The sequence below is a fragment of the Massilibacteroides vaginae genome, assembly GCF_900178525.1.
GTDB classification, from domain to species: domain Bacteria; phylum Bacteroidota; class Bacteroidia; order Bacteroidales; family Tannerellaceae; genus Massilibacteroides; species Massilibacteroides vaginae.
In genome coordinates, this window is the sequence record NZ_FXDJ01000007.1 from 1 (window position 1) to 115343 (window position 115343).

At 38.9% G+C, this 115343-nt stretch carries 100 protein-coding genes, 2 tRNA genes and 2 pseudogenes (1 of these 104 running past the window's edge); 73 read left to right on the forward strand and 31 right to left on the reverse strand.

Annotated features, from left to right (window positions below; all coding sequences use genetic code 11):
- The first annotated feature begins 507 nt into the window (after positions 1–507).
- Positions 508–1776, forward strand: a complete 1269-nt coding sequence (locus tag B9Y81_RS02910) for a competence/damage-inducible protein A (RefSeq protein ID WP_085535518.1) — start codon at positions 508–510, stop codon at positions 1774–1776.
- Here B9Y81_RS02910 and def read toward each other — a convergent pair.
- Positions 1730–2287: a peptide deformylase gene (def, locus tag B9Y81_RS02915; RefSeq protein WP_245832388.1), complete on the reverse strand. Its 558-nt coding sequence runs from the start codon at positions 2285–2287 to the stop codon at positions 1730–1732. The two genes, B9Y81_RS02910 and def, sit on opposite strands and share 47 nt — an antisense overlap.
- A 156-nt stretch (positions 2288–2443) precedes the next feature.
- Between def and B9Y81_RS02920 the strand changes: the two genes are divergently transcribed.
- A complete protein-coding gene (locus tag B9Y81_RS02920; protein ID WP_085535520.1) occupies positions 2444–2971 on the forward strand; it encodes a GNAT family N-acetyltransferase in 528 nt (175 codons plus the stop codon).
- Between the two features lie 4 nt (positions 2972–2975).
- Here the strand turns inward: B9Y81_RS02920 and B9Y81_RS02925 are convergent, their stop codons facing one another.
- Entirely contained in the window at positions 2976–3305 is a 330-nt protein-coding gene (locus B9Y81_RS02925) for a zinc ribbon domain-containing protein YjdM (protein ID WP_085535521.1), read from the reverse strand.
- A gap of 389 nt (positions 3306–3694) precedes the next feature.
- On the opposite strand from B9Y81_RS02925, the gene B9Y81_RS02935 reads away from it, so the two are divergent.
- The 9 genes from B9Y81_RS02935 to B9Y81_RS02980 all read left to right on the forward strand — a co-directional run bounded on the left by B9Y81_RS02935 (position 3695) and on the right by B9Y81_RS02980 (position 17096).
- Positions 3695–4018, forward strand: coding sequence for a hypothetical protein (locus B9Y81_RS02935; RefSeq protein ID WP_085535523.1), 324 nt, complete (start codon positions 3695–3697; stop codon positions 4016–4018).
- 366 nt (positions 4019–4384) lie between these two features.
- Positions 4385–6754: a TonB-dependent receptor gene (locus tag B9Y81_RS02940; RefSeq protein WP_085535524.1), complete on the forward strand. Its 2370-nt coding sequence runs from the start codon at positions 4385–4387 to the stop codon at positions 6752–6754.
- Between the two features lie 86 nt (positions 6755–6840).
- On the forward strand, positions 6841–7305 hold the full coding sequence (ndk, locus tag B9Y81_RS02945; RefSeq protein ID WP_085535980.1) for a nucleoside-diphosphate kinase: 465 nt from the start codon (positions 6841–6843) through the stop codon (positions 7303–7305).
- Between the two features lie 32 nt (positions 7306–7337).
- Complete coding sequence (locus B9Y81_RS02950; RefSeq protein WP_085535525.1) at positions 7338–7817, forward strand: DUF4494 domain-containing protein; 480 nt, start codon at positions 7338–7340, stop codon at positions 7815–7817.
- The gene (locus B9Y81_RS02955) at positions 7814–8476 is read left to right on the forward strand and encodes a YggS family pyridoxal phosphate-dependent enzyme (RefSeq protein WP_085535526.1); all 663 of its coding nucleotides are present in this window, start codon (positions 7814–7816) and stop codon (positions 8474–8476) included. The genes B9Y81_RS02950 and B9Y81_RS02955 overlap by 4 nt, the downstream gene beginning before the upstream one ends.
- A 91-nt stretch (positions 8477–8567) precedes the next feature.
- Entirely contained in the window at positions 8568–9545 is a 978-nt protein-coding gene (locus B9Y81_RS02960) for a dihydroorotate dehydrogenase-like protein (protein ID WP_085535527.1), read from the forward strand.
- A 189-nt stretch (positions 9546–9734) separates the two neighbouring features.
- The gene (locus B9Y81_RS02965; RefSeq protein WP_085535528.1) at positions 9735–12167 is read left to right on the forward strand and encodes an FAD-dependent oxidoreductase; all 2433 of its coding nucleotides are present in this window, start codon (positions 9735–9737) and stop codon (positions 12165–12167) included.
- 150 nt (positions 12168–12317) lie between these two features.
- Entirely contained in the window at positions 12318–14927 is a 2610-nt protein-coding gene (gene xyl3A / locus B9Y81_RS02970; protein WP_085535529.1) for a xylan 1,4-beta-xylosidase, read from the forward strand.
- A 321-nt stretch (positions 14928–15248) separates the two neighbouring features.
- On the forward strand, positions 15249–17096 hold the full coding sequence (locus B9Y81_RS02980; protein WP_085535531.1) for a chloride channel protein: 1848 nt from the start codon (positions 15249–15251) through the stop codon (positions 17094–17096).
- A gap of 24 nt (positions 17097–17120) precedes the next feature.
- Here the strand turns inward: B9Y81_RS02980 and B9Y81_RS02985 are convergent, their stop codons facing one another.
- Complete coding sequence (locus B9Y81_RS02985) at positions 17121–17966, reverse strand: histidinol-phosphatase (RefSeq protein WP_085535532.1); 846 nt, start codon at positions 17964–17966, stop codon at positions 17121–17123.
- A gap of 86 nt (positions 17967–18052) precedes the next feature.
- Positions 18053–19243: a glycine C-acetyltransferase gene (gene kbl, locus B9Y81_RS02990; protein ID WP_085535533.1), complete on the reverse strand. Its 1191-nt coding sequence runs from the start codon at positions 19241–19243 to the stop codon at positions 18053–18055.
- 141 nt (positions 19244–19384) lie between these two features.
- Between kbl and B9Y81_RS02995 the strand changes: the two genes are divergently transcribed.
- Positions 19385–20338 carry an NAD-dependent epimerase/dehydratase family protein gene (locus tag B9Y81_RS02995; RefSeq protein WP_085535534.1) on the forward strand — a complete coding sequence of 318 codons (954 nt, stop codon included), beginning with the start codon at positions 19385–19387 and terminating at the stop codon, positions 20336–20338.
- A gap of 42 nt (positions 20339–20380) precedes the next feature.
- Here the strand turns inward: B9Y81_RS02995 and B9Y81_RS03000 are convergent, their stop codons facing one another.
- Positions 20381–21136 (reverse strand): LytR/AlgR family response regulator transcription factor, encoded by a 756-nt coding sequence (locus B9Y81_RS03000; RefSeq protein WP_085535981.1) that lies wholly within the window; start codon positions 21134–21136, stop codon positions 20381–20383.
- A complete protein-coding gene (locus B9Y81_RS03005; protein WP_085535535.1) occupies positions 21133–22827 on the reverse strand; it encodes a tetratricopeptide repeat-containing sensor histidine kinase in 1695 nt (564 codons plus the stop codon). The genes B9Y81_RS03000 and B9Y81_RS03005 overlap by 4 nt, the downstream gene beginning before the upstream one ends.
- Positions 22828–22981: 154 nt before the next feature.
- Here B9Y81_RS03005 and B9Y81_RS03010 point away from each other — a divergent pair, with 154 nt between their 5' ends.
- Together B9Y81_RS03010 and B9Y81_RS03015 are read left to right on the forward strand one after the other, a co-directional pair.
- Positions 22982–24151: a vWA domain-containing protein gene (locus B9Y81_RS03010; RefSeq protein ID WP_085535536.1), complete on the forward strand. Its 1170-nt coding sequence runs from the start codon at positions 22982–22984 to the stop codon at positions 24149–24151.
- Between the two features lie 114 nt (positions 24152–24265).
- A complete protein-coding gene (locus tag B9Y81_RS03015; protein ID WP_085535537.1) occupies positions 24266–25120 on the forward strand; it encodes a hypothetical protein in 855 nt (284 codons plus the stop codon).
- Between the two features lie 4 nt (positions 25121–25124).
- Here B9Y81_RS03015 and B9Y81_RS03020 read toward each other — a convergent pair whose 3' ends face one another.
- Positions 25125–26798 carry a putative transporter gene (locus tag B9Y81_RS03020; RefSeq protein ID WP_085535538.1) on the reverse strand — a complete coding sequence of 558 codons (1674 nt, stop codon included), beginning with the start codon at positions 26796–26798 and terminating at the stop codon, positions 25125–25127.
- Between the two features lie 118 nt (positions 26799–26916).
- On the opposite strand from B9Y81_RS03020, the gene B9Y81_RS03025 reads away from it, so the two are divergent.
- From B9Y81_RS03025 to hemH, 3 genes are read left to right on the forward strand one after another with little or no spacing between them, the layout of a single operon-like run.
- Positions 26917–27717 carry a peptidylprolyl isomerase gene (locus B9Y81_RS03025; RefSeq protein WP_085535539.1) on the forward strand — a complete coding sequence of 267 codons (801 nt, stop codon included), beginning with the start codon at positions 26917–26919 and terminating at the stop codon, positions 27715–27717.
- A gap of 12 nt (positions 27718–27729) precedes the next feature.
- Entirely contained in the window at positions 27730–28119 is a 390-nt protein-coding gene (locus B9Y81_RS03030; RefSeq protein WP_085535540.1) for a hypothetical protein, read from the forward strand.
- 6 nt (positions 28120–28125) lie between these two features.
- On the forward strand, positions 28126–29163 hold the full coding sequence (gene hemH / locus B9Y81_RS03035; RefSeq protein ID WP_085535541.1) for a ferrochelatase: 1038 nt from the start codon (positions 28126–28128) through the stop codon (positions 29161–29163).
- On the opposite strand, the gene B9Y81_RS03040 is transcribed toward hemH, so the two are convergent.
- The 3 genes from B9Y81_RS03040 to B9Y81_RS03050 all read right to left on the reverse strand — a co-directional run bounded on the left by B9Y81_RS03040 (position 29153) and on the right by B9Y81_RS03050 (position 33002).
- Positions 29153–30712, reverse strand: a complete 1560-nt coding sequence (locus tag B9Y81_RS03040; protein ID WP_085535542.1) for an NAD(P)/FAD-dependent oxidoreductase — start codon at positions 30710–30712, stop codon at positions 29153–29155. The genes hemH and B9Y81_RS03040 overlap by 11 nt on opposite strands.
- 34 nt (positions 30713–30746) lie before the next feature.
- Positions 30747–32120, reverse strand: a complete 1374-nt coding sequence (gene radA / locus B9Y81_RS03045) for a DNA repair protein RadA (protein WP_085535543.1) — start codon at positions 32118–32120, stop codon at positions 30747–30749.
- A gap of 369 nt (positions 32121–32489) precedes the next feature.
- Positions 32490–33002, reverse strand: coding sequence for a thioredoxin domain-containing protein (locus B9Y81_RS03050; protein WP_085535544.1), 513 nt, complete (start codon positions 33000–33002; stop codon positions 32490–32492).
- Between the two features lie 288 nt (positions 33003–33290).
- On the opposite strand from B9Y81_RS03050, the gene serB reads away from it, so the two are divergent.
- Both serB and B9Y81_RS03060 read left to right on the forward strand, forming a co-directional pair.
- Complete coding sequence (gene serB, locus B9Y81_RS03055; protein ID WP_085535545.1) at positions 33291–34517, forward strand: phosphoserine phosphatase SerB; 1227 nt, start codon at positions 33291–33293, stop codon at positions 34515–34517.
- A gap of 11 nt (positions 34518–34528) precedes the next feature.
- The gene (locus B9Y81_RS03060; RefSeq protein WP_085535546.1) at positions 34529–34831 is read left to right on the forward strand and encodes a Dabb family protein; all 303 of its coding nucleotides are present in this window, start codon (positions 34529–34531) and stop codon (positions 34829–34831) included.
- Positions 34832–34833: 2 nt separating this feature from the next.
- Here B9Y81_RS03060 and B9Y81_RS03065 read toward each other — a convergent pair whose 3' ends face one another.
- Entirely contained in the window at positions 34834–35550 is a 717-nt protein-coding gene (locus B9Y81_RS03065) for an MgtC/SapB family protein (RefSeq protein ID WP_085535547.1), read from the reverse strand.
- Positions 35551–35662: 112 nt separating this feature from the next.
- On the opposite strand from B9Y81_RS03065, the gene B9Y81_RS03070 reads away from it, so the two are divergent.
- Positions 35663–36427, forward strand: a complete 765-nt coding sequence (locus B9Y81_RS03070; RefSeq protein WP_085535548.1) for an exodeoxyribonuclease III — start codon at positions 35663–35665, stop codon at positions 36425–36427.
- A 157-nt stretch (positions 36428–36584) separates the two neighbouring features.
- Positions 36585–38042: an IS1182 family transposase gene (locus B9Y81_RS03075; protein WP_085535549.1), complete on the forward strand. Its 1458-nt coding sequence runs from the start codon at positions 36585–36587 to the stop codon at positions 38040–38042.
- Positions 38043–38262: 220 nt separating this feature from the next.
- On the opposite strand, the gene B9Y81_RS03080 is transcribed toward B9Y81_RS03075, so the two are convergent.
- The 3 genes from B9Y81_RS03080 to dnaB all read right to left on the reverse strand — a co-directional run bounded on the left by B9Y81_RS03080 (position 38263) and on the right by dnaB (position 42245).
- Positions 38263–38880 (reverse strand): 3-keto-disaccharide hydrolase, encoded by a 618-nt coding sequence (locus tag B9Y81_RS03080; protein WP_394335428.1) that lies wholly within the window; start codon positions 38878–38880, stop codon positions 38263–38265.
- A 50-nt stretch (positions 38881–38930) separates the two neighbouring features.
- A complete protein-coding gene (gene ettA, locus B9Y81_RS03085; protein ID WP_085535551.1) occupies positions 38931–40619 on the reverse strand; it encodes an energy-dependent translational throttle protein EttA in 1689 nt (562 codons plus the stop codon).
- Between the two features lie 111 nt (positions 40620–40730).
- A complete protein-coding gene (gene dnaB, locus B9Y81_RS03090) occupies positions 40731–42245 on the reverse strand; it encodes a replicative DNA helicase (protein ID WP_085535552.1) in 1515 nt (504 codons plus the stop codon).
- A 78-nt stretch (positions 42246–42323) separates the two neighbouring features.
- On the opposite strand from dnaB, the gene mnmE reads away from it, so the two are divergent.
- From mnmE to B9Y81_RS03165, 15 genes are all read left to right on the forward strand, one after another.
- On the forward strand, positions 42324–43715 hold the full coding sequence (gene mnmE, locus B9Y81_RS03095) for a tRNA uridine-5-carboxymethylaminomethyl(34) synthesis GTPase MnmE (protein ID WP_176221455.1): 1392 nt from the start codon (positions 42324–42326) through the stop codon (positions 43713–43715).
- Between the two features lie 449 nt (positions 43716–44164).
- Positions 44165–44932 (forward strand): helix-turn-helix domain-containing protein, encoded by a 768-nt coding sequence (locus B9Y81_RS03100; RefSeq protein ID WP_176221441.1) that lies wholly within the window; start codon positions 44165–44167, stop codon positions 44930–44932.
- 1 nt (position 44933) lies between these two features.
- A complete protein-coding gene (locus B9Y81_RS03105; protein ID WP_085535555.1) occupies positions 44934–46037 on the forward strand; it encodes a site-specific integrase in 1104 nt (367 codons plus the stop codon).
- 98 nt (positions 46038–46135) lie between these two features.
- Complete coding sequence (locus tag B9Y81_RS03110; protein WP_085535556.1) at positions 46136–46732, forward strand: hypothetical protein; 597 nt, start codon at positions 46136–46138, stop codon at positions 46730–46732.
- The gene (locus B9Y81_RS03115; RefSeq protein ID WP_085535557.1) at positions 46733–47266 is read left to right on the forward strand and encodes a hypothetical protein; all 534 of its coding nucleotides are present in this window, start codon (positions 46733–46735) and stop codon (positions 47264–47266) included.
- Between the two features lie 54 nt (positions 47267–47320).
- Entirely contained in the window at positions 47321–47950 is a 630-nt protein-coding gene (locus B9Y81_RS03120) for a hypothetical protein (protein WP_139822881.1), read from the forward strand.
- Between the two features lie 195 nt (positions 47951–48145).
- Positions 48146–48490: a helix-turn-helix domain-containing protein gene (locus tag B9Y81_RS03125; RefSeq protein WP_085535559.1), complete on the forward strand. Its 345-nt coding sequence runs from the start codon at positions 48146–48148 to the stop codon at positions 48488–48490.
- Positions 48487–48876, forward strand: a complete 390-nt coding sequence (locus B9Y81_RS03130; RefSeq protein WP_085535560.1) for a hypothetical protein — start codon at positions 48487–48489, stop codon at positions 48874–48876. The genes B9Y81_RS03125 and B9Y81_RS03130 overlap by 4 nt, the downstream gene beginning before the upstream one ends.
- Complete coding sequence (locus B9Y81_RS03135; protein WP_139822882.1) at positions 48830–49555, forward strand: P-loop NTPase family protein; 726 nt, start codon at positions 48830–48832, stop codon at positions 49553–49555. The genes B9Y81_RS03130 and B9Y81_RS03135 overlap by 47 nt, the downstream gene beginning before the upstream one ends.
- A 159-nt stretch (positions 49556–49714) precedes the next feature.
- Positions 49715–50065, forward strand: coding sequence for a MobC family plasmid mobilization relaxosome protein (locus B9Y81_RS03140; protein WP_085535562.1), 351 nt, complete (start codon positions 49715–49717; stop codon positions 50063–50065).
- Positions 50062–50970: a relaxase/mobilization nuclease domain-containing protein gene (locus tag B9Y81_RS03145; protein WP_085535563.1), complete on the forward strand. Its 909-nt coding sequence runs from the start codon at positions 50062–50064 to the stop codon at positions 50968–50970. The genes B9Y81_RS03140 and B9Y81_RS03145 overlap by 4 nt, the downstream gene beginning before the upstream one ends.
- Before the next feature lie 21 nt (positions 50971–50991).
- Positions 50992–51570: a hypothetical protein gene (locus B9Y81_RS03150; RefSeq protein ID WP_085535564.1), complete on the forward strand. Its 579-nt coding sequence runs from the start codon at positions 50992–50994 to the stop codon at positions 51568–51570.
- 356 nt (positions 51571–51926) lie between these two features.
- The gene (locus B9Y81_RS03155; RefSeq protein ID WP_085535565.1) at positions 51927–55010 is read left to right on the forward strand and encodes a type I restriction endonuclease subunit R; all 3084 of its coding nucleotides are present in this window, start codon (positions 51927–51929) and stop codon (positions 55008–55010) included.
- A complete protein-coding gene (locus B9Y81_RS03160) occupies positions 55007–56629 on the forward strand; it encodes an HsdM family class I SAM-dependent methyltransferase (protein ID WP_085535566.1) in 1623 nt (540 codons plus the stop codon). The genes B9Y81_RS03155 and B9Y81_RS03160 overlap by 4 nt, the downstream gene beginning before the upstream one ends.
- Positions 56622–57866, forward strand: a complete 1245-nt coding sequence (locus B9Y81_RS03165; protein WP_085535567.1) for a restriction endonuclease subunit S — start codon at positions 56622–56624, stop codon at positions 57864–57866. The genes B9Y81_RS03160 and B9Y81_RS03165 overlap by 8 nt, the downstream gene beginning before the upstream one ends.
- 40 nt (positions 57867–57906) lie before the next feature.
- On the opposite strand, the gene B9Y81_RS03170 is transcribed toward B9Y81_RS03165, so the two are convergent.
- Positions 57907–58677, reverse strand: coding sequence for a metallophosphoesterase (locus B9Y81_RS03170; RefSeq protein WP_085535568.1), 771 nt, complete (start codon positions 58675–58677; stop codon positions 57907–57909).
- A 140-nt stretch (positions 58678–58817) separates the two neighbouring features.
- On the opposite strand from B9Y81_RS03170, the gene B9Y81_RS03175 reads away from it, so the two are divergent.
- The 11 genes and pseudogenes from B9Y81_RS03175 to B9Y81_RS15460 all read left to right on the forward strand — a co-directional run bounded on the left by B9Y81_RS03175 (position 58818) and on the right by B9Y81_RS15460 (position 71805).
- Positions 58818–59987 (forward strand): ATP-binding protein, encoded by a 1170-nt coding sequence (locus B9Y81_RS03175; protein ID WP_085535569.1) that lies wholly within the window; start codon positions 58818–58820, stop codon positions 59985–59987.
- Positions 59988–60015: 28 nt separating this feature from the next.
- A complete protein-coding gene (locus B9Y81_RS03180) occupies positions 60016–60846 on the forward strand; it encodes a GIY-YIG nuclease family protein (RefSeq protein WP_085535570.1) in 831 nt (276 codons plus the stop codon).
- A 638-nt stretch (positions 60847–61484) separates the two neighbouring features.
- A complete protein-coding gene (locus tag B9Y81_RS03185) occupies positions 61485–62429 on the forward strand; it encodes a hypothetical protein (protein WP_085535571.1) in 945 nt (314 codons plus the stop codon).
- 469 nt (positions 62430–62898) lie between these two features.
- Complete coding sequence (locus tag B9Y81_RS03190) at positions 62899–64089, forward strand: MFS transporter (protein ID WP_085535572.1); 1191 nt, start codon at positions 62899–62901, stop codon at positions 64087–64089.
- 35 nt (positions 64090–64124) lie between these two features.
- Positions 64125–65414 (forward strand): kynureninase, encoded by a 1290-nt coding sequence (kynU, locus tag B9Y81_RS03195; protein ID WP_085535573.1) that lies wholly within the window; start codon positions 64125–64127, stop codon positions 65412–65414.
- Between the two features lie 155 nt (positions 65415–65569).
- A complete protein-coding gene (locus B9Y81_RS03200; protein WP_139822884.1) occupies positions 65570–66871 on the forward strand; it encodes a prefoldin domain-containing protein in 1302 nt (433 codons plus the stop codon).
- Between the two features lie 25 nt (positions 66872–66896).
- Complete coding sequence (locus tag B9Y81_RS03205; protein WP_085535575.1) at positions 66897–68054, forward strand: NAD(P) transhydrogenase subunit alpha; 1158 nt, start codon at positions 66897–66899, stop codon at positions 68052–68054.
- Between the two features lie 64 nt (positions 68055–68118).
- On the forward strand, positions 68119–68427 hold the full coding sequence (locus B9Y81_RS03210; RefSeq protein WP_085535576.1) for an NAD(P) transhydrogenase subunit alpha part 2: 309 nt from the start codon (positions 68119–68121) through the stop codon (positions 68425–68427).
- Positions 68427–70403 (forward strand): NAD(P)(+) transhydrogenase (Re/Si-specific) subunit beta, encoded by a 1977-nt coding sequence (locus B9Y81_RS03215; protein WP_085535577.1) that lies wholly within the window; start codon positions 68427–68429, stop codon positions 70401–70403. The genes B9Y81_RS03210 and B9Y81_RS03215 overlap by 1 nt, the downstream gene beginning before the upstream one ends.
- Positions 70404–70830: 427 nt before the next feature.
- A pseudogene (locus tag B9Y81_RS15455) lies at positions 70831–71292 on the forward strand (DUF2867 domain-containing protein); the annotation flags it as partial.
- Between the two features lie 33 nt (positions 71293–71325).
- Positions 71326–71805 (forward strand): GNAT family N-acetyltransferase, encoded by a 480-nt coding sequence (locus B9Y81_RS15460; RefSeq protein ID WP_317043267.1) that lies wholly within the window; start codon positions 71326–71328, stop codon positions 71803–71805.
- A gap of 137 nt (positions 71806–71942) precedes the next feature.
- Here the strand turns inward: B9Y81_RS15460 and B9Y81_RS03225 are convergent.
- Positions 71943–72015: transfer RNA gene (locus B9Y81_RS03225), tRNA-Gly, on the reverse strand.
- A gap of 71 nt (positions 72016–72086) precedes the next feature.
- Here B9Y81_RS03225 and argB point away from each other — a divergent pair.
- Complete coding sequence (gene argB / locus B9Y81_RS03230) at positions 72087–72860, forward strand: acetylglutamate kinase (protein WP_085535579.1); 774 nt, start codon at positions 72087–72089, stop codon at positions 72858–72860.
- 23 nt (positions 72861–72883) lie between these two features.
- Here the strand turns inward: argB and trhO are convergent, their stop codons facing one another.
- The 3 genes from trhO to B9Y81_RS03245 all read right to left on the reverse strand — a co-directional run bounded on the left by trhO (position 72884) and on the right by B9Y81_RS03245 (position 75797).
- The gene (gene trhO / locus B9Y81_RS03235) at positions 72884–73840 is read right to left on the reverse strand and encodes an oxygen-dependent tRNA uridine(34) hydroxylase TrhO (protein ID WP_085535580.1); all 957 of its coding nucleotides are present in this window, start codon (positions 73838–73840) and stop codon (positions 72884–72886) included.
- A 138-nt stretch (positions 73841–73978) separates the two neighbouring features.
- The gene (locus B9Y81_RS03240) at positions 73979–75277 is read right to left on the reverse strand and encodes a mechanosensitive ion channel family protein (RefSeq protein ID WP_085535581.1); all 1299 of its coding nucleotides are present in this window, start codon (positions 75275–75277) and stop codon (positions 73979–73981) included.
- A gap of 19 nt (positions 75278–75296) precedes the next feature.
- Positions 75297–75797, reverse strand: a complete 501-nt coding sequence (locus B9Y81_RS03245; RefSeq protein ID WP_085535582.1) for a GNAT family N-acetyltransferase — start codon at positions 75795–75797, stop codon at positions 75297–75299.
- Between the two features lie 151 nt (positions 75798–75948).
- On the opposite strand from B9Y81_RS03245, the gene B9Y81_RS03250 reads away from it, so the two are divergent.
- The 18 genes from B9Y81_RS03250 to B9Y81_RS03335 all read left to right on the forward strand — a co-directional run bounded on the left by B9Y81_RS03250 (position 75949) and on the right by B9Y81_RS03335 (position 95122).
- A complete protein-coding gene (locus B9Y81_RS03250; RefSeq protein WP_085535583.1) occupies positions 75949–76545 on the forward strand; it encodes a hypothetical protein in 597 nt (198 codons plus the stop codon).
- Positions 76542–77456: a DUF2764 family protein gene (locus B9Y81_RS03255; RefSeq protein WP_085535584.1), complete on the forward strand. Its 915-nt coding sequence runs from the start codon at positions 76542–76544 to the stop codon at positions 77454–77456. Before B9Y81_RS03250 ends, B9Y81_RS03255 begins: the two co-directional genes overlap by 4 nt.
- Before the next feature lie 2 nt (positions 77457–77458).
- Positions 77459–79216 (forward strand): V-type ATP synthase subunit A, encoded by a 1758-nt coding sequence (locus tag B9Y81_RS03260; RefSeq protein WP_085535585.1) that lies wholly within the window; start codon positions 77459–77461, stop codon positions 79214–79216.
- Positions 79217–79223: 7 nt separating this feature from the next.
- Positions 79224–80543: a V-type ATP synthase subunit B gene (locus tag B9Y81_RS03265; RefSeq protein WP_085535586.1), complete on the forward strand. Its 1320-nt coding sequence runs from the start codon at positions 79224–79226 to the stop codon at positions 80541–80543.
- Between the two features lie 3 nt (positions 80544–80546).
- A complete protein-coding gene (locus B9Y81_RS03270) occupies positions 80547–81164 on the forward strand; it encodes a V-type ATP synthase subunit D (RefSeq protein ID WP_085535587.1) in 618 nt (205 codons plus the stop codon).
- The gene (locus B9Y81_RS03275; RefSeq protein WP_085535588.1) at positions 81161–82984 is read left to right on the forward strand and encodes a V-type ATP synthase subunit I; all 1824 of its coding nucleotides are present in this window, start codon (positions 81161–81163) and stop codon (positions 82982–82984) included. Before B9Y81_RS03270 ends, B9Y81_RS03275 begins: the two co-directional genes overlap by 4 nt.
- A gap of 46 nt (positions 82985–83030) precedes the next feature.
- On the forward strand, positions 83031–83495 hold the full coding sequence (locus B9Y81_RS03280) for an ATPase (protein ID WP_085535589.1): 465 nt from the start codon (positions 83031–83033) through the stop codon (positions 83493–83495).
- A gap of 85 nt (positions 83496–83580) precedes the next feature.
- A complete protein-coding gene (locus B9Y81_RS03285; RefSeq protein ID WP_085535590.1) occupies positions 83581–85920 on the forward strand; it encodes a cation:proton antiporter in 2340 nt (779 codons plus the stop codon).
- Positions 85921–86048: 128 nt separating this feature from the next.
- The gene (locus tag B9Y81_RS03290) at positions 86049–86894 is read left to right on the forward strand and encodes a hypothetical protein (protein ID WP_085535591.1); all 846 of its coding nucleotides are present in this window, start codon (positions 86049–86051) and stop codon (positions 86892–86894) included.
- A 63-nt stretch (positions 86895–86957) separates the two neighbouring features.
- On the forward strand, positions 86958–87551 hold the full coding sequence (locus tag B9Y81_RS03295; RefSeq protein ID WP_176221443.1) for a preprotein translocase subunit SecD family protein: 594 nt from the start codon (positions 86958–86960) through the stop codon (positions 87549–87551).
- A gap of 716 nt (positions 87552–88267) precedes the next feature.
- Positions 88268–89557: an AAA family ATPase gene (locus B9Y81_RS03300; protein ID WP_085535592.1), complete on the forward strand. Its 1290-nt coding sequence runs from the start codon at positions 88268–88270 to the stop codon at positions 89555–89557.
- A 5-nt stretch (positions 89558–89562) separates the two neighbouring features.
- Positions 89563–90153, forward strand: coding sequence for an RloB family protein (locus B9Y81_RS03305; RefSeq protein ID WP_085535593.1), 591 nt, complete (start codon positions 89563–89565; stop codon positions 90151–90153).
- A gap of 373 nt (positions 90154–90526) precedes the next feature.
- Positions 90527–90721: a WG repeat-containing protein gene (locus B9Y81_RS03310; protein ID WP_085535594.1), complete on the forward strand. Its 195-nt coding sequence runs from the start codon at positions 90527–90529 to the stop codon at positions 90719–90721.
- Positions 90722–90728: 7 nt separating this feature from the next.
- A complete protein-coding gene (locus B9Y81_RS03315) occupies positions 90729–91211 on the forward strand; it encodes a GNAT family N-acetyltransferase (protein ID WP_085535595.1) in 483 nt (160 codons plus the stop codon).
- Between the two features lie 91 nt (positions 91212–91302).
- Positions 91303–92538 (forward strand): PQQ-dependent sugar dehydrogenase, encoded by a 1236-nt coding sequence (locus tag B9Y81_RS03320; RefSeq protein ID WP_085535596.1) that lies wholly within the window; start codon positions 91303–91305, stop codon positions 92536–92538.
- Positions 92539–92692: 154 nt separating this feature from the next.
- The gene (gene recR / locus B9Y81_RS03325) at positions 92693–93316 is read left to right on the forward strand and encodes a recombination mediator RecR (protein ID WP_085535597.1); all 624 of its coding nucleotides are present in this window, start codon (positions 92693–92695) and stop codon (positions 93314–93316) included.
- Positions 93317–93324: 8 nt separating this feature from the next.
- Positions 93325–94503: a glycosyltransferase family 2 protein gene (locus B9Y81_RS03330; protein ID WP_085535598.1), complete on the forward strand. Its 1179-nt coding sequence runs from the start codon at positions 93325–93327 to the stop codon at positions 94501–94503.
- 94 nt (positions 94504–94597) lie between these two features.
- The gene (locus B9Y81_RS03335; RefSeq protein WP_085535599.1) at positions 94598–95122 is read left to right on the forward strand and encodes a GNAT family N-acetyltransferase; all 525 of its coding nucleotides are present in this window, start codon (positions 94598–94600) and stop codon (positions 95120–95122) included.
- Here the strand turns inward: B9Y81_RS03335 and B9Y81_RS03340 are convergent.
- Together B9Y81_RS03340 and B9Y81_RS03345 are read right to left on the reverse strand one after the other, a co-directional pair.
- Positions 95119–95718 carry a YqgE/AlgH family protein gene (locus B9Y81_RS03340; RefSeq protein ID WP_085535600.1) on the reverse strand — a complete coding sequence of 200 codons (600 nt, stop codon included), beginning with the start codon at positions 95716–95718 and terminating at the stop codon, positions 95119–95121. The two genes, B9Y81_RS03335 and B9Y81_RS03340, sit on opposite strands and share 4 nt — an antisense overlap.
- A 112-nt stretch (positions 95719–95830) precedes the next feature.
- The gene (locus B9Y81_RS03345; protein WP_085535601.1) at positions 95831–97144 is read right to left on the reverse strand and encodes an aminotransferase class I/II-fold pyridoxal phosphate-dependent enzyme; all 1314 of its coding nucleotides are present in this window, start codon (positions 97142–97144) and stop codon (positions 95831–95833) included.
- Between the two features lie 137 nt (positions 97145–97281).
- Between B9Y81_RS03345 and B9Y81_RS03350 the strand changes: the two genes are divergently transcribed.
- The 4 genes and pseudogenes from B9Y81_RS03350 to B9Y81_RS03365 all read left to right on the forward strand — a co-directional run bounded on the left by B9Y81_RS03350 (position 97282) and on the right by B9Y81_RS03365 (position 100476).
- Positions 97282–97355, forward strand: a tRNA-Asp gene (locus B9Y81_RS03350).
- Positions 97356–97652: 297 nt separating this feature from the next.
- A pseudogene (locus B9Y81_RS03355) lies at positions 97653–98843 on the forward strand (site-specific integrase); the annotation flags it as partial.
- Between the two features lie 270 nt (positions 98844–99113).
- Positions 99114–99662 carry an ORF6N domain-containing protein gene (locus tag B9Y81_RS03360; protein WP_085535602.1) on the forward strand — a complete coding sequence of 183 codons (549 nt, stop codon included), beginning with the start codon at positions 99114–99116 and terminating at the stop codon, positions 99660–99662.
- 292 nt (positions 99663–99954) lie between these two features.
- The gene (locus tag B9Y81_RS03365) at positions 99955–100476 is read left to right on the forward strand and encodes a dihydrofolate reductase family protein (RefSeq protein WP_085535603.1); all 522 of its coding nucleotides are present in this window, start codon (positions 99955–99957) and stop codon (positions 100474–100476) included.
- Between the two features lie 53 nt (positions 100477–100529).
- Here B9Y81_RS03365 and B9Y81_RS03370 read toward each other — a convergent pair whose 3' ends face one another.
- Complete coding sequence (locus B9Y81_RS03370; RefSeq protein WP_085535982.1) at positions 100530–101057, reverse strand: antirestriction protein ArdA; 528 nt, start codon at positions 101055–101057, stop codon at positions 100530–100532.
- A 461-nt stretch (positions 101058–101518) separates the two neighbouring features.
- Here B9Y81_RS03370 and B9Y81_RS03375 point away from each other — a divergent pair, with 461 nt between their 5' ends.
- Entirely contained in the window at positions 101519–102916 is a 1398-nt protein-coding gene (locus tag B9Y81_RS03375; RefSeq protein WP_085535604.1) for a DUF3945 domain-containing protein, read from the forward strand.
- A 26-nt stretch (positions 102917–102942) separates the two neighbouring features.
- Positions 102943–105024, forward strand: coding sequence for a type IA DNA topoisomerase (locus tag B9Y81_RS03380; protein WP_085535605.1), 2082 nt, complete (start codon positions 102943–102945; stop codon positions 105022–105024).
- A gap of 123 nt (positions 105025–105147) precedes the next feature.
- Here the strand turns inward: B9Y81_RS03380 and B9Y81_RS03385 are convergent, their stop codons facing one another.
- From B9Y81_RS03385 to mobC, 8 genes are all read right to left on the reverse strand, one after another.
- Positions 105148–105516 carry a ubiquitination-like system serine protease family protein gene (locus B9Y81_RS03385; protein ID WP_139822886.1) on the reverse strand — a complete coding sequence of 123 codons (369 nt, stop codon included), beginning with the start codon at positions 105514–105516 and terminating at the stop codon, positions 105148–105150.
- Complete coding sequence (locus B9Y81_RS03390; RefSeq protein ID WP_085535607.1) at positions 105516–106913, reverse strand: ThiF family adenylyltransferase; 1398 nt, start codon at positions 106911–106913, stop codon at positions 105516–105518. The genes B9Y81_RS03385 and B9Y81_RS03390 overlap by 1 nt, the downstream gene beginning before the upstream one ends.
- Positions 106910–107293, reverse strand: a complete 384-nt coding sequence (locus B9Y81_RS03395) for an E2/UBC family protein (protein ID WP_085535608.1) — start codon at positions 107291–107293, stop codon at positions 106910–106912. The genes B9Y81_RS03390 and B9Y81_RS03395 overlap by 4 nt, the downstream gene beginning before the upstream one ends.
- Before the next feature lies 1 nt (position 107294).
- Entirely contained in the window at positions 107295–107534 is a 240-nt protein-coding gene (locus B9Y81_RS03400) for a multiubiquitin domain-containing protein (RefSeq protein WP_085535609.1), read from the reverse strand.
- Positions 107535–107733: 199 nt separating this feature from the next.
- Positions 107734–107904 (reverse strand): hypothetical protein, encoded by a 171-nt coding sequence (locus tag B9Y81_RS15260; protein ID WP_095996241.1) that lies wholly within the window; start codon positions 107902–107904, stop codon positions 107734–107736.
- A gap of 563 nt (positions 107905–108467) precedes the next feature.
- Positions 108468–110828, reverse strand: a complete 2361-nt coding sequence (locus tag B9Y81_RS03410) for a S8 family peptidase (RefSeq protein ID WP_085535611.1) — start codon at positions 110826–110828, stop codon at positions 108468–108470.
- A gap of 2 nt (positions 110829–110830) precedes the next feature.
- Positions 110831–111934: an AAA family ATPase gene (locus B9Y81_RS03415; protein ID WP_245832389.1), complete on the reverse strand. Its 1104-nt coding sequence runs from the start codon at positions 111932–111934 to the stop codon at positions 110831–110833.
- A gap of 200 nt (positions 111935–112134) precedes the next feature.
- Entirely contained in the window at positions 112135–114144 is a 2010-nt protein-coding gene (gene mobC, locus B9Y81_RS03420) for a conjugal transfer protein MobC (RefSeq protein WP_085535612.1), read from the reverse strand.
- Between the two features lie 63 nt (positions 114145–114207).
- Between mobC and B9Y81_RS03425 the strand changes: the two genes are divergently transcribed.
- Entirely contained in the window at positions 114208–114684 is a 477-nt protein-coding gene (locus tag B9Y81_RS03425) for a GNAT family N-acetyltransferase (RefSeq protein WP_217809490.1), read from the forward strand.
- Here the strand turns inward: B9Y81_RS03425 and mobB are convergent.
- Positions 114679–115343: the 3' portion of a conjugal transfer protein MobB gene (mobB, locus tag B9Y81_RS03430; protein ID WP_085535613.1), read on the reverse strand. It continues 562 nt past the right edge of the window; only the last 665 of its 1227 coding nucleotides appear in the window; the start codon falls outside the window, past its right edge; it ends in the stop codon at positions 114679–114681. The two genes, B9Y81_RS03425 and mobB, sit on opposite strands and share 6 nt — an antisense overlap.

The window sequence follows — 115343 nt, forward strand, 5'->3', positions numbered from 1 at the left end:
ATCTTTGCTCTAGGATATCTTCCTTTTAAATAATGATTTATTGAATAGTACCTGTATTTAAGTCTTTGAACGGAAGTCAATTTTTTATTATCAAATTCCCTTTTCCTTTTTTAATCTTGAACCATCTGATCTATACAATATATATACATAACATATATACAACACTATAAACAGACAGACAAAACTGTACTACTTTTTAGTTGATATGTAATTCTTTCAAAGATCGTTTTGCAACCCAACCTTCGTCCTGATTGCGGGTGCAAAAGTAGTGCTCTAAAACATAGAATCCAAATATTATGGAGACTATTTTTAAGAAAAAAACAAACTATTTTAAATCAATGCTGAATATCTGATAGTTACAGAATGAAAAAAAACTACTTTAAAAAAACGACCTGATACCTTGAAAATTCTCCTGTACCATATATATAACGATAAATTAATGAAAAAAACCGAGCGGTTGATATTTGATGTAACTTTGCTGTAAATAGATGAACGTTAAATAGAATTATGAATGTAGAGATTATTACGATCGGTGACGAGTTACTGATTGGTCAGGTAGTGGATACAAACTCTGCCTGGATGGGACAGCAATTGGAAAGCGAAGGCTTCCGGGTAATTTGGAAAACAGCTGTTGGTGATGTTGAAGAGGATATGGTAACAGCGATAGATGACGCTATGAGCCGGGCGCAAATAGTATTAATAACCGGTGGCATCGGTCCTACTAAAGACGATATAACCCGCAAGACGCTTTGCAAGTATTTCGACAGCGGATTACATTTTTCTGATGAAGTATACCAAAACATTGAAGAGATATTCAACCGAAACGGACGAGTTATGAATGAGCTCACCCGCAATCAGGCAATGGTGCCCGATAAGGCAATAGTCATACAAAATCGCGCCGGTACGGCTCCTTCTACCTGGTTTGAGAGAAACGGGAAAATACTTGTTTCTATGCCCGGAGTGCCTTACGAAATGAAATGGTTGATTTCAAATGAAGTTCTCCCCCGCTTAAAAAAGCAGTTCAAGCAAGATATACATATACTACACCACACTATATGGGTGAATGGGTTCACAGAATCGATGCTGGCCATTCATCTTGAAGAATTCGAAAATGCGCTGCCTGCGAATGTAAAACTGGCTTATTTGCCGCAACCGGGATTAATCCGCCTTCGTTTAACGATCCATGCAAATTCGGAAATCGAAGCAAAAAACATGCTGAACAACCAGCAACGAAAGATGCGCGAATTATTGCAGGGACACATATTAACAGAAGAAGACAAGGCACCGGACGAATTGATCGGTGCGATTCTGAAAGAAAAACAGTTAACTGTGGGGACAGCAGAAAGTTGCACCGGAGGGCGTATCGCAAGTATCATAACCTCCACACCCGGTTGTTCCACCTATTTTTCAGGAAGCATTGTCTCATATAGTAATACGGTGAAGGAAAATCTATTGGGTGTACACCCTGAGGATATAAAAAAACACGGTGCGGTTAGTCGCGAAGTAGTAGAACAAATGGCGTTGGGTGCTATAAAACAACTTGGGTGCGACTGCTCTGTGGCAACTTCAGGCATTGCAGGACCCGATGGTGGAACACCGGATAAGCCCGTAGGAACAGTCTGGATTGCTGCGGCCATCGGCTCCGAAGTAGTATCCGAGTGTTATCGATTCAGTTCTATCCGCGAACAGAATATACTGCGCTCTTCAAACATGGCGCTGCTCATGCTGCTTAATCTGCTAAAGAAACAGGATCCTCAGGACAAAGTTTGTCGGTAAACAAAACACCTTGCAAATGATCAAATTCATGCTGGAAGATTACACCTACAAAATTATCCTGTCGGCTGTATCCTTCCAGCCTTTCTTTTATTCGAACACCTTGTTCATTTGTATATTCTACATCAATCCAAGGGTAACGGATTGAATTTCCCGACACGCCGGGTATAGATAAACACCCGTCGCCTTCAAAACAGATTGTTTCCTTCGGATGATTAACGATCCGAGGATTAATGGCTACCTCTACCGGTTCTCCCTCTTTATCGATGCGAACAAATAAAAACAAGTTGCGGTTAATCCCTACCTGAGGAGCAGCGATTCCTACGCCTTGTTCTTCTATTAAAGTAACCTTAAGGCGATTGATAAAATGCTTTAAAACCAACTCATCACTCAGGTTTAAGTCTTCACTCTTTGTTCTGAGTATTTTCAATTCTTCAGGGACGGACACTTTCAACACCTGAAATGGCGTGTGTTCATCAAATTTCCCTATAAATTCTAACTCTTTCTTTTCCATAATACGTTTTGTTCCACAAGATGCTAAAAAGCTCCCTATACATAAAAGTATCAAAATTCTTATGATTGCATTCATTAATCATCTATTTAATAGACGAAGATACAATAAAATCCCTATTTTTGTTTTTCTCATTATCACTTTAATACTTAAAAGGCTATGATTAGATTCAGAACAAATTTCCTTATTGTAAGAGATATTGAAGCTCACGATCTTGATATATTACTGGGATTTTACACACAGAAAGCCAATATGCGATTTATTTCAGATGGCAAATACGACTGGACGCGCCCTGAACTGGAAGCAAAATATCAAAAAATAAACAAGGATTATGCATTGGGGTTTGGTGCTTTTGTCGTTGAATTGGCAAGTACCGGAGAAGTAATTGGCGAAGCCGCTTTGTTTAATTCATTTAATGAACCGCAGATATTAGAGATCGGATATATAATCGATTCTCCTTTCTGGCGTAAGGGTTATGGCAGGGAAGTATGTCAGGGGTTGATTGACTATGGATTTAAGGAACTCGGAGTGAAACGCCTGGTAGCCCGGATGTATGCCGATAATACTGCATCTGTGATGTTAAGCGAAATCTGTGATATGACGCACACCAACACGGGCAGAGCGGAAAATGGCAAGGTAGTGTTCAGATATGAAATAAACAACCCGAACTACCAATCGCGTATCTGATCAATTATTTTTTAAGGAAGCAGGTTTTAAGCACAATACTGCTTCCGTCAATTTTACAATCCACTTCTTCGGGGTTCTCGGTAAGACGAATACTCCTTACTTTTGTTCCTCTTTTAATAACCATTGAGGAGCCTTTTACTTTCAGGTCTTTAATTACCGTAACAGCGTCACCGTCTGCCAGTTCAGCACCATTACTGTCACGAGCCACATCATTTGCCCCGGTTTGTTCTTCACCCTCTGCCCATTCATGATTACAGTCCGGACAAACATTAATTACTCCATCAAAATACGTATTGTCCATCTCGCATTTCGGACAATTTGCAACTTCACTCATTTCGTTTAATTATATAAATAATTGCGCAAAGGTAATACATAAAAAAACAATTCCCAGTGAAACGAGAAAAGATGGCTGATTAACAGGGCAGTGTGGGGGATTTTACAAACAGGCAAATCCCCAACGCAAGTGTCACACAGGAAGAGCCATACACCTACATATCTTCTTCTTTATTATCGTAACCACAGTTACCGTAACCGTCATTACGATAAAGCAAATCTAAGTTTTCAACGCATACCCGCTTTCTTAAATACAGAAAAAAGCAAAAACGGGGTGTTATTTTGGGGAAGAACGGGTAGCGTTTTTCATTTTTTCGGGTCATCATTGCGACAGATTCAGGAATCATCCGTAACTTGCATCCCGTTATGAAGGAGAAGTGCGTAAGGTTTATGAGATTTACGTTACCCGTATTATTTATTTTATATACGGGAATGATCGTTTCGTTTACGCACGTACATATTATTAATGGCGTAACCATCGTACACTCCCACCCGTACGATAAAAAACCTGCCGATCATGAACATACCGGCACGGAACTACAGTTACTCCATCAACTTTCCACCATACAACAAGCGGGTTCCTGTTCTTTTGATTATGTTGTTAACTCGTTCTACACTTACGAAACAACACTGAACGCGAAACCTGCGCTTCATACCCCTATTTCTTCACTAAGTAAAGCAACCCGGCTGCGGGCCCCTCCTGCTTTAGGTTGACATAACACGGACTAAGAAGAATCTTTGGCTCGAAGCCAACCATCGACGGCAGTTTTTTAACATTTCGGTTTTAGGACTAAACAAGGGTGCGATTGTGATCGCATACTTTATCTTTTAAAAAATATCCTTTATTTTTCGAAAGATATCCTTTATTTTTCCAAAAATAACCTTTATGTTTTCTGCTTGATTTAACGATTGATTTTCAACGACTTATATCAGTGCTGCATGGAGGGTTGTTTTAACTCTTTTTTAACACAAATAGTCAAAAAAAGCACCGTTATTCTTCTTGCTCCTTACGTTATTTTAGCACTTTTTTCGTGTGATTATATCAAAAAAAACAGCTTAATAATTAATTGTAAACTCAATATGAACAAGTATATTTTCATGTTTATCGGCTTGTGTCTGATGCTGACACAGGCAAATGCCGTAGAACCTCAAAAGAGAGGTACAGACGCCAGTATTATCGGTCATATCTTAGATAAAAAAACGAAAGAACATATCCCTTATATTAATGTATATCTGAAGGGAACCACCATAGGTACAACAACCGATGCTTCGGGGCATTATTTTCTGAAGGATCTTCCGGAGGGTAAATTCACTGTAGAGGCCAAGTTTATCGGTTACAAGCCCGAGCAGCAGGAGGTGGTTATTGAGAAAGGTAAAACGCTTGAAATAAATTTCGAGCTGGAAGAGGATAATATATCGCTGAACGAGGTGGTTGTTTCGGCAAACCGTAATGAAACGGAAAGACGAATGGCGCCAACTTTGGTTAGTATACTCGACACAAAGACTTTTGCCCGTACAAACGCAACTACACTTTCGCAAGGACTGAATTTTCAACCTGGACTTCGTGTTGAGAATAACTGTCAGAACTGTGGCTTCACACAGGTGAGAATGAATGGATTGGATGGACCGTATTCGCAGATATTGATTGACTCCCGCCCTATTTTCAGCGCGCTGACTGGCGTTTACGGACTGGATCAGATCCCGGCGAATATGATCGAGCGTATAGAAATCATACGGGGAGGCGGGTCTGCTTTATTCGGCTCTTCGGCTATTGCCGGAACAATTAATGTAATCACGAAGGAGCCTTTAAGGAATTCGGCCGAATTGGCGCATACGATCACCGCGATAAACGGAACAAATGATTTCGAGAATAACACGAGCTTTAACGCGTCGTTGGTTTCCGACAACCAGAAGATGGGTATCATGGCTTTCGGACAGAAAAGGGAAAGAAGTGATTATGATCATGATGGCGATGGTTTTTCCGAATTACCTAAATTACAGAACCGAACGCTTGGTTTCCGGTCTTATTATAAAACCGGTACTTATTCAAAGATAAACTTAGAGTATCATAACATGCATGAGTTTCGCCGTGGCGGAGATCGGATGAAAAACGAACCTCACGATGCTTATATTACAGAACAAGTGGAGTCGAATATCGACGGAGGGGGTATTAGTTACAACATGACTTCGCCCGATCTGAAACATCGCGTCAATCTATATACTTCAGCACAATTAACCAATCGCAAAAGTTATTATGGCGGCGGACAGCCTGTTTCCGTAATTCTGGCAAGCGGCATGACGGAAGAAGAAAAACTCGCGGCAATAGACGGACGTTTAAATTCATACGGAACAACTAAGGGAGTTACTTATATTGTAGGAGGACAGTATGCTTATGAGTTCGACGAACTGTTATTCATGCCTGCCACGTTAACTTCCGGACTGGAGTATAATAACGACAGATTGGAAGATCGTAGCGGATATCGCGCGGAGGCCATTGATCAGAAAATAAATATCAAAAGCGCCTTCCTGCAAAATGAGTGGAAAAACGCGCGTTGGAGTTTCCTTGTCGGAGCTCGTTTGGATAAACACAGCCTGATGAAAAATGCGATTGTAAGTCCGCGGGGGAATGTTCGCTTTAACCCCACTAAAGATATCAATATACGTGTAAGCTACGGACAAGGTTTCCGCGCTCCGCAGCTTTTTGACGAAGATCTGCATGTTGATCTGGCCGGTGGTGGTCATATTATCTCTGTAAGGGATCCTAACCTGAAGGAAGAAAGATCACACAGCATCAGCACATCGGTAGACTGGTACCATCAGTTCGGTGCTACCGAGGTTAATTTCCTTGTTGAAGGATTTCATACAACACTAAAGAACCCGTTTACACCTGTTTCTGAAGAGCAGCCCGACGGAACAACAATCAAGCATATCGTTAATGCTTCCGGTGCTAAGGTTTACGGCGTGAACATGGAAGGGCGCGCGGCTTACAACACACTCGTAGAGCTACAAATAGGGGCAACTATTCAAAAAAGCCGTTACGACCAAGCCCGTAAATGGTCTGACGATGACACCGATGAGGTTGCTGCCGAAAGAAGAATGATGCGCACGCCGGATGTATATGGCTACTTTGTGGCAACGTTAACTCCGCTCAAGGCTTTCAGCACCTCATTATCCGGAAACTATACCGGTTCAATGCGTGTGCCTCACGAAGCCGGCGTAATTGAGAAAAACCGCACGGAAAATTCTCCTTCATTTTTTGAATTCGGTTTGAAAGTGGCTTATGAAATTCCGCTTTACCGGGGTTCAATACTTGAAATAAACGGAGGTGTACGTAACCTGTTCAATGAATTCCAAAAGGATTTCGACAAAGGTCCTAACAGGGCATCCAGTTATATATACGGCCCTTCTATGCCAAGAAATTTCTATGCCGGAGTAAAAATGAGCTTTTAAGAGGGAAGCCTAAATACAAAAAAACAATTACCTTTGAACCAATGCTCGCAATAGTGCGACATTGGTTCTTTTTAATTTACCGGCTTATGGAAAAAACACTCGTTATCTTAAAACCCGGATGTATTTCCCGGGGATTAATTGGGGAAATTGTTTCCCGCTTTGAGAAAAAAGGGCTACGCCTGGCAGGTATGAAAATGATTCAGCTAAATGATGCTGTTCTAAATGAACATTACGCTCATTTGAAGGACAAATCTTTTTTTACACGAATTAAAAACGGCATGATGGTTACTCCCGTCGTTGTTTGTTGCTGGGAAGGGATTGACGTAATACGCGTGGTACACGACATGGCCGGAAAAACCAATGGACGGGATGCTATACCCGGAACTATACGAGGAGATTATAGCGTGAGTGTTCAGGAGAACATCGTACATACTTCAGATTCGCCCGAAGCCGCCGAAAAAGAGATCAAGCGCTTCTTTCTTGAATCCGAATTGTATGCTTACCAACTCCCCTACCTCCACAGTCTATATTGTAGCGACGAATTGGAATAGAAACATAAAATTTACAATTAATTTTAAAGAATATGCATAATTGGTTTGAATGTAAGGTTACTTATGAGAAAGTGCTTGAGAATGGAATGCAAAAGAAAGTAACCGAACCCTATTTGGTGGATGCCTTATCGTTTACAGAAGCGGAAGCGCGGATTATTGAAGAAATTCGTCCTTTTATCTCAGGTGAGTTTACCGTTACCGGAATTAAAAGAGCGCGTCTTTCGGAATTATTTTTTAATGAAAACGGAGATCGTTTTTACCGTATCAAAGTATATTTCGTTACATTAGACGAAAAGAGCGGTGCCGAAAAGAAAACGGCTGCTCAGATGTTGGCACAGGCTTCTACCTTGAAAGAGGCAATAGCCGTGTTGGAAGACGGAATGAAAGGAACAATGGCCGATTATATAATCGCATCGGTGGCAGAAACCATGTTGATTGATGTTTATCCTTATTCCGCGGAAACAAAAGCACCTAAATCTCCCGAAGAGTTAATTGCCGAACAAAGACAATGAGCATCAGCGAAAACATAAACTTCTTTAAGCAAACGCTACCCGCGAATGTATCGCTTGTTGCCGTATCAAAATTCCATCCGGTTAATGACCTGATGGAAGCGTACAAGGCAGGACAGCGTATATTCGGGGAAAGCAGGGCACAGGAACTCGTACAAAAAAAACAGGCCTTGCCAAATGATATCGAATGGCATTTTATCGGACAGTTACAGAGTAATAAAGTAAAAGATATTGCGCCGTTTATCCATACAATACACAGTATCGATTCGTTGAAGCTTATTGAAGAGGTAGAAAAACAGGCGGCCAAACACGATCGTACGATCCGGATCCTGCTGGAGATCCATATTGCTCAGGAAGAAACAAAGGCAGGATTCTCCCCCGGCGAATGCAGGGATTTACTATCCTCCTTATCACCGGAAAATTATCCGCACGTGCAATTCGGTGGATTAATGACTATGGCTACCAACACGGATGACACGGAGCAAATACGAAAAGAATTTCGTATGCTAAAATCCTTATACGACGACTTAAAAAGAACTTATCTCACTGATCCACACTTCAATGTGTTATCCATGGGCATGAGTTCGGATTACGAAATAGCGATAAGCGAAGGAAGTAATATGATAAGGGTAGGCAGCACTATATTCGGAATAAGAGAGTAAAGAACGGTTTTTATCTTAGTTTATGAATGAACATAGACATAGGATGGAATATTTATCTATTTTTGTGTAGTTAAACCAAATTAAATCGGACATGATTGATATATCTACGGAATACGCAGGACTTAAACTTCGAAATCCTATTGTTGTAAGTAGTTCAGGTCTTACGAACAATGCTGTTAGAAATAAAGAATTAGAAAAAGCTGGTGCGGGAGCCATTGTTTTAAAATCTCTTTTCGAAGAACAGATTGAAATGCAGAGTGCTTCTCTCATGCAGGAATCAGACTTTCCGGAAGCTTCCGACTATATTCGCGGATACATTAAAGCGAATCAGCTTAACACCTACATCGAGCTCGTTAAAAAAAGCAAGGAGCTTTGCACTGTTCCAATTATTGCAAGTATCAATTGTTATAAGGCAGATATCTGGACTGAATTCGCACATCAAATACAAGAAGCAGGAGCTGATGCGATTGAGCTCAATGTTTTTTCTTTAGAAACAGACCTTGTTTATCAAAACGACAAACTTCGGAATAATTATGTTTCTATCCTCAGAAAAGTAAAAGATGCCGTTTCGATTCCGGTAATTGTTAAGCTGGGAAAGTATGTAGACAATCTTCCGGCTCTTGTGCATGCTTTGAAGCACAATGGTGCAGATGGTGTGACTCTTTTTAATCGTTTCTATCAACCGGACATTGACATTAACTCGATGCAAATTGTTTCAGGCAATGTGTTCAGTAGTCACGCCGATTTAAGCGACACGCTACGATGGACAGCTATTATTTCCGGTAAAATTCCGGGTATTGACATCGCTTCTTCTACAGGAATACACGATTGGGAAGACGTGGTTAAATGCCTTTTATCGGGAGCTACAACCGTGCAATTGTGCAGTTCAATCTATAATCAGGGAAGTGAGGTTATATCACAAGTTATTACCTGCCTGGAAGAATGGATGCAACAGACTCAATACAAAAACCTCGAAGAATTCAGAGGTAAATTAAGTTATGCTAATATTGCTGATCCGGGTATGTATGAACGTGCTCAATTTATGAAATACTTTTCAAACCGAGATTAAACAGTCCAAAAGGATATAAAAATCATAATCAAACCGGATAAGCGCAAGTTATTCTTGAACGCTTATTCGGTTTTTTTTCCGAATAAAACAATATTCCTGAAATTATATTTTCCAAAAGATATAATATATACAAGAAACTTTATATCTTTGTCTGATAATAGTAAATTAACTACATAAAAATAATTGATAATGAAATATTTAATAGTAGGAGGAGTTGCAGGTGGAGCAACTGTTGCAGCGAGATTAAGACGATTAAACGAAAACGCCAACATCATTTTATTCGAACGTGGCCAATACGTGTCCTATGCTAATTGTGGATTACCTTATTATATAGGAGGTACAATTACGGAACGGGATAAACTATTTGTACAAACAGCAGAAGGCTTTACCGAACGTTTTAATATTGATATTCGCACGGAGCAAGAAGTTCTATCGGTTAACCCTGAGCTTAAGGAAGTTCTTGTACGGGAACTGACTACAGGCAAAGAATACGTAGAGAGTTACGACAAACTAATCCTGTCGCCCGGAGCTGCTCCTATAAAACCTCCTATCGAAGGTATTAATAGCGACAAAATATTTACACTTCGCACCGTACCGGATACTGATCGTATTAAAAATTACACCAATAAAGCAAAACCCCGTAAAGCATTGGTTGTAGGAGCCGGCTTTATCGGTCTTGAAATGGTTGAAAACTTACACGCGCTTAATATAGAAGTAACTGTAGTTGAAAAAGCGAATCAGGTAATGGCTCCGCTCGATTATTCCATGGCTGCGATCGTACATCAGCACTTGAGAGAAAAGGGCGTAAATCTTTTATTGGAAGATGGGGTTTCTAAGTTTGAAGAAACTGAGAAAGGTATAACAACTTCTCTGGAAAGCGGTAAACGTATCGAGGCTGATATGGTTATCCTTAGCATTGGCGTTAGGCCGGAAATCAAATTGGCTAAGGAAGCGGGCTTAACTATCGGTTCATTAGGTGGTATTGCTGTTGATGAATACATGCAGACTTCCAATCCTGATATTTACGCGTTGGGAGATGCTGTTGAAGTAAAACATTTAGTCACAGGAAAGCCGGCATTGATTCCGCTTGCAGGCCCTGCGAACAAGCAAGGTCGTATTGTTGCCGACAATATTGTATATGGCAATAAACAGATATACGCAGGAAGTATCGGTACATCTATAGCCAAAGTATTTGATCTGACAGTTACCGCTGCCGGAGCAAATGCCAAGCTGCTGAAAAGAGAATCGATTGCTTACATCTCTTCATACACACACTCGGCTTCGCATGCCGGATATTATCCCGGTTCTATCCCGCTCAGTATAAAGATAATATTCAGTCCGAACGACGGGCGTTTACTTGGTGCCCAGGCTGTGGGTGTAGACGGTGTAGACAAGCGTATGGAAATGCTGGCTCAGGTTATCCGAAACGGAGGAAATATAAGCGATCTGATTTCTATAGAGCAAGCGTATGCCCCGCCCTACTCTTCTGCAAAAGATCCGGTTAATATGGCGGGATTTGTTGCGGATAATATCTTAACACAAAAAGTAAGAACTATTCACTGGAGAGAAACGTTAGCGGTGCCGTCATCTACCTTGTTTGTCGATGTCAGAACTCAGATGGAATACAGTTTAGGCACTATTCCCGGAGCTGTAAATATTCCTGTTGATGAATTACGCGGAAGATTGAACGAACTGCCCAAAGACAAAGACATTGTTTTATTCTGTGCCGTAGGTTTGAGAGGATATCTCGCCTGGAGGATATTAGCGCAAAACGGTTATTCAAAGATCAGCAATCTGTCCGGAGGGTATAAAACATGGAGCATAGCAACTGCCAAAGGAGAAGAACAGAATCTTCCGCCGGTAAGCACACCGACTTCCGAGGATGGACAAGTAGAGAAACTCCCGACAATCAATATTGATGCCTGCGGAATGCAATGCCCCGGTCCGGTTATGCAACTGAAGAAGCACTACGCCAATCTGAAATCAGGCGAACAACTTAGCATTTCAGCAAGTGATCCGGGCTTTGGCAAAGACGTTGCCTCCTGGTGCAATATGGTAGGTGCTCATTTAGCGTCTTTGGATAATAAAAACGGAATAATACGTGCGGTTATCGAACATCGCGATGTTTGTCCTGTTACAAAGCAAACCGGCGGAGAGAACAAAACATTTATTGTTTTCAGTGATGATTTAGATAAGGCTTTAGCCTCTTTTGTGCTGGCAAACGGTGCTGCTTCAACCGGAAAGAAAGTAACCATGTTCTTTACCTTCTGGGGACTGAATGTAATTAAGAAGAGACAAAAACCGGCTGTACAAAAAGACTTGTTCGGCAAAATGTTTAGCTGGATGCTCCCGGCTCATAGCGGCAAACTCTCGCTTTCTAAAATGAACATGGCAGGAGCAGGAAGCAAAATGATGCGACTGATTATGAAGCGTAAGAATATCGAAAGTCTGGAATCGCTTATGGCAATGGCCATTGAAAACGGTGTGGAAATGATTGCCTGCACCATGAGTATGGATGTAATGGGTGTTAACAGAGAAGAGTTGATTGATCATGCTACACTTGGCGGCGTTGCCAGTTATATGGAAAGAGCGGAAGAGTCAAATGTAAATCTGTTTATATAACTATATTATAACGAAAATATATTAGTATATGCTTGAATAAATGCACTCAAAAGATTAGTTTTGTCTCAAAAATCACACGTTAAACGATTATCAACAAACATATTACAGAAATCGTTATCGTATAATGAACAATATCAAATCATTAATAACATGAGAATGAGACATCTTACCATGAGTGCATTTATTGTATTGCTTTCTTTTGCATCATGCAACAAGAAACAATACGACTATCCTTTCCGCAATCCGGATCTTCCTATTGAAGAACGAGTAGACAACCTTTTAAGCCTGCTTACTACCGAAGAGAAGATAGCCCAGATGATGAATACAACACCGGCTATCGAGCGATTAGGCATTCCTGAATACGATTGGTGGAACGAAGCGCTGCACGGAGTGGCACGTGCCGGAAAAGCAACCGTTTTCCCACAAGCTATCGGTATGGCGGCTACCTTTGACGATGAGGCATTGCTGCAAACGTTTACCATGGTAAGCGATGAGGCACGCGCTAAATATCATCAATATCAGAAAGACGAAGAATACGATCGCTATAAAGGATTAACGTTCTGGACTCCAAACATCAACATTTTCCGTGATCCCAGATGGGGACGAGGTATGGAAACGTACGGGGAAGATCCTTATCTGACCGAACGAATGGGAATTGCCGTGGTAAAAGGTTTACAGGGCGACGATCCCAATTACTTTAAAACGCACGCCTGTGCCAAACACTACGCTATTCATAGCGGTCCGGAGTGGAACAGACATGAATACAACGCGGTAAGCACACCGCGCGATCTTTGGGAAACCTATCTGCCTGCATTCGAGGCATTAGTAAAGAAAGCAAATGTACAGGAAGTAATGTGTGCCTACAATCGTTTCGAGGGAACGCCTTGTTGCTCGAGCGATAAGTTGTTAGTTCAAATTCTACGTAATGATTGGGGGTTTGAGGATATTATTTTATCAGACTGTGGCGCGATTGATGACTTTTGGCGTAAAGATAAGAATACACCTCGCCACGAAACTCATGCCGATGCGGCAAGTGCCTCGGCCGACGCTGTTCGCAATGGTACGGATCTGGAATGCGGAGGTAGCTACCGTGCTTTGAAGGAAGCGATCGACAGTGGTATTATTACTGAAGCCGAACTGGACGTTTCCCTTCGTCGCCTATTTCGTGCCCGTATTGAATTGGGAATGTTCGACCCCGATGAGCGCGTTCCTTTTTCCAAAATTCCTTACAGTGTAGTTGAAAGTCCGAAACACGTGAATCAGGCATTGGAAATGGCTCGTAAAAGTATCGTTCTGCTAAAGAACCAGAACAATACACTTCCGCTAAACAAGGAAATTAAAAAAATAGCGGTTGTAGGACCTAATGCGGCAGATTCTACCATGTTGTGGGCAAACTACAATGGATTTCCGTCTCATACGGTAACGGTTCTTGACGGTATCCGCAAGAAAGCACCTAATGCTGAAGTGATCTACGAATTAGGTTGCGATCACACAAACAGCACCATCTTAACAGATTACAGCTCGTTTGTTACATCAAGTGCCGGAGCCGGTTTCTCGGCGCAATTTTTTAACAACCCGGACTTCGAAGGTACGCCTGCTTATGAAGGTTTGGTTAAGAATCTGCATTACACCACAGGAGGAAACACACAGTTTGCGCCTAACGTAGACCTGATTAACTTCTCCGCTCGCTTTACCGGCGAATTTATTTCACCGGTTTCGGGCGAAGTAGAATTTCACCTGTCCGGAAATGACGCTTATCGTCTGCTTATCAACGGAGAAAAAGTGGCGGAAATGTGGGAAAGCGAATACACCAACGGACGAAAATATGTACTGAAAGCGGAACAAGGCAAGCCCTATTCTCTCGTAATTGAATATATGCAACGCCTCGGTAGCGCAGACCTGAATTTCGATTTCGGAATAAGGGAAGCTGTCAACTTCAAGCAAACGGCAGACCGTGTGAAAGATGCCGACGTGATTCTGTTCGTTGGAGGTATCTCTCCCCGTCTTGAAGGCGAAGAAATGCCTGTAGACGCCGAAGGGTTCAGAAAAGGCGACCGCACAAACATCGAGATACCTAAAGTACAACGTGAAATGGTACAGGCTTTGAAAGCAACAGGCAAGCCGGTTGTTTACATTGTATGTACAGGAAGTGCGTTAGCACTGAATTGGGAGGATCAAAATCTGGATGCTATCCTCAACGCATGGTATGGCGGACAGGAAGGTGGAACAGCTGTAGCTGATGTATTATTTGGCGACTACAATCCGGCCGGACGCCTGCCGGTTACGTTCTACAAATCGGCAGATCAGTTGCCCGACTTTGAAGATTACAGCATGAAGGGGCGCACCTATCGTTACATGACGCAAACACCTCTTTATCCATTTGGATACGGATTAAGCTATACCACCTTCAGCTATTCAGACGCTCAACTATCCAAAAGTACGATTGGAAAAGAAGAAGGAGTTACCATTTCTTTTGACATAACCAATACCGGAAAAGCAGATGGCGACGAAGTTGCACAGGTTTATATCAAAAACCCGAACGATCCGCAGTCTCCATTAAAAACGCTACGCGCATTCAAACGCGTAAACATAAAGACCGGAGCAGCGCAAAAGGTTACCTTGGAACTTGATAAAAAAGCGTTCCACTCATTCAATGACGCTACACAAGCTTTCGAAACCCGTCCGGGTAAATATCAGGTTCTTTACGGCAGCTCATCGCTGGATAAAGATTTGAAGACGGTTGAAGTTACCATCCAGTAAACCTACTAAACCAATATATATCAGAAGAGGCGATTCCAACCAGAAATCGCCTCTTTTTTTATGCTATACTTCCCCCCCTTCAGAAGCCTTAAAACATGCATCCTTTATTTTTCAAAAAATATCCTTTATTTTTTCAAAAATAACCTTTATGTAAAAAAATATAACCTTTATGTTTTTTGGGGGATATTTTATCTAAGAATTAACACCTATAAATATACAATATTTTTGCTATTAGTTCCTTATTATTCAGATTATTCGGATTCTTTGAATATATTTACCGGATGAACTATTAATAAAAACCGTATAGACAAGCAGACTTTGATGATAAAACGTCAGTTAACACATTATTTAGAATCAATTAAAGTTATGGCATCCGGCATGCCCTTACAACGTTTAATTATTATATTAAGTCTGGTTATCGGTACACTTTCCGGACTATCTGCCGTTTTATTGAAAAACATGGTTTTTAGTTTTAGTGAGTTTCTGAAAAACAGCCTGGATATTCACTCCGTCAATCTTATTTATTTTGCTTTTCCACTGCTTGGACTTTCACTCACTTACGTTTTTGTGCGCTATATCCTAAAAGAAAAGAAACTACAGGGGATCACCCGTATTCTACATGCTATCTCGACCAAGAAAAGCAAATTAAAGAAAGCCGACACGCTCTCTCCGGTTTTAGGCGCGACACTAACCGTTGGAGCTGGTGGATCGGTGGGGTTAGAGTCTCCTATTGTATTGAGTGGATCGGCTATCGGATCTAATCTGGGACAATTTTTCAACCTGAACTATAAAACGACCACCCTTCTGGTTGGTTGTGGGGCAGCCGGAGCAACCGCAGGTATATTCTCTGCACCTGTTACCGCAGTACTGTTCGCGCTGGAAATACTGATGATCGATCTCACCACATGGTCAATCATACCGCTACTGATCTCGGCCGTTGCCGGAACAGCTATATCCTGGTTGCTGCTAAGAAGCGGTGCCGCTTTCGATTTTACGATTATGGATCCCTTGGTTATCTCCGATTTACCCTACTTTGTTCTTTTGGGGATTTTTGCCGGTTTTATCTCTGTCTATTTCGCACGCGGAACGAAGAAGATTGAATACTGGATGGAACTTTCCAGTCTGATCGATTGGTATTACGACAGCAAGAAAAAGAAATTTACCGTGAGGAGGACAAGAAACAAAAAATGGGCTTCCGTTCGGAGGTTATTGATTGGCGGCGTTATACTCGGAACCTTGATTTTCATTTTCCCACCGCTTTACGGAGAAGGCTACGACGCACTGAATATGATACTGACCGACCGGTCTCATGAACTGGCAAACAGTAGTTTATTTTACAACAGTTCGCACGACAATATCGCTTATCTTATTCTATTTCTTTCGTTGGTAATGATAGTAAAGGTTATTGCCATGGCAGTAACCACAGGAAGTGGTGGTGTAGGTGGTATTTTTGCCCCTTCTTTGTTCATGGGTGGGCTTAGCGGCTATATACTGGCATTCTTATTCAACCTATTCCCCTTTTGCAATGTAAGCAGCAAAAATTTTGTGATGGCAGGAATGGCAGGCGTTCTTTCGGGCGTTCTGCACGCCCCGTTAACGGCTGTTTTCCTCATTATTGAAACAACTGGAGGGCATGGATTATTCCTTCCCATCAGTCTTTCGTCTGCTTTTGGTTTCGTTATTTCCAAATACCTTGAGCCGCATACGATTTACACCGACCGTTTGGCAAAACGTGGGGAGCTGATTACGCACAACAAAGATCAGGCGGTACTGGTGCTGCTACAAACAAACGATCTGATTGAAAAAGATTTCACCGTGCTTCGCATAGATCAAACTTTGGGAGATCTCGTTTCCCGTTTTCCGGATTCAAAGCGTAATATATATCCGATAGTTGACGAAAACGAAATTTTTAAAGGAATCATTCAGCTGGACGATATCAGACATCTTGTTTTCCGATCCGAATTCTATGATACAATTAAAATTAAAGACCTGGTTCAGCCCTGCGAAAGCATACCAACCTACTCACGTATGGAGCAGGTAATGGATATGTTTGAGACTTCCGGCAAATGGAATCTGCCAATCACCAACAACGACAAGTATATAGGTTTCTTTTCCCGTTCCCGTGTTTTTTCTGCTTATCGTAACAAGTTAAAAGGCTTCTATGAATAGTCCTTTTTCTACTGTTGCCTTATATCAGAAAGGAACATCCCTCCATTTTCCGCCTATCAATTCTCTGGTAGAACGAATTCCGTATTCCTTTAGCAGGTCATAGCCGGTCTCTCTCCCATCATTTACAAGATTAGGAAAATGACAATCGGAATTCACCATTACGGGGATTTTCAATTCCTTTATTAACGGGAAAAACATAGCATGAGGGTAAGTGTGTTGTTTACGCGATACGTTTTTCGTATTAATCTCTATCATCAGACCTTTTTCTGAAATCAGATGCAAGTAGTCATTAACCAACTTAGTGTACCACTTCTCTTCCATCGAAAAGCCGGAACATCTATGTCCGTTCATATACACTTTGTCCATGTGCCCTACAATATCAATTCCTCCGGCTTCAACCATCGACATAGACGATTGGTAGTAGCTTTTCACAAGCTGCTTCACATCCCCTCCAAAATGTATCTTTACCGCCTTTTCGAATTCATCAAACGAGCCATCTATAGTTGCCATATTTTCCTCGGCCATACCGGGCAAAACGGGTATATAGTGAACAGATCCTATTCGGTAATCGAGCTGTAAATCACGGAAGTAAGGGATTGACGGATTATAGGTCTCGTCTAAATAATCGATCTCCAAGGCGAGATATAATTCGATTCTGCCTTTATATTTTTCTTTCAGATAAGTAATGTGATCTAAGTAGATAGGCAAATCAGCGGCAGTCATGTTCCAGTTTGTTTCAAAAGGTAAGGGGGCATGAGATGAAAAACCGTAAGCCTTAAAACCGGCAGAAAGGGCAAACTTCACAAAGTCTTCGGGTGTGCCGCGTCCGTCACAAAACAGACTATGGCTATGATAATTGCTTAAATACATAATTCATTTTAGTTGTTACATCAAATAAAAAGGGTAACCGGCAGAAATGTTCTGTCAATTACCCTTTTTTATGAGTATTCCGGTACTTATTTTATAACATTAAGTTCTTTACCCACCTTGATAAACGCGGCGATCGCTTTATCCAGATGTTCGCGCTCATGTCCGGCAGAAAGCTGCACACGGATTCGCGCCTGATCTTTCGGTACTACCGGATAGTAGAAGCCGGTTACATAGATACCTTCTTGCTGCATCCGGGCGGCGAAATCCTGCGATAATTTAGCATCATAAAGCATCACGGCACAGATAGCCGATTGAGTGGGTTTAATGTCAAAACCCGCTGCCAACATTTTATCACGAAAATAGCTTACGTTATCCACTAATTTCGTATGCAGTCCGTCCGACTCATTGAGTATCTTAAACATCTCCAGACTTGCTCCGACAATAGCAGGAGCCAAAGAGTTAGAGAACAGATAAGGACGAGAGCGTTGACGCAACATAGAGATGATTTCTTTCTTTCCGGTTGTAAATCCACCCATAGCTCCACCAAAAGCCTTTCCGAGTGTACCGGTATAAATATCGATCTTATCGTGACAATTAAATTGTTCGGCAACTCCGCGTCCGGTTTTACCAACTACGCCTGCCGAGTGAGATTCGTCTACCATTACCAACGCGTCATATTTTTCGGCTAAAGCGCATATCTTATCCATAGGAGCCACATTCCCATCCATAGAGAACACACCGTCGGTGGCAATTATACGGAAACGTTGTGCTTGTGCTTCTTTCAGGCAGCGTTCAAGATCATCCATATCGGCATTAGCATACCGATAGCGTTTTGCCTTACATAGTCTTACTCCATCAATAATGGAAGCGTGGTTCAGCGCATCGGAAATAATAGCATCATCCGCACCCAGCAAAGGTTCGAATAATCCGCCGTTCGCATCAAAACAAGCAGCATAGAGGATCGTATCTTCAGTCTTGAAATAAGCAGACACAGCCGCTTCCAGTTGTTTGTGTAAATCTTGTGTTCCACAGATAAACCGCACAGAAGACATCCCGTATCCGTGTGAATCCATAGCATCTTTAGCTGCCTGAATAAGGCGTTTATTGTCTGACAAACCCAAATAGTTGTTAGCACAAAAGTTCAGTACTTCATTGGTGTGGTTCACCTGAATAGCAGCTCTTTGCGGCGTTGTAATAATACGCTCTTCCTTGAATAATCCGGCCTCTCTGATACCATTCAGTTCGGTCTGAAGGAAGTCTTTAAATTTTCCGTACATAAGTGATTGTCTTTTTTTGGTTTAGTATAATAATTTCGCGTCACTAAAATCTATTTATTTTCACATACAAAGGTGACATTTTTTATTTATTCTCCATACCTTTGTTCCGAAAAAACTAAAAACACAAAAACAAAAAGCTTAATGAAGAATGTATTAGTGATCGGTGCAACCGGCCAGATTGGTTCAGAATTGACTTTGGAATTACGCAAGCGTTATAGCGGCAATATCGTTGCAGGCTATATTCCCGGTGCGGAACCTCAAGGTGAGTTATTAGAATCAGGACCATCTGCTTTGGTTGACATAACCAATGATCAACAAATCGCCGAAACTGTGTCGAAATATAATATCGACACTATTTACAATCTTGCAGCCTTGTTATCAGCAGTAGCCGAATCCAAGCCTCAGTTAGCCTGGAAGATCGGTATGGGTGGTCTGTTCAATGTATTGGAAGTTGCCCGTGAGAAAAACTGTGCGGTTTTTACACCCAGTTCTATCGGTGTATTCGGGAATAATACGCCTAAAGACAAAACGCCTCAAGACACGATCCGCAATCCACGTACCATGTACGGTGTAACGAAAGTGTCCGGCGAATTACTCAGCGACTACTACTTTATCCGTTTTGGTGTAGACACTCGTTCGGTTCGTTTTCCTGGATTGATTTCTTACGTTACCCCTCCGGGTGGCGGAACAACTGATTATGCCGTGGATATTTATTACGAAGCGGTAAAAGGTAACAAGTTTGTTTGCCCGATCGCGGCAGGTACATTTATGGATATGATGTATATGCCTGACGCGCTCCATGCTGCAATTCAGATCATGGAAGCCGACCCTACACGCCTGAAACACCGCAACTCGTTCAATATCGCTGCTATGAGCTTCGATCCTGAAATCATTGCCGGCAATATCCGTAAATACATCCCTGACTTTAAAATGGAATATGATGTAGATCCATTACGCCAGGCGATCGCGGAATCATGGCCAAACTCACTCGACGACACATGTGCACGTGAAGAATGGGATTGGGAACCGCATTACACACTGGATATGATGACGCAAGACATGCTTGCCAAATTGAAAGCCAGATTGAATAAATAAGATAAAGAAGAATGCCCAACTCAACCGGAGGGCATTTTTCTTTTATTTACATAGTCTTAAAAACTCATCTTTATAACTCGGCGATATTTCTATTTCCGTATTGTCTTCGAGTACTACATAACCGCCCGAACTTTTATGATAGGATTTCACTTTATAGAAATTAATGATATGTGATTTATGCACCCGCACAAACGGAAAGGGTAATATTTCATTAAAGTATTTCAGGAAGCGGCAAACCATCTTCTTTTGTTTATCCACAAGATAAATATCCGTAAAATTTCCGTTTCCCTGTAAGCGGATAATGTCTTCCATCCGGATCACTTCAAATCCTTCCAACGTAGGCAATATAACCTGGCGCCGCTCCGGATGTTCTTCTTTCAGATTTTCAACCAATATACGGTTCCTGTTAAACAATTCTTTGTTATATATATGCTGTTGCACTTTATTTACGGCAAGAATAAGTTCTTCTATACTAACAGGCTTCAGCAGGTAATACGCCGCGCTCTGATTTAACGCTCGAAGCGAATATTCCGAGAAAGCGGTAACAAAAATCGTTTCGAAGTACATATCACGACAACCTTCCAACACATCAAAGGCATTACCGAAAGGCATCTCTACATCCAAAAACACCAGTTGCGGTTCCAACTGGTGCAACAATGGAATGGCCGTTTTACAATCTCCGGCCTCTCCTATCACTTCTACCTGCGGACAGTATTTCGACAGATAACCTTTTAGGGCTTCGCGGGCCGCTTGTTCATCTTCGACAATTACACTTGTAATTTTTTGTATCGTATTCATCGCATAACCGGTCTTATGGGAAAACATAATGTAACGACTACACCCGTATCAGGTGCTTTCTTCTCTTCGATATTCAATTCGATATGAGCTTTATACAGGCTATTCAGTAAGCATACGCGTTCGTGTGTATTTGTCATTCCCCGTGACGAATGTGTTTTTTGATGCTTGGTTTTTAACAAAGCACTTTGAGTAAGTCCTATACCATCGTCATCAACGCGTATGCAAAGCTTTCCTTCCTTTTGCTGAACCGACAGCAGCAGAGTGCCTTTCGATTCCCGATAACGCAATCCATGCCAGATCGCGTTTTCCAGATAAGGCTGTACAAGCATGTTTGGCACAGCAACAGATTCCGCGTCAATCGAGTCATCCAGTTCGATACGGTAGACAAATTTATCCTGAAAACGCATCTGTTCCAGATCAAGGTATTCTTTCAATTGCTCTAATTCGGTAGATAGCGGCGTAAAATCTTTATTCGAATTTTGCATCATATTACGCATCAGTCGTGAATAAGAAGAAAGGTATTTATTCGCCTCTAATTCATTATTCTGAGCAATATATTGATTCACACTGTTCAGGCTATTGAATATAAAATGGGGATTCATCTCACGGCGAAGTGACTGAAGCGCAATACGCTTGTTCTTTTTCTTAATAGAAAAAAGAGAACGTATGATCAGAAAGAGAGAGATCAGAATAAAAACCACAAATACAGTCAATACATTATTAAATAAACTTTGCTTACTGATCAGTTCATCCTTCAACAGCCGCTCTTTTTCCAACTGCTCGATACGCTGTTCGTGTTCTTCAAAGAAGCGACTATCGATCAACGTCGAATCCTGCCTTACCAATGTATCGAGTTTTACCAAAAAGTCAGTATAAACAGCTAATGCTTTACGAGGATTGTTCTCTTTTGTGTAAAGATCGGCCAATAGTTCCGCGTTTTTCTTTGCCTCCATTGTGTTGCCTTCCTGAATTGCCAATTCGTAAGCCTTTTCTAAAGGAACGATGCCCTTTTCATATTGTTGATCCGCGGTATAAACATTCGCTATTTCGCGTTGAATTTTCATTGCTTGCATCGGTTTGTCTTTCACCTCATCCAGTACAACTTCCAGATTTTCCACTGCTTCTTCTTTTTTATTCATCGCTACATTGGCTGCGGCCATTTGCCGCATAGCGTTAATCTTGTCGGATTGTAACTCCTGTCCTCTCGACAAATCAATATTTTGTTGAATATATGAAGCCTGGGCAACCGGGTTTTCTCTATTTATCAACCGGTTGGCATCATTTGTATTCAACAATCTCACTTCAGGAGATTCGGCTAATTCTCCTGCTTTATTGTAACTGAATATAGCCTCATTGATCTTATTTTGTGCTTCCTGCGCGCGCGCTATCTGACGTTCTATCTCTACTAATTTTTCTTTATTTTTGGTTCGTTCATAGATTTGTTTGGCGCTTTTTAAATAAGCTTCCGCTTTATCGTATTCTTCTTTGTCGTACAACTCCAAAGCCAGTTTAATATAATTGCCGGCTACTAACGTATCGATCACTACTTCCTGATCCAAAGATTCGGACAAGTCTTTTGCCGCCTTCTGCAAGCTGCTCTTTGACTTGGACTGCCGTTTCTCCAAAACAGAATTCTGTCCGTAAATAAGAACGGAGCAAAAGACCATGAATAATATATAAATGTATCTCATCGTGTATTCTTTTATTCTGAGTGTAAAGTAAATACTTTTTAAACACTTAACCCCGGTATTACACCAAGTGATACTACCGGTTCACCCATTCTTAACGAAATGTTAATTTCCAAGACCCTACATTTGAAACATAAACCTATTAAAAAATTCGCATATGAAAAAGATTATTTTATCCGCAGTTCTTTTGCTTGCTATTTCAATTGTATATGCAGCTTGCCGAAATAGTCAAGCAACAAATGAAAAAACAGCCAATACAACAGCTCAAGTAGCCGAAGTAAGCAACAACAAAGAAACACGTATACAGGTAGCTATTCTTTTAGACACATCTGGTAGTATGCACGGACTCATTGATCAGGCTAAGTCGCGCCTATGGAACATTGTAAATACATTAACTACATTAAAATACAATGGCAAGGAACCTGTAATCGAAATAGCGCTTTATGAATATGGAAGCTACAACCGATACAAAGGTGATTATATTCGTCAAATTACGCCATTAACAACGGATCTTGATCTTATCTCTCAAGAACTGTTCAGACTTGAAACCGGAGGAAGCGAAGAATATTGCGGAACAGTAATTCATAGAGCTGTTCGGGAGTTGGAATGGGGAAACCTGAAATCAGATATGAAACTGATTTATATCGCCGGAAACGAAGTTTTTGAACAAGGCAAAATTTCTTACAGAACAGCTATACCTCAAGCTTTAGAAAGAGATATCTATGTAAACACAATTCACTGTGGCAATAGCCAGACAGGCATAAGGGATCTCTGGAAAGATGCCGCGAACTTAGGCAAAGGTAAATTCTTTAACATTGACCACAACGCGAAGGTTCGCTATATCGAAACACCTTTCGACGACGAGATATCAGCATGCAACACAAAACTGAACAACACTTATATCGGCTATGGAGAAGTAGGCAATGAAATGAAGATACGACAAGTACAACAAGACGCAAACGCTCAATCGATCTCCGCATCCAATCAAGCCGAAAGAGCTGTCAGCAAGTCTAAAGCCGCTTACAAAAATTCTTCATGGGATTTGGTGGATATGGTCAAAAAAGACAAATCAAAAATTGCTGAGTTAAAAGAGGAAGCTCTACCGGCAGAACTTAAAAACAAATCCAAAGAAGAAATCAAAGCATTTATTACCGCAAAAGACAAAGAGCGTGAATCTATAAAAACAGAAATCAACGAATTAGCGGCTAAGCGCCAGGCTTATATCGACAAAGCAATGGCTGAAGAAGAGAATGAAGACGACCTCGGAAATGCCATCAGCCAATCGGTTATCTCCCTTGCCCAAACAAAAGGATACAGTGTAGAATAAGAACTATAGTCATCTTCGGATAATTAGCAGTATAGCTATTGAAAAAGTTAGGATTGAAAGGATACTTATATCCATTAAATAATTTATGTACTTTTGCTGAAAAAAAAATAAATTATGAAATTTCGCTTTCAATCCTTACTTTTTCTTTTTTCTGTGTTATCGTTAACCGTACAAAGCCAAGACTGGCGAGACGGAATGGAAAATATCATTTACGCTCCGCGCTATTTCGGACCAAGTGGATTCCCTATTCCTGAACTAAGAAAAAGTACTGTAACCAATCGTTTTGAAATGGAAGTTCGCGGTGAATACCACAGCTACAGTGGAGACAAGACAAAAGATCTGTTCGCCCGCATCATGATTCCGATTGTTAAGGAGAAAGCTGCCATTGAAATAAGTGCTGTAGTATTCGAAGATTATAAACTGACTCCGGAGACAAAAGAAGAACGGTTTGCCGCCGATACCGAAAGCCCCATCAGTTATAATGGCGATGTTATTGTCAGCACGTTCTTTCAGCTACTGAAAAAGCCGGAGTTAATGGATATCATGGTCAGTATGAATCTGAAAACAGCCAGCGGAGGTCGCCTTGTGGATGCGCGGTTTACAGATGCAGCCAGCTATTGGTTTGATCTTACAGTAGGCCGGAAATTATATAACAACGAAGAAGAGAATGCGTATATCTCTATGCAGGGAATGGCCGGGTTCTATTGCTGGATGACTAACGATCGGGTTCATCGCCAAAACGATGCTTTTCATTATGGAATCGGATTTACCGCCAACTATAAAAACCTCTCATTACAATCTGACTTTTCAGGCTTTCATGGTTATAAAGATAACGGAGACCGCCCCATGATCCTCAGAAACAACCTCACATACGAATACAAGAAAAACGGCCTTTCGTTCCGTTATTATCATGGAATGAAAGACCGTCTATATGAAACGTATACACTTGGGTATATACGTTATCTCTAAATCATCAAACAAATAAGAGAATAAGCAACTGGGCCGTCAACACACGCATGAACATCGTCAGCGGATAAACAGTTGCGTAAGATACAGAAGGAGCGTCGTTTCCGGCTGTTGCATTTGAGTAAGCTAACGCAGGAGGATCGGTTGTACTTCCTGCTATCAGTCCCATCAAAGTAAGGTAGTTTAATTTACAGAAGTAACGACCTATAAAACCGATTATTAATAACGGAATTACTGTGATAAGGAAACCATATCCAATCCAGGCATAACCACCGTTCACCACTGTCTCTACAAATTTCTCTCCGGCTCCAAGACCTACACAAGCAAGAAAAAGCGTAATACCTACTTCGCGAAGCATCAGGTTCGCGCTTTGCGTGGTGTAAGTTATCAATTTCAGTTTATAACCAAAACGACTAAGGAGAATTGCGACAATCAGCGGACCACCGGCCAACCCCAACTTAACGGGCTGAGGTATTCCGGGGAATACAAAAGGAATACTTCCTAAAAGCATACCAAGCGCAATACCGATAAAGATCGACATCAAATTAGGTTCGTTCAATCGTTTCATGGAGTTACCCAGCACCTTTTCAACCCCGGCAATTGTTGAATCCGTACCTACTACAGATACCGTATCACCCACTTGTAAAGCAAGAGAAGGAGTAGCCAACAATTCTACGCCGGCACGTTGAATACGGGTAATATTAATACCATATAATTTACGCAACTGAAGTTCGCCTAATTTCTTTCCATTCAGTTTCGGGTTTGTAATAAGAATCCGACGATTAATTAACTGACTTTCCAAACGCACCCACTGTTTACGTTCCATATTTACTTCCTCACCAAGTAAAGTAACAATAAAGTCAATCTCATGCTCGGTCGTGATTACAAATATTTTATCGTTTTCGTGTAAAACAGTATTCGCGTCAACTACTTCAATACGCTTGTCCGAATGCCTCCACACACGTGAAATAACAAAAGAGCCACGCTCTGTTGCCGCGGATATTTCATTAACCGATTTATTAAAGATCGCAGGGTTTTTAACAACCAGTGAAATGGCTTTCGCACCGCTGTATGACTCTTCGTCCGCTTTTTTCAATTGCTCATGTTCTTTGTCCATTGAGATACGGAAAATGCCTTTCACAGCCAGGATAGAAAGGATAATACCAACTACCCCTAATGGGTAAGCAACGGCATATCCAAGAGCTATTGTGTCGTCTACCGCACCATGCACATCAGAATAAGCCTGCTGAGCCGCACCAAGTCCCGGAGTGTTTGTTACTGCCCCGGAAAGAATACCAACCATTGTAGACATAGGTATTCCCGTTGAGTAGTGAATAATAAGCGTCACGGTAACGCCAAGCAATACAATACCCATTGCCAGCATATTCAACGTTATCCCTCCTTTTTTAAAGGAAGAGAAAAAACCCGGACCTACCTGAAGGCCTACCGAATAAACGAACAAAATCAACCCGAATTCTTTAAAGAAATGGTTGATCTCATGGTCAATCGTAAAGCCAAAATGTGAAAGAATTATACCAACAAACAACACCATGGTGATCCCCAACGATACACCCAAAATTTTAATTCTACCAAGCAGTATACCACTCGCGATAACTACCGACAAGAGGAGGATAGAATGTGCAATTCCATGTCCCCACAATAACTCATTAATCCAATCCATTTTATAAATACTTTTTAACCTTAAGAATAACCTATACCTCGTCTTCGGGCGGCAAATATAGATATTAACTTTGTGCTTTACAACATATTTTATACCTTTACAAGAAAATAAAAAGAGCATGAAATTTATACTCTGCACATTTCTTGTGCTAATATGCAGTTATCCGTTGACTGCACAAAAAAGAACCGCTGAAATAAGAACAAGCGAAGGCACCATAAGGATTTCACTTTACGACGATGTACCGGGCCACGTTAAGGCTTTTACCGAACGTGCCAACGCAGGTACGTTCAATGGCACACTCTTTACACGCGTAATAAAAGAATTCATGATTCAAGGAGGTTCTCCCGATTCTAAAAACGCTCCCGCCGGTGCTCGTGTAGGTTTTGGCGACAGGTTCGCCGAAATAGCACCGGAGTTCAAATCTCATTATTTTCATAAGAAAGGTACTTTGGCAGCTCCACGCCAGCCCGACGACGTTAATCCCGGTAAAAAATCGGATATATCTCAGTTCTTCATTGTTCAGGGAAAGGTGTATCGTGGCGGTGAATTAGACACGTTGGAGAAAGCGACTAATCTACCGATGCGCAGAAAAGCAATGGCCGAATTTTACACGCCGGTTAAAGAAGAAATGGAACGACTTAAAACCGAAGATCCGAAAGAATACAACAAACATGTGATCGATATAAACAATAAAGTTGATTCCGTGATCCGATCAACACCGGGTCATTTGTTTTTCACGCAAGAACAGCGTGAGGCATATACAACAATAGGCGGAGTGCATCATTTAGACGGACATTATACTATCTTTGGTGAAGTAATAGAAGGATTGGAGATAGTAGACAAGATCGCGTCGCAGCCGAAAGACAGCTACGACCGTCCGAAGAAAGATATCAAAATCATTTCTGTTACTGTCAATTAACACAGACACGCAATGCTAAGAAAAGATTTTATATTAGTGCAAATCGAAGCTTTAGGAAAAGCTATCGCCCAACTAATCAACAACAGGAAAGAAGGAGATCCAGATAAGGCGGAAATATTATTGGAAGATATTTATTCATCCCTTCATATTAACAAAGACTATCTTCTTTCGCATGCTCCGGGCGATATTCGTATTGCTTTAGACGGGGAAGACAATGCCGGTATTCAACGTATGGAGATAGCGGCTAAAACACTGATTGAAGACAGTTATATTTACAAAGACAAAAACGCGCTTTACAAAGCACAGGAAATACTTCTTTATATACAAAAGCATGATCTGACTTTTTCTATTGAAAGAATGAACTTATTGGATGAAATACAGGATGCACTTTTGAAACAGTAACCGGATATGAATAAAAACCAGAAACGTTCCGCTCTGCTATTAATAAACCTTGGCACACCTGATGCGCCAACAATTACCTCTGTCGGACGTTATCTGGCCGAATTCTTAAACGACAAATACGTTATTAATATCCCCTGGTTATTCCGGAAATTATTAGTCAATCTGATAATCATTCCTTTCAGAGTAAAAAACTCAACCAGATTATATCGGCAGTTATGGACACCGGAAGGCTCTCCGTTGTCTGTCTATATGGAACGTTTAAAGCAAAAGTTACAAGCAAAATTAGAACCGAAGGTAACCGTATTTTCCGCTATGCGATACCGCAATCCTTCCATTGGGTCTGTTCTTGCCCAAATTAAAGCACAAGGATTTGAACAAGTAATAATACTCCCCCTCTACCCCCAGTTTGCTGATTCGACCAGCACCTCCACCTTAGAAGAAGTAAAACGAATTGTAAAGCGATGGAATAACGCTCCCGATATACAATACATAGCGCAATTCCATGATCACCGGGGGTATATCGACACGTATGCAGAAAAGATTCAATCTTATAATCCGGATCGCTATGATTTTATTTTGTTCTCCTATCACGGTCTACCGAACAATCATATTGATAAAGGACATGCCAAGGCAAACATTGAAACCTGCGATTGTAAAAACGGAACACCGGAGCATTGCCAAAAATGCTATCTGGCAGCTTGCTATAACACAACAAACTTATTAGCCGACCGATTAAACTTATCGACCGATCGCTATACAATATCCTTTCAATCCCGTTTATCCAAAGATTGGCTCGAACCTTTCTCGGACAAGACATTGATTGATCTCGCCAAGAAAGGACATAAACGTGTGCTGGTTGTAGCACCGGCATTTGTTGCCGACTGCTTAGAAACGATTATTGAGATAGGTATTGAATACAAAAAATTATTCATCGCTAACGGCGGACAAGAATTAACCTTAGTAGAAAGCCTGAATGCCGACGACAACTGGGTTAGCGGCATACAAGAAATCATTGCCCCCCAACTCCTAACTTCTAACTTCTAAGAAATTCCGCTGCCCCTTCCGCACAACGTTCGCCATCGATCGCTGCCGAAACAATGCCCCCGGCATAGCCCGCGCCTTCACCACATGGGAATAAACCTTTCACCGTAAGGTGCTCATACGTTTCCCTATCACGTACAATACGGACAGGAGAAGAGGTACGCGTTTCCACCCCGATCATCACAGCTTCGTTAGTGAGAAAACCGGAAGATGTTTTACCGAAAGCCCGAAAACCATCCTTCAGTCGTGAGGTAATAAACTTCGGCATCCAGCGGTTTAAATCTGAACTTAACAATCCCGGACTGTAAGAGGTTGACGGCAGATCCTGTGACAAACGACCGGACACAAAATCCGTCATACGTTGAGCCGGAGCCGTTTGCAGCTGATTAGCTTCCAGCCAGCATTGTTTTTCCAAACCTTCCTGAAGCTTCATCAAGGCCAACTCTTTATATTGAGCATATTCGGGAAAATCTTCGGGATGAATTTCAACAACCATGCCCGAATTTGCCCAACGGGAACCCCGGTTTGAAGGAGACATACCATTTACAACAAGCTGTTCCGGACCACTACCTGCAGGCACAACAAATCCGCCGGGGCACATGCAAAACGAATATACACCTCTATCCTTCACCTGAGTTACCTGAGCATATTCCGCTGCCGGCAGGTATTCACCCCTTCCGGCTTTGTCATGATACTGTATCTGGTCTATCAACAACTGCGGATGTTCTAAGCGAACACCCATAGCCAAGCCTTTCGCTTCGACGGTGATTTGGTTATTATACAGATAATAATAGACGTCTCGGGCAGAATGTCCGGTGGCAAGTATAACCGGCCCCATAAATTCTTTTCCGGTATTGGTCTCTACCCCGATCACACAATTCTCTTTACGGATCAGCTTTTCCATCCGGGTTTGAAAGTGTACCTCTCCCCCACAATCCAAAATACGGTTTCGCAGCTTTTCAATCACTCCGGGAAGTTTGTCTGTTCCTATATGCGGATGCGCGTCTGCCAAAATAGACGGATTAGCACCATGCTGACAAAACACATGGAGTATTTTATCAACCGAACCGCGTTTTTTACTTCGCGTATACAGTTTTCCGTCTGAGTACGCCCCTGCCCCTCCTTCGCCGAAGCAGTAATTTGATTCCGGATCGATACGATGTTCTTTCGTGATCAATGACACATCCTTGCGTCGTTCACGTACATTTTTCCCTCTTTCCAGTACGATGGGTCGAAAACCAAGTTCTATTAATCGCAAAGCGGCAAACAAGCCTCCCGGACCTGCACCAACTACGACCACAGCCTTAGCGGCTGACACATCTTTATACTCGATTGAAATAAATTCGGCTTCCGTAGGTTGCTCATCAATAAAAACCCGAAGTTTCAGATTCACAAAAATCGTACGCTGACGGGCGTCTATTGATCTTTTTAGTACCCTTACGGCTTGTATGGATTGAAGTGATGCGCCTGTTTCACGAGCAGCAACAGCTTTTATCGCCTCTTCATTGGCTGCCTCACGAGGCAATACGCGGAGTTGTAATTCTTTTATCATATTTATTTATACACATCATGTAGTATATAACAATTCAACCGAACAATTGTCTGAAGGCTTCTTCAACTTTTTTTACCTGAACAATCTGTATTTTGCATTTAGAAGTGTCAAAACCTTTCAGATTATTATAAGGAATCAGTATGCGGGAGAAACCTAATTTTTCGGCTTCCAGTATGCGTTGTTCAATACGATTGACCGGACGAATTTCGCCGGACAAGCCTACCTCGCCCGCCATACACACCCCCGCCTCAATGCTTATGTCTAAACTAGACGATAGCACGGCACTGATCACCGCCAGGTCAATCGCCGGATCGTTCACCTTCAACCCTCCAGCGATATTCAGGAAAACATCTTTTTGCGCTAATTTAAAACCTGCCCTTTTTTCGAGTACGGCCAACAGCATATTCATACGCCGTAAATCAAAGCCGGTAGCGCTTCGTTGCGGATTTCCGTACACAGCCGAACTAACCAACGCCTGGGTTTCAATCAAAAAGGGACGAACGCCCTCTATAGCTGCCGAGATAGCCACTCCGCTAAGTCCTTCGTGGTTTTGCGTAAGCAATAGTTCCGAGGGATTACTCACCTCACGCAAGCCGTTTTGGCGCATCTCATAAATCCCTAACTCAGCCGTGCTGCCAAAACGATTTTTGATGCTTCGCAATATACGATACATATAATGCTGATCACCTTCGAATTGAAGAACCGTATCTACGATATGCTCCAATACCTTGGGACCGGCAATGCTGCCTTCCTTATTTATATGTCCGATCAGTAAAACCGGAACACCACTTTCTTTTGCATACTTCAATATCGCCGCACTGCATTCCCGTACCTGCGAAACACTTCCGGGAGATGATTCCACCAACTCCGTAAACATCGTCTGAATAGAATCGATTACAAGCAGATCCGGTTGTATATTTTGCGCCTGCACAAAAATCTGTTCCAGATTCGTTTCGCAGAGAATAAAGCAATCCGGCGTATCATGCTCCACACGATCAGCACGAAGTTTAAGTTGGCGACTGCTTTCTTCGCCGGATACATACAATGTTTTTACCCCTTTCAAGCGCAGTATGGTTTGCAAAACAAGCGTAGACTTTCCGATGCCCGGTTCGCCGCCTATCAGCACAAGCGAACCTTTAACCAGTCCACCTCCCAACACGCGATTCAGCTCTTCGTCATGCAAATCCAATCGAACCTCTTCCTGAGAAGTAATGTCTCGAAGAAGCAAAGGCCGAACCTTTTCCTTGTCTGCCAATCCGGGAATAATTCGTTTCTGAGCCACAGATTCTTTAACAGAAATTTCTTCGACATACGAATTCCATTCCCCGCATGACGGACATTTCCCGACCCATTTAGGAGAATCGGCTCCGCAATTCGAACAAACATATATTGTTTTAGCTTTTGCCATCGCTTATTATTTTGATGTAAAGGTAGGAAAAAGAAGAGTAAGTAGAATAGTGATGATTTATATCAAGCCACAAGATAGGTTCATTATTATATATAAAAGGATATTATTTAAGCTACAAAGGATATATTTCTTTTTCTACAGATGTAGTAAAGTTTTTCTATAACTGTAGTAAAGTTTTTCTACAACTGTCAAACTGTTTTTCTATATATATAGAAAAAGAAAAAGATAGTATATAAATACAATATTGTAGTAATAAGAATGAAAATATAGCCTATACGTTTTTATTCTCATACTTTTTAAAGCAGAAGAAACATAAAGGCACAAAAAAACCCTACCATAAGCATGATAGGGTTTAAAATTTAAGCTGTTTTAATCGTTTTTTAAAAGTTCGGCCAACTGCTTTGGGTGCACATTTACTGCGATAATTTTTCCGGCATCATCTATCAGAAATGTTTTCAAACCCTTGTCAAGCTTATACGCTTTGTGTAGCGCTGACTTTGAATCAGATCCTTCCCAAAATTGTCTGGTTTCGTTCAACTTGTCAATTTTAAGGGTTTCTTCGAAGATTGACCGGCTCTTGTCTAACGACACAGAATACATGGCTATCTTCTCCGGATCCAATTTATTCACTTCATTCGATAACGAAACATTACGCGCACGGGATTCCGCGTCATAAGCGGCCCAAAAACTAAGTAATGTGTAACGTCCTGAATGGTTTGGGAAACTAAGATCACTCTTATTTTCCAAAGACTCTATTCCCGGTGCAAGATCTCCCGGATTAATTCCGGTTGTTAATCTTGTTTCTTTTGTACTTGCCGATACGGTTAATAAGGCTATTAATAATACCGTAAATACAACAGGAACATAAGTTCTTACTCTCATAATTTTGTTATTTCGTTTAACCTAATCGGGCTGTTTTCCGGTAAAGAAAACGTTCCGACTCCTGATTTTCAGGAAAATAAGCACCCCCTTCTCTAAGGCGTAGTAGCTTATTCGAACGTGCAAATATAAAATTAATCAAGAAACCGACCTAATTAAATAACATAATAATGACATCAAGCAACTTTTTTTATATGTTATATTGCACTTTTGAAATAAAATTAAAGCCTATTGACTTTATTAACAGAACTTACGTACATTTGCATAGTAAACGCATTACAATGCTTCATAATGGGACAAACAAACGAAATTATTCTTATTACAATAAGCGGTACTGATAAACCGGGAGTTACCGCTGCCCTTACAGAGATTTTAGCGAAAAACGATGCCGTTATTTTAGATATCGGACAAGCGGATATACACAACAACCTTTCACTCGGGATATTATTCCAATCTCCCTGCGTTGACTCCGGACTTATCATGAAAGATGTTCTTTTTAAAGGATATGAGTTAGGCGTAAACATTCGCTTCAACCCGATTACGGAAGACGAGTACAGCCAATGGGTTGGCATGCAGGGAAAGAACCGCTATATCGTAACGATTTTAGGTCGTAAAATGACGGCTAAACAAATAGCGGGTGTTTCCCGGATTGTCGCAAATCAAGGAATGAACATCGATGACATCAAACGACTTACCGGGCGTGTTCCGCTGGACGAAAACGAACGTACTCCGAAAGCCAGTGTCGAGTTTTCTATTCGCGGCACACCAAAGGATAAGGAAGAAATGAAATCAGACTTCATGAAACTGTCTTATGAATTGGAAATGGACATTTCGTTTCAGGAAGAAAGTATGTATCGCAGGATGCGTCGTTTGATTTGTTTCGATATGGACTCTACATTGATACAAACAGAAGTTATCGACGAATTGGCCGAACGCGCGGGTGTTGGTGAGCAAGTAAAGAAAATTACGGAAGCTGCCATGCGGGGCGAAATCGATTTTAACGAAAGCTTCAAACAACGTTGTTCATTGCTAAAAGGACTGGATGCGTCGGTTATGCAGGAGATAGCAGAAAACCTTCCCATTACCGAAGGGGCTGATCGCTTGATGCGTATTCTTAAAAAAATCGGTTTCAAGATCGCTATTCTTTCCGGAGGATTTACTTATTTCGGCAATCACCTGAAGCAGAAATACAATATAGACTATGTGTATGCCAACGAGTTGGAGATTGTTGATGGCAAATTAACAGGAAACCATATTGGAGATATTGTAGATGGTAAACGAAAATCGGAATTACTGCGACTTATCGCTCAGGTTGAAAATGTAGATATCCGACAAACTGTTGCCGTTGGTGATGGCGCAAACGACCTGCCCATGATCAGTATCGCGGGGTTAGGCATAGCGTTTCATGCAAAGCCTAAAGTAAAGGCAACCGCAAAACAATCTATCTCAACAATCGGATTAGATGGTGTTCTCTACTTTTTAGGATACAAAGACTCTTATTTGGACGAAGAAATTTAAACTATAAAACAATGATCAGACATATTGTGCTATTCAAATTAAAAGAATTTGAATCGGAAGCTGCTAAAAAGAAAAGCATGCTGGATATTAAAACAGGGCTTGAAGGCTTATTAGGTAAAATTGAAGTGTTAAAATCTATTCGGGTAGACTTTAATTGCAACCCGGAAGAAAGTTGGGATATCATTCTGACAACAGAGTTCGACTCGCTTCAGGATCTGAACACGTATGCCATTCATCCGGAGCACGTGGCTGTAGGCAAAGAATTTATCGGCCCGGTAAAAGCAAACAGAGCCTGCGTAGATTACGAATTCTAAAATCAGGCAAGCAGCTTTATTTGAGAGATATATCCGAATTTGCGTATTTCCTCAAATAAAGCTGAATAAGATGAATTCATATCCACATTTACTTTATAGGTAACTATAGACGTGTTGGTTTCATAATCCTGCTCATAGGAAACACTTACGATATACACATTATTTGATTCGAGCGTTTTACGAATCAGCTTTAAATTCGGGGTAGACACCGAACAATGAATAGATAATATTTTATTTACCCCGTCTAAATACATCCGCTTCTCCAACCTTTCCAACGACACAAGCACGAACAAAGAAAACAGGGTAGTCATAAAGGCTGCCAGATACATGCCTGCTCCTACGGCCAATCCTACTACAGCCATCACCCAAATACAAGCTGCCGTAGTTAGTCCCTGAACGCTACCGTGACTCTGAATAATAGCTCCGGCTCCCAGAAAACCGATACCAGTCAACACTTGTGCCGCAATTCGCCCCGGGTCGCCATTCAGAAAATCAGGGTAACACTGCGGAATCCATATTGAAATCAACATGGCCGTTGTTGAGCCCATACAGATCAAAGTAAATGTACGCATCCCGGCATCCCGGCGTCGCATTTGTCTTTCTATACCAATAACAGCTCCCAACAGAAAGCTGATAAATAATTTGATCGCGGCCGTATAAGGCGTGATTTGAGTGTCGTTCAACAACTCAGTTATATAATCGATAGAATACGCTAGCATAGTTTTCTTATTTTTAGACAAAAATAGCTAATTATTTGTAGATTAACCAACATAGCAAACTATCTAAAAGATATTGTATATTTGACTCCTTTATAAACTAAACAGCATCAAATTGAAAGTAATTACGTATAACGTTAACGGACTACGGGCTGCGGTAACTAAAGGCCTGCCCGATTGGATTAAGGCGGTACAGCCTGATGTGCTTTGCATACAAGAAACGAAACTACAACCGGAGCAATTTCCTGCGGAAGCTTTCGAAGGCTTAGGTTATAAAGCCTACCTCTACAGTGCGCAAAAGAAAGGATACAGCGGTGTAGCCATCCTGACCAAAAAGGAACCGGACCATGTTGAATATGGCATGGGTATGGATAGATACGATAATGAAGGTCGTTTTATCCGTGTAGATTTCGGAGATTTATCGGTTGTAAGTGTTTATCACCCTTCGGGTACAAGCGGTGAGGAACGTCAAGGTTTCAAAATGGAATGGCTGGAAGATTTCCAAGGCTATGTAGAAAACCTGAAACAATCTCGCCGGAAATTAATTCTATGTGGCGATTACAACATTTGTCATGAGGCTATAGACATTCACGATCCAAAAGGAAATGCCAAAAACAGTGGATTTTTGCCGGAAGAACGGGAATGGATGAGTCGTTTTCTGAATGCGGGATATATCGACACGTTTCGTTATCTGTATCCGGAAAAACAACAATACACCTGGTGGAGCTACCGTTTTAATTCGCGCTCAAAAAACAAAGGCTGGAGAATTGATTATTGCATGGTGACCGAACTAATGAAGCCAATGATCAAGGATGCGTATATTCTGAATGACGCGATTCATTCAGATCATTGTCCGGCCGTTTTGGAAATCGAGGAGTAAAATTGAAGGATAGGCAAAAAAAGAGACGCAAAATTTTGAGGGCACTGAAAAAGTCCTGTCCCTAGGATTCGTATTTTGATTTATCAGCACATATCCAAAAATCGCTTTGGATATGTGCTGATTTTTTTGCATCTTTATAGGTAGAAATCAATTCGATATGCTACCCATTCAACAGACCATACAGTTTAGCAATTACTCAAGTTTATATGATCTGATAGTTCCTGTCGACAATCTATTACGCCGTATTAACGATCTGATCGACTTTTCTTTCATCCACAAGGAACTTTTGGACAAGTACTGTCTTGACAATGGACGAAGGGCTGAGAGCCCTGTACGTATGTTCAAATACCTTCTGCTCAAAACCATCTTTGATATTTCAGATGTAGACGTAGTGGAGCGTTCGCGCTATGATATGTCCTTTAAGTATTTTCTTGGTTTGGCACCAGAAGAGACCGAACTGATTAATCCCAGTTCCTTGTGTAAATTCCGCAAACTCCGGCTCAAGGACAAAGATCTGTTGAGCCTTCTTATCGGAAAGACCGTTTCCATAGCAATTGAAAAAGGCATTATTAAATCAAAAAGCCTTATAGTTGATGCCACCCACACGGGTTCTCGCAGTAATCCTTACTCTCCCGTTGAGGTTTTAAGACTCCGTTCAAAGCAACTTCGAAAGAGCCTTTATGATACTGATGAGTCCATAAAAGACAATCTACCTGATAAAAATGAGGATGACAATTTGGAACATGAGCTTGATTACACCAAGGCTTTGCTTGACGCCGTATCGGCAGATATAACATTGATTAATGTTCCCAAAATCAAGGAGCGCCTTAATATGCTCAAAGAAACTCTTTCGGATATAGAAGATCACTACGTTACCTCCAAGGACGAAGACGCACGGGTGGGACACAAAAGCGAAGACAGTTCGTTTTTCGGCTACAAGACTCACATAGGCATGAGCGATGAGCGCATAATTACAGCTGCCATAGTTACTTCAGGAGAAAAGGGCGATGGCCCTCAATTGCCTGAACTCATTGAGCAAAGCCGCAATAATGGTATGGAAGTGGAAACCGTCATTGGTGATGCAGCCTATTCGGGAAAGGACAATATTAAACTCTCTGATGATGACGAAAATGGATTTGAACTAGTGGCCCGGCTTAATCCAGCTATAAGTCAGGGATTTCGTAAAGAAGAAGATAAGTTTGAGTATAATAAGGATGCGAGAATGTTCATCTGTCCAGCAGGTCATATGGCAGTGCGTCGTGCTCGACAAGGAAAGAAGAATCAGTCAACAAATCAGGTTATGACATACTATTTCGATGTTAATAAATGTCGAACATGTTCACGCAGAGAGGGATGTTGCAAAGAAGGAGCAAAAACAAAATCCTATTCAGTAACCATAAAATCCGACGAGCATCGGCGACAGTTAGCCTTTCAAGGTACAGAAGAGTTCAAGACAAAATCCCGTACAAGATACAAGATTGAAGCGAAAAATGCGGAGCTAAAGAATGTCTTCGGATATGATAGGGCTTTGTCATACGGAATCTCTTGTATGCAATTGCAAGGGGCCATGGTTATCTTTGCCGCAAATATCAAGAGAATCCTAAAATTAATCTAAGTGAGGGGCTATTTTGCTGCAATTGATCAAAAAAAGAGCTCGGCTAAAACAGATGAGCGGTTCTAACGACCGTTTCAATAGGATTCTTCACTAAAAATAGAAAAGTCGCTAAATCCGAAATCCGGATTTAGCGACTTTGATTTTTTGCTCACTCAAGGGGGAATGCTGAAAATATAGATGGTTTTTCAGCGCCCTCAAAATTTTGCGTCTCTTTTTTTTATTACAGCTGCGTCAGCACTACATTTCTGAACAGAATGTCTTTGCCTTCACTTTGCAGACCGATATGTCCAGTCTTGATTTTGTTTGTACCTGTGTTCTGATATACACCATTGACGAAGACTGTTATTACTCCGTCTTTGACATAAATCGTTGCTTTATTCCACTCCCCTGCAGGCTTTTCGCTTGAAGGATTTGTTCTTTCCACAACAGGGAAAGCAGGACGTTCTGTTCCCGGACGTTGATGAAACTCTACCAGATCAGACCCGCCGAGCAAAACAAAGTCGCCGGCTTTTCCTGCGGCCAACTGACATTCAATGCCATTCGGGAAAGGGTTCTTTGTTTCTTCAATCAGCAGAAAGATGCCACTATTCGTTGCTTCTCCTTCCCAACGCCATTCTACATTCAACTTATAGTTGCCGTATTTTTCCTTCGTATACATATAGCCGAAAGGTTGCCCCTTAATGTGGATCATTCCATCACGCACGGAATAAACCTGATCAGCAGGAACTGAATTTTTATCTACAATAAAATCCCAGTTAGAAAGATCTTTGCCATTGAATAGTTTCACTGTTTTTTGAGCTTGTGCAGATGTTGCCCCTACAAAAATGGAGGCAGCCATCAGTAAAGCGGAAAAAAGTTTTCTTCTCATGATAGTTTAATTTTATGTTATTAGTCAACAATTAATTTGCGGTAACGAACACGTTTAGGCTCTTCATAGCCCGACTGTTTTCTCTTATACTCTTCGTAGTCGGAATAGCTTCCTTCGTAGTAAACAACTTCCGAGTTTCCTTCAAACGAAAGAATATGCGTACAAATACGGTCAAGGAACCAACGGTCGTGCGAAATAACAACAGCGCAACCGGCAAAGTTTTCCAAACCTTCTTCCAAAGCACGAAGTGTATTTACGTCGATGTCATTCGTAGGCTCATCGAGCAACAATACGTTGGCTTCCGCTTTTAGTGTAATCGCTAAATGCAAACGATTTCTCTCTCCTCCGGACAAGATGCCGCAAAGTTTTTCCTGATCAGCACCGGCGAAGTTAAATTTGGAAAGATAAGCTCTTGCATTAATTTCCTTTCCTCCTACACGGATAAACTCATTACCGCCCGACACTACCTGGTAAACAGTCTTTTTCGGATCAATATCTTTATGTGTTTGATCAGCATAACCCAAAGCAACAGTTTCTCCTACTTCGAAAGTTCCTTTATCAACACTCTCCATTCCCATGATCATTTTGAACAGGGTAGTCTTACCCGCACCGTTCGGCCCTATTACACCCACGATCCCGTTTGGAGGAAGCATGAAGTTGAGGTTGTCAAATAACAGTTTTTCGCCAAAAGCCTTTGCTACACTTTGAGCTTCGATTACTTTATTACCCAGACGAGGACCGTTAGGTATAAATATCTCCAGTTTTGATTCACGCTCTGTTGCGTCTTCATTCAATAGCTTTTCATACGAATTCAATCGGGCCTTACCCTTGGCTTGTCTGGCTTTAGGAGCCATATTAATCCATTCCAACTCCCGTTCCAACGTTTTACGACGCTTACTGGCTTGTTTCTCTTCCTGAGCCATACGCTTTGTCTTCTGATCCAGCCAGGAGGAATAATTTCCTTTCCAGGGAATACCTTCACCACGATCCAGTTCAAGAATCCAACCGGCTACATGATCAAGGAAATAACGGTCGTGCGTAATACAGATCACCGTACCTTCGTATTGTTGTAAATGCTGTTCGAGCCAATCAATTGATTCCGCATCTAAGTGGTTGGTCGGCTCATCGAGAAGCAACACATCCGGTTGTTGAAGCAAAAGGCGGCATAAAGCCACACGACGGCGTTCGCCACCAGATAACGTATCAACTGTCTGATCTTCGGGAGGACAACGAAGGGCATCCATCGCTCTTTCTAAACGACTATCCAGATTCCATGCATCTGTCGCGTCGATCTTATCTTGCAATTCTGCCTGACGGGCAATCAGCGCATCCATTTTATCCGGATCATCAAGCACTTCCGGATCGCCGAACTTCTCGTTCACTTCTTCATATTCCCGAAGTACATCAACTGTTTCCTGCACACCTTCCTGTACGATTTCTTTTACAGTTTTGCCTGACTGTAACTGAGGATCCTGCTCCAGATAACCTACCGAATAACCGGGTGAAAAGACCACATCCCCCTGATATTCTTTCTCGATACCAGCGATAATTTTAAGCAAGGTAGATTTACCCGAGCCGTTCAAACCGATAATCCCGATTTTAGCTCCATAAAAGAAAGACAGGTAGATGTTCTTTAAAACTTGTTTTTGAGGAGGAAATGTTTTTGACACCCCCACCATTGAAAAGATAACTTTCTTATCGTCCGACATAAATAATTAGAAGTATAAATTGTAAATTACGTTTGCGAACAAAGATAGTAAAGATAAGTAATCAGTAAAAGCTTTAAAGAGTGAGTAATATACTTTTTAAATACATCGAACTTAAAATGGAACTTCGTTACTGCTACCTTGATTCAGGAAGTCCTCTCCAACAGGAGGTATCGGTTGCATAGCTCCACCGTTATTGATTGAGGAAGAGAACTCTCGTATTTGCACATCTTCTTCCACATTCATAAACTTAGCGAACTCACCTTTAAATCGAAGTCTTACATCACCTGTCGCACCATTACGGTGCTTGGATATAATAATTTCAGCAAGACCGATAAGCGAGTTTCCTCGTTCATCTTCTGTAATTTTATAATACTCCGGACGGTGGATAAAGCAAACCATATCGGCATCCTGCTCGATAGCTCCGGACTCACGTAAGTCGGCCAATTGCGGACGCTTTCCTTCTACTCCCTGGCGACTTTCCACTCCACGATTCAACTGGGAAAGCGCGATGATCGGAATATTCAGTTCTTTCGCAAGCCCTTTTAATGAACGGGAAATAGTACTCACCTCCTGCTCACGACTACCAAAGCTCATACCGCTTGCATTCATCAGCTGAAGGTAGTCAATAATAAGGCATTTAACATGATGCTCACGCACCAGACGACGAGCTTTAGTTCTCAGTTCAAACACCGAAAGACTTGGCGTATCGTCTACAAAGATAGGCGCGTCATAAAGTTCTTTGATCTTAAAGTCGAGCTGCTCCCACTCATAGCTTTCTAAGCGTCCGCTTTTAATCTTCTCACCCGGAATCTCGCAAACGTTTACAATCAGACGATTCACCAACTGAACGTTACTCATTTCAAGCGAGAACAATGCAACAGGAATATTATGATTTACCGCCATGTTTTTCGCCATAGATAATACAAACGCCGTTTTACCCATTGCCGGACGAGCAGCGATAATCACAAGATCAGAATTCTGCCAACCGGAAGTTATTTTATCCAGCGCCTCGAATCCGGTACGTAAACCGCTCAGCCCCTCTTTCTGATTAGCTGCCTTCTGGAGTAACTCCATCGCATCCTTAATTACAGGATTGATTTGGGTCACATCTTTCTTTACGTTCCGTTGAGAAATTTCAAACAGTTTTCCTTCCGCCTCCTGCATCAGGTCTTCCACGTCAATTGTTTCGTCGAAAGCTTTACCCTGTACATTGGCTGTAAAAGTAATCAGTTCGCGTGCTAAATACTTCTGCGCTATAATACGGGCGTGATATTCAATATGCGCACTACTGGCTACCTTTCCGGTTAGCTGTGATATATAAAAAGGCCCGCCGATTAAATCAAGTTCGCCTCGTTTTCTTAATTGCTCGATAACGGTAAGCATATCTACCGGACGTTGACTGATCGCCAAATCAACAATCGCACCATAAATCATTTCGTGCGATTTTTCATAAAAACATTCCGGTTTCAGGATTTCACTGACAATAGAATAAGCGTCTTTTTCAAGCATCAGTGCACCCAACACAGCTTCTTCCAATTCCGGCGCCTGAGGCTGCAATCGCCCCATTTCAGGTACAACCACAGGTGTTTGTCTCGATTTTCCAGTATTTTTTCTTGCTTCTGCCATCTGTTCGTAATCATTTTAGGACTTCAAATGTAGTACTTTTATTCGTACCTTTGCATATAAAAACTGCTTAGCAATATGATTAGTCAGGATACCATTTGTGCTATTTCAACTGCTCCGGGTACCGGCGGAGTAGCCGTGATCCGTGTGTCAGGGTATGATGCCCTTTCTATCTGCAACCACATTTTCCGTCCGAAGAAAGCGGGTAATGATCTCCTTTCGCAAAAGGCGTATACATTAAAATATGGAAGTATTTTAAACGGAGAAGAGGTAGTAGACGAGGTTTTAATCGCCGTTTACCTTGGTCCAAATTCCTTCACCGGAGAAAACACCGTAGAAATAAACTGTCATGGTTCTATTTATATCCAGCAAAAGATTCTTCAATTACTAATAGAAAACGGTTGTAGAACGGCCCTACCCGGAGAATTTACACAACGCGCCTTCCTCAATGGAAAAATGGACCTGAGCCAAGCCGAAGCAGTAGCCGATCTGATTGCCTCCACATCTGCGGGAATGCACAAACTGGCTTTAAATCAAATGCGGGGAGATTTCAGCAATCAATTAATGAAACTACGCGAACAGCTACTAAACTTTACTTCATTAATCGAACTTGAATTAGATTTCAGCGAAGAAGATGTGGAGTTTGCCGACCGTTCGCATTTAAAAACGTTAGCTACCGAAATAGAATCACTAATCAGTAAATTAGCAGACTCTTTCAGTGTTGGAAACGCAATCAAAAATGGCATTCCTGTGGCCATTATCGGTGAAACAAACGCCGGAAAATCCACGATACTGAACCAACTGGTGGGAGAAGAAAAAGCCATTGTTTCCGATATCCACGGCACAACACGCGATGTTATTGAAGATACAATAACTATAAACGGTATTCTTTTCCGCTTCATCGATACCGCCGGAATTCGGGAAACAAACGACACAATCGAAAGCTTAGGCATTGAGCGTTCATTCCGGAAAATGGAAAAAGCGACAATAATCCTTTGGGTAATCGACTCAACCTCACCAACTACACATACTGAAGATTTATCCAAAACAATCTTACCAAAGACAGAAGGCAAAAAACTGATTATCCTTTTCAATAAAACAGATAAACTAACACCCGAAGAATTAAAAAACAAAGAAGAGTTATTTAAAGAACAAACCTCTCCCCGACTCTATATATCCGCTAAATCCGAAAAAGACATCGAGGCTCTAAGACAAGAACTGATTCAAACAGCCAACTTGCCCGACCAATCAAAAAACGACATTATAGTAACAAACATTCGTCACTACGAAGCCCTATCCCATGCCCGTACCGCCATCCATCGTGTCCGCGAAGACCTGGAAGCCAATATTTCCGGCGATTTCCTCAGCCAAGACATTAGAGAATGCATGCACTATTTAGGCGAAATAACCGGACAAATAAGCAACGACGAAGTACTCGCCAATATATTTTCAAAGTTTTGTATCGGGAAGTAATAACTAATCGTTATTAATCGAAAATAATTATCAAACATCACAAAGTCACTATTTTATAGTGGCTTTTCTTTTGCCATGTTCTATCTTTGCTTATCAATAATGATGGTTGTTTTGATAAATTTTGACGCATTCTTGTACCGAATAGTTAAAATCCAGAATCAACGCATTGTTTTAACACCAAGATTATATACATTTGCAATACTATGCAACATCGTGATACATGAAGCAACAAAAAATAGGCGAAATAAGAAAATAAAATGTCTGTAAAAAGAGAAATAATTAAGTTGTGTGAGCATTGTGGTAATACTTTTACTGCACAAAGAACAACGACTCGATTTTGCTCGCACCTGTGTAATTCTAGATCTTACAAACAACGTAAGAAAGAAGAGTTGAACACTCCTACAACTTCGAATAGAAGTTTTAAAATGGTAGGTATTAATTATTCTGCCATGCAAGAGATGGAACGCTTGAGTGCAGAGTATAAAAAAATAGAACATAAGGAATTTCTATCAGTTATAGAAACAGCTTTTCTACTTAGTGTGGAACGCACTACTATTTATAGGTATTTGAAAAGAGGAAGATTGAAAGCTGTACAGATGGATGGTAAAACTTTTATTCGCCGTTCCGATATTGATGCCATGTTTGATAATGCTCAAGAGTATCAATCAAAAGCTAAACCAAGTGTGGAGCAGAAACCTTTGACAGAGTTCTACACAATAGAAGAAATAAAAGAGAAGTATAATGTCAAAGAATCTTGGCTGTACAAAATTATTCGAGAGAATGAAATTCCTAAAACATTGATAAGAGGCAAGTCTTATATCAGCAAATCACACATTGACAAATATTTTGAGAAAACTGGTTATAATGAACATCAAGATATTGAGGAATGGTATTCGGTAGAAGATATTATGCAAAAATATGGATTGACGACAAACGCAATTTACAGTTTTGTTTCCGAAAATCAGATTCCCAAGAAACGAGATGGACGCAAAACTTTCTACGCTAAGCATGACTTTGAGGTTGCTAAAGGTTACGCTAAACCAGTGCAAGAGGAATATTATTCAGTGCAAGAAGCGATGCAAAAGTTCGACATTACTCGTGATGCTCTCTATCATTATATCAAATATCACAACATAACCAAAATGAAAGAAGGTCGATATATAAAGATATCAAAAACAGAATTAGACAATTTGTTCAACCCTCAAATAACACAATAATATGGCTACAATTACGAAAGTTCATCTCAGACAGAGGGATATGACCAAAGGTCGGATTAGTTTATACCTCGATTTCTATCCTGCAATTCGTGACCCTCATTCGATGAAAATGACACGCAGGGAATATTTGGGGATTTACATTTATGCTAAGCCAGCCAATGAGATTCAGAAAGAATACAACAACGAAATGTTAATGAAGGCAGAGGCTATCAGAAGTATTCGAGTTCAATCCATTATCAACGAGGAGTTTGGTTTCTTAGATAAGAATAAAGCGAAATCTGATTTTCTGCTCTATTTTAAAGATAAGGCAGAAAAGAAAGACCAAAAATGGATGAAAGTATATATGCATTTTTCGAATTTTGTGAAAGGAAAATGCACTTTTGGTGATGTAACTGTTGATCTGTGCAATCACTTTAGAGATTTCCTATTAAATGCAAAGCAATTGAAAAACAAGAATATGAGAATTTCTCAAAATTCTGCATCAGGATATTTTTCTACTTTTAGAGCTTTGTTGAAAGTAGCATATAAGGAAAAATTCTTTAGAGAAAACTTGAATGACTTTTTGGATGCTATTGAAACTACGGATGTAAAGAAGGAGTATTTAACTTTGGACGAATTGAAAACTTTAGCAAATACACCTTGCGATATACCAGTTTTAAAATCTGCATCTATCTTTTCGTGTATGACTGGTTTGCGAATCAGTGATGTGCTGAAATTGACATGGAATGAGATTGAGCCAGCCTCAGAGGGTGGTTATTGTATGCGTATCAGAACAGAGAAGACAGAAACGGAAACAACACTTCCCATCAGTGACGAGGCTCTTCAATGGTGTGGAGAGCGCAAAAAAGGAAAAGTATTCAAAGGATTGCAAAGAAGTATGACTCAACAACCACTAAAAGCATGGGTGGCAAGTGCTGGAATAACAAAACACATAACCTATCATTGCTTTCGGCACACGTTTGCAACACTTCAAATAGCCTTAGGTACAGATATTTATACTGTGAGTAAAATGCTTACACATAAAAATGTATCTACTACTCAAATTTATGCAGATTTAGTAAATTCGAAGAAAAGAGAGTCAGCAAATAGAATTAGTTTATTGTGATAGTATTATTTGATAGCATCAATAAATATAAACAACTGTAAAGTAAAACTTGACAGTGCAGCGTCTGGGTAGAATAGTAATAATAAATTTGAAGTTATATGATTAAAGAATGCACCCAAACAAAGCATCCATATACCTTAGAAAAAAGTGATGGTTCTCTAAGATTGATTATTGAGGCTCAAAGAGATTTACCACTATTTCATCTGGGTGGACTGATATTATTTAGTAGTTTACTCATATTTCATATAGGCTTTCAAGTGTTGGTGTTTTCAATACTTGAAATAACAATGGGATATATTATTGCTAATACTATCGTTCTTATTCTTGAAGTTTTCTTGATTCTTTACTTTTTTTCAAACTACTGGTGGAGAAAAAGAGGAACGGAAATATTAACATTGCATCCTAATAATCTTGAGTATGAACAAGTCAACAAACCATTTAAATCAATAAAGACGATTAATCATTTTGATAAAATTCAATTTTGCTATCAATCAGGAGAGGATTTTTATTCCAAAGAAGAAGCTCTAGAGCTAGGTGTAGAGTTGGACTTAGACAAAGCAACTGGTAACTACCCTATACAATTCTACTTGAATAATGGAGAAAAGGTAGTCGATTCAGATAGGGAGATACCGATTGATGTGATTAAGAAAATGAGAGATGAGTACAATAAATCAATATCACATAAAGATTTATAAATGAACTTCAAAACAAAATTATCCACACGCATTGGAATGGAAGATATTTATGAAATAGGATATCTCACACAAGGCAATGATGCTCGAAAACAAGAATTGTTCGATTTGATTTTTGACGAAGATGAGTATGTAGCATATCAAGCGACGTGGGCAATGACGCACTTTTCACTTACAGAAAATTGCTGGCTATATTCCAAGCAAGACAAATTGATTGATGAGTTGATGCAATGTACTCACAATGGTAAAAAGCGAGTTTTGCTCTCACTTATTTATCGTCAGCCAATGGCAAATCCGCCACGTGTCGATTTTCTCGACTTCTGTTTAGAGAGCATGATCTCAGCAAGTGAGCCTTATGCCGTTCAGGCTACTTGTATGAAAATTGCCTATGAACTTTGTCGCCCAATTCCTGAGTTGTTGCAAGAATTGAGAATCACTTTGGAAACAATGGAGAGAGATTTATCGCCTGCAATGAGTGCTACCAGAAAGAACATTTTGAAAGCAATGGTAAAGGGAAAATCTTTACAAATAATATAATATTCGATGAATTACAAGGATATAAATAACATAACGCTAATAGTTTGTGGCACTATGGGAATAGCAGTTTTGGCATTGCTTAGTCGCTACTTTTTCCTTTCTCAAGGGTTTGATGACTTTGGGGCTAATACTATATTTTTCATTGTGTTAGTTATTGGTATTCTATTTTTCATTTCATATATCGAACTACTTCAACACATTGTAAGCAAGCCAACTGAAAAAAAAGACATTTCGGAAGAGGCAATTAATCAAACAATAGAAGATGAGGAGCAAACTTTAGATTCAATACGAGAACAATACCAGTTAGATCAACACCAACAAAACATACTTTCACTTGACAATGCTATCAAATACACCCAAGAAACCTTTGCTCCTTACACATCTGACGAAAATATAAGAATCATTTGTTCTGCACTTTCAGATTATCTCTATAATGTTGATTTTAAACCTTCTAAAGCAATATCAATTAAAGAACTATCGAATATCGATCTCTATCATTATGGCTGGAATATTTGGAATCACTTTAAACCCATCAAGAAAAACAAACAGGAAGATATTGTACATTTTCTAAAGATCGTTTTCAATAAACAACTTTCAGATATTGAATCAACAACTATCAGAAAGAAGCTAACTTTTGATGAAGGAGCTTGTATAATCGAGTTGAAAAAGGATATAATCCTCTAAAACAGCACTTGCCACAGCAGATATTGGAGCAAAGTTTGTCAAAAATGTATATCTCCAATCAATCACCACTACTACACTACTGATTATCAATACCAATATCACTATTAAGCACCAACTAAAAGAGACTTTTAGGTGATGCTTGTCCCCTTTATATCACCTCGTACACTTGCGCATCATTAATTAAAACCAAAAATTATGACGTGTACAGAAATTACATTTGACAAGTTGCCCGAGGCGGTGGCTTATCTAATTCAATCGGTATCAGAGTTGAAAACTTTGATTGCTGAAAAGAGAATTACTGCTCCCGAAAAAAGGATACCTATCGACATTGACGAAGCGTGTCGCATTATCCAAAAAGCAAAACCGACCATTTATACTTTAGTCCGAAAAGGATTGTTACCAAGTTACAAACGAGGGAAGAAACTTTTCTTCTTTGAAGATGAGTTGATAGAGTGGATTGCCAAAGGCAAACGCAAAACACTGGAAGACATGAGAGCCGAAATAGAAGCCGAAATGTATCCTAAAAACAGAAGGCGATGAATCTATACGAATTACTAAACAACTTTTGGCGAGTAGATGAGCAAGAATCTTTCACTGGAAATGAAGCCAAATTGTACTTCTTTTTGATCTATCTCGCCAATCGCTCCTATTGGGCAGAATGGTTTGAATATGCCGATTCGAAGATGATGGCAAATATGGGTTTTTCTACTCAAGTTTTACGAACAGCGAAGCAAAAATTGAAGGAAGCAAAGCTCATAGACTATGCGACTGGGGGTGGATATAGGTGTAAGGCTAAGTATCAGATTCTAACACCTAGCCTCATTCCTAAACTCTCAGAGTATATAAAGACTAAAGATAAAAATACTAATACAAAGACTTATGGAAAAAAGAAAGGTTTTGTCTATTCGGGAAGTGACTTCGATTAGTGGCAGTTTTTATGATATGTTGAAAAATGACATTGAAGAGAAACTATCCCATGAAAAGAAAAAGATTGAACAGCGGTTTGTTCCGCTCCCGATTTCGTTTGATGAGTTTTGCAATTTGTTTTTGTCTTTTGGGACACACTTTCTGCTTCAGCAAAATCAGAATAAGAGTTTTGAGTTCGACCAATACAATGAGCCCATCATCAAGCAACTGTTTTTGTATCTCACCAGAGATTCATCATTTGCTGGAGATCTTGAAAAAGGAATCATGCTTCAGGGCAAATATGGTTGTGGAAAAACTGTCCTGATGGGAACATATTTACAGATTCACAATTACATCATCAAGCGATTGGCTTGGCATATTCCGAATATCACATTTATCAAGTCGAGCCAATTGCAAGAACAACTAATCAAACAGAGCCATAGCAGTTTTGAGTTCCGTCCACTCATCATTGACGAGTTTGGGAGGGAGGCGAAAACAGTGCAAGACTTTGGAAATATTCTTCATCCTGTGTCTGAATTATTGAGTATTCGAAGTGATAATAATTCAATGACTCATGGTACTACAAACTTCACTTGGGAGACTTTATCATCCAACAAATACTATGGCGGAATGATTGGCGACCGACTTAAAATGATGTTCAATTTCATCCCCATGAGGGGCGAAAGTCGAAGAAAATGAAGAGTAAAATCATGATAGGTGGAACACCCTATCTCATTTCAAATTTTAGCGTAGCAAGTTTATGTTTTGGTATGTCCAAAACTACTTGCTTTCCACTTCCGATGGGTGCAGAAAGGGCGAATCCCGTTGGTCTGAAATTAAAAACTAAGAGTAAAAATTATGATTCAAGATAGAGCAAAAGGAGGTCGCCCAAAGAAAGAATTGGGAAAGAAAAAGACCTACCGAATCAATGTGAAATTAGAAACTGGCGAGTATTATTCGTTGCTCGCCAAGGTTAAAAAAGCAAGTAGCAATATCAGCGAATTTGTCAGAAATTGTTTGTCGACTGGCTACATCAAAGAGAGGCTTTCAGTGGAGCAAGCTGATTCTATTCGAAAGTTATCAGGCATGGCAAATAATATCAATCAGCTTGCATATCGTGCCAATGTGCAAGGTTATTCGATGGTACGAGATGAGTGTAAAATGCTAATGGAGCGTATCGACAATTTACTAAAAGAGCTACGCCAATGATAGCGAAAATTGTAAAAGGCAAGAGTTTTAGTGGTTGTGTGAAATACATTTTGGATGATAAGAAAGGTACAAAGCTATTGGATGCCAAAGATGTGAGGTTGAAAGATAAAATATCTATTATTCAGAGTTTTGTAGCTCAAGCAAAGTTGAAGCCCAATTTAGCCCAATCAGTTTGTCATATTTCACTTAGTTTTTCTGCTCGAGATATTGGCAAGCTCTCGGATGAATTGATGGCAAAAGTGGCAAGAGAGTATATGCAGAAAATGGGAATCGTGGATACACAATATATTTTAGCTATGCATTTCGATAAAGAACACGCACATTTGCATCTATGCTTTAATCGGGTTGATAATCAGGGCAAAACTATATCTGACAAGAATGACAGACATAGAAGTAGCAAGATTTGCAGAGAGTTGACCAAGAAACACGGACTCTACATCGCATCAGGTAAGGAACAAGTAAAAACACATCGTTTGAAAGAGCCTGATAAAACGAAGTATGAAGTCTATAATACAATTAAAAGCACTTTGCCCAAGTGTAAGAACTGGGATGAGCTGACCAGAACTTTACAGAAACAAGGTATTGAAACACAGTTTAAATACAAGGGGCATACTGATGAGAAACAAGGAGTTATCTTCAGTAAGGGCGAATACTCCTTCAATGGTTCAAAAGTAGATAGGCAATTCAGTTATTCAAAGATTGATTATCAGCTAAACCAAAATAGCCAAGAGCAAAAAAATAGTATCTCTCAATCTACATCAATGGATTCTTCTTTAGAGTCTGTGGCGAGTTTGGCTACGATGGAGCAACATGGGGAAGACTTTGATGAAATAGCATTTGCCAACAGAATGGACTACGAGGAAAAGCAAAGACAACGCAAGAAAAAACGAGGACTAAGATTTTAATAAATTAATAAAAACAAGATTATGAGTGAAATAGGAACAGTAAGCATCATGTTTGAAGAGTTGAAACAGATGCTCAAACCATTAGAAACAAATTTAACTAACAAAGCCAACCAAGAGCCAAGTATTAGTACAACTGATATTCAAAAGATTACAGACCACTTCTGCCAATCAGAGGAAGTTATATTGGCAAAACTAGAAGGTATCGAGCAAATTCAACTTGCTCCTAAAAAGGTAAGTCACAGATTGACAATTGACATTGCCTCATCATGGGTATTTTTCAGCATGATAGGAATGGGTATATTGATTCTCATATCTTTCTTTTTTCACTATCAACAACGAGAAACTATAAGCCAATTATCTGACAATGATTTGAAATATAGGTATATCAAAGCTTTCAACAAATCAGACTCAACTAGCATCTATAAACTAGAGGATATATTTGGATATAACCGAAATCCTAACAAAATCAGAGAAATACGACAAGCGACAATCCAATATGAAGAAGATGTGAAAGCTAGAGCTGAGCGATTGGAGCAAGCAAAGTTGAAAGAGGAAGAGGCGAGGAAGCTACAATCTGAGGCTAATAGATTGAAGCAATGATTGCATACACTCATTCATGCGTTCATGCGTTCATGCGTTCATGCGTTCATGCGTTCATGCGTTCATGCGTTCATGCGTTCATGCGTTCATCAAACTACATTACAAAGGTATCCACCAAGAATAAACAAACAAGACCAAGCCTATCGGTTTTCCACAAAATCTTCCTAGTTTGCGACTAGTGTATTTTGTGGAAAAGTCTTGCTTGTTTATTCTTTTGGTGTAAATGGGGGTATTGTAGTTGAAAGACGAAAAATAGATTTTAGTTTAGAGCAGAGACACCATAGAATTTCTCTTTCCTTTCATGATGCAAAGATTTAACAGAATATGTATCTTTAACCGCAATCAATTTATCTACTATGAAGTTTAATGAAGATTCGAGAGTAAAGATACCAGCTATCCTCCATTTAGTGAGGTTAGGCTATACTTACATTCCTAAATCAGAATGTGATAGAAACGTGGATAGTAATATATTTCCTGCTATTTTCAAGGAGAGTATTGCTCGTATCAATCCGACTCTCACAGAAAGAGAAATCAACGCTATGCTTGACGATATTCATCTAAAACTAGATTATGATGATTTGGGACGAGAGTTTTTCAAAATTCTATCTTCAATATCAGGGATAAAGCTTTTCGACTACGAAAACTTGAATAACAACAGTTTTCATATTACTACTGAATTGACTTGCAAAAATGGTGATGAGGAGTTTAGACCAGACATCACTATTGTTATTAATGGAATGCCTCTAGCTTTTGTAGAGGTTAAGAAGCCGAACAATAAGGATGGAATCTTGGATGAAAGAAGGAGAATAAATGAGCGATTTCAAAATCCAAAATTCAAACGTTTTGCTAATATCACTCAACTGATGATATTCTCAAACAATATGGAATATGAAGATGGTGTAATAGAGCCAATATTAGGAGCATATTATGCCACATCTGCTAAATCAGATCTTATTTTTAACTATTTCAGAGAGGAGGAGAACTTGAATCTCACCCAACTGCTTTCGCATGAAAGTGAACTGATTGAGAATCAAATTTTAAAAGATAATAACCTTACAGTTATAAAACATTCACCCGAATTTGCCCTCAATAAACATTATAGCACTCCTACAAATAGGATACTAACTTCTTTGCTCAGCAAAGAACGACTTGCATTTATTCTTCGCTACGCAATCACTTATGTAGAAGAGGAGAAAGATGGAAAGAAAACCTTACAGAAACACATCATGCGATATCCTCAACTATTTGCTACTAAGGCAATAGAACAGAAGTTGGATGAGGGTATAAAACAGGGAATAATTTGGCATACTCAAGGTAGTGGAAAAACTGCCCTGGCATATTACAATGTTCGTTTCTTGACTGATTATTTTCAGAAAAAGAATATTATTCCCAAGTTTTATTTCATTGTAGATAGAATAGATTTAGCTGACCAAGCTTCCAAAGAGTTTAGAAACCGAGGACTTGTTGTTCGAAACGTTAACTCTAGGCTTGATTTCTTCAATGATATGAAAACGGTTAGTGCAACTCACACTAACTCTGGCGAGAATGAAATTTCTGTTGTGAATATTCAAAAGTTTACAGAAGATTCAACTGTAGCCACTGATCTATCATATGATATAAATATTCAACGGATTTATTTTCTTGATGAAGCACATCGCAGTTATAATCCTAAAGGAAACTATCTTGCGAACTTGATTAACTCAGACAATAACGCAATAAAAATAGCTCTCACAGGCACACCTTTATTGCGTGAAGTAGCAAAAGAGTATGATTCTAAAACTCTCTTTGGCGACTATATTCACAAGTACTATTACAATATGTCTATTGCCGATGGATATACACTTCGCCTTATTCGTGAAGGTATAGACACTGCATACAAAATGCAAATGCAAGAGATATTAGATCAAATAGATATCCTTGAAGGCTCATTGAGTAAAAAGCAGATTTTTGCTCACCGCAAATTTGTATCTCCAATGTTAGATTATATTGTGCGAGACTTGAGACAATTTAGGCGTAATGAGAGTGATGATAGTTTGGGGGCAATGGTGGTTTGCGATTCATCTGAACAAGCTAAAATGCTATTCCAATGTTTTCAAGAAGAATTTGGTTATCAAGGTTCTGGAAGTACATTAATAGCTGCTGAACCAAGCCCGCAGTATGGCAAAGTAGACAACACCCCACTTAAAGGAGCTTTAATTCTTCATGATGTTAATACTAAAGATGATAGGAAAGGACAAATTAAGGACTTCAAGGATGGGAAAATTGACATCCTATTTGTTTACAATATGTTGCTTACTGGCTTTGATGCCAAACGCTTGAAAAAACTATATCTAGCAAGGGTAGTTCAAGATCATAATTTATTACAAACACTAACACGTGTCAATCGTCCTTACAAAAATTTTCAGTACGGATATGTTGTTGATTTTGCAGATATTACAAAAGCATTTAACGAAACTAATGACAACTATCTAAAAGAATTAAAAGGTGAACTGGGTGATGACCTTGATTTGTATAGCAATTTATTCAAATCGCAAGAAGAAATAAAAGAAGAGATTGAAGGAATTAAAGACAACCTTTTTAGATACGACACTCAAAATAAAGAAATCTTTAACTCTCAAATCAGTTCTATCAAAGATAAAGAACAACTTAGGCTCTTACTCAAATCGTTACAAAATGCGAAGGAATTGAAGAGTTTAATCCGTTTACAAGGTTATGAGGACTTATTAGAAAAATTAGATTTTAATACGTTAAACATCCTACGACAAGTTGCTCAAGCAAGATTGGATACATTAAATCTTGTGGATAGTGTAAACAATGAGGCTGACACAACTAATTTGCTCAATCAAGCTCTTGAGGATATTGTTTTTGTCTTTACTAAAACATCGGAACATGAACTTAAACTTGCTGATGAGTTAGCGTCGAAAATAAAACAAGTTAGAGAAGCACTTCTAAATAACTTCGACACCAAAGACCCTCAATTTGTATCTCTTAAGGATGAATTGGAGCGCATCTTTAAGAATAAAAACTTGGAAGAGGTGAGTCAAGAACAGATGCATGAACACATCCAACTTTTACAAGCTATTTATGATAGAGTAGCTATTCTCAATAGAGAAAATAGTTTACTAAAAGCCAAATATCAACAAGACGAAAAGTATGCTCGAATTCATAAACGATTGATGGAGAAAGGAAGTCTCACAGCCAAAGAACGACAATTGCATGAAGCATTAATGGCTGTGAAAACTGAAATGGACGAACAACTACAAAATAAACAAACACTGATAACTAACGAACAATATTTCAAGAATGAAGTTATGGAGTCTGTTATCAAGTATTTTGTAGATAACAATAAACTAGTAACAGAAGATTTCAATACTGTTCAAAACATAAATGATTTGATAGTTTCTGAATATTACAATCAATATAGAGGATTAAGACAATGACAGATATAAAATTTATAACCCAAACTAAAAGCTTAATAGACAATCTAAAAAGCGTATGTGCCAATTATGGATTGGGTAATGATGGAAATGAGTTCAAAATCATAACTCAAGTTTTTTTATACAAATTCATCAACGACAAGTTTGCATATGAGGCAAAAAAAGTAAACAAAACTTTGAACGAGGCTGAAAACTTTCAAGAGGCTTTTGCTGGTTTGAGCGATAATGAAACCAGTTTTCTATTCGCTCGCATAGGGAATAATGCTCCCAAACTAAAAGCTGAACATACTATCTCCTATCTTTACAACAGATCGAATGAGGGAGATTTTGCAAACACTTTCGACGATACTCTAGCAGCTATCAGTGCTGAAAATGCAGCAATATATTCAGTCAAATCGAGCTCTGGAGCTAAGGACACAATGTTTGATAGATTGAGTCAGTTTATATCTGACCCATCACAACGTGATGCCTTTTGCAAAGCATTAATAAGCAAACTGGTAGAATTTAGCTTTGAGCATATGTTTGAATCTAAATATGATTTTTTTGCTACTATTTTTGAGTATCTCATCAAAGACTACAACACTGATAGTGGAGGAAAATATGCTGAATACTACACTCCTCATGCCGTAGCACGCATTATGGCTGCCATATTAGTTGGCAAGGATGAGGATATAAGAGATGTGAAGTGTTATGATCCAAGTGCTGGCTCGGGAACATTGTTGATGAATATTGCTCATGCCATTGGCGAAAAAAAATGTAGTATCTATTCTGAAGATATTTCGCAGAAGTCGTCTAATATGTTGCGACTAAACTTGGTGTTGAATAATCTTTCGCAATCTATACCCAACATCATCAAAGGGAATACAATTTTAGAACCATCTTATTTTGACGAAAAGTTTGACTTTATAGTTTCCAATCCTCCTTTCAAATTAGATTTCTCTGATTTCAGAAACGACTTGGATAAGGATTCTAATAATGAACGTTTCTTTGCTGGATTACCTAATATACCTAAAGCTAATAAGAATGGAATGTCTATCTATTTGCTATTTATTCAACACATTATATTCAGTTTGAATAAAGAAAGAGGTAGAGCAGCCATTGTTGTTCCTACTGGCTTCATTACTGCACAAAGTGGAATAGAGAAAAAAATACGTGAAGCTCTTATAGAGCGAAAAATGCTTCGTGGTGTGGTAAGTATGCCAAGTAATATTTTTGCAAGTACGGGTACTAATGTGAGTGTACTCTTTTTAGATGCACAAGCTGATAGCGAAAATATTGTTTTGGTAGATGCTTCCAAGTTGGGCGAAACGGTAAAGGATGGAAAAAACCAACGAACTGTGCTAACTCCGAAGGAAGAATCTCGCATTGTAGATGCAATGAATAATAAACAACCTGAAGATGACTTTGCGGTAGTGGTTACTTCAGATGAGATAAAAGAGAAAAATTATTCTTTGAGTGCAGGACAATATTTTGAGGTGAAAATAGAATATATCGACATAACACCAGAAGAATTTGCCGAAAAGATGAATGCCTACAAAACTAGCCTAGATACACTTTTTACAGAATCTCATAAGTTAGAAGAGGAAATAAAAAAACAGTTGGGAGGGTTGAAGTATGAGTGATTTACTTAGAATCGAAGATGTTGCAAAATTAAATGCTAACTCAATTACGAAACGCGACAAATATAGTGAAATCAAGTACCTTGACACTAGCAATATTACAAGGAATGTAATTAATCAACTTCAACTATTAACTGAGGACTTTCCTAGTCGTGCTAGGAGAAAGGTTAAAGATAAGAGTATCATTTATTCCACAGTACGACCTAATCAAGAACATTATGGCATATTTGAACATAGAGAAGATATTGATGACATTATTGTTTCTACTGGATTTGTGACAATAGATGTAATCTCGCAAAATATTGATAGTAAATACCTGTATTACAAGCTAACACAGCCTGATGTTACACGTCACTTACAAACAATAGCTGAGAATTCTGTTTCAGCATATCCTTCCATCAAACCTGAAAGCATTGGGAATTTGAATTTCAGATTTCCAAAACTTCGTTTGCAACAAAAGATAGCCTCTGTTTTATCTACTTTAGATGATAAAATTGAATTGAATAATAAGATAAATGATAATTTAGAGCAACAAGCAAAACTACTCTATGATTATTGGTTTGTTCAATTTGAGTTCCCCAATGAGGATGGAAAGCCCTACAAGTCGAGTGGCGGAAAAATGGTGTATAATAAGCAATTGAAGAGGGATATTCCTGAGGGCTGGGAGGTGAAAGAACTAAGGGAGATAATTGAATTTAATCCTAAATTAGACATAAAGAGGAATACAATTGCAAATTATGTAGACATGTATTCTATACCTAATGAAGGATATATGATAACTGATATTCAAAAAAAAGAATATTCTGGGGGAATTAAATTTCAAAATAATGATGTGTTATTAGCAAGAATTACACCATGCTTAGAAAATGGAAAAACTGCTTTAGTTAAAATGTTAGATGATATGGAAGTTGCATTTGGTTCTACTGAATTTATAGTAATGCGAGGAATAAACAGGGATTTTAGTTCTTTTATTTCATGCTTGGCTCGCACAACTTATTTCAGACACTATGCAATAGCAAATATGATTGGTACTTCTGGGCGTAAAAGAGTAGATACAAAGATTCTTGAATTATATAAAATTGCTCTACCCAAATCAATTAACTTATTGACATCTTTCGAAAAGATAATATCTAAATCATTTGATATAATGGGTACTAATCAAGAACAAAACCAACAACTCTCCTCTCTCCGAGACTGGCTTCTACCTATGTTAATGAATGGTCAAGTAAAAGTGGAGTGATTCGTTTGGTAAATTATCATTTAGTTGAGAATTCAAAGATTCAAAAGATCTCACCCAACTCATCAATATCCAACAATCGAAATCTAACATCACCAATAAATTCGATATGAGAGGCGTGGAAGTGCCCATAACACCAATCTTTAATCGGATGATTGTCTTTTAGCAATTGAGAATGGAGTGCTAATAATGTTTCTCGTTCTTTCTTTACATCTTCAATCAGCTGAGGGTCAAAGAGAACTCTTCTCTCCATATTTCGTTTGATTTGTGGATAGCAAAACAAAGGAGCTGAATGTGTTACAACAGTATCGACCTTAACACCACTATTAGCAATAAGTGCCAACTTCTCAAAATCACAAATCGGATATTCATCTGTCCAGTATATTGGCAATTCTTTTTTACGAGCTAATTGACGATTAATTATGTCTTGTTTTCTGTCATATCTATCCAGTGAAATTGCACCACCAACACACAAAACATTTCTGTTAGCCACTAATACAATAGAATAATCAGAAAGAGTTTTCATCCTTGGAAAATCTATTAACTTTTCTCTAAAGAATGATGGATCATCATGATTACCTCTCACTAACAATAGGATGCAATTCTGTTTCTCAAGAGTATTTTTGATTCTGTGATAGATATTTTCATAGTGTCCTAGTTTTTCAAACCCTATTCCACAATCACCAGCCACAATTACAACAGTATCCTTAGCCTCCAGTCTGCGAAGATTATAAACTAGAGCACGTATTTCACCATGAATATCACCTGATATCCAAAGGTGTTTGTAATTGTCAGAGAGGTTGTAAGAATTCATAGCTTAAAGATAGTAAATAGTTGGTCTAAGCAATCAAGCAATAGTAATATTGCTGAAATTGCACTCTTAATATTCAAAAATATGAATATATTGCACTATCTAAGTGCATTTATTCTTATCTTTGAAGTAAAATAAAATATATGGAACGATTATTTGAGTATTCGAACAAACTGATAAATGAAACAGAAACTAGTTTCTTGAGATATATGTACGACGAAATCAATTGGAAAAATCGTATGATAGGACTGATTGGACCACGTGGTGTAGGTAAGACTACACTTGTTTTGCAATACATAAAGCAAAATCTTAATCATACCGAAACACTCTATATAACTGCGGAGGACTTCTATTTCGTGGATAATAAAATCATTGAGTTAGTTGATACCTTTGTCAAGTTTGGAGGAAAACATCTATTTATTGATGAAATACATAAATATAAAGATTGGGCGAAAGAACTAAAACTCATTTACGATTACCACAAAGATTTAAATGTTGTTTTTACTGGTTCTTCTGTTTTGGATATTAAAAAAGGAGCTTCCGACCTTAGCCGAAGGGCAGTCATTTATAATATGCAAGGCTTATCTTTTCGGGAATATCTAAAGTTGTTTCACAATATTTCAGCAAAAACATATACATTGGAAGAGATTTTGCAACATAAGGTTGATATCCCAGAGATGGAGCGACCTTTGCCCTATTATATTGATTATCTGAAGAGAGGTTATTACCCTTTTGCTTTGGAGGAAGATTTTGACATTCGTTTGGCTCAAATTATCAATCAAACTTTGGAGAATGACATCCCAATATATGCCGAGATGAATGTTGCAACTGGTCGAAAGCTAAAACAATTGCTGGCTATTATTTCAAAGAGTGCACCATTCAAACCAAACATGAGCAAGATTGCTGAAATGTTATCAGCTAGTAGAAACAATATTTCGGACTATTGCCTATACATTGAAGAGGCTGGAATGATTGCTCAACTTCGTGATAATACTGGAGGCATTAGAGGATTGGGCAAAGTGGATAAAATCTATTTAGACAATACTAACCTTATTTACAACCTAGCAAACGATACTTCAAACATTGGAAATATCAGAGAGACATTCTTCTTGAATCAAATGCGAGTGAAGCACAATGTTGTTTCATCTACTGTCTCAGATTTCTTGATTGATGATATTACTTTTGAAGTTGGAGGTAAAAACAAGGGACAGAAGCAAATCAAAGACATTGAGAATGGTTATGTTGTGAAGGATGATATTGAAAATGGGTTCTTAAATATTGTTCCTTTGTGGCAATTGGGGTTGACATACTAAATTTGTGTATCTTGAACAATAAATAGAGATGGGAAAAACAATAACAACATATTTGATAGATGAGAATCCTCAAGGATCTCAATATTCATTCATAAGTAATAGAACTTGCAAAATGTATCTCATTCCAAGGGCTAATATAGCTTTGGTTAATGAGCGTGAAGAATTGCAACGACCAGCATTTTATATTCTGATTGGAGAGAATGAAAAACTTGATCCTAAAGCATATTTAGGAGAAACCGAGAGTTTCAAAGATAGAGTAAAGGATCATGATTCAAAAAAAGACTTTTGGCAAAAGGCACTGATCTTCATTTCCAAAGATGGAGATATAACAAAAGCTGATGTCCAATATTTAGAATATCTAGGAATTAATGAAGCCAAGAAAGCTAAACAATATGACATTGAAGAAAACAAGCAAAAGCCCAATGCTCCTAATCTTCCAGAACATCAACGAGATACTATGGACAGTTTTTTTGAAGATATAAAACTCTTAACATCTTTCACTGGATACAAAATATTTGATATTGTAGAACAGAAGAAAAATAATCATATTTTCATGACCAAATCTAGAGATATTGATGCAAGAGGTTTTTATTCCGAAAATGGATTTACAGTGCTGAAAGGTAGTATTATTGCTAACACTGTTACTCAATCCTTTTCGTGGAAAGAAAAAAGGGAAAAGCTAGTAGAGAGCTTAGCAAAAGAGGAAAAGGGAATCCTGATTTTACAGCAAGATTACACTTTTTCGAGTCCAAGCACCGCATCCGACTTTTGCTTAGGCAGAAGTAGTAATGGATGGACAACGTGGAAAGATAAATCTGAAAAGACATTGGATGAAGTTTATCGAAATAAATTAGAGTAAGATTTTCATTAGATGAAATACTCGAAAACATTTATCAAACATATTACCCAATATCTCATCCAACTATTATATCTTTACAAGAACAATCTAACTATTTAACATACAAAAGAATGCATATAGAACCTATTTCGAAGGTTGTACCACAAAAAAACGACATAGTGTTGATTGCATGCAAAGTATGCATTCTGTATCGGCAACCAACAACCAACAACCAATCACTATTAATCGAAAAAATGGGCATTGACATGGAAAAGATTTGAAGGAATATCCGGTTGAAAGCAACTGTTTTTTCCTTTTTTAATGCTAATAAAGGGGGTGTTTTTTGGGCTTTTCTACATCTCTGGTAATCAGCATATTATACCGACCAAAAACATAAAGGTTATTTTTTGAAAAATAAAGGATATTTTCGGAAAAATAAAGGATATCTTTTTTTTTATATAGTAATGTAAAAAAATCGCTGCTTTTGTATGCTCGGATACGAAGTCGGAATGGGCGCTCTTCTTTGTTGATTTTTTATCATTTTTTTTGATGATTTTTATATCGTTTTCATACTGTTTTTCAAAATTATCTTATATTTGTTCATGTTGTTTTCTGAAAGACACGTGGACTAAATAATAAAGGGCTCTAAATTTAATAATATGGATTACCAAAAGAAATTTATTGATATTATATCCAGATATGTTCCTGAAGATGAAAAACTTGTAGATTTTATTTCTAAGTTGATAAATCTTGGAAAAGAGGCCAGTTACAGACGTATTAGGGGTGAAGTAGAATTTACGCTCTCTGAAGTAGTAACGATATCTAAGAAGTTGAATATTAATTTAACTTCTTTAATCATCAGAGAAGGAGGAGAAAAAGTAACATTCAATTTACGCCTTCCGGATAATGTTAATCCGGCAAATAGTCACATCAAAAAAATTGAAGCCGACCTCAATGTATTGGAGGGAATCAATAAAAAGGCCGAGTCCACACTGTTTTCTGTATGTCGCTCCATACCCAACATTTTCTATTTAGATCATCCGTATTTAACAAAACTAAAACTATTACAGACTCAATTTAATACCGGCATAATGCAGCCCTCTCCATTATCACATATTGACATACCCAATAAATTATTGAAGATACAAGAGGAGTATTGGGAAGAACTTAAATCTTTTAACCTTATATATATCCTAGCTCCAAATTTGTTGACTTCTATTACCAGTGACATTCTGTTTTTTCATAAACTCAATCTTATTTCCGATCAAGAAAAACAACATCTGAAAAAAGAACTGCTTTCTATTCTAAATGTAATAGATGAGGCAGCTCGTTCAGGACTGTTCCGCCGCAAAGAAATATCTATGTACGTATCTCATGTCATTTTAGATCTGTCTCATTCTTTAATAATCTCCAAAGCCCTCGAAGCATCAGTCATTGATCTGCATTTTCCGAATTCTCTTTTATCTTTCGATAAAGAAATGTGCCAGGCACACATGAAACGTATCCAGATCATTAAAAAATGTTCTTCACTTATAACTCAGTCGGGCGAACTTACCAAAATATCATTTCTTACAAATCAAAAAGAAATTATAGATTCTCTATAGAGACGATATATTCGCTATAATAATGTTCTATCCTATTCATTCCATCGTTATTGTATAAGGATGAAATGAACTGTGCCTTATTTTTTTTGTGGAATTCTGCAGCATGTAATAAGTGTAAATACATGCTTTTTTATCGCTTATTATAAGATAAAACATGAAATTTAAATGCGAACAATCTATTTTTTGTAAAATATAAAACATACATACATCCAACACAATTTCATTCTAAATAAGAAATATCTTCGTCTTTTTTTTCGTTTTAAGAAAAAAAACGACACCCTGTTTTTTTTCCTAATTTCTAAATTGTCCCCATGTTAATCAAGTTAACTTTTAAATCTTAAAAAATTTAAATGACCTTAAATCAAGAACCGATCCGCATCTGGCAATTTTCGACAGATGAACCTTCTATGAAATTTTAAGCACGTTTTCCTTAGCATTTAATTGCTAATAATCTTAATACGGAACACACATGAAAGCATCAAAATGGTTCAAGTTTTCTTTACTTTATTTAGGCGCAATGATATTGTCTATCAGCCAAATGAAGATTTCTCCAACAGACTTACGTGAGTCTTTTATTTCTTTATTAAACATTAATCCGGTTGAGGTTTCAATCTATGTCTCAATCTTTGCCTTCGCCCCTGTTTTTCTCGCAATACCCGGAGGCAGTTTGGTGAAAAGATACGGAGCAAAGCAAATTAGCATAGTGATTATGCTGGCTTTATTCTTAGGAAACATTATCGGATATTTTACAGATTCTTATCCGATTATGCTGATTGCCCGAATTATCGAAGGAGTATCGTTCTCTTTCATTATGGTAACCGGAATGGTCTTGATTACCCATTGGTTCAAAGATGGAGGATACGGACTGGCTGTCGGAATATTCGGAACATTTTCAGCATTTGGTTATGCGGCGGTTATATATGTGCTGCCTATGATATACGAAAGCTATGGTCTGAAAAGTATTTGGCTGTCGCTTGCTGTTTCTGCGGCTTTGATAGGTTTGTTGTTTATTATATTATTTGATAATCCGCTCGGCGATTCAACATCTGCTGAAAGGGTAAAAAAAGCATCGCTCAGAGAGGCGTTTAGCAATTCCCGTATAATAATGTTAGCAATAGCTATGTCTACCGTTAGCTTCATTCTGTTTACATTCTTAGATGGCTACCCTACTATATTTAAAACTGTCTATAATTTATCGCTTGAAACTTCGAGCTTCAACTCTATGATATTCGGTCTGATAGGTATCCCGGTAGGGCTTATTATCGGATTTCTTATCGAAAAAACAGGCAAACCGCTCACTATTGGATTTTTCTCTTTCATTGTAATGACCATAGCCTGTTTTGTAACAAACAAAACCCCGGAAACCCTATTGTTAGTACAAGTCATTATTTTATCTACTTGTATAAGCTTTACTTCAACCGCTATTGCTTCTTCGGTTCCAAAGGTTGTACATCATTCAGGATTAATAGAAGACAGTTTTGCAATTGTATATTTATTCTATTACATCGGCGCATTAATCGGAATTCCTATTGTTTCAGGTTTGGTAAGTAGCTACGGATGGGCTATAGGAGTTCTGCCTCTTACAGTAGTTGCATTGTTGGGTGCAATACTATCATATCCATTTTACAGACGTGAAAACAAAGCAATCAAAAGTAATTAAAACATTATTAACTATAAATATAGGAGAAAATAAAAATGGCAAACAAAAATTTTAACCCCGGATTAGATTACGCACGCGAACTTGATCAAAAAGATCCTCTCGGAAGTTTTAGAGACAGATTCTACCAATTGGAGAGCGACAAAATATATATGGACGGAAATTCACTTGGCCTTGCATCGAAAGATGCAGAAGAAGCCTTGCTGGATATGTTCAATGTATGGAAAACAGAAGGTATTTTACTCTGGAACACTAAAGGTGGTTATTATTTTCAATATGCACGTGAAATTGGTAATAGATTAGCAAAACTAATATGCGCGGGCGAAAATGAAGTTATTGTTACCGGAAATACAACCATCAACGTTCATCAGATGATTGGTACATTCTGGCGCCCTACAAAGGAAAGATATAAAATATTGGTTGACGACCTGAACTTCCCAACCGACCGTTATGCTGTAGACAGTCAGGTTGAGTTGAAAGGGATGAAAGTTGAAGACGTAGTAAAAGTTGTAAAAAGCAGAGACGGTATTTTCATCAATGAAGATGATGTTATTGAAGCTATGACCGACGATGTTGCAGTTATTCTGCTTCCGTCTGTTCTTTATCGTAGTTCTCAGCTTGTTGATATGGAACGTGTAACTAAAGAAGCTCATAAAAGAGGCATTTATATTGGTTGGGACCTTTGCCACTCGATAGGATGTGTTGAGCACGATTTCGAAAAGATTGATCCCGATTTTGCGATTTGGTGTAATTACAAATATCTATCAGGCGGACCGGGAGCAACAGCTGGATTATATGTGAATAAAAAGCACTTTGGCAAACCTGTCGGACTTGCTGGATGGTTTGGAAATAGAGACGAAACACAATTCCAACTTCGCCATAAATTCGACCAAGCACCCGATGCTATTGCATGGCAGACAGGTACACCCAGTCATTTTGCAATGGCTCCGTTAAATGGTGTTTTGAATATTTATGACGAAGCAGGTTTAAAAAACGTACGGGAAAAATCGCTTAATCTAACCGCATATTTAATGTATTTGATTGATACAACTTTGTTAGAATACGGATATTCGTACAACAATCCTACCGACGACACAAAACGCGGAGGACACGTATCGCTGGTACATAACGAGGCTTACCGTATCTGCCTGGCATTGAAAGATCATAACGTAATTCCCGACTATCGTGAACCAAACGTTATCCGTCTGGCACCAATCGCCCTTTACAATAGCTACGAAGATGCGTACAAGCTTGTTGAGGCGTTGAAAACAATCGGCGAAAACAAAGAGTGGGAAAAGTACAGTGCGGAGAGAGCAATGGTAATGTAATTAATAATTGTGTTTAATAATTGTGTTTAGAAAGAAGAGGTTAGCTAAGTCCAATATAATTAACCTCGACTTTCTATACCTCGATTGTTCTTTACTCAGCACCAATATAAGAGATCAATTTCAATCCATATTTCATTAATGATAAAGATTCGACTATGAAAAATATTTGGATTCTAATAGGGTTTATGTTTGTATTTGTCCCTTCCTTTTTTGCTAAAGGAGAAAATATCAGCAAAGATAATGATAATTTAAACACTCAAATTCAAGAAGATACAGTCACTAAAAACGATGTTGAAACATCTCTTACTAATATAGCTAAAAATATCTATTTCTCTGCCTATTTCCAAGGTCAGTATCAACATGGACAAAAGGATGTGAATAGAATGATGGTTGGATCGACAAATGAAAATTATGGAAAAAAATCATTCAACAGATTTGGTCTTAGAAGGGCGTTTTTCAGTACAATGTACGAAACAGGTATTGTTCAAGCATTGCTGACAGTGGAAGTTAAAGACAATAAGGAAATGTGGTTCAGTGATGCTTTTTTAAATATTTCAGACCCTTGGACAAAGCGCTTCAGTCTGTCTCTGGGATCATTGAACCCAAACTTCGGGTACGAGCTAAGTATTTCGCCTTCGGCATACGAACTGATAGAAGGAACATCATTTCTGTATAGCTTACTGCCGGATATTTACGACATCGGGGCACAACTAAATTATAAAGCTCCGGAGAAGTATGCCAATTTGAATGTTAAGCTCAGCCTTATCGGAGGTAACGGTGTGCAAAGGGAAACTGATAGTCGCCGCGATTTTGTAGGAACAATCACGGCCTCTACAAGCAAAAAAATGCCCGTTCGTTTATCGGGAGGTGTATCTTACTATTATGGTTCGGTATATCAAGGAAGCGAAGATATTTATAAAATGGAAGGAGAAAAATTTGTACTAAACAACAACTCTGATAATATCGGGAAATATGCAAAACGCGAATACTTCGATGTCAATGCTCAACTTGCCTTTGATACGTCATTCGGATTAAGTCAACTTCGGGGCGAGTATGTATTCGGAACACAACCGGCAGGTAGTGATTTTTATGACAGCCCTAATTCGAAAGACAGACCGACAACGGATACTTACATCAGAGATTTTAATGGCGGTTATGTATATTACCTGCAACAAATCGGAGCAAAAATACCTTTGACGTTTTGGGGTGGTTACAGTTGGCACGACCCAAACACGAAAGTTTCAAATGATGAAATCGGAAAATACAATACCAATGTGACCGATATTCGCTATCAAACAGTAAGTTTAGGTTTAATCTGGCTGCCGTATCCCGGAATCCGCGTACAAGCATTTTATGAAATGCCTATTAATGAAAAATCGATAAATCTGGCAGAACAAGGCTACAACAGAAACAGAAAAGACAATGTATTTTCACTAAGAGTTCAATATAAATATTAAACAAACTAACAAAAAGACAAGTATTATGATTATTGGAATACCAAGAGAAATTATGCCTGGAGAAGCTCGTGTGGCAGCAAGTCCGGAAGCTGTGAAAAAGTATATCACAGATGGTGCAACAGTATTGGTTGAACAAAGTGCAGGAGTGGGATCATATTATCTCGACGAGCACTATATTGATGCCGGAGCGCAAATTATTAATTCAGCCGAAGAGGTATATCAGAAAGCTGATTTGATATTGAAAGTAAAAGAGCCTCTTTTCAATAAAACCTACAATAAGCACGAAGTAGAACTGATGCACAAAGGTCAGTATCTGATCACGTTTATACATCCGGCATCACCGGTAAACCACGAAATGGTAAAAAAACTGGCCGAATATGGTGTAATAAGCATGACGTTAGACAGCGTTCCGCGTATCTCTCGTGCGCAATCAATGGATGCGTTGACATCTATGAGCACCTGTGCCGGATATAAAGGCATACTGATGGCGGCCAACGAACTTCCTAAGTTCATTCCACCAATGTTCACTGCCGTAGGTGCTATACAGCCGGCAAAAGTCTTGGTTATTGGTGTTGGAGTCGGAGGTTTGCAGGCATTGGCTACAGCCAAACGTTTGGGAGCTACAACCTATGCAACCGATATTCGCCCTGCGGCCGTTGAACAAGCACAAAGTCTCGGAGCAAAAGTTGTTGACTTAGGGATTCCGGCTGATATGGCAATCGCTGAAGGTGGATATGCCAAAGAGTTACCGGAAGATTGGCTTGTAAAAGAACGTGCTAAACTGACCGAAGTTATCAAAGAAATGGATATCGTATTCTGTGGGGCATTGATTCCGGGTAAAATTGCTCCGATCTTGCTTACAGAAGATATGGTCAAAGAAATGCCACACGGTTCTGTGATTGTCGATATTTCAATCGATCAAGGAGGTAACTGTGAATTAACACCTCCGGGAACTACCGAAGTTAAACATGGAGTTACAATTATCGGAGTAAAAAATATACCCGGAACGTTAGCAACAAGTTCAACTTGGATGTTTGCACAGAATGTATACAATCTGGTAAAATTCTTAACCAAAGATGGTAAAATAGAATTGGATATGGCCGACGAAATCGTAAAAGCTATTCTTGTTACGATAGACGGAAAGATTGTGCACACAGGTGCATTGGAAGCGATGAGCAAATAAATTTATCACAACTAAGGCTGCTTTACCCTTTCGATAGAGCAGCCTTTTTTATAATAATGACATTATGAATCCTATTTTTTTAATTGCAATATTTTTAATTGCCTCGTTTGTAGGTTATTTAATAATAAAAAATGTACCGAGTTTATTACACACACCGCTAATGTCAGGAATGAATGCGTTGGCCGGGATATGTCTGTTAGGAGCGATAGTTGCTGTGGGCTATTCCTACCAAGACGGTGGCGCGGGACTAATAGCCGGACAAATATTCGGAGGCTTAGGCGTATTGTTAGCAACGGTAAATGTTGTTGCAGGATTTGGAGTTACGCACCGCATGTTAAAGATTTTTAACCCTAAGAAGAAAACTACAAAATGATGACGGAAACTTTATATTATATTATCTGCGGCGTATTATCTCTTTTGGCTATGTATGGCATAGCTATGATGAGTAAAGTACCTACTGCCGTAAGGGGTAATCTGTTGCTCTCTTTCTGCATGTTTGCAGGTATTATTTTAACCTTGTTCTACTATAAAATATTCGATGCGGTAACTATTTACGGGTTCATACTTGCGGGCACTGTAATCGGAGCTATTCTTGCACAAAGGGTACAAATGATACAGATGCCTCAGACGGTAGCAATGCTCAATGGATTGGGTGGACTATCCGGAGCAATAGTAGGCGGACTTACAGTAGTAGGCATCGGTGTACACGCATCAGAATTCCCGTTGTTTGTTAATGTAACAGGTGTACTTGCCGTTGTTGTAGGAATGGTAACTTTCGTAGGCAGTATGGTAGCGGCTGCAAAATTGCATAGGATTCTACCGCAACGACCTATTGTATGGAAATATCACGAATTGATTACTACGACTTTACTTGTTGGCTCAATAGTTACAGTTGGATTATCTTTTATTATAGGAAAAGATTTTGGACTATTATCTAACGTAGACTTTATTTTGATTTTAGCTTCTGTATTAGGATCTCTGTTTGGATATGTGTTTGCTATCAGGGTTGGAGGTGCCGATATGCCAATTACTATATCACTATTAACATCATTAGCGGGAGTTGCCGCCGCAATTGCCGGTATGGCTATAGGTGACTTGCTGGTGGTATCAATTGGCGGTATTGTCGGATCTTCAGGATTATTGCTAACTCAAATCATGTGCAAAGCGATGAATAGAAAGCTCATGGTTATATTGACCGGTAAGACGGCAGCCAGCACTACGATAGTGTTGGAACAAGCAATCACAAATAAACCCGAAGCTGCACCGATAGAAAAAAAGGAAGAGAAAAACATCGGAAAAGTAATTCGTGAGGCTAAGTCGGCTATTATTGTTCCCGGTTATGGAATGGCATTGGCTCAAGCCCAGCATCAGGTACGTCAGTTAGCAACTATGTTAGAAGCACAAGGCACCAAGGTGCGTTATGCCGTACATCCCGTAGCCGGACGCATGCCCGGACACATGAATGTACTACTTGCCGAAGCAGATGTGGCCTACGACCAACTCTATGAGATGGACGCCATAAATGATGATTTTAAGGATACAGACTTGGTCGTTGTCATAGGAGCTAACGATGTATTGAATCCAGCTGCGAGAGATGCGGAAGGTACTCCCATATACGGTATGCCCGTATTGAACGTGGATCAGTCTAAGAATATAATTATCTGCAATTACGACCTAAAACCGGGTTATGCCGGAGTGCCCAATCCTCTTTACGACATGAAAGAGAAAGTAACCATGATGCTCGGAGATGCCAAAGAATCATTAAATCAATTAATGACAGATATACGTAGTACATCTTCAGAATCTGCATCCGAACCTATAGCAGAAGAAGTTTCAGAGGAATCTAAATTAGGTGATATATTGCGCAATGCTAAATCTGCGATTGTTGTTCCCGGTTATGGAATGGCATTGGCTCAAGCCCAGCATCAGGTACGTCAGTTAGCAACTATGTTAGAAGCACAAGGCACCAAGGTGCGTTATGCCGTACATCCCGTTGCCGGACGCATGCCTGGACACATGAATGTACTACTTGCCGAAGCAGATGTAGCCTACGACCAACTCTATGAGATGGACGCCATAAATGATGATTTCAAGGATACAGACTTAGCAGTTGTTATAGGAGCTAATGATGTGTTGAATCCAGCTGCGAGAGATGCAGAAGGAACTCCGATATATGGCATGCCGGTATTGAACGTGGATCAGACAAAAAATATAATAATCTGCAACTATGACCTAAAACCAGGTTATGCAGGAGTGCCCAATCCACTTTACGACATGACAGATAAAGTAACCATGATGCTCGGAGATGCCAAAGAATCATTAAACAAACTCATGGAATATTCAAAATAAATAAACAAACTACCTCGTTAAAAACAGACGACGAGGTAGTTTTTTTCGGGTAGCACGCTACTGAATGTAATATGGTTATAAAATTTAATTTTAGCTGGAATATTATCTCAAACAAACTCTAAATCCATCTTATTGTCAGTTTGTACTCTTGTATGTTTTTCAAAAATAAAGAAACGCCTCTTTTAGACTAAGAAATTACTCATATAATCCTGATTTTTAATTGGTGAATAAAAAGTTTTTGTTACCAATACGCGGAGATTGTGTCGTCAGACATAAGACTATTACTTTTAATTTAGAAAAACGGGGAATTTCACTATAATGTGGCATATCTTCCATTTCATTTGTGTATTTCCTTCTATTTTTTTTGCAAACACCTAACATTTTATCGAAATTTGCTTATCTGGTTATGCTTATTACATTAATGTATATGAAAAGCTATAAAACAAAATTACCAATCACGAGTCTGTTGCAACAATATTTGCCAATAGATTATACCGATGCCTTTGCTTTTCAAGTTGATACAGAAAAGAGATTATTTGCAGATGACATTATGATTGATTTCTGGACAGTTGTTCCCGAATGGGTTAGTGCCTTATTCAGGTTAAGAAACATTCTTGTTCGCTCGTTAGGATTGGAAAATGGAAAAAATGGAGCTAATTTATTTGATGAAGTAAAAAAAATTATTCAGACAGATGGAATTAATGATATGGTATCCGTGGCAGGTAAAACCGAAAACGAAACAGCAATTTTGCTTAGCGATAAGCATTTGGATGCTTATATGTCCGTATTTGTAGACAAACAAACTATCACTGCTTCTACTTTGGTTCGTTATCACAATAATCTGGGACGGGTGTATTTTTTCTTCATCCGACCGTTTCATGCAATTGTGGTCAAAGCTATGCTCAAAAGTACATTAGAAAGAATGACCAAATTCAAAATTAGAGAAGTGTCAAATGCCGACATGGGCGCTCTTAAAGAGCTTTATAAAAACACAATCTTAATAATAAATCGTAAAGATTATACTTTGGCTGAAATTGAAGATTGGGTCTCATGCGGAGACGATATTCCTCATTGGGAACAACTTATCAAAGAACAACATTATATTCTCGCAGAAAACAACGATAAGGTTGTAGTTGGATTTGGTTCTGTAAATGAGCTTGGGTATATACACACATTGTTTGTGCACAAAGATTTTCAACGTCAAGGGATAGCTTCTTTATTGTATGCGCATTTAGAAAATTTTGCGATAGAAAAAAAAGCGGAAAGATTAACCTCAGAAGTCAGTATTACAGCAAAACCATTCTTTGAAAGACAAGGTTTTCAGGTAGATGAAGAACAAAAGCGAAAGGCGAATAAATTATGTTTAACTAACTATAAAATGAGCAAATACCTAACTCGATAATATCCGACATCGATTTAGTCCTGATTAACAGTATCGATCCGAAAACATTGGTTTTGTCAGATCATTTCCTCTGCCCAAAAGCAACAAAAAAGCCTTGCAATCAGTACAAAAACTGGTTTACAAGGCTTTATTTTAAGAGCGGTAGGCGAGAATCGAACTCGTGACCCTTAGCTTGGGAAGCTAATGCTCTACCAACTGAGCTACTACCGCAATTGGTTTCGCAAAATTAAGGGATTCTTTTATTTTTTAGTAGTTTTGCATCAAAAAAACACGCAATTATCATGAATAAAGAGAGATTAACACTTATCAAAGTCGGCGGGAAGATTGTTGAAGAGGGGGATTCTTTAAAGGATTTACTAAACGACTTTTCTAAAATAAAGGGACACAAAGTATTAGTGCATGGCGGCGGAAGATCGGCCACTAAAATTGCCGAACAGTTAGGCATTGAAACTAAAATGATAAACGGCCGGCGCATTACGGATGAAGCCATGTTGAAAGTCGTGACCATGGTTTATGGTGGATTGGTTAACAAAACGATAGTTGCTCAACTTCAGGCTTTAGGGATACAGGCACTCGGACTTACCGGGGCCGATCTGAACTTTATGTTGTCCGAAAAACGTAAGGTGGTCGATATTGATTATGGTTTTGCCGGGGATGTAAGAAAGGTGAATGCCGCCCTTCTTTCTAAATTTATCAAAGAGGATATTGTTCCTGTTCTTGCACCGTTAACGCATGACGGACAAGGGGGAATGCTCAATACAAACGCGGATACGATTGCCGGAGAAGCAGCCAAAGCACTTTCAGAATATTTCGATGTAACTCTGATTTATTGTTTTGAGAAAAAAGGCGTTCTGATGTCGGAGACAGATGACGAAAGCGTTATTCCGGTATTGGATGAAGCTTTGTTTAAGGAATATGTTGATAAAGGTATTATTCAGGGAGGTATGATTCCTAAGTTAGTAAACGCCTTTGAAGCTATAAATGCCGGCGTGAAAGAGGTAATCATCACGCAGGCTTCTGAAATACATACAGGAAACGGAACGAAGGTGCTTTAAAAAAAACTACACTCCTATCTTATTCAGCTTGTATGCGAGAAACGATCAGCGTTTACTTTCATGCAAGCTTCACAACAGCAACCTTGCATCGCTGCAGCACAAGCTTCGCATTGAATGAACAATTTATGACAGGTATCATTTTTGCAGTTTGTATGCGTATCGCATGATGTTCCACATTGGTGGCAATGTGCAATCACATCACTCGTTATGCGTTCGCCCAATCTATTATCGAAAACAAAGTTTTTCCCGATAAATTTAGACGATAGTCCCAAAGATTTTATCTGACGGGCATAGTTTATGATACCACCTTCCAACTGATATACTTGTTTAAACCCTCTGTGCTTGAAATACGCGCTTGCCTTTTCACAGCGAATTCCTCCGGTGCAATACATCAGTATTTTTTTATCATTCTTATGTGCCGCCAATTCATCATGAATAATGGGAAGTGATTCACGAAAAGTTTCTACCTGAGGCGTAATCGCACCAATAAAATGTCCTATCTCACTTTCGTAATGATTCCGCATATCAACCACCACTACATCCGGATCATCCATCATTTTATTAAAATCGTTGGCATTAAGGTGAGTACCGTAATTGGAAGGGTCAAAGGTGGAATCGTTTAATCCGTCGGCAACGATTTTATTTCGAACTTTAATGGTGAGTTTCAAAAAAGATTTGTCGGCCTGCTCTATTGCAATGTTAAGTCGGATATCTTTCATGAACGGATAGGTGTCGAGAAACGATTTAAACTCATCAAGCTTAATTGCAGGCAGTGATAATTGCGCGTTGATGCCTTCGAAAGCAACATAGATCCGTCCTAATACATCTAAGCTATTCCATTTGAGAAACAACTCATCTCTGAATTTCCGGGGATCTTCTATTTTTGCATACGTGTAGAATGAAAGAGTTATCCTGTCTACACCTGCTTTATCAATAAGATCTGCTCTTTCTTTAGTGCTTAAAGTGTTATATAATTGCATTTATATACTTGTTTTTAAATAAAACGAGTTCAAAATTATTTCAAGCACTTAAAGAAAAAGCAGATTCCTGATAGATTTAATCTATTGTACAGAACACATTTGTCTATAAAACAATAAACTATCCCTGAAAATTCTGATTTATTTATTCATGTGATGTTCCTTAATATAAAGGTCGAAATTATCACTACCGGCACTTTCCTGGTAAATAACCAAACCAAAGTCGCCAACTACAGAAACCAGGTGATTTACAATTTCGGCAACAATAATTTCATACTCCGCCCATACCGTTGTGTTAGTAAAAGAATATAATTCGACAGGAAGTCCCTGAGTTGTAGATTGGAGTTCTCTGGCTAATAGCGTAAGATCATTGCTTATTTTAGGATGCTGGCGAAGATAGCTTATACAATATTGTATATACAAGTCAATATTTGTAATTGCATTTATGCCTGCCATAAAACGTTCGTTTGGTTTTATTTCTGTTACGCCGTCTGTTTGTTTTGATTCAATATATTTTTTGAGCGCATCATTTTTTTTGAATTTTTCCAATTCTTCATTTGTCATGAAACGCACACAATCGTATCTGAAATGAAAAACACGTTTAAAACGCCTTCCTCCTGCTTCTTTCATACCTCTCCAGTTCTGAAAAGAATCCGAAATAAGAGAATAAGTGGGTATTGTTGTGATTGTTTTATCAAAGTTTCTGACTTTAACTGTAGTCAGATTTATCTCTTCAATATCACCATCAGCTCCATATTTATTCATTGTAATCCAGTCTCCAATGCGTACCATATCATTAGTAGAAATCTGAATACTACCTACAAATCCCATAATCGTATCCTTAAACATTAATAATAGTACAGCAGAGGCTGCTCCCATTGCGGCAAAGAATGCTGTTGCTGATTTTCCGGTAAGAATAGCGTAAATGGCTACAGCTCCAAACAGAAAAAAGACAATTTGTATAACCTGATAATAGCTTTTCATCGGTTTGTTTTTAAATGCCGGTTTTTCTTCCAGCACATTACCAAACGAACGGATTAACGACATGATTGTCCATATAACCATAAACACCATATAAACATCAACAAGTTTATACATGGGGCTTACAAATGATTTAAAGTCATAAAAAACGACAGGAATACTTGTTCGAACAAATGTGTAGGGAACTACTAACGCAAGGTAATGAGGTAACTTATTCGCTATAGTATGATTAAAAAATGAGAGATTAGTGACTTTTGCTATACGTCTGAAAATATACGCCAGTAAACGCTTTACAAGATATTGTAAGATAAAAACAACACCTATAACCAGTATCAGTAGAATAATTATTTTAATGTAAGCTATCCAGATGTGAGGCAACCCCCAATTTGTTAATAAACTGTCCATCCACACCGCGATAGAGTCGGTTAACGACCCATAAGATTGATCTAATTCTTCCATTTTTTCTATTTTTATGAAATTACAAAACCTCTAAATTCATAATATAATCGTTCATATAAAATCCGTTTCCTATAGCATGATCTCGGGTAGCAACCTCTTTAAAGCCGATATGTTTATAGAAGCCAACAGCTTTATTGTCTCGGTTTACAAATAACTCTATGGTAAATGGCGCAATATAGTTTTTTTTCAGATAAGCTATTCCCTCTTCCACTAAATATCGTCCGATTCCTTTTCCATGCAATGAAGGTAGTGTATAAATTTTCTGAAAGTTAAACAACTTTTCAGCTTTCTGCTCTATTGAAAGGTAACCAACAGCAACGTCATCTAACCGGACAACAAAAAAACGATGACCGGCTTCTGTCATTTGCTGATGAAGGCTCTCTAAAGAATACATCATCTCGAACATATAATTCAACTGCTCCGTTGACAATATATGTTTATAGGTATCACTCCATATTTGTGAAGCTAATTCGCGGATAAGCGGTGCTTCATCAACATTTATACTTTTAAAAGAGAACATAATAGAATTAATTTAGACCAACAAAGATAATTATTTATAGAAGAATTGATCTTTTTAGCTACATTTCACATTTATTTTTAGTGTCTTTCAGTTAAAATAATAACTTTGTAGGCGTTTGCTAACAGCTAATAACTAAAATATATATACTGAAATGGATAATAAGATTCATGAACTAACCGAAAAAATCTATCTGGAAGGAATAGAGAAAGGAAATCAAGATGCTGCAAAAATCATTGCAGACGCCAATGCAAAAAAAGAAGGTATAATCGCTGATGCCGAAGTTGAAGCTAAACGAATTATCGCAAATGCGGAAAAACAGGCGCAGGATATTAAGAAGAACACAGATTCGGAACTACAAATTGCGGCAACTCAAGTTATTGATTCTTTAAAGAAAGAAGTGACTAACCTTCTTACCGGAGCAATCGTTGATGCGAATATAAAGCCGGTCGTAACCGACACACCATTCATGCAGAAAACAATCCTTGAGATGGCAAACTCATGGGCTAAAAATGAATCTTTTATTATTCAAACAAGCAAAGCTGAAGAACTTCAAGCCTATTTTGAAGGAAACGCTAAAGAATTGCTTAATAAGGGTGTGAAAATAGAAAAGGTTAACGGCAAGGAAACTTCTTTTACGATTCAGCCTGTTGACGGCTCTTATAAAGTTAATTTTGGAGAAGAAGAATTTACCCTATTTTTCAAAGAACTTCTACGCCCGTTATTAGTAGAAAAATTATTTAAAAAATGAGCAAATATCATTGCCTGATAGCAGGACTTCCTGATATTAAGTTGGATGATAGCAAGCAAGTATTTTCCGTGCTCAGTTTCAAGGAAGAAGTTTATAAACTTCTGTCTCGCGGGGATAAGAAACTTATAAACCTGTTCTTCTTGAAATATGACAACCAGAATGTGCTTCGCTGGCTTAAAAATCCGTTGGAAAGCGACACTTCGGTATTGGATGACCGGGGCACGATTTCTCCTGAATTATTTATGGAGCTGATTGAGGCTTTTAAAGAAGGAGAAAAAATAAAGAATAACATCCCTTCTTATATGATAGATTTTCTGAAGGCTTATGCCAAAGAAAATCAGGAGTCAGAAGAGGAACAGGATACGAATGACGAAGAAGAGACCGAAAGTTCTCCTCTTTCCTTAGACGACCAATTGACTGTTCTTTATTATAATTATGCGATAAAATGCAGTAATAAGTTTTTCTCGACTTGGTTTGAGTTGAATCTTAACATAAAGAACATACTCACGGCCGTTACCTGTCGCAAATACAAACTTGACATTCTACAATATATTATAGGGGATAACGCCGTTGCTGAAAATTTACGCACATCAACAGCCAGAGATTTTAATCTGAGTGATGATGTAGATTATCTTCCCGAACTACTGCGTTTGGCCGAAGAAACAGACCTTGTTTCACGTGAAAAGAGAATCGATGTATTAAAGTGGGAATGGCTGGACGACAATACGATCTTTAAAGTGTTTGGCATTGAAAGTGTATTCGCTTATTTATTAAAGATCGAAATGATTGAACGATGGACTAATCTGGATAGAGAAACTGGAGAAGCTACTTTCAGAGAGTTGATCGGCGCCTTGAAAAAAGAAAGCGGTACGGTACTGAATGAGTTTAAAAAGAAGAACAATAAAATATAATTATGGCTACGAAAGGAATTGTAAAAGGAATCGTGTCCAATCTGGTGACCTTAGAGGTAAATGGACCGGTTTCTCAAAATGAAATCTGTTATATCTCTGTTGGAGGCGTGAAGCTTATGGCAGAGGTTATCAAGGTTATCGGAGCTGAAGCCTTTGTGCAGGTGTTTGAAAGTACACGTGGCATGAGAGTTGGCGATGAGGCCGAATTTGCCGGGTATATGCTTGAAGTAACCCTTGGCCCCGGAATGTTGTCCCGAAATTATGATGGGTTACAAAATGACCTGGATAAAATGGAAGGTACCTTCCTCAAACGTGGTGACTACACATACCCTCTAAACGAAGATGCCAAATGGCAGTTTAAACCCTTGGCTAAAGCCGGTGATGTAGTTCAGGCCGGTGATTGGCTTGGTGAAGTGGATGAAAACTTTCAACCACATAAAATTATGGTTCCTTTCAAATTTGAGGGTAATTACACCATCAAATCGGTTGTTGCCGAAGGAGAATATACCATAAATGATACGATTGCGGTTTTAATCGATGAAAAAGGGAATGAGGCGGCAGTTAATATGATTCAGAAATGGCCGGTTAAACGTGCCGTTACCTGTTATCAATCTAAACCCCGTCCTTATAAACTATTAGAAACCGGCGTGCGAACTATTGATACGGTAAATCCAATTGTAGAAGGAGGAACCGGTTTTATCCCCGGTCCTTTCGGTACAGGAAAAACAGTATTGCAGCATGCTATCTCCAAACAGGCTGAAGCCGATATTGTGATTATAGCAGCTTGTGGTGAACGTGCCAATGAGGTTGTGGAAATTTTCTCGGAATTCCCTCACCTTATCGACCCACATACCGGTCGTAAATTGATGGAACGTACGATTATTATCGCAAATACATCAAACATGCCTGTAGCGGCTCGTGAAGCTTCTGTTTATACGGCTATGACAATCGCCGAATATTATCGAAGCATGGGTTTGAAGGTTTTGCTTATGGCAGACTCTACTTCACGTTGGGCGCAAGCGTTACGTGAAATGTCCAATCGATTGGAGGAACTCCCCGGACCGGATGCTTTCCCCATGGACCTTTCTGCTATCGTTGCTAACTTCTATGCTCGCGCCGGTTATACTGAGTTAAGAAATGGGGCTTCGGGTTCTGTAACTTTTATCGGAACTGTATCTCCTGCCGGTGGTAACCTGAAAGAGCCTGTTACTGAAAACACGAAGAAAGTAGCCCGTTGTTTTTATGCACTTGAACAAGAACGTGCCGACCGTAAACGTTATCCGGCCGTAAATCCGATTGATAGTTATTCCAAATATTTAGAATATCCCGAATTTCAGGATTATATTGCTGATCATATTTCACCGACATGGATCGAGAAGGTAAATGAAATCAAAACACGTTTATTACGTGGTAAAGAAATTTCTGAACAGATCAATATTCTTGGTGACGATGGTGTGCCTGTAGATTATCATGTTATACTATGGAAGTCTGAGCTCATAGATTTTGTTATTCTCCAGCAGGATGCATTTGACAGTATTGACTCGGTAACTCCTTTAGATCGTCAGGAGTTTATGTTAAATCGCATCATTGATATTTGTCATTCGGAATTTTCATTTGAAAATTTCCTTGAAGTAACCGATTATTTCAGAAAACTGATCAATGTGCTCAAACAGATGAATTATTCGGAATATGAAAGTGATAAATTCAATGCATTCAATGTAGAATTGGATGAATTACTGAAGGAACGAATCGTTAAATAAGTAAGATATGGCAACAAAAGCATTTCAAAAAATATATACGAAAATTACGCAGATCACTAAAGCTACCTGTTCATTGAAGGCAACAGGTGTAGGCTATGATGAACTGGCTTCCGTAGATGGAAAGTTAGCTCAGGTGGTAAAGATCATTGGAGATGAAGTTACACTTCAGGTCTTTTCCGGAACTGAAGGTGTACGTACCAATGCTGAAGTTATTTTCATGGGTAAAGCTCCTTCGCTGAAGGTGAGCGATCAATTAGCCGGACGTTTCTTTAACGCCTATGGTGATCCGATTGATGGAGGTTCAGCACCCGACGGCGAGGAAGTAGAGATCGGTGGTCCGTCTGTAAATCCCGTACGTCGTAAGCAACCATCTGAGCTTATTGCTACAGGTATTGCGGGTATCGACCTGAACAACACGCTGGTGACAGGACAAAAGATTCCTTTCTTTGCAGATCCGGATCAGCCCTTTAACCAGGTTATGGCACTTGTAGCCCTACGTGCGCAATCAGACAAGATTATTCTTGGAGGTATGGGTATGACAAATGACGACTACCTGTTCTTTAAGAACACATTTACAAACGCCGGAGCGTTGGATCGTATAGTTAGTTTCATCAATACAACCGAAGACCCATCGGTTGAACGAGTATTGATCCCTGATATGGCTCTGACAGCTGCTGAATATTTTGCGGTTGCACGAAATGAAAAAGTACTCGTATTGTTGACAGACATGACAAACTACGCCGATGCTCTTTCAATCGTATCAAACCGTATGGATCAGATCCCTTCGAAAGATTCCATGCCGGGTTCTTTGTATTCAGACTTAGCTAAAATATATGAAAAAGCAGTGCAATTCCCCGAAGGAGGTTCGATCACTATTATTGCTGTGACTACACTTTCCGGAGGTGATATTACACATGCTGTTCCGGATAATACCGGATATATTACGGAAGGTCAGCTTTATCTTCGTCGTGACAGCGACATCGGTAAAGTAATTGTGGATCCATTCCGTAGTTTGTCTCGTCTGAAACAGCTTGTAACAGGAACAAAAACACGTGAAGATCATCCGCAAATCATGAATGCGGCGGTACGTTTGTATGCCGATGCAGCCAATGCAAAGACAAAAATGGAAAACGGTTTCGACCTGACAGATTACGACAATCGTACTTTATCCTTCGCGAAAGAATATTCCGACAAATTATTGGCTATTGATGTAAACTTAGATACAACGGAGATGCTTGACGTAGCTTGGAATTTGCTTTCCACTTACTTCTCCCCTACTGAAGTGAACATCAAACAATCTTTAATTGATCAATACTGGAAGAAATAATTTATGGCAATAAAGTTTCAATATAATAAAACATCGCTTCAGCAACTTGAAAAGCAACTCAAGATTCGCGAACGTTCTCTGCCTACTATAAAAAGCAAAGAGAGCGCATTGCGTATGGAGGTTAAGCGTATCAAAGACGAAGTGGTAAGATTGGAACTTCAACTGGAAGAGGAGATTAAAAACTATGAAAACATGCTTTCCCTCTGGAAAGAGTTTTCGCCAGACTTAATCAGTGTAAAAGATGTGGAAATCTCTACACGTAAAATTGCCGGAGTGATTATTCCACTTCTCGGTGAGATTGAGTTTGAGATCAAACAGTTTAGTCTCTTTAATTCTCCGGCTTGGTTTTTAGATGGAATTGAGCTACTGAAACAATTAGCAAAAACTGGTATTGAATCAGAATTTGCCGGAGTTAAGTTGGAGTTATTGGAGCATGCCCGGAAAAAGACAACACAAAAAGTTAATCTTTTTGAAAAGGTTCAGATTCCGGGATATCAGGATGCTATCCGAAAAGTGAAACGCTTTATGGAAGACGAAGAGAGTCTTTCAAAATCTTCGCAGAAGATCATGAGAGGCAATCAGGAAAAACGTGAAGCTAAAAAAAAGGAGGCTGAAGTATGATAGTAAAAATGAGTAAATACGCCTTTTTGGTGTATCATAAAGAATACGAAGATTTTCTGCTGAAGTTGAGAGATCTGGGAGTTGTTCATATCAAAGGGAACAATTCTATGCAGGATAACATAGAGGCTCAAACACTGTTACAACAGCGCAAACGCATTGACGATACCCTTAAGGCACTGCAGGCTATCAACAGCAGTACGGAAGGCATTATCCTGGCTGAAGGACGTTCGATCTCGAAAGATGAAGGTTTCCTAATTTTGGACTCTATCGATGAGCTGCAACAAAAAAAGAATGAACTGCAAAACAAATATTCTTCTGTAGAAAAAGACTTAAACTATTTAAGTTCTATATGGGGAGATTTTAGCTATTCTTTGCTGAACAAGATCAAAGAATCCGGCTATACCGTTCGTTTCTTTAGCAGCCCGACTGCCGAATACAAAAATGAATGGGAAGAGAAGTATGATATTATACTTATAAATACAGTACAATCCATTAATTACTTTATTGTAGTTGCCCCATTAGGAGAAAAAATCGAGCTGCCTGTTGAGCCGGTAAAGCTGCCAGCGAATGACGTACAAACTTTAGCTGTGCAACAAGAGAAACTGCTTGCTGAATTAGAACAAACTGTAGAAGCGCTTCGAAACAAGGCTAAAGAGGAATATAATTCACTTATCGAAGTAGACAAACAACTGCAGGATGAATTCAATTTCTCGCATGCAATTACGCAGACGTCGGTTGAGCTCGACGACAAACTGATGTTGTTAGAAGGTTGGGTGCCGACAAAGAAAAGTGCGGAAATGGAACAAGCGCTGGATAAAGAAGGTTATTTCTTCCGAAAGCTCGGCATTGAGGATAATGATCTGGTGCCAATCGAACTGAAGAATAATAGCTTTGCCCGATTATACGAGCCAATCTGCCGAATGTTCTCACTACCTAATTACAGAGAGTTTGATCCTACGCCATTCTTCGCTCCGTTTTTCATGCTATTCTTCGGTATGTGTTTCGCGGATGCGGGTTATGGATTGCTTATGTTCGTGGTATGTACAATACTGAAAAGGAAAGTGAATCCGGACTTTAAGCCATTCCTGACAATGTTTCAATACTTGGGCACATCAGCTTTTATAATTGGTGGTTTATCAGGTTCTTTATTCGGAGTAGAATTAATCAAACTACCTCTTTTTGCTTCCGTAAAAGACTATTTTCTGACAAGTGACAACCTGATGGTTATTTCTTTAGTGATTGGTATCTTCCATATTTTATTTGGTAAGACCGTTGCAGCATTGAAGAAAATGTCGCAGAGAGGCATTAAGTATGGAATCGCTCCTTTCGCTTGGGTATTTGTAATAACCAGTGGGGTATTAGCTTTTGGCTTACCTGCATTAGACATACAGTTATCCGATACAGTAAAGAATATATTATTAATTATTGCCGGAATAAGTTTATTACCTGCTTTGTTTTATAACTCACCGGGAAAGAACATATTCCTAAACTTGGGAAGTGGCATCTGGAGTATGTATAATATGGCTTCCGGCTTATTGGGAGATACATTATCATATATCCGTCTGTTTGCTCTCGGATTGGTAGGTGCAATTCTGGGCAATGTATTTAACTCTTTGGCCATAGCTATGACTGCGGAAATGAGTATAGTTCCCAAAGTATTATTAATGACCTTTATTTTACTGTTCGGTCACTCACTCAATTTTGGTTTATGTACAATCAGTTCATTAGTACACCCACTTCGTTTGGTATTTGTGGAGTACTTTAAAAACGCAGAATTTGAAGGAGGAGGAAAAGCATACGAGCCATTCAAAAAAGCATAATTAAAGAAAACAAATAAAAACAATAAATTAAAAAACAAATTAAATTATGGAACCTATTTTAGTAGCCTATATTGGCATTGCATTGATTACAACACTAGCTTTCATCGGTAGTAGTTATGGCGTTACTGTATGTGGTAACGCAGTGATAGGAGCAATGAAAAAAAATCCCGGAGCACTCGGTACTTATATTGCATTATGTGCGCTCCCGAGTTCAAACGGATTGTATGGTTTTGTGGCCTACTTCCTTCTTCAACCATTCCTCGTTCCTGAAATCCCTATGTTTACTGCAGTTGCCATTTTAGGAGCAGGTATAATTCTTGGATTCGGTGGTCTTTATGCATCTATTCGTCAGGCAGAAGTTTGTGCTAACGGTATCGTTGGTGTAGGCGCGGGTTATAACTTATTTGCTGCTACTATGGTGATGGCTGTGTTCCCGGAATTGTATTCAATTTTGGCTCTTCTTGTAACGATTCTTATCTCGTTCAATCTGCCGGCACCAATTGTTATGTAAAATCTTTCATTTTAATAATAAATAATAAAAGGCGTCTTTGTAAGGACGCCTTTTATTTTTAATTTTGCATCAAAGAATATTCTTAATGGGTAAAGGTGGAAGAAGCATAGCGTTTTATCTGATGATGATTTTGTTTTTCGGATTGTTGATGTACTTTATTATTAAGGCTGGAGAACATCATCAATTGGAAAGAGATATCCCTTTATTTAACAACAGCTCCCATACGCTTAGTGATGGTTTTAATACATTCATCCAGTCTGTTTCTGCACATATCCAATCCTCCCTTGGAATTATCTTACTTCAAATAATAGTTATTCTTATCACTTGCCGACTTTTTAATTGGTTATTTACAAAGATCGGTCAACCATCAGTTATTGGTGAGATTATTGCTGGAATTGTACTTGGCCCATCAATATTAGGCTTTTTTTCACCTGAATACTCAGCCTTTCTCTTCCCTCCTGATTCATTAGACAATATTACTTTATTAAGTCAGTTCGGTTTAATACTGTTTATGTTTGCCATTGGAATGGAATTAGACATGAAAGAAGTGCGGGCTACTTTAAAAGAAACAATATTAATTAGCCATACCAGCACTATTATTCCATTTGCATTAGGTATGCTACTTGCTTATTATGTTTACGACTCCTATGCAAATCCGGAGACTCCTTTTCTTTCCTTTGCTCTTTTTATAGGTATCGCAATGAGTATTACAGCTTTCCCCGTATTAGCTCGCATCATACAAGAAAAAGGATTAACAAAAACACATTTGGGCACAATCTCTCTTGCAAGTGCAGCTAATGGAGATATTACGGCTTGGTGTCTTCTTGCGGTAGTGGTTTCGATTGCTCAGGCCGGGAATATGATCAGTGCTTCATTTAACATCCTGTTTTCCATTCTTTATATACTGTTTATGTTTTTAATTATACGCCCATTTTTGCGTATGATTGGCAATATCTACCACAACAATGAAGTTATCGCCAAAGGAATGGTTGCTTTTATATTTCTATTGTTACTCATCTCTGTTTATTGCACGGAGATTCTTGGTCTTCATGCCTTGTTTGGCGCTTTTATAGCCGGATTGGTTATGCCTTCAAATATTAATTTCCGTAAAATCATGACGGATAAGGTAGAAGATCTTTCATTGTCAATTTTCTTACCTCTATTTTTTGTATCTACCGGACTACGCACTCAAATAGGTCTGTTGGATAGTGCAGAGTTATGGTTGATGTGCGGACTTTTCACGCTTGTTGCTATCGGAGGAAAATTTGGAGGTGCATATATATCTGCACGAATTCTCGGAGAAAATCAAAAAGACAGCCTCTATATCGGAGCATTGATGAATACCCGTGGTTTAATGGAATTGATTGTTCTAACAATCGGATATGAAATGGGTATCTTATCCCCCACTGTCTTCGTTATGTTAGTAATAATGACATTAGTTACAACATTCATGACCGCTCCTTTATTGTCTTTTATTTCTTTTTGTTTCAGAAGAAAAGAAAGAAACGCGGAAGACAGACTCCGATCAACTATTACAACCGATGAATTTCGTTTACTATTGCCCTTCGGACGAGCACACAATGGTCAAACCATGCTGAATGTGGCGCATCAACTGTTTGGCGAGAGCACGAAAGAACTGGATGTTACAGCACTTCACTTTACAGTAGGCACGGATGTTAGCCCCCTACGAACCGAAAATTTTGAAGAAGTTAACTTCGCTCCTATTCTTTCCGGAGCAACCAAACTTGGAATAACAATTACCCCACGTTATCAAATATCCAATAATGCAGGTCAGGACATTGTATCAATCGCTAATAGAGAAAAGTTTGACTTTCTGCTTGTTGGTGCCGGTATTTCCATGAGTAATATTCCCGAAGATATTGAAGCAAATCAGTTTAAATACTTCTTTTACAATCGCTATCTCAAATTATTCAAAGCTCCGGAATCATGGACACCTATTTCTTTGTTAAGAGACAAGACTAAGTTTTTCATAGAGCAAACCCATTGCTCAGTAGGTGTATTTGTGAATCGGGATTTTACAAAAGCTACTAATGTTATAATCATAATTAAAACGGCGGCAGATCTTTCCCTTACAGATTATATATCTTCCTTGCTAAGAAACGCTACACGCTCTGTTGTTTTTCTTGTATTAACGAGCAATTCAAATCCGGAATATGATCAAATTATGATCACTTTGCATGATTTCATAGCCCAGACTGCTCAAGTAACAATCATGTCGGAAAAAGACCTTACGCCTTCACTTTTCCATGGCTATTCATTAATGTTAGTTAGCTATGATACATGGAACTACATCTCCACTAATCGTAAAGAAGTGCTGCGCCGCATGCCCTCAACTTTAATCATCCGCGATCGCGAAAACAATTCTCAAAACAGCATCAACGAGCAAAATTTAAACAAGAACTAAGAGGCAGATCCCCTAAAAAAACATCAACTCCCATAATTTCTTCATTTTCGTCAAGTGTATTTATTATTATATAAGTACTTTTGCTCTATTAGTATATGCCTTTTTGAATAAAGCTAAAAATTACATCTATGAAACTTCTTAAGCATTCCCTTCTTAGTATTGCTATACTCATATTGAGTACATTATCTTCTTGCAGTGACGACGATGATTTACAGTTGACCGGGATCAACGGAAAACCAAGTTATATTGAATGCAAAAACGACTTCAGTAGTGTAACTCCTGTGTATTTTTCTTATCAGGGCGACAAACTCGTGCAGTTAAAAGAAATCGAAGGCTCTATCTTTGAATTTAAGTATGAGGAAAATAAATTAGTATCTGTTTATATTTCTCCCGAAAGTAAAGATGTCGCAGATGGACACGGATCAATTTCATTTAAACATGAAGAAAATAATAAAATAATTATAGAGTCTACAGGTGAACCCTTTTTCTATATTTCACGCTGGACATTAGAGTTGAATGAAAAAGGCGTCCCTTCAAAAATTACAGAAGATGGCATCTTTTCCCACACAGGAGCTAACGGAGAAGTAACTAAAACTTCAGAAGGTCAATATTACGCAACCTTTAATTACGATCAGGCATCACGACTTCTCAAGTTAATAGTTTCTGAGAAAAACACAGAAGAAACAGTTATAACTTACAAATACGAATATGACAACAATACAGGCAGTATATCCAAACTAAACTTACCCCTTTGGTACTATGCCTATACAGCCTATAGAGACAGAAAATCAAGCAACCCTTATGAAAAATTCTTTCTCAACTATATAAACAACATCCAAAAAGAGACTTTTATAACGAAAGATACAAATGAGGAAAGTTTTAAAAATTACACCTACGAATACAACAAAGACAAAACTCCTACTTTAATGGGATGCGATGCCTATGGTCTTTCTTATTTAACAATCTCATATTAAAAACTTTTACGGAGCAATGATTTGGATTTTCAGATAAAAACAAGGTTAAAGGAGTAAATACTTATGGTAAAGAAGCGATTTGCAATACTATTAGGAGCGATTTTTCTGAACATCTTATTTTTAGCTTCGTGTAATAAAAAACAAACAGAAAGAAGAGAAAACGGCTGGTACCACATCCTTGACAATAGAAAAGACAGTCTTTCTATTGAACCTATTGTTACTGTAAAAGACTTTGTGGCGCTTAAATTAGATTCAGGCACAATGTCAGGTCAACCTTTTTACTCAATAGAAGGAAAAATAAGTAAACACAAACTGATCAAGTGGGGTGACGCTACGGAAAAAGCTATTGGCAAGCGAATTGGATTTGTGTATAATAACGAAATAGTTACCTGTCCGCAGGTAAATATGCGATTGGAGAGTGGTCATTTTTCCATATCAAATACAGCCTATGATATAAAGAATCTGTTTTATAAGATCCGCCAGGAAAAGGTAGATTCTATAGAATATTTATTCCGGAATTGGAATAGGGATTCAGAGATATATCCTCTTTCTAAAAATGAAATAGATTCCATTATTATGGAAATTGATTACTGGGAAGCAGCTGAGTTGAAAGATACAGTAACGAATCCGCTCGACCATTTCGGGTATGGGCAATAGCGTTCCGAAGATTACATGAAATCAGCTGCATACCTGAACGATAAAGCCTTAAAGGATTAAAATACATCCGGGAATTAATGAATTGAATCAAAACTAAGCAACAATAAAAAATATTGACAAGCCAATAAAACCTCTGATTGGCAACTAAAATCCCCCATTTTTTAGGTTAAAAACAGGAGTTTTTCTCCCACTTTTTCAAGCTTCATACCACACTGATAATCAAAGGGTTAAGCTCCGATAAAAACATAAAGGTTATTTTTCGAAAAATAAAGGATATTTTCGAAAAAATAAAGGATATCTTTTTAAACATATAGTAATGTAAAAAAATGGGGGGTGTGCATAAATGTAACTTGAGGATTTAAGGTAATGCTTTATACTTCTTGTTTAAGAATTGGAACATATTGAAAGGGATGAACTCTTACGGTATTTATTTTAAAAAATAGAATTCTTTACTCTATGCTTTTATTTGTATTATTTGACATTAATATGCATTTTTATAAAATACAATCCGCATTTAAAGATTTTAATTTGTAAATTTGCATGAATGGTAGATAAATTAATGAACATATGTTGACATTCATAGCAATGAAATACTTACAGTGTTCCTGTTTTTATTTTTTGTTTTCCTATCGAAAACGAACGAAATAGTTGGTAAAAATTGAAATGCTAATTTAGATAATGAATAACCTCAATTAAAAAATAAAGATAATATTAAGATGATACTCGAATTAAAAATAAAAAATTTCCTCTCGTTTAGAGACGAAGTAATATTCAGTTTTGAAGCAACAAAAGATAGATCCTTTGAAGACTATCAGGTTGTGGAAGTCTCCCCGAATACTCGCATTTTAAGGCTTGCTATTGTGTATGGAGCAAACGCTTCCGGGAAAAGTAATTTGCTAAATGTTTTTGATTTCCTCAGAAACTTTTGGTTTGAAATTCCGGAGGACAAGGATGAATCGACAGGTGTTATTCCTTTTTTATTGGATGAAGAAACACCACAAGAACCTTCTGAATTCTCTTTGACATTCTATACAGATGGAATAAAACATCTTTATTCTCTTATCTTGGATAAGCAAAAAGTCATTTCCGAGAAACTTTTTGTATATCCCGGAACACAACCTGCACTTATTTTTGAAAGGAAGTTAAGTGGAAATATTTCCGAAATAACATTCAATCCAAAAAAAGTGAAAATTAGCCAACCAGCAAAAGATGAAATTACAGTAAAATGTTTATTAAACATGTCTGTTTTGGCTGCCTACAATAGAGTGAATGTTGCTGTACCTGAAATAGATAATGTAATTCAATGGATGAAAACTCAATATAGTCTGCCATCTATTGAGCCTCATACAAGGTTAGTTGATTTTGCAGAAGAAATGATTACGAAAAACGAATCAATAAAAAAACATATACTGAATTTTCTATGTAGGGCTGATTATAACATCACGAATATCAATACGGAAAAGATTGAGGAAAACATACCCGATGATATGTTGTCCTTATTATTAAGCAAAGTAGGAAACTTGCCCGATGATGAAAAAGAAAGACTAAATAAGGAAAAAACTATTAAACTTACTAAAACGGAGTTTGAGCATAAAGTCATAAATAAAGATGGAATAAGTAAATTCTATAAAATGTCTAAAGGATTGCAATCGGCAGGAACTATACGAACACTTGGCTTAGCAAGTGCAATTAGTCAGCTGGTTGAAAACAATGCGTTTTTAGCAATTGATGAAATAGAATCATCCCTGCATCCGCGATTGGTTGAATTTATTATTGAAGACTTTTTCAAGCAAAAAGGGCAATCTCAATTACTATTAACAACCCATTATGACGGACTTTTAGAAGAAAACGATTTGTTGAGAAAAGATAGCATTTGGTTTACTAATAAAAAAGAAAACGGTGCTACAGAATTGTATTCTTTGGCCGATTTCAAAGGAGTTAACCGTATCAGTTCTTTGCAAAAGGCATATAAGTATGGTAAGTTCGGAGCCACACCAAATATTTAAGAACTATGGGTGGACGAAAACAAAAAATACGAGAACCTAAGTCCGGCATTTACATAGTCGGTGAAGGAATAACGGAGCAATATTATTTTTCTCATATCAAGAAACTAATTGGCATCCATTGTACCATCAAACCGAGATTTTTTGGTAATACAAGTATTGCCGAAATGAGAAAGAAAATAGAAGAGCTATTACGTGGAGATATTTTTGTAATATGCGTATTTGATGCCGACGTTGCTGCGCATAACGAAAGTGAACGTAAGAAATTAGAGCAACTTCAAAACAAGTATCGGAAAAATAAGAATCTTCTGTTTTGTAATAGCTTGCCTTCTATTGAATATTGGTTTTTACTTCATCACGAACATACAAACCGCTATTTCAAAGATGCTAAGGCCGCCGAAACGACATTGAAAAGGTACATCAATGACTATGAAAAGACAGCCCAATTTCTTGAAAAAGTAAAATGGGTACAAGATCTATGTTCGGAAGATAAGTTAAATCAGGCTATTGGACGTTCCAAACGTTTTGACCCGGAACATGGTTCGTACACAAATGTACACGAAGCATTTGATGTTTTACTAAAAGACATGAAGGAATGAATAAATAATTTGACTGATTTGTTAAATCTGATAACATTAAAAATACGCGCAGATTTGACAATGATTGAGCCGGATCAAAAAGAATATCAGCTCCTGTAAATTTTTGATTAAAATCAATAGTTTTTTTTATTTTACATCGTTACTTTAGCCTCAAAATATATTGACTGACGAAACCCGTCTCTTTTTTAATGAATATTCACCAAACTGGCTACTTATACGTATGAAAACTATCAAATTCTTTCTATTGGTTCTTACAACACTGACAGTTAGCACAATCTTTTATGCTTGTGATGATGATAGATAAAAATCACACATGGATACAAAAAGAGAAGATATTAAAATGTCCAAATAAGAAACTAAAAAGAAATTCGTTATGGCATCCGAAGTGCAAAAATTAGTACCATCAGAACATAATGGGAAATGGGGATTTATTGATAAAATAACTGAAGAAGTGATTGTGCCATACAGATATGACGATGCCCGGTATTTTACGAAAGAGGGCAAAGCAAAAGTGAAATTAAACGGTGAAGCATTTTTTATAGATGTAAACGAAAATAGAGTTGAATAAACAAGCTATGTTAATTAAACAAATAACTGATAATAAAAAGAGGTTTCTTGATCTATTGCTATTGGGCGATGAACAGGAAAGTATGATTGATCGCTATCTTGAATCCGGCGATTTGTTTGCGTTGTATGATGATGAGCTGATAGCTGTTTGTGTTGTTTCAGAAGAGGATAGTGCTACTTGCGAGTTGAAAAACATGGCAGTATATGAACAGTTTCAGAGGCAAGGTTACGGAAGGTTATTGATTGAATACATTTCGGATTTTTACAAAGATCGGTATAAAACAATGCTTGTAGGCACCGGTGAGGTTCCATCAATATTGTCATTCTATAAACGTTGCGGATTTGAGTTATCCCACCGTATAAAAAACTTCTTCACAGATAATTATGATCATATAATGATTGAAGAAGGTGTTCAGCTTATTGATATGATTTATTTAAAAAAGAATATTCTTAAGGCTATGATTAAACGTAAAAGTTTACAAACCAGGTGATTCTGAACTATCCTGCGAGATAAATTGTTTTAACACCATAGAACGTATTTTTTTGAAGTTTGGTTGTTTACAATTTTAAAAGAACCGAAAGATGAGTAGATTTAAGATCACAACAATAATTTTGTTCTCTTTTGTTTATATATCTGCATCTTGTCAGGAAGAACAAGAAAACAAGACAGAAGAACCGCCTAAAGAACAATTGCCTCCTGTAGAAACACGGAAACCGAACACAAGTTATAAACCTGCATTTGACGGACAAACACGTATTTCCGGCGTAAAAACAGCTACTCCTTATGAAGTAAAGATTATAGCCGATGGTTTATCTAAACCTTGGGGCGTAACGGCACTTCCTGATGGAAGATTGATAATTACGGAGAAAGCAGGAACATTACGCATTGCAACAACAAGTGGTGAACTAAGTGCTCCTATAATAGGTTTTCCGGGAGTAGACGACAGAAGTCAAGGCGGATTGTTAGATGTAGCACCTGCTCCTGATTTTGAAACAAGCCGGATTCTCTATTTTACTTTTGCCGAAAAAACAGCACAAGGCTCGCTTACGGCTGTGGGGAAAGGAAAACTCGCTGCTGACGAAAAACAAATAGAAAGTTTTCAGGTTATTTTCAGGGCTATCCCATACTTCGATAACAGCATGCATTTTGGAAGCCGTATTGTTTTCGATAATAAAGGAGATATTTTCGTATCGACAGGCGAACGATCTGATATGGCAACACGGCCTAAAGCTCAGTTATTAAACAATGGATATGGCAAGGTAATACATATTACAACAAATGGTAATCCTGTAGACGGAAATCCATTTATCAATACACCGGGTGCGCTGCCTGAAATTTATACTTACGGACATCGTAATCCGCAAGGTTTAGCGATTCATCCTACAACGCAAGAACTCTGGTTGTCTGAAATGGGACCTCGCGGTGGAGATGAGATCAATTTGATAAAACCCGGTAAGAATTACGGATGGGCAACAATAACCTATGGCATTGAATATAGCGGACAAACTATTGGCGACGGAATTACTCAGAAAGAAGGTATGGAACAGCCCGTATATTACTGGGATCCGGTTTTTTCTCCAAGTGGAATGACTTTTTATAGCTCTGATGTTATTTCCGAATGGAAAAACAACTTATTTATCGGGGGTCTAAACAGTAAACACATCGTTCGAATTGTACTCAAAGACAACAAAGTAATTGGCGAAGAGCGATTGCTAACGGATGAAGATCAACGCTTTCGAGACATAGGAGAAGGAAAAGACGGAGCACTTTATGCAATCACAGACGAAGGAAGGCTTTACAGAATAGCTAAAAAATGATCAGATCCACAAATCCGTATATAAAAATCAGATTAATCATACAGTAAAATATATTTTTTATCACTATCTATCACTTCATGACAGGGCAAACAAAGTTTCACTACATATATATATGTAACTTTATTTATATCTTTGCTCTTCTGAAATTATAATCATGAATCAAAAGCTTCCATCTGTTTTATTGGAAAACGCGGTCAACGAACTGGCGTCATTGCCTGGAATAGGAAAAAAAACAGCTCTACGGTTAGCTCTATATATGCTTAGGAGAGACATTGGATATACAGAAAGTTTTGCCTCTGCACTTGTGAGTCTAAGGCGTGACGTTGTGTATTGTAAAAAATGTCATAATATTTCCGATCACGAAATCTGCTCGATTTGTTCGAATCCGGCCCGCGACCATTCTTTAATCTGTGTGGTTGAGAACATTAAGGAAGTAATGGTGATTGAAAACACGGGTCAGTTCAAGGGTGTTTATCATGTTTTGGGAGGTATAATCTCTCCCATGGATGGTATCGGTCCCGGCGATCTTCAGATCAACAGTCTTGTGGAACGTGTGGCTAAGGGAGAAGTAAAAGAGGTTATTCTGGCGTTGAGCACAACCATGGAAGGCGATACAACCAATTTCTTCATTTACAGAAAACTATCCCCCTACTCTATTCAAGTAAGTGTAATAGCCAGAGGCGTGTCTATCGGTGATGAAATTGAATACACAGACGAAGTAACGCTTGGACGCTCTATTCAGAACCGCACCAGTTTTAATGATTCAATAAAAATTTAGTTGCATACATGTACGAAAAGAAAGTTTCCATAGTTATTGTAAATTATAATGTTTGCTTCTTTCTGGAGCAATGTTTGCATTCGGTACAAGCCGCGATTAGTGGTATTGATGCTGAAATAATTGTAGTTGACAATAACTCTACCGATGGATCTGTGGCCTACCTTAGCCCGAAGTTTCCGGATGTATTATTCATTGAGAATAAATCAAATACGGGTTTTAGTAAAGCAAATAATCAAGCACTAAAGCAATGTCAGGGAGAATATATTTTAGTTCTTAACCCCGACACCGTAATTGGAGAAGAAAGCATTCGTACACTTTGCTTTTTTATGGATGAACACGAGAAGGCAGGTGCTGCAGGTGTGAAAATGATAGACGGGTGTGGCATTTTCCTGCCTGAAAGCAAACGTAGTTTTCCCACCCCCTGGATTTCTTTCTGCAAGCTGTTCGGGCTCAGTAAGCTATTCCCTAACTCACGCCAATTCGCAGCCTATAGTCTACCCTATCTAAGCCACAATAAACAACACAAAGTAGACGTTCTTGCCGGTGCGTTTATGTTTATAAGACATGATGCGTTGAAAAAAACAGGACTGTTTGATGAAGCTTTTTTCATGTATGGTGAAGATATCGATCTTTCATACCGGATAAAACTATCCGGCTATACGAACTATTACCTGCCCGAACGAATTTTGCATTATAAGGGTGAAAGTACTATGCATGGGAATATAAAATACATCCGTGCATTTTATGACGCTATGTTGATCTTCTATAAGAAATACTATCCTAAATCCGGCTGGATAATGCGTTCTTGTATAAGGATAGCATTAGGCTTCAAGTCGGTATGGACTTCTTGCTTTGGAAGAAAAAACGCAACTACACCCAAACTTAAGCATAAAAAAAGACGCGCGTTAATTCTTTGTGATGAGATTCATTTTGAGAAGTTGAAACAAATGTGTGCGACTCGTGTACCTGAACTGGAGTTTATTAATCATTGGAACTTAAATGAAGAGCGCGCCATGGATGCAATAAGCAGACGTAATCAGATGAAAGGATTTACAGATATATTGTTCTCCTATCCTGATATGCGCTTTGAACAAATGCTGTTGTTTATGGACACAATGCCCAATAAAACAACATCCTATCACATTTACAACGAATTGAGCAATCATTTAGTTTCACCGGGGAAATAATATGAAACGAACAGGTAAAACAATCATTTACATTAAAAGTGAATGATTAGATAAATTGCATACTACCTTAATGCGAAAAACAAACTATAATCGTATGAAACTTTTAGAAGACAATATAATCCGTTTGCGTCCTCTTGAGCCGGAGGATCTGGAGTTGCTTTACAAATGGGAAAACGATGCGTCGTTGTGGACTTTAGGGGGTACAGTTTCTCCTTACTCCTATTATATTTTAAAAGAATACATCTCAGCGTCTTACAAAGACATTTATGAGCAAGGACAGCTACGGCTGATGATCACCCTACAAGGTAGTAATACGTGTGTAGGTATGATTGATTTATACGACTTTAATCCACACAACAGCAGAGCCGGTATCGGGATTCTGATTGATACTGATCATCAGAAAAAAGGGTATGCCCGAAATGCGGTTAAACTAATGACAGACTATGCTTTCCTGTTTTTAAAGCTTCACCAGTTATATGCTCATATTCCGGTAGCTAACACGCCAAGCATAAATCTTTTCACTCACTGTGGATTTAAAGAATCAGGGATCTTGTATGATTGGAATTCTGTAATAGATGGTTTTAGTGATATCAGCGTAATGCAGCTGATCAAAAGCTAATTAAGATGTGGATCTTTCGGAAACTTTGTCCAGGTTTCGTATTCTTTTCCTAACAATTCAAGCGAAGACTTCCAAAAAGCCTCTCCATCGGCTAAAAGAGTAAACGGAGGCTTAGCTTCATCGCTTACTAACCAAGAGTCAGCATCAATCTCACCGCCCAACTGCCCTTTTGTCCAACCGGAATACCCCAGGAAAAATTTTATTTTACCCTCAACCGGATTTCCATTTAAAATATACTCCTTAATACTATTAAAGTCACCATCAAACGACAGTCCTTTTGTAATGGGAAGTGTTTTAGGAACAATCGCTTCACTTAATGAATGAATAAAAAACAATCTATTAGAGCTTACAGGCCCTCCTAAATAAATTGGAATATCATCAAATTCCTGTAATTCCGGGAAGAAAGAATTTAATACATAATCCGTTTTTTTATTCAACACAAATCCCATAGAACCATCTAACCCATGTTGAACGAGCAAAACCACAGAGCGTTGAAAATAAGAATCTTGCAAAAAAGGTTCGGAAATAAGAAGACTACCTTGTGAAGGTTGCTGGTTATTATGTTTTATCTTAAACAGGTTATCTTTATTTGCCATAAACTATTTATTTAGAACTTTTTATTTCGCAATATAAAGTTTATCGCAATACAAAACAATAAAAAGCCCCGACCTTATGTTAATATATCCTAACATAAGGTGGGGATTTATGTTAAATCGGATGATTGGAATTAAACAAAGCAAGACGCTCATCCAACAACTGATACTGATTATCTTTTATAAATGAAGTACAAGCCCTCAAACCTTCCTGACCACTACCTGTTGTTGACAAGGAAATGGCACTCACACCATAGTAAATCAGTTCTTTCATCAACTCACCACCGCTCATACCCGGATAGGCAATTGTAAAATAGAATCCATCAGCAATAGGCTCTCCCAAATCAAGATCGTAGACAATCTTAAATCCATGACGAAGAAAAATATCTTTTAATCTTTTTGCTCTCCGTCCATATTCTTTTGTCTCAGATACAAAATCGAATACACCGTCTGAAGCTGCCTTAAACATTGCCGCTAAAGCAAATTGCGCAGAATGACTAGTTCCTGAAGAAAGCGCATAAAGTACCCTATGAGTGTACACAGTACCGAACGTTCCACCACCATAACGCTGAGTTAATCCCGCAAATGATTTATGATATAGCTTGTCGGAAATCGCAGTCACCCCTATTCGCTGACCGGCATAACTAAAAGCCTTAGACCCTGAAATTTGCAAGATATAATTATCCGTATAATGTGCCACCGTAGGCTGAAAAGGAGCTTCAAAAGGCTGTCCTAATTCCTTTCTGAAATCCATTGCGAAGTAAGCCAGGTCCTCAATAACGATCGTATCAAATTTATTTGACATTTCGCCAATAATCTGCAATTCCTTATCTGTCAAACAAAACCAAGCAGGATTATTCGGGTTCGAATAAATCATTGCAGCAATATTGCCCTTAGCCAAATAATCCTCAAGAACCTTACGCAATTTATCTCCCCGATATTCGTAAACATCAAAAGATTCATACTTATACCCCATCACCGTAATTTGCTGTTTCTGAACTGGAAACCCGGGATCAATAAAAAGAATCGTATCCCGTTTAGCATCACACTGACAAGCAGTTAAAAAAGAAGCATAAGTACCCTGCATTGACCCCGTAACAGGCACACACCCCTCCGGAGCAACCGCTATATTTAAAAAAGCCTTAATAAAACGAGAAGCCTCTTTCTTCAACACATCAGCTCCATTAATATTCGGATAAACAGAAGCAATGCCATTCTCCAATGCCGCAATCTCAGCATCCACACCAACTTGTGCCGCCTTCAATCCGGGAACCCCCATTTCCATGTGAATAAACTCTGTATTAGTATCCTTTTCAAGCTGAGATGCGATTGCCACAACCTCGCGAATTGTAGCTTTTCCAAAATCAGAAAGTCCATAACTGTCAATAACACATTTAGCAATCTGATAATCTACCGGTGTATTTTTCATGATCAATATATAATTAGTACCAACAAAAATAGGAATTTTATCCTTCCCCTCCCTTTTTTATCACAAAACTATTGTAAAACCAAATAATCCCCCTATCTTTGCATCGCAATTCAGAGGAATAGCAACAAAACAAAAATGGTGTGGTAGTTCAGCTGGTTAGAATACCTGCCTGTCACGCAGGGGGTCGCGGGTTCGAGTCCCGTCCATACCGCTGGTAGCCTAAGACAATAGGCGACAGAAGTAAGACAAACCCTTCAAATTCAGTGAATTTGGAGGGTTTTTTGCGTTTAAACTGTCTGGGTCGAAAGACAAAAATAAGCCAAGAAACGCCAAATTCGTAGATTCAAAGTGTACCCCTTTTTATTTTTTGCCTTGGGGGTACGGCATTTCAAATACAAGGGGGTACAGTTTGTCCAAAATTGGCAGTCTGTTGTCGTGAATTGGCACTGCATATAGAACTCAAATTTAATCAGTTACAAGTAATTTTGTTTCATTAAAATTTGAGTTTATGAAATCTACATTCCGAATTCTTTTCTACCTGAAAAGAGACAAACAGAAAGCAGACGGCACAGTTCCAATTTGGTGTCGCATTACGGTTGACGGACAAGCAACCCGTTTCAATACCAAGTCAGACATTCATCCCGATTCTTGGGATTCTAAAGCCGCAAAAGCAAGCGGAAAGACAAAAGAGGCAATGGCAATCAATTCTCTTTTGGACACAATCAAAGCAAGTATCTATAAAGTTTACTACGACTTACAGACACGTGAGAACGATGTTAATGCCGAACGTGTGAAAAACATTTTTCTTGGTATTGAAGTCAAACAACAGACCATATTAGAACTATTCAAGCGTCATAACGAAGACGTAGAAAAGTTAGTTGGTATCAGTCGGTCAAAAGGAACACTTCAAAAGTATGAGATTGCCCGTAAACACCTTACCCGATTTATCCAAGAGAAATACAGTGTATCGGACATTTCGCTGAAAGAAATCAATCACATGTTCTTATGTGACTTTGAGATATTCTTGATGACTTCGTGCAACTGCGGCCCGAATACAACAGCTAAATTCATGCAGCGATTTCGCACCATTATTATATCTGCAAAAAATAATGGATGGATTCACATAGACCCATTCGCCAACTATAAAATAAGGTTTCAGAAAGTTGACAAGGGCTACTTGACGCATGAACAAATCGAAACTATCATGCAAAAAGAGTTTACCACTAAACGCTTGGAACAGGTCAGGGATATTTTTGTGTTCAGTTGTTGGACTGGACTTGCCTACATTGATGTTAAGAACTTACGGGAAACCAATATTCGGACTTCTTTCGATGGCAACCTATGGATAATGGGAAAGCGAGAAAAAACGGGCGTAAACTTCAATGTTCCCCTACTGGATATTCCAAAACAGATTATAGAAAAATACGAAGGCAAGTTACCGAACAAAATGGTGCTTCCTGTTCCGAGCAATCAAAAAATGAATGAATATCTCAAAGAAATCGGCGGATTGTGCGGTATTGAGAAAGAGTTAACATTTCATTTAGCACGCCATTCATTTGCTACTCTGACACTTAGCAAGGGTGTATCCATTGAAAGCGTGAGTAAGATGTTGGGACATACCAACATCAAAACAACTCAAATTTATGCCAAAATTACGGATACTAAAGTCAGTAATGATATGGCTTCTTTTGCAGAAAAGTTGGAAAGTACAAAAACAAAATCCAAATCGAAGTTAGACAGCCTGTTTGAATGCCTTTCTTTGAATGAAAAAATGCACCTGTTCAACCTTCCTACCACCCTATCTTCCGATAATGAACGAGAAAAACGCATGTCCTTGATTTGGCAGAGCCTTTCAGAAGAAGAAAAGACTTCTCTTTGGGAAAAGGCGTTTGAAGACAATGAAATGACTGTTTTCAAACCCAAAGCGTTCATCCATAAATTAGTCGTTAATAAATAAAATCATAAAGTCATGGAATTACAAGCAATCAAAAACAAAATTATCACCATTCAGGGACAACAAGTCATCCTCGATAGTGATGTCGCCGAACTGTACGGTGTGGAAACAAAGCGTATCAATGAGGCGGTAAAAAATAACCCTGATAAATTCCCCGAAGGGTACATTCTGTATTTGTCTATGGATGAAGCCATTTCTTCAAGGTCGAAAATTTCGACCTTGAAGAATACGAAGCGTGGTGACAACTTGAAGTACCCACCCAAAGCGTTCAGTGAACGCGGTTTGTATATGTTGGCGACCATCCTAAAATCGCCTGTGGCAACCGAAACAACGATTGCCATTGTTGAAACATTCGCCAAAGTGCGGGAACTATCCCGAAACATTACCGAACTTCAACAGCAAACGGATAAAGAGCAACAAAAAACGATGCTGCAAAAAAGCGGTGAAATCATGTCGGATATTATATGTAGCGATTTTGAAACAACCGATACGGAAACTACGCTCGAACTCAACCTTTTTGTGTTGGGCGTAAAGCATACCATTAAAAGAAAGCCTAAAAAATAATGAGGCATTCGCAAAACATCGCTATCTTTGCAATAGTAATTAGAATTATAACGGTTTGAGTACCGTTGATATATAACATAACGTTCGCTGAACGTCTCACCACGAAAACTGGCACTTTTCAAACAGACGAGACAACAGTTGCAATGTTCATGCTATACGAAAGTATGGCGTGGGCTTGCCTGTTTCGTCTGTGGGTATGCCAGTACCTCGTGGTGGAATAGTGTGAGTTCCACGCTTTTTCTTGGGATATTGGCGAACATCCGTAGATTGTAAAACGTTTATATCTAAAGTCATGAAAAAAGTAAAATTGTTTATTATTGCGTCCATCGACGGTTACATCGCCTGCCCGTGGGATGATGATATGGAATGGTTCGCCGAGTTTCCCAATCCATCAAAGAACGATTACGGGTATAAGGATTTTTTTGCTTCTGCCGATACTGTTATTATGGATGAACTCGTGTATAACGGAATCATGTGCTTAGATGTAATCTGGCCATATAAGGATAAGGAAACTATTGTTGTTTCCAGTTTTGCGCGTGAATCTAAAGAAAATATCCGTTTTACTACCGATGATGCCGCAGCAACTATTACCCAACTCAAACAGCAAGGCGGAAAAGATATTTGGCTGATGGGTGGTGACGTAATCGCATCGCTGTTCGATTTAGTGGATGAAATGCAACTGGTGTACATTCCCGTGATTCATGGTAACAACAAACCACTGCTACCCGAAAAATTGAAACCATCGCAATGGTTATTGACCGAAAATAAAGCGTATGATAACGGTGTAATACGGTTGACATACGAACGAAAATAAAATGGAAAAGGTCAGACGGTAAATCTGACCTTTTCCATTAAAAAAGCGGTCTGTTACGACCGCCTAAAAACGAAACCTTCTTCGTACCAGTAATCGCCGATAAATAAATCGCGGGCGAATTTTTCGTAGTCGAAATACGTTTTTGCAAATTCCGGTAAATCGTAGCATTCATCAACGATTTGCATTGCGTAATCTTCTTCGCTGTCATATTGACCTTGATAATCATCTTCAAACGATGAAATCAAATCGGCAATATCTTCGGAAGCGATATCGCTGCTTGAATTATTGAGCCAAACCGTAAACGCTTCTTGTTGCGTTTCGTTAAGGTTGCCAACGGCTTCGATAACTGCGAAAATATTTGGTGAAAGCCAACTTTCGTTGATAAGACTTTCTGGAATATTTTCATAATCTTGGAACATCAGTTCCGGGTCTTCTTCGTCGGCATGAAGTTCTCTACATGCTTTGTAAAATTCTTCACTGTCGGAATAATCCGATAAATCCATCCACTTTCCGAAGATTGAACCTTCGTTGTACTTGGCATAAGTGCCAACATAAATCCGTGCTTCCGATAAATTTTCCATGACTTCAATTTTTAAAGATTTCCAACCTTGCGGTCGTTTTGTTTTCATGGGCAACTCTCGGTGTAGGCTTTAGGGCTGTCAAGTTTTGCGCAAAAATTACGCTCGCCCAACAGGGAAAGAGGAAGAATATTTGCAGCAACCGCAGGCTCGAACTTTACTGCCCGTTTAGAAGCCGTAAACACCTTTGCCCAGTGAATACAAATGACCCATTGCAGGTTGGATTTAATTGAGAAAAGTTATGGAATCGGAAGTGTCTTTATGTATATATGCCTTGAATGAATGGTTTTCTTTGGGATTGGATTTTACGATTCCGACACATTGATTTTTGCATTAGTAAGACAACCTCTGCCAAATCGAAGCCAACCCCTACCACAAGCTATCAACCCCTTTACCATCAACGTTCATCCACGTACTTTTGAACTGCATTAATAGTGATGCAGAACAAATAAATCAAAAGTATTATGGACGAAAAAGTAAAAGACCAGGATGTTCTGTTGGTCGCAGAAAAAGGAAGTACCGAACTGAAAGCGGTAAAAGGCATGGAAAAAGGCGAATTGCAAACAACGCACCTTGACCCACGGGAAAACAACAGTTTCCTGAAAATTGACAAAAACGGCAACGCACTGGAAAATTTTATGTCGAACTTCATGCGTCAGGCCAAAGACCCTACGCATTTCCAGTTTTTTAAAGTCCCATTGGACTACATTGCCAAAGCAATTACTTTTATTGAAGATGGCCTGAAAAATCCGAAAGACCCCGATAATGCCAATAATTTAGAGCAGTATCGGGTCAAGCCCGAAGACTTTACTAAAAAACAATCGCATGCTATCGACGAAAGCCGTATCGACTGGAAACAGTTGGAACGATTGGGCGTTACGCGTGAATCGCTCGAAAAGAGCAACAGTTTGGATGCGATGCTGAACTTTCAAAAGTCGCCGGGGCTGATTCCCATCGTCGCCAAATTCGATGATGTTACGCTTCGCACCGATGCGCGGTTGTCGTTTCGCGAAACGCCCGAAGGGAACCTGACGGTTGCCATCCACGCCCTGCGCAAAGAACCCGAACTGGAACGCCCCTACTTCGGGATGAAGTTTTCGGACGAAGACAAGAAAAACCTGCTTTCTACGGGCAACCTCGGACGAGTGGCCGACGTGCAATTCAAGCAAGGCGAAAATACGCCTGTGTTCCTGTCGCTCGATAAGTTGACCAACGAATTGGTTGCCGTTCGTGCCGATAAAATCAAAATTCCTGAAACCATCAAAGGCGTTACGCTCGATGACAAACAGAAACAAGCCCTGTCCGAAGGTAAGTCTGTTTTGGTGGAAGGTATGACCGCCAAAAACGGCAAAGAATTTTCCGCACACATTCAGGTCAATGCCGATAAAAAGGGAATCGAATTTCAATTCGACAACAACGGGAAAAAGCAGGAACAGACTCAGAACCAACAGCAATCCGCATCAGGGGAATTGCGTATTCCGTCAAAGTTAGGCGGTGTGGAACTCACCCAAAAGCAGCAAAGCGACCTGAAAGCCGATAAAACGATTTACGTGTCGGGCATGGTAGATAAGCAGGGGCAGGAATACAACGCCTATGTGAAAGTCAACCACGAAGCGGGTAAACTGGATTTTTTCAAATGGAATCCTGATAAGGCAAAGGAAATCAAGCCCGACGAAGCAAGCAAAACGCAGGTGGCGGTCAATTCCGAAGGAAAAACCAACGAAGCCACCAAGAAAGTGGATGAACCACTGAAAAAGGGACAAACGCAACCTACCGAGAAACAGGAAGCCAAACAGGAAAAGAAAGAAGAAAAAAAGCAGGCAGCGGACAAACCCAAGAAATCGCAAGGTCGTAAAATGTAATACCCACCACTAAAATCCAAAGTTATATGATAGCAATAATAGCAGAAAAGCCGTCGGTAGCGCGAGAAATCGCCGCTATCGTTGGTGCAAACAGTAAAGACGAAGGCTTTATGTCCGGCAACGGGTATAAGGTTACGTGGGCATTCGGACACCTCATAACCCTTGCCATGCCCGAAGAATACGGCTTTGCGGGATTCAACCGCGAACATTTGCCGATTATTCCCGAAACGTTCAAACTCATTCCCCGTCAGGTGAAAGCCGAAAAGGGTTACAAGCCCGATGCAGGCGCATTGAAGCAATTGAAAATCATTAAACAAGTGTTTGATAGTTGCGACCGTATCATCGTAGCAACGGATGCAGGACGTGAAGGTGAACTCATATTCAGGTATATTTATCATCACCTGAATTGCTCAAAACCGTTTCAGCGTTTGTGGATAAGCAGTTTGACGGACAAAGCCATTAAGGAAGGTTTGCAAAACCTGAAAGCGGGCAGCGATTACGACAACTTGTACCAATCCGCAAAAGCCCGCAGCGAGTCCGATTGGCTCGTAGGAATCAATGCCAGTCAGGCGTTGAGTGTTGCCGCAGGTCGTGGTGTGTTCTCGTTGGGACGGGTGCAAACGCCTACACTCGCCATGATTTGCAAGCGGTATATGGAAAACAAACACTTTGTTCCCGTTCCGTTTTGGCAGGTAAAAGTTCAAACTGAAAAATCGAGTGTTCCGTTTGCCGCCGTCAGCAAGGAAAAGTACGAGCAAAAGAAATTGGCGCAAACCATTTTGCAGCAATTACAAGAAAGTAAATCCGTAAAAGTCCAATCCGTTGAAAAGAAGGAAGTCAATCAGGAACCGCCCCTGCTTTACGACCTGACTACACTTCAAAAAGAAGCCAATAGCAAGCACGGATTTTCGGCGGATAAAACGCTGTCCATTGCTCAAAAACTCTACGAAGCAAAGTTGACAACTTATCCAAGAACGGGCAGCCGTTATATTTCCGCCGACGTTTTCGACGAAATTCCGCAGTTGATTGACATACTCAAAAAGCATCCTCGTTTTGGCGATTATGCCAAAACAATGGATAATGCCGTCCTGAATATCCGCTGTGTGGATGACAAAAAGGTAACCGACCACCACGCGCTGCTTATCACCGAAAACAATCCGAAAGAATTGTCGGGTGATGACAAAACCATTTACGAAATGGTGGCAGGACGGATGTTGGAAGCCTTTTCAAAGAAGTGTATCAAAGATGCAACAACCATCATACTGACCTGTGGCGATGCCATTTTTGAAACCAAAGGCTCTATTGTCAAGCAAGCGGGTTGGCGAAACGTATTCAATGAAACAGAGGAAAGCAATGAAGACGAAACTGGCAATTTGCCGAACGTTCAGGAAGGCGAACAATTACCCGTCGTCCATTCCGAAGTCATGGAAAAGCAAACCAAGCCCATGCCCTTGCATACGGAAGCCTCGCTGCTGTCAGCAATGGAATCGGCGGGCAAGGAAGTGGAAAATGAGGAAGAACGGGCAGCAATGAAGGAATCGGGTATTGGTACGCCCGCCACCCGTGCCGCCATCATCGAAACGCTGTTTTCACGCGATTATATTCGCAGGGAAAAGAAATCGTTGGTTCCAACCGAAAAGGGATTGTCAGTGTACGAAATCGTGAAAGACAAACGCATTGCGGATGTTTCGATGACAGGGAATTGGGAAAATGCACTCGCCAAAATTGAATCGGGTGAGATGGATACGAATACCTTCCGGCAAGCAACGGAAGTATACACCCGACAAATCACCACGGAACTGCTTGGCACAAGCGTTTCGATAGCAGATAGAACCGAATGCCCCTGCCCGAAATGCAAAACGGGGAAAGTGGTTTACTATCCCAAAGTTGCCAAATGCAGCGATGAAAATTGCGGGTTGATGGTCTTCCGCAACAAAAGCGAAAAGCAACTATCCGACAAACAAATTTCAGACTTGCTGACTACAGGCAAAACCGCCGTTATCAAAGGGTTCAAAAGCAAAGGCGGCAAATCGTTCGATGCCGCCCTGATGTTTGATTCGGAATATAAGGTCGTGTTCGATTTTCCCGAAAAGAAAGGGAAAAAATAAACAAACTCTGTATCTTTGCCACTTAGAATCTCGGTCGTAACGGTTTTGCTGTTTCAACTGCGGATTTTAGTGGTGGCCTCGCCGAAGGGATTCGGCGGGGCTTTTACTATGGAATTTACGGTCTCAATTCGTATTCCATAAGTCGCCTTTTACCCAAATGAGCTTACCTTTTTTTATAAAGAAATGACTACGACAGCCCTCTAATTTATCTATTGAAGGAGATATGGTAGCTTTTCCAAATTTGTCTTGTCTAACTGACCACGATGGATAGTTTATTTTATCTAATGACAGCATTATTATATCGCCGCAACCACAAGGGCATTTCAAATACGCCCATTTTGTGTATTTTTTTCTACCTACTACATAAACAATATTGTCTATCAAGATATCAGGATCAGGATTATCTGGAATTATCTCAACCTTATATTGAAATTTTTTACATGACCAGAGAATTTCTCTGACTTTTCTCATAATAAAATTTAGTTGTTCCATTAGTTTGACATATCTAAAAATGGTTGCATATCTCCTCGCCCCCAATAATTTGATTGTCCACAAATTCGACATTCATTATTGGATTTATTTGCAGGAAATATTTCAGAACCGTCACCACATTTATGAAAGAAAAATAACTTATGAGGAAAATCCAAATAATCTTGATTATACCCCTGTATCCTGTTGAGAAGTTCATTAACAGCCATAGATGCGACTTGTGTTGTAAAAGTAACTACTGCAGGAGAAGGATTTTTTTCACCAATAACATAGGCTTCTTCTTTCAATTTTGTGTATGATTCCGGGTTATTACGCCTTAAGTCGTCTGCGCGAGCTCGCTCTGTATTTATGTTTTCTTTGGTTAGAAGACAATCGCTATCTGGAAAAAGATATGAAATCCGACCTTGTAAATCCTGTATTCCACTATTATCTTCTTTTACCGTAATTATCAATCCCATATCAATAACAGGCGTAAGATAAAAATATGCAAATCGATTTAGCAATATTCGACCTGAATTATCATCGGTACAACCAAAAATCAAATCACTTGTTTTTAAATGGTTTATACATTCTTGGTCTGAAACCCAATCTTTGGCAACAGATACTTTTGTGCCAATGCCAATCTCATTGATATATTGCAGCAAAACATCTACTTTGTATTTGCCAACATCCGATATTTTGGCACCATGCAATCTGTTTAAATTGGATTGCTCAACAATATCCTTGTCAATAAGGCATAACTCGCCAACTCCTAAACGAGTTAATAGCAAAGCAGTTGCAGAGCCGGTAGCACCTGCGCCAACGACCGATATTTTTAACTTCGATAAGTCTTGAACCAAAGCTTTTCCAAATGCCAATTGCTGCCTATTAAATACTTCCGGAGTTTCATAATCAGTTTTCTTATCCGGATAGTTCAATACTATCCTTTTTCCGATAATTCTGACAAGAGATATGGGAGTATTCGATAAGTCTGTTTTCCAAACTCGCCCGATCAAATTTCCATCAGCTAACATAACAAGACTCGCATGAATAGCATTATAGCCATTACGATTGAATGTTAACTGGAAAAGTTCTTTCTCTCCCTTATCATCTATTTCAGAAAAACAATCAAATCCTTCAGGATGGTTATGTACAACCACAACTGAAAAGTTTTTGCTTTCTGCTTTCTTTAAAACTTCAATAAAATGCTGATTATCCCAAACTACTTGGGTTGGCTCTGAACTTATCAGTTTATCATCTGCTAAAGTAACAACTTCTCTTGACAACAATCGTTCTTCTACTCCATCTACCAAAGAACGACCACAAATAACAAAGGCCACATGCTCATTGGAATCACCACTTAATAAATGACCTTTCAATTCTACATAATGTTTTTCTTGTAAAGTTATAGTATATTTCATTGTGCAATTTCTAAAGCGGTTATTACTTTTTGCAAATAAGTGTGAAGGCCATCAATGCCACTTCGCCATTCATTTGCTTGAAAATGTCGAGACCATCTTTGCCACGATTTACCTTCAAAAGATATGCTGCACTGTGTCTGTCTAGCATGCGTATTGTTAGGTTTAAGCAGAATTGCAGGATAAAAATACCACATATCAGGTTTGACATCAGGATACCCTTTGGGAATTAATATCAGTAAATCAGATTGCTCAACATTATATTTATCTTTTGGCAATAGCCAGTTCCGTATAATCAAACCATTCTGATTTCCTTCAACTTTTTCCTCAAAGGTATATCCTTTTTCTGTCAAATATTGCCTGTCAAATTCAGGTAAAAACATCTTATCCCTCAGTTGTAGATTTTGCACCAGTGAAAAACTGTTCTCTGCCTGGTTGACTTAAATCAACCTGCTCATTATCCGCAATCTCTTTGTCCGGATTTGGACCATTAACTTTCAACCAAACTCCATAATTTGAAGGCGCATTTACCAGTTTTTTGATTTCCAAACCTGTGATAACCTGGTTCTCTACATCAAATGGTTTCTGGTCAACCATAATTTTAAAATTCATTTCTTTTGCCATGTTTTTAAATTTAATTTAAATTAATTATTGCTACGCAAATTTTAGTCCAGCAATATTTTACTGCCACAATGACAGCTATTTGAACTGTTTTATTAGATTTGTAAATATTTAAAACAACGTTCCCTTCTTACTCCATCAATTTTGATAAGAAAGCAGGATTGGCAACGCAGATTGGCAATCCTGCTCTTAAAGAGTAATTTTATTTTTCTTTTCTTACTCCCTTGAATGGTGTACCGTCATCTTTTACATCCATAAATCTACCATCTGGGCCACGCTTAACCCATTTCTCTATTTTAGGGTTAAAAACTTGTTCTCTTTGCTTGACTGCACCATTGCGGTGTCCATCACCGACTTTACCATTTCTTGCCATAATAAAAGCATTTTAGATAATTCAACATTAACTACGCATAATTATACCTTTTCCACGGGATTCTTGAAGTGGGAACTTTTGCAAGGAATCTGACAATATCAGGTCTTCCTTGATAAGTTGGCACGCCTCTTGAATCTTGTGCCATCAAAATGATTGGTACGCCCGGAAAAGCGGGGGTAAAACTACGCCTTGCATTTTCACACTCTATTGAACTGTTAAGCACATGTGGCTTAACGATTACGATTGCAAAGGTTACCCCTTGCTCTTTAAGTACAACTCCTTCAAATTGCATTTCATTTTAATTATGATTTAAAACTAATGCCCTTATACATCACGGCGTTAGGACTTACATCCGGTAGGATAGAATTTACTGAAATAGAGCGAAATGCTTGTGAAGTAAAAATAAACTTTTACCTTTGCAGCCTTGTTGGGAACAATTTCAATAAACATGGAATGCCAAAGGGTTACCAGCCCCGTTAAACTCCTACAGTTTTAATACATTCCAAATAAATGCCTTAGAAGTTACCGCTTCCGAGGCATTATTTTTTGTTTCTTTGGTAATCTTATCCGTTTAATCTGATTCGTACTTCTTCTTTTATCTTCACATTGCTATGGATAAAACTAAAATTATCAAGCAACTGTGTTACTTCATTATAGATATTCCCTTTTTTCTTAGTATCCTTAATGGTAATAACAAGACAAAATTCTTGACTGGGAATTCTATCTTCCTTTTCGCATTTCTCTTCAGTAACACTGCGATATTCTCCTTCTAACTTTAAATACCAATGTTTTGGAGAGTGCAAAAATTTCTCTTTATTTGCATCTCTAAATTCATCGAGACTCACATTCCACTTTTTTATTGGTTGATATTTACCGCTATATGCAATAAGCATTCTTTCCGTTGCAAATGGAGTATCTAAATCTTTAGATGCTTTTGTGCTATAATTATCCATCGCTAAAATGTTTTTTCGACCTTTAGCACCTATAGGATTCTTTATCCTTGACTTAGTTGTATCTCTTGTTGTTTTCTCATCATAGGTTCCCAACATAACCTCAATATTTGATTGACAGTATTCCGCCCCTTGTGAAACATCCAATATCGGGTCTGTAACAAGAGTCGCTGATATTTCTCCGTAGAAATAACCGTCATCATCAATCATACTTTGAGGGAAAGGGAAATCCAATATTTCAATAAAATTGCCTCTTTCCAATGTGTCTTGAAGTATGAGAGTTATTTCATTCGGTTCATTAAATAGAATATCTTTAGAGTTGGATGGAAGGCCAAATCCTGTGTATCTTATTTTATCTGCAATTGGCATTTTCATTTCTTCCGGATATTTAGCAGAATGTATGATTAATGCCTTTAGTAGTGTTGGATTAAACGATTCATTTAACATTGCATCAAGTCCTGATGTAATGGCTGCAATTCGAGGTGTTGAAAAACTCGTCCCAACTTGCTTAGCGATTTGACCGTTAGGCGAAAATGACTTTACCGGATTTAGAATAACGTTATTTGAGGCATCAAGTCCTGCATTACCACCAATATGAACAACATCAGGTTTAATTAAATGAGAAGGGCCTCGACCTATTCGAGAAAAAGGGGATGGATTATGTTTGTCTGCAATGTCCGTTTCATTCTTATCGTGAGTTAGTGAACCAACAACAAGCCCACGAACAGTGTCGGCAGATTTAGCAATTCGGCTTACAGGTGCATTCAGTTTAAAATTGGTGCAATTTCCGGCAGACTTACAGATAAGGACATTGTTCTGCTCCTGTATTTCATCTAATGCTTTTGCAAAATCAGAAAACTCAGATATATCGGCTTCATGACTTGTTCCTAATGACAAATTCCACACTTTAACATCATTATTACGACTAATCGCATCTCTTATTTGTTGAATGAGTTCTTCTTCCGTTATTTGTTGCTTTTTTGTATTGGGCATTACTATTGCTTCCAATAACTTACATCCTTCAAAGCCAGTGTACTCTTTGCCTTCTAATTCATCTCCATATAGTAACACTCCGGCAACAAATGTCCCGTGGCTTTTGTCCACATCTTCATCGGGATAATATGTAATATTTTCGTTGTGTAGCCATGGTTGCAAATGTGGAATGTTTGCGATTCCAGTGTCCAATACTCCAACTATGGGGTAATCAACCCCTGCTTTGGGTTGTTTGACAGGGATGGTAATTTCTTCGGTAAGTTCATCTAAAGTAATATCGTAGGTTGGCATTTCTGTTACTAATTGAATACCGTCAAAATCTTTCAAATCTTCAAATGCATCTGTGGACATGCCATTTATTCGATAGATATTTAATTCACTCGTGTATGAAGTAGCGCTGAAATCCAGTTGGTATTTTTTACAGTACTTTTCAAATTCTTTGGCAAGAACAATATTTAAAGAAGTGTCTCCGTAATTAAACAATTTTACCTTATAAATTGTATTTCCACTTGGTTCTATATTTATTTGTGGCTTAAACTCCTCAATACCAATTACGGCAGAAAGTCCTATTATTGTTGATTTACTTGGAAATTTGCTATCTGCATTAGCGATTTTTTCGGCAATTATCTGTAAATCATTTACATTGTCAATTTTAATTAAAACAATATCTTCGCCACTAATACCAATTGTATTCAATTTATTGCTAATATTGAAAAGTGCCCCGATTTCTTTTCTATATGTTTTCGCAAGAGCATTAGAATTTAATTTTAATTTTATTATTGATGGAATATAATTATTCCTCTCCACTTTTTTTATGAGTGATTCAGATAAGTCACCTAAGGCTTGACGGATAAATATTGATTTCTCGCGTGCATTCTGAACATTTACCCACTTAGGAAGATTTCCCCCACCGCCTTCTGTATTTCGTTCATCTTTCTGTCTTTTTTGAAAGAACTTTATCGGAAGATTTTTTTCTGCCATAACTATGATTGTTTATTTAAATAATTCCGTATTTGCCTAATGGAAACATTCATCCGTTCGGCAATGGTGTTTTGAGGAACACCATTTTCGTTTAAAAATTCCACTAGTTTTTCAATGGTAAGATTGCCATGACGATTGAACTCAAATAATTCAATAAGAACATCTTCGTACTGCAATTCACCCCTGTCACTAATGACTGTTTGGGCTTTTGCATTATTGATTATGGTTTTTATGTCCGAGGGTGATTTTTCAGCAAACAACTTTGCTAATTTATCGAGCCTTTTCTCGTCACCATTAAATTCTGTATCAAAATCGCTTGTAAATGTTTTTATCAGTTTCACAATCTCATCTTCCTGTGGTAATCCAATCTCAATTACAGTGTTGAACCTTCTCCAAATTGCTTTGTCTAATAATTCGGGATGATTTGTTGCCGCGATAAGGATATTTTGCCTTGCAAATGAGTCTATATTTTGCAAAAGACTATTAATTACTCGTTTTAGTTCACCCAACTCATACTGGTCATCTCTTGCTTTTGCAATAGCATCAAATTCATCTAAAAACAATATGCATGGCTTATTATCAGCAAAATCAAATATTTTTCGTATGTTTTTTGCCGTATTACCTAACAGAGAAGAAACGATTGCATCAAACCTTGCAATAACTAAAGGCAACCCTGTTTGTTCCGATATATACTTGGCAATAGTTGTTTTTCCACAACCCGGATTACCATATAAGAGCAAGGAATTAGAAGTTTCCACACCCCTTTGTATCAGTTGACTTTGATGTTTGACTACGTTAATGAAATCGGCGATTTTACTGTCGATTAACTTAGGTAAAACTATGGGCGTATCATCTTTTGATGGAACAGCCACATCAACAATACTCAACCGACTTTCTTGGTCAACCGGCGTTGTCAGCAATTCATCCATCGTCACAGTGGTTGCGGTTCTACTCTCGATTGCTTTAAGAATCATCTTGGACATTTTGCTGTCACCATCTTTTTCAATCTTTTCTGCAAGCAATTTAGAGTAATTAAAGACCTTTTTCGTGTCCTTAGCCAAACCACCTTCTATAATTCTTAATATTTCAGTATACATAAAAGTCATTCTTGGAATTTTTATTCGATGCAAAGATATGAGTTTTTAAAATACAAAACAAATATATCGTAATAAATTTCACGCTAACTGTTATTTTAATTCCAAATACCGTAATGCAAACTAAAATAATCGTAATTTTAATTCCGGATAATGATGGTAAAGAACTCCCATTGGGTCATTTGTTCTTGATGTACAGATGGTTATTAAGTCTATCCCCCCTTCTTCAACAACTTCCTCAATTCTGGATCATTCTCAATCCTTTCCAACTCCTCCTTCACAATCTGAATCACATCCTTTTTTACCTGCTCGTAGTTCTGTTGGATTTCCGCCTGCATGGTATCGTTACCCTCAGCATCCGTGAAGTCCACAATTTCAGGTATCTTCTTGTACACCTTCGTCTCCGCTGCAACCGCCGCATTGTCCACCACTATTTCGGCATGGAAAATCTTTTGGTCGATGCGCTCGTCAAAGTTGTCGGACACCGCGCCGACAAACATCCCTTGCGTGAGGTTACTGATTTTACTGGCAGGAATAAGGCTGTCCAACTGTGTGCTGATACTGGTTGATTTGTCATTACGGTTAATCGTCATTGACTGTCGTTTTTGCAGCACTTTCCCGAAACGGTCTGACAAGGTTTTAGCCGTTTCGCCCACAACCTGACCGCTGAAAATATTGCCCACCGTATTTTGAATCACCTTGCTTTCCTTGTCCCCGTAATCGCGGATTAACTGGCTGTAATCCTGAAAGCCTAAGCAAACAGCGACTTTGTTACTTCGTGCTGTGGCAATCAGGTTATCCAAGCCACGGAAGTAAATCGTTGGTAACTCGTCAATGATAACCGATGATTTCAGTTGTCCCTTCTTGTTTATCAACTTTACAATACGGCTGTTGTACAAGCCCAAAGCGGCGGAATAAATATTCTGACGGTCGGGATTGTTACCAACGCACAATATCTTGGGTTCGTTTGGGTTGTTGATGTCCAAGGTAAAATCATCGCCCGTCATCACCCAATACAGTTGCGGACTTATCATTCTCGAAAGTGGAATTTTAGCACTGGCAATTTGCCCCTGCAACTGGTCTTGCGCATTGCTTTCCCATGCGTCCATGAATGGTGAAAGGTAGTTTTCCAAAGCGGGATACGAAGTCAGAATCGGGAAAATATCGGCATAGCGGCGGTTCAACAACTCGATAGCGTGCGGAAACGTGCAGTATTTACCGTCTTGGTAAATTTTGAGATACCAAATTATGGCTGCAAGCAGGATAATCGGCGATTCCACAAAAAAATCGCCTTGCTTCTGTATCCATGTGCGGTTCAAATTGAGCATTATCGTGTAGGCACTCTCGTAAGCATCACTGATATCCGTCATAAATGCAGGATTAATCGGGTTGCACCGGTGGCTTTTGCGCGGATTGTCGAAGTTTATTACATAGAACTTGGGCGGAACCTCATACTTATCAAGATTGTTCAGCAAGGTATTGTAGGCAATCACTGACAAATCGTCGAACTTGTAATCGTAGATGTACATCGAAAATCCTTTGCGGATATGCTGTTTGATGTAGTTGTTAACCACGGCGTAGGACTTTCCCGAACCCGGTGTACCCAACACAATGGATGCGCGGAACGGATTGACCACATTTATCCAACCGTTGTTCCACTTCTTTTGATAGAAAAATCGTGTCGGCAGATTGATGGAATACTCGTTTTCCATCAGGCGTGTTTCCTGCATGAACGATTCGTTTTCGAGGTTGAACACGTCGTCCATCATATTATTTTTCAATAGGCGCGACATCCATAGTCCGGCAACCAACAGTAAAATGTAGCCGATAGTCATTGTCAGAATATACAATGCTGTGTTGAATACCAACGGTAACGGCAGATACAGTAACCACCAATTCAGGAAGAAAAATATAAACCCGAAGGTCAGGAAAGTGTAAATCTTCGCCCATGTGATTTTTTCTTCCTTCACACCCTTAGTTCCTAAACAGGACAGGGCAACGAATACTACGGCAAATATTTTCGTCCAAAGGATGGATGAAAACAGCCCCGCCGTGTTTTGAAAATTCATTAGGATTTTATCGACCACGCCGATATTGATACCCCAATCCTTGATGGCTTGGTAGCAGAACCAATAAATGTTGATTACTACGAACAATATGCTGATTGCCCGCATAAATTCCATGACTTTCGCCAATCCTCTTAAATCGTCTTCGTTTTGCATAACTTTAATGTATTATGAGATTAATATTTGTAACTTTGCTTTCGCTTAAAATTTAATTGATTAATGCTTATTATAAGGCCGTTAAAATCATCCGACAGCGAACTATTGAGGGATGCGACTTATTACAACCTGAATTGGAACGGGAATCGTTTTTCTCGAAAAGAGATAGACGAAAATCCGCATTTTGCCCATTATTTCAATACTTGGTTAGAAAATTCTGACTTCGGTTTTGTCGCCGAAAGGCATGGAAAACCTTTTGGGGTTGTATGGTTGAAATACTTCCCCTCGGATAATCCCGGATATGGATTTATTGCCGAAAATATTCCCGAACTAAGTATCTGCATGTTACCAAACCATCGTGGTTTGGGAATAGGGACAGAACTTATAAAAACAGCCATAAACAAAGCGAAATCATTATCCATTCCTGCTATTAGCCTAAGCGTCGAAATGGGAAATTCTGCGCGAAACCTGTATTTGCGCACGGGATTTAAACCTGTTGATGATATACCTGATAATAGCACACTCATTTTGTATTTATAATTTTCTTGTTCTCTTTTTCTTTTTCATCCGTCGGGCAAAGGCTTCTTCTTGGTAGTCTGTACCATTTGTTTCGGGTGTCAACAGGCTGAATAACCCACCTGCCACCGAATCATCTTCTTGCTTCCTATCGAACGGCTCGAACGATTGCCCTTTGTCCTGCTGTTCCTTCGGCTCTTGTTGCTTCCCGCTGAATAAATCATTGAACATGTTTGCCGAAAATTCTTTACCCAAACGCGAACCATTAAACACGGTTTTCTGCTCGTGGTCAATAAACGTTGTACCATAAATTCGTCCCTGCTCGTTCTCGCGGAACAGAACGCCGATACCGTTCTTTGCCAATTCCTTTTCAAAGCCCGCACGGTCGGGATGGGACTTCATGACCGAAGCGATTACCTTCTTGCTTCGCTCTTTCAGCCCCTTGTCCTTGATAATTTCCGTAGATTTTTCAATCCGTTTTTCCAACGCATCCACGCCAACCGTTTTTCCAAATAAGGAAGATTTGAACGGATGTCCGACTTTCTCGCGCTTGTCATTCATGGCGGAATATACCAAGCCGCGATACGGTTTGCCGTTGGCTTCGCCTCGCACCTCTTCCATATTAATATGGTAGAAAGCAAGCAACGCCTTGTATTCCTTTAAACTCTGAAAATGGTAGGATT

What these genes read in the sequence shown, in the direction of transcription:
- B9Y81_RS02910 (WP_085535518.1), top strand. Translation starts at nt 508, where the DNA reads ATGAATGTAGAGATTATTACGATCGGTGACGAGTTACTGATTGGTCAG.
- def (WP_245832388.1), bottom strand. Translation starts at nt 2,287, where the DNA reads ATGGAAAAGAAAGAGTTAGAATTTATAGGGAAATTTGATGAACACACG.
- B9Y81_RS02920 (WP_085535520.1), top strand. Translation starts at nt 2,444, where the DNA reads ATGATTAGATTCAGAACAAATTTCCTTATTGTAAGAGATATTGAAGCT.
- B9Y81_RS02925 (WP_085535521.1), bottom strand. Translation starts at nt 3,305, where the DNA reads ATGAGTGAAGTTGCAAATTGTCCGAAATGCGAGATGGACAATACGTAT.
- B9Y81_RS02935 (WP_085535523.1), top strand. Translation starts at nt 3,695, where the DNA reads ATGAGATTTACGTTACCCGTATTATTTATTTTATATACGGGAATGATC.
- B9Y81_RS02940 (WP_085535524.1), top strand. Translation starts at nt 4,385, where the DNA reads ATGAACAAGTATATTTTCATGTTTATCGGCTTGTGTCTGATGCTGACA.
- ndk (WP_085535980.1), top strand. Translation starts at nt 6,841, where the DNA reads ATGGAAAAAACACTCGTTATCTTAAAACCCGGATGTATTTCCCGGGGA.
- B9Y81_RS02950 (WP_085535525.1), top strand. Translation starts at nt 7,338, where the DNA reads ATGCATAATTGGTTTGAATGTAAGGTTACTTATGAGAAAGTGCTTGAG.
- B9Y81_RS02955 (WP_085535526.1), top strand. Translation starts at nt 7,814, where the DNA reads ATGAGCATCAGCGAAAACATAAACTTCTTTAAGCAAACGCTACCCGCG.
- B9Y81_RS02960 (WP_085535527.1), top strand. Translation starts at nt 8,568, where the DNA reads ATGATTGATATATCTACGGAATACGCAGGACTTAAACTTCGAAATCCT.
- B9Y81_RS02965 (WP_085535528.1), top strand. Translation starts at nt 9,735, where the DNA reads ATGAAATATTTAATAGTAGGAGGAGTTGCAGGTGGAGCAACTGTTGCA.
- xyl3A (WP_085535529.1), top strand. Translation starts at nt 12,318, where the DNA reads ATGAGAATGAGACATCTTACCATGAGTGCATTTATTGTATTGCTTTCT.
- B9Y81_RS02980 (WP_085535531.1), top strand. Translation starts at nt 15,249, where the DNA reads ATGATAAAACGTCAGTTAACACATTATTTAGAATCAATTAAAGTTATG.
- B9Y81_RS02985 (WP_085535532.1), bottom strand. Translation starts at nt 17,966, where the DNA reads ATGTATTTAAGCAATTATCATAGCCATAGTCTGTTTTGTGACGGACGC.
- kbl (WP_085535533.1), bottom strand. Translation starts at nt 19,243, where the DNA reads ATGTACGGAAAATTTAAAGACTTCCTTCAGACCGAACTGAATGGTATC.
- B9Y81_RS02995 (WP_085535534.1), top strand. Translation starts at nt 19,385, where the DNA reads ATGAAGAATGTATTAGTGATCGGTGCAACCGGCCAGATTGGTTCAGAA.
- B9Y81_RS03000 (WP_085535981.1), bottom strand. Translation starts at nt 21,136, where the DNA reads ATGAATACGATACAAAAAATTACAAGTGTAATTGTCGAAGATGAACAA.
- B9Y81_RS03005 (WP_085535535.1), bottom strand. Translation starts at nt 22,827, where the DNA reads ATGAGATACATTTATATATTATTCATGGTCTTTTGCTCCGTTCTTATT.
- B9Y81_RS03010 (WP_085535536.1), top strand. Translation starts at nt 22,982, where the DNA reads ATGAAAAAGATTATTTTATCCGCAGTTCTTTTGCTTGCTATTTCAATT.
- B9Y81_RS03015 (WP_085535537.1), top strand. Translation starts at nt 24,266, where the DNA reads ATGAAATTTCGCTTTCAATCCTTACTTTTTCTTTTTTCTGTGTTATCG.
- B9Y81_RS03020 (WP_085535538.1), bottom strand. Translation starts at nt 26,798, where the DNA reads ATGGATTGGATTAATGAGTTATTGTGGGGACATGGAATTGCACATTCT.
- B9Y81_RS03025 (WP_085535539.1), top strand. Translation starts at nt 26,917, where the DNA reads ATGAAATTTATACTCTGCACATTTCTTGTGCTAATATGCAGTTATCCG.
- B9Y81_RS03030 (WP_085535540.1), top strand. Translation starts at nt 27,730, where the DNA reads ATGCTAAGAAAAGATTTTATATTAGTGCAAATCGAAGCTTTAGGAAAA.
- hemH (WP_085535541.1), top strand. Translation starts at nt 28,126, where the DNA reads ATGAATAAAAACCAGAAACGTTCCGCTCTGCTATTAATAAACCTTGGC.
- B9Y81_RS03040 (WP_085535542.1), bottom strand. Translation starts at nt 30,712, where the DNA reads ATGATAAAAGAATTACAACTCCGCGTATTGCCTCGTGAGGCAGCCAAT.
- radA (WP_085535543.1), bottom strand. Translation starts at nt 32,120, where the DNA reads ATGGCAAAAGCTAAAACAATATATGTTTGTTCGAATTGCGGAGCCGAT.
- B9Y81_RS03050 (WP_085535544.1), bottom strand. Translation starts at nt 33,002, where the DNA reads ATGAGAGTAAGAACTTATGTTCCTGTTGTATTTACGGTATTATTAATA.
- serB (WP_085535545.1), top strand. Translation starts at nt 33,291, where the DNA reads ATGGGACAAACAAACGAAATTATTCTTATTACAATAAGCGGTACTGAT.
- B9Y81_RS03060 (WP_085535546.1), top strand. Translation starts at nt 34,529, where the DNA reads ATGATCAGACATATTGTGCTATTCAAATTAAAAGAATTTGAATCGGAA.
- B9Y81_RS03065 (WP_085535547.1), bottom strand. Translation starts at nt 35,550, where the DNA reads ATGCTAGCGTATTCTATCGATTATATAACTGAGTTGTTGAACGACACT.
- B9Y81_RS03075 (WP_085535549.1), top strand. Translation starts at nt 36,585, where the DNA reads ATGCTACCCATTCAACAGACCATACAGTTTAGCAATTACTCAAGTTTA.
- B9Y81_RS03080 (WP_394335428.1), bottom strand. Translation starts at nt 38,880, where the DNA reads ATGGCTGCCTCCATTTTTGTAGGGGCAACATCTGCACAAGCTCAAAAA.
- ettA (WP_085535551.1), bottom strand. Translation starts at nt 40,619, where the DNA reads ATGTCGGACGATAAGAAAGTTATCTTTTCAATGGTGGGGGTGTCAAAA.
- dnaB (WP_085535552.1), bottom strand. Translation starts at nt 42,245, where the DNA reads ATGGCAGAAGCAAGAAAAAATACTGGAAAATCGAGACAAACACCTGTG.
- B9Y81_RS03100 (WP_176221441.1), top strand. Translation starts at nt 44,165, where the DNA reads ATGCAAGAGATGGAACGCTTGAGTGCAGAGTATAAAAAAATAGAACAT.
- B9Y81_RS03105 (WP_085535555.1), top strand. Translation starts at nt 44,934, where the DNA reads ATGGCTACAATTACGAAAGTTCATCTCAGACAGAGGGATATGACCAAA.
- B9Y81_RS03110 (WP_085535556.1), top strand. Translation starts at nt 46,136, where the DNA reads ATGATTAAAGAATGCACCCAAACAAAGCATCCATATACCTTAGAAAAA.
- B9Y81_RS03115 (WP_085535557.1), top strand. Translation starts at nt 46,733, where the DNA reads ATGAACTTCAAAACAAAATTATCCACACGCATTGGAATGGAAGATATT.
- B9Y81_RS03120 (WP_139822881.1), top strand. Translation starts at nt 47,321, where the DNA reads ATGGGAATAGCAGTTTTGGCATTGCTTAGTCGCTACTTTTTCCTTTCT.
- B9Y81_RS03125 (WP_085535559.1), top strand. Translation starts at nt 48,146, where the DNA reads ATGACGTGTACAGAAATTACATTTGACAAGTTGCCCGAGGCGGTGGCT.
- B9Y81_RS03130 (WP_085535560.1), top strand. Translation starts at nt 48,487, where the DNA reads ATGAATCTATACGAATTACTAAACAACTTTTGGCGAGTAGATGAGCAA.
- B9Y81_RS03135 (WP_139822882.1), top strand. Translation starts at nt 48,830, where the DNA reads ATGGAAAAAAGAAAGGTTTTGTCTATTCGGGAAGTGACTTCGATTAGT.
- B9Y81_RS03140 (WP_085535562.1), top strand. Translation starts at nt 49,715, where the DNA reads ATGATTCAAGATAGAGCAAAAGGAGGTCGCCCAAAGAAAGAATTGGGA.
- B9Y81_RS03145 (WP_085535563.1), top strand. Translation starts at nt 50,062, where the DNA reads ATGATAGCGAAAATTGTAAAAGGCAAGAGTTTTAGTGGTTGTGTGAAA.
- B9Y81_RS03150 (WP_085535564.1), top strand. Translation starts at nt 50,992, where the DNA reads ATGAGTGAAATAGGAACAGTAAGCATCATGTTTGAAGAGTTGAAACAG.
- B9Y81_RS03155 (WP_085535565.1), top strand. Translation starts at nt 51,927, where the DNA reads ATGAAGTTTAATGAAGATTCGAGAGTAAAGATACCAGCTATCCTCCAT.
- B9Y81_RS03160 (WP_085535566.1), top strand. Translation starts at nt 55,007, where the DNA reads ATGACAGATATAAAATTTATAACCCAAACTAAAAGCTTAATAGACAAT.
- B9Y81_RS03165 (WP_085535567.1), top strand. Translation starts at nt 56,622, where the DNA reads ATGAGTGATTTACTTAGAATCGAAGATGTTGCAAAATTAAATGCTAAC.
- B9Y81_RS03170 (WP_085535568.1), bottom strand. Translation starts at nt 58,677, where the DNA reads ATGAATTCTTACAACCTCTCTGACAATTACAAACACCTTTGGATATCA.
- B9Y81_RS03175 (WP_085535569.1), top strand. Translation starts at nt 58,818, where the DNA reads ATGGAACGATTATTTGAGTATTCGAACAAACTGATAAATGAAACAGAA.
- B9Y81_RS03180 (WP_085535570.1), top strand. Translation starts at nt 60,016, where the DNA reads ATGGGAAAAACAATAACAACATATTTGATAGATGAGAATCCTCAAGGA.
- B9Y81_RS03185 (WP_085535571.1), top strand. Translation starts at nt 61,485, where the DNA reads ATGGATTACCAAAAGAAATTTATTGATATTATATCCAGATATGTTCCT.
- B9Y81_RS03190 (WP_085535572.1), top strand. Translation starts at nt 62,899, where the DNA reads ATGAAAGCATCAAAATGGTTCAAGTTTTCTTTACTTTATTTAGGCGCA.
- kynU (WP_085535573.1), top strand. Translation starts at nt 64,125, where the DNA reads ATGGCAAACAAAAATTTTAACCCCGGATTAGATTACGCACGCGAACTT.
- B9Y81_RS03200 (WP_139822884.1), top strand. Translation starts at nt 65,570, where the DNA reads ATGAAAAATATTTGGATTCTAATAGGGTTTATGTTTGTATTTGTCCCT.
- B9Y81_RS03205 (WP_085535575.1), top strand. Translation starts at nt 66,897, where the DNA reads ATGATTATTGGAATACCAAGAGAAATTATGCCTGGAGAAGCTCGTGTG.
- B9Y81_RS03210 (WP_085535576.1), top strand. Translation starts at nt 68,119, where the DNA reads ATGAATCCTATTTTTTTAATTGCAATATTTTTAATTGCCTCGTTTGTA.
- B9Y81_RS03215 (WP_085535577.1), top strand. Translation starts at nt 68,427, where the DNA reads ATGACGGAAACTTTATATTATATTATCTGCGGCGTATTATCTCTTTTG.
- B9Y81_RS15460 (WP_317043267.1), top strand. Translation starts at nt 71,326, where the DNA reads ATGACCAAATTCAAAATTAGAGAAGTGTCAAATGCCGACATGGGCGCT.
- argB (WP_085535579.1), top strand. Translation starts at nt 72,087, where the DNA reads ATGAATAAAGAGAGATTAACACTTATCAAAGTCGGCGGGAAGATTGTT.
- trhO (WP_085535580.1), bottom strand. Translation starts at nt 73,840, where the DNA reads ATGCAATTATATAACACTTTAAGCACTAAAGAAAGAGCAGATCTTATT.
- B9Y81_RS03240 (WP_085535581.1), bottom strand. Translation starts at nt 75,277, where the DNA reads ATGGAAGAATTAGATCAATCTTATGGGTCGTTAACCGACTCTATCGCG.
- B9Y81_RS03245 (WP_085535582.1), bottom strand. Translation starts at nt 75,797, where the DNA reads ATGTTCTCTTTTAAAAGTATAAATGTTGATGAAGCACCGCTTATCCGC.
- B9Y81_RS03250 (WP_085535583.1), top strand. Translation starts at nt 75,949, where the DNA reads ATGGATAATAAGATTCATGAACTAACCGAAAAAATCTATCTGGAAGGA.
- B9Y81_RS03255 (WP_085535584.1), top strand. Translation starts at nt 76,542, where the DNA reads ATGAGCAAATATCATTGCCTGATAGCAGGACTTCCTGATATTAAGTTG.
- B9Y81_RS03260 (WP_085535585.1), top strand. Translation starts at nt 77,459, where the DNA reads ATGGCTACGAAAGGAATTGTAAAAGGAATCGTGTCCAATCTGGTGACC.
- B9Y81_RS03265 (WP_085535586.1), top strand. Translation starts at nt 79,224, where the DNA reads ATGGCAACAAAAGCATTTCAAAAAATATATACGAAAATTACGCAGATC.
- B9Y81_RS03270 (WP_085535587.1), top strand. Translation starts at nt 80,547, where the DNA reads ATGGCAATAAAGTTTCAATATAATAAAACATCGCTTCAGCAACTTGAA.
- B9Y81_RS03275 (WP_085535588.1), top strand. Translation starts at nt 81,161, where the DNA reads ATGATAGTAAAAATGAGTAAATACGCCTTTTTGGTGTATCATAAAGAA.
- B9Y81_RS03280 (WP_085535589.1), top strand. Translation starts at nt 83,031, where the DNA reads ATGGAACCTATTTTAGTAGCCTATATTGGCATTGCATTGATTACAACA.
- B9Y81_RS03285 (WP_085535590.1), top strand. Translation starts at nt 83,581, where the DNA reads ATGGGTAAAGGTGGAAGAAGCATAGCGTTTTATCTGATGATGATTTTG.
- B9Y81_RS03290 (WP_085535591.1), top strand. Translation starts at nt 86,049, where the DNA reads ATGAAACTTCTTAAGCATTCCCTTCTTAGTATTGCTATACTCATATTG.
- B9Y81_RS03295 (WP_176221443.1), top strand. Translation starts at nt 86,958, where the DNA reads ATGGTAAAGAAGCGATTTGCAATACTATTAGGAGCGATTTTTCTGAAC.
- B9Y81_RS03300 (WP_085535592.1), top strand. Translation starts at nt 88,268, where the DNA reads ATGATACTCGAATTAAAAATAAAAAATTTCCTCTCGTTTAGAGACGAA.
- B9Y81_RS03305 (WP_085535593.1), top strand. Translation starts at nt 89,563, where the DNA reads ATGGGTGGACGAAAACAAAAAATACGAGAACCTAAGTCCGGCATTTAC.
- B9Y81_RS03310 (WP_085535594.1), top strand. Translation starts at nt 90,527, where the DNA reads ATGGCATCCGAAGTGCAAAAATTAGTACCATCAGAACATAATGGGAAA.
- B9Y81_RS03315 (WP_085535595.1), top strand. Translation starts at nt 90,729, where the DNA reads ATGTTAATTAAACAAATAACTGATAATAAAAAGAGGTTTCTTGATCTA.
- B9Y81_RS03320 (WP_085535596.1), top strand. Translation starts at nt 91,303, where the DNA reads ATGAGTAGATTTAAGATCACAACAATAATTTTGTTCTCTTTTGTTTAT.
- recR (WP_085535597.1), top strand. Translation starts at nt 92,693, where the DNA reads ATGAATCAAAAGCTTCCATCTGTTTTATTGGAAAACGCGGTCAACGAA.
- B9Y81_RS03330 (WP_085535598.1), top strand. Translation starts at nt 93,325, where the DNA reads ATGTACGAAAAGAAAGTTTCCATAGTTATTGTAAATTATAATGTTTGC.
- B9Y81_RS03335 (WP_085535599.1), top strand. Translation starts at nt 94,598, where the DNA reads ATGAAACTTTTAGAAGACAATATAATCCGTTTGCGTCCTCTTGAGCCG.
- B9Y81_RS03340 (WP_085535600.1), bottom strand. Translation starts at nt 95,718, where the DNA reads ATGGCAAATAAAGATAACCTGTTTAAGATAAAACATAATAACCAGCAA.
- B9Y81_RS03345 (WP_085535601.1), bottom strand. Translation starts at nt 97,144, where the DNA reads ATGAAAAATACACCGGTAGATTATCAGATTGCTAAATGTGTTATTGAC.
- B9Y81_RS03360 (WP_085535602.1), top strand. Translation starts at nt 99,114, where the DNA reads ATGGAATTACAAGCAATCAAAAACAAAATTATCACCATTCAGGGACAA.
- B9Y81_RS03365 (WP_085535603.1), top strand. Translation starts at nt 99,955, where the DNA reads ATGAAAAAAGTAAAATTGTTTATTATTGCGTCCATCGACGGTTACATC.
- B9Y81_RS03370 (WP_085535982.1), bottom strand. Translation starts at nt 101,057, where the DNA reads ATGGAAAATTTATCGGAAGCACGGATTTATGTTGGCACTTATGCCAAG.
- B9Y81_RS03375 (WP_085535604.1), top strand. Translation starts at nt 101,519, where the DNA reads ATGGACGAAAAAGTAAAAGACCAGGATGTTCTGTTGGTCGCAGAAAAA.
- B9Y81_RS03380 (WP_085535605.1), top strand. Translation starts at nt 102,943, where the DNA reads ATGATAGCAATAATAGCAGAAAAGCCGTCGGTAGCGCGAGAAATCGCC.
- B9Y81_RS03385 (WP_139822886.1), bottom strand. Translation starts at nt 105,516, where the DNA reads ATGGAACAACTAAATTTTATTATGAGAAAAGTCAGAGAAATTCTCTGG.
- B9Y81_RS03390 (WP_085535607.1), bottom strand. Translation starts at nt 106,913, where the DNA reads ATGAAATATACTATAACTTTACAAGAAAAACATTATGTAGAATTGAAA.
- B9Y81_RS03395 (WP_085535608.1), bottom strand. Translation starts at nt 107,293, where the DNA reads ATGTTTTTACCTGAATTTGACAGGCAATATTTGACAGAAAAAGGATAT.
- B9Y81_RS03400 (WP_085535609.1), bottom strand. Translation starts at nt 107,534, where the DNA reads ATGGCAAAAGAAATGAATTTTAAAATTATGGTTGACCAGAAACCATTT.
- B9Y81_RS15260 (WP_095996241.1), bottom strand. Translation starts at nt 107,904, where the DNA reads ATGGCAAGAAATGGTAAAGTCGGTGATGGACACCGCAATGGTGCAGTC.
- B9Y81_RS03410 (WP_085535611.1), bottom strand. Translation starts at nt 110,828, where the DNA reads ATGGCAGAAAAAAATCTTCCGATAAAGTTCTTTCAAAAAAGACAGAAA.
- B9Y81_RS03415 (WP_245832389.1), bottom strand. Translation starts at nt 111,934, where the DNA reads ATGACTTTTATGTATACTGAAATATTAAGAATTATAGAAGGTGGTTTG.
- mobC (WP_085535612.1), bottom strand. Translation starts at nt 114,144, where the DNA reads ATGCAAAACGAAGACGATTTAAGAGGATTGGCGAAAGTCATGGAATTT.
- B9Y81_RS03425 (WP_217809490.1), top strand. Translation starts at nt 114,208, where the DNA reads ATGCTTATTATAAGGCCGTTAAAATCATCCGACAGCGAACTATTGAGG.